Source organism: Enterococcus sp. AZ095a (assembly GCF_050546735.1).
In the GTDB taxonomy this organism is placed as follows: domain Bacteria; phylum Bacillota; class Bacilli; order Lactobacillales; family Enterococcaceae; genus Enterococcus_D; species Enterococcus_D entomosocium.
In genome coordinates this window covers 1-115,343 of sequence record NZ_CP172953.1, presented here as the reverse complement: position 1 = coordinate 115,343, position 115,343 = coordinate 1, and the positions used below count along the sequence as shown (strand labels likewise).

Here is a 115,343-nt window from a genome sequence, read left to right as displayed (position 1 = left end):
TTTCGTCCCCAGTTATAAAAAGCAAACGATCGATATAAAGCGTTTTACAAGCATATCTATGCCTTTTGATCAAAATCAGTTTTTTGATAAAAAAACAAGCATTATTCGAAAAATTGATTAAAATATTTTCATTTGTGCCTGATGACATGACAAACCCTGAGAAGCGCTTCACGAAAAAAAACGGTACCATCTATAAATATTCACAAAAATTGCAAGCTGTACCATTTCAACAATTTGACGAAACTTGTCAAAAAAAGAACAAAAAAAGGAGAAACAGAAAATTTATTTTAGTTATTTTTTGGATTATTTTTTTTTGCTATTAAGAATGATTTTAATTCACCGATAAAATAAATGAGGGTTTAAAACCTGGAAATAGAATTTAGGAGGACGCAACAAATGGATTTTTTCTTGCTGATCGGTATTATTTTAGGATTGATATCTGTGGTGGTTGGGATGATTGTAAAAGGTGCCAATGTGGCCGTTTTGATCAATCCGGCAGCCGCGATTATCATTTTCGTCGGTGTGATCGCAGCCGTTATCAATTCATTTCCCAGCAGTGATATCAAAAAAATCCCGAAGATCTTCGGCGTTCTGCTGAAAAATAAAGAATACGACTTAAAAACAACCATCAATACCATCGTTGAATTAGCTAACCAAGCTCGGCGCGATGGCCTACTATCTCTTGAAGGTGCTATCCAAAACTTAGAAGATCCTTTTTTAAAAAAGGGCTTGGAAATGGTGGTGGATGGCATCGCTGCCGAACAGATCCAAGAAATCATGGAAAATGAGATCTATGGGATCGAAGAACGGCATCGCATCGGCTCGGCTATTTTTAAAACCGCCGGCACGAGTTCCCCGACCTTAGGGGTGTTAGGAGCCGTGATCGGGCTGATAGGGGCGCTAGGCAATTTAGAGGATGTAGAAGCACTGGGTCATATGATCTCGGCGGCTTTTGTGGCGACCCTTTATGGTATTTTCTTCGGTTATGTGCTGTTCATTCCTTTTAGCTCACGATTAACTTTGAAATCGGAGCAAGAAGTCCAAATGATGTCGATCATCGTTGAAGGGGTCTTAGCGATCCAAGCCGGACAATCGCCGAAAAGTATTGAGAAAAAATTATACAGCTTGATCGATCCGAAAAAACGGCAAGAACAATTATAAAGGGTGAAGCGACATGAAGCGAAAAAAGAAACATGAAGAACATGTAGACGAAGCGTGGCTTTTGCCTTACTCGGATATGTTGACCTTGCTGCTGGCCTTATTCATCGTCATGTTTGCCATGGCGAAAGTCGATGATGAGAAGTTTCAAGAAATCCGAAGCGAATTCGGCACCATCCTTTCCAGCCACCACAGCAACGCCTCCGTCATCGGGTCAGTGATCGATATGGGCGAGACCACGCCGCGAAAAAAAGCCGCCACTTCTGCCGAAGCACAAGCGCAAGAAGCAGCGGTCCGGACCCAACTGGAAAATCAGCAGCTAGAAAAAATCAGCGACCAGCTGTCACAAGAACTCGCCGCTTCTGGCTTAAAAGACCAGACAGAAGTCCGCTTGGAATCCGATGGCTTGCATATCACGCTAGCCAGCAGCATCTTGTTTGCCTCTGGTAGCGCCGAGATCACGGACACCACTCGTCAGTCACTGGATCTACTATCGGACTCACTGAAAAAACTAAAAGCCAACAAAATCGTGATCGCCGGGCATACCGATAACGTACCGGAAAAAGGCAATGGCCGCTACCAATCTAACTGGGATCTTAGTTCCGCTCGTGCGATTACCGTTATGGAATACTTCATCAGCAAAGGCGCCGTTTTAGAAAAAAATGCTGCCATCCAAGCCTTTGCCGATACCGAACCGAAAGCCGATAACAACACCCCACAAGGCCGCTCGGAAAACCGCCGCGTGGAGATGATCATCCAGCGGACCGAAACGACACAATAGCCCGTAATAAGGTTTTATAAATATCATTATGAAAAGCCAAGATGAGCAACATTCGTCTTGGCTTTTTTGTAGTCTCCTCCTCAACAAACAAAAATCACTCATCAGCCATTCTTGCGAATAGCTGATGAGTGATTTTTTTGCTTGATTTATTTCTCCACTTCAAAACGATTGGTCAATCGCTTCAACTCTTCTGCAATGTCTCTGAGGTCTGCCACATGGTTGGTAAATTCATCCATGGTTGCCAAGACTTCTTCTGCATTTGCGGAAACTTCTTGTGTGCCAGCGGCATTTTCTTCCGTTGATGCGGAAATGTTTTCTAAGTTTTCCAGTACACTGTTTTGAATATTTTCGATACGGGCACTGGCTGCTTCAATATGATGGATGCCTTCGATCATATAGCTACTGCGTTGGAAAACTTCTTTTGAAGATGAGATCGCTTCTTTGATCAAGTTGGTTTGGCGAACGCCGCCTTTGACAGACGCTGACGTTTGTTTGACCATTTGACTAGACTGCTCACGAATTTCTTCAATGATCGCTTCGATCTCTTTGGTAGAAGCTTTGCTTTGTTCCGCCAATTTACGGATCTCAGCAGCCACGACGGCAAAGCCTTTGCCAGACTCGCCAGCACTTGCGGCTTCGATTGATGCATTCAAGGCTAGCAAGTTGGTTTGGTAAGAAATATCGTTGATGACCCCGATGATCGAGTTGATGTTTTGGATACTATCATTCATTCCCGTCATATTCGACATCAAGCGCTCCATCTGTGCCAACTCTTGTCGCCAACTGTCATCGACTTGATCCATGATCGTTAAGTTTTCTTGATTGATCTTCGTAGATTCTTGCGACTTGCTGCTCATGCCGCCAACATTTTCTCGTAATTCTTTCACGACTTGCGACAGATTTTGCATTTGTGACACGCTGTATTCTGTTTCTTGGGCTTGAGCACCGGTCACTTCAGCTATCCCCGTAATGGTTTGAGAGACTTCTTCTGTCGCAATATTGGTTTGTTTTGACAATTCTAATAAAGAATCCGACATTCCTGCGACACTGTTGCTTTCTTTTTGTACTTTTTGGATCAATGCACCCGTGCCTTCGATCATCACATTGTAATTGTCCGCCATTTGCTGGATCTCGTTGCCTGCTTTGTCTGGATATACAACTCGGCGTGCCAGTTGATCCCATGTCCATTTTTCGCCTTTGGCTCGTTTGGTTTTGCTCATCTTCTCTAGTTTGCCTTCACCGACTTTTCTAAAGTAGCGATTGAAGCAATCGATGATCGCTGCGACTACTTTGATCGCGGCATACGAAACCAGTCCTACAAAGAGCAGCATCAAGATCGTAACGATAATCGTGGTGCGGACTAACGCCCCTAACTCTTTGTCTAGATCACTAGCTTTGACTTCGGAGTACGCCCAAACATTGGAATCAGCAGACTTGTCATACAACACATCATTGACTTTATTCGAGTCGCCTAAGCCAACCATGCCTGTCGGATCTTTGGCGTCTTTGATTTTTTGGAACACTTCTTCTTCTTTGATATTCTTACCGATTTGCTTGGTATTTTTTGAGGTCACGATGACCCCAGATTCTGAAACTAAGGTGACATTCCCAGTCCGCCCTACGGTAAAGGAAGACAAGATGTTTTGAATGCTTTCATAGGAAACATCGACGCTTAAAACCCCCACTTGATTATGGGAATTTTTGACCCGGATCGAAGCCGACGTCACAAATTGATTCGACACCGTATCTAAATAAGGTGCTGTCCAATACACTTCTCCTTCGGCTTTCACGGCCCCTTTGTACCACGGCCGAATTGTAGGCTTGTAATCATCCGGTAAGGGATTGAAGGTCACATACTCATCATCTTCTGTCCCAAAAGTTACTGCTAAGAAGCTGTTGCTCCCAGCAATCGCTAAAGAAAGATCTGAACGGATACGTCCCATGCTGAATTCTGTTTTCATCGCTGGCAGTTCAGCCATTGATTTCAATTTGCTTTCCGTCGATCGGCGCAAACTCTTTTCTTCCGCCAAGATCAAATTGACGGCACTTTCTTTGTTCAAATCATTTCGTTCAATCAATAAGTTCTTGGTGGTTAAATAGGAACTTGTCAGCATGACAATGATCGGGATCCCCGCAACCAGCATCAAGGTGATCATCACATAAATTCCTATCGTCTTTTTTCTTTTTTTCACAACTGTGCCACTCCTTCATTTCCAATTTCACACGATCCACTGAAGACTCGTCCGTAGACGACCCTTAGTAAGGATAATCGGTCATTTCTTTGAATATTTAAGAGGATTCATTGTCAGAAACGGCTGCAAGCGCATTTTCTTTTTTGCTAAGGCTTACAGTTGCTGTTGTAACGAATAGAAAAGCTCCTCAGTCATCAAGGAGCGTTGCGACTGCATAAAAATAGCCAGTACGGAAGTTTCCGCACTGGCTGTAGGGTCCCTTTAATAGGACCGCTTCTATTGCCTATAATTCTTTGATGACGGCTTTTTCTTCCGCCGTCAAAGCGAAATCAAAGAGCGCTAAATTTTCGGCTTGATGTTTTTCTGAATGGGATTTCGGAATCACGATCACCCCACGCTCGATTTGGTAACGCAAGACCACTTGGCTCCAGGTTTTTTGATGCGCTTCCCCGATTTGGGTCAAGGTTTCCCGTGCCGCTTCCGAAATCCGGGAAAGCGGACCCCAGGCTTCTGGAACTACCTGATTGTCTAAGGAATACGAGATGATCGCATCATTCCACTTGCCTGGATGCGATTCGATCTGATTGACCGCTGGTTTGATCCGACTGTTTGCCAATAAATAGCTGAGTTCTTCTTCTTGGAAATTGGACACCCCGATCGCTTTTAAGACTCCTTTATCGACATAAGCCTCAAGAACCGCCCAGACAGCGGCGATCTCTGCCAAGTTGTCCCACGGATGATGGATCAAATAAAGATCGATCGATTCCGTCTGCAAGTCTGCTAAACTCGCTTCGACAGACGCTTTCACGGCAGCTGCATCTTGCGTATGCTCTGGTTTGCCAGGAATCTTAGAAGTCAGGAAAAATTCGCTGCGGTCAATCCCGCTTTCCTTGATGGCTTTGCCAACCACGGCTTCGTTGCGGTAAGAAATCGCCGTATCAAAATGCCGATACCCAAGCTTGATGGCAGTCAATAGCTCTGTCGTATCATCATTGATCGCACCTTGGTATTCTCGGTTTTCTTTCCCAAATGTATTCGTCCCGCTGCCGATCACTGGAATCTGAATGCCGGTATTCAATTCAATCGTTTCCATGCTGCTTCCCCCTTTGTGTTGTTTCTAGTCTATCAAAAAAGCAGGAGTAAGGGGAAGAAAAACTCTTATTGCCGCTAAAAAACGGGGAAAAGCACAAAACGCATGTTCAAGCAGCCCCTCCTCCGTTATACTGAGGGTAAGATACGAAACACCCAAATAAGGAGGGTTACTTTTGAAAAAAACACTGTTTTTTCTTTGTGGATCACTGACATTCGGTTTAGGTACTTTAGGAATATTTTTGCCTTTCTTACCTACAACCGTCTTTTACTTGCTGACGGCTTATTTCTGGCTGCGGAGTTCCGATACCTATTATCAACGCTTGGTTCAATCAGAGAATTATCAAAAATACATTGAAAAACCACTCGTACAAAAACAGCTGAGCACCAAGGCAATGGTTCGGATGTTTGCCATGATGCTGGTAGTCTTTGCAATTCCTGCACTGCTGATCCCCAATCTGCTGGTACGTTTCGTCCTCGCTGCCATCTACCTCGCCCATGTCATTGGGATCACTTGGTATTTAAAAGGACGCAAACCTGCGATCCAAAAAACGGATCAGCCCCTGTAAGGACAAAATTGTACGTACACACCGTAATCCACCAAGCAAGTGAACCTTGCTAGTGGACTGCGGTGTATTTTTTTCTCCTATTTTAGCGGGTGCTCACTGACGCCTCTTCGATAATGGGGGCTGATTGGGCGATCGCTAACCAAGCAGCAGGGATCCGGTATGGGGAACAAGAAACATAGTCGATGCCGATCTCTCGCAAAAACGCAATAGAATAGGGATCGCTGCCGACTTCGCCACAAACACCGATCGAGTGCTCTGGCTGACGATCTCTTACGCCGGCGATCGCTTGACGCATCAACGCGCCAACACCTACCTGATCTAAGTGCTGGTAAGGATCTTCTTGTAAGATCCCCGACTGCAAATAGGCTTGAATAAAGCTGCCGGCATCATCCCGCGAAAAGCCAAAGGTCATTTGGGTCAAGTCATTGGTACCAAAACTAAAGAACGCCGCCTCTTCAGCACACTCCCCAGCAATCAAGCACGCTCTAGGCGTCTCGATCATCATCCCGATCTCGATGTGCAACGGTTGCTGAAGGGTTGCTTCTGCTTGAGCGATCACCTGTGTCAACGTCTCTTTCAACACCTGCAGCTCTGCTGGCAAACTGATCAGGGGCAATAAGATCGCCGCCTCTACCTCGACTCCTTGCTGCCGCAATTCCACAGCCGCTTCACAAATCGCCGCTGTTTGCATTTCATAAATTTCTGGATAGCTGAGTCCTAAACGGCTGCCGCGATGCCCCATCATAGGATTGACCTCTTGCAGTTCGTCAATTCGCCGCTCGATCACTGCCAATGATTTTTTACTGCGGCGGGCCATCTCAAGGCGTTCATGCTCATGGGGCAAGAATTCATGGAGTGGTGGATCTAATAAACGAATCGTGCATTTTTTTCCTTGCGCGGCCTGCAGCATTTCTTGGAAATCGGCTTTTTGATAAGCCTTGATCTCAGCCAAAGCCGCCAATCGTTCCGCCTTCGTTTCTGCCAAGATGACTTCCCGCATTTTCCACAAACGCGCTTCCCCAAAAAACATATGCTCCGTCCGTGCTAAGCCGATGCCCGCTGCACCAAAGGCCAGCGCAGCCTCAATGTCATTTTTCGTTTCCGCATTTGCGTAAACCTTTAGATCTGCCTGGGCTTGTGCCCACGTCAAAAGCTGATCCAGCAAAACCCGCTCCTGTACACTGGTCATAGGCAGCTGCCCTTGATACAGTTTGCCACTGCTGCCGTCTACGGAAAGTACGTCACCTTCTTCAATCAGCAGCTCGCCGCAGCGGGCCTGTTTCAAAAATGCATCGACGCTTAGTGCCTCGCACCCTACCACACAGCAGACCCCCAGACCACGGGCGACCACCGCCGCATGAGAAGTCATCCCCCCACGAGCGGTAATGATCGCTTCACTCACCACCATGCCTTCAATATCTTCAGGTGAGGTTTCCTGCCGCAGCAGCAGGACTTTTTCTCCTGTGCGGCTGGCTTTTTCCGCCGCCTCTGCAGTGAAATAGACATGTCCTGAAGCTGCCCCTGGACTAGCCGGCAAGCCCTGCGCAAAAGCTTCGGCTTGTTGCAAGGCTTCGGGGGCAAATAACGGGTGCAACAATTGATCGATCATTTCTGGTGTGATTCGGTCTAAGGCTTGCCTGATGGTGATCCGACCTTCTGCGACCATATCCGTTGCAATTTGCGCTGCCGCAGCGGCGGTTCGTTTGCCGTTTCTTGTTTGCAAGACAAACAACTGGCCGTCATCGATGGTAAATTCAATGTCTTGCATGTCTTGATAGTGATCCTCCAAACCCTCAGCCAGTTGCTTTAGTTCCTGATAAATCACAGGATGTTGTTGCGCCAACGCTTGGATCGGTTGTGGTGTACGAATGCCAGCAACCACATCTTCCCCTTGAGCACACACTAGAAATTCGCCGAAAAGTCCCGGTTCCCCGGTTGCTGGATTGCGGGTGAAGGCGACACCCGTCCCACTATTTATCCCGCTGTTGCCAAAAACCATTTCTTGAATCGTTACGGCAGTCCCTAGATCGTCAGGGATCCGATGGAGGGAACGGTAGGTCTTAGCCCGTGGGTTGTTCCATGAGCGAAAAACTGCCGTGATGGCTGCCAATAATTGCTGAAACGGGTCTTGGGGAAACGCTTCTTGGGTATGTTCCATATAAATACTTTGAAACACGCGGCAGATCATTTGCCAGTCATTGCCGGTCATCATTTGGTCTGACACATAATTCTGCCGTTTCTTATAATCTGTCAAATAGGCTTCAAAGTGTTCTTTTGCTACACCTTTCACCACATCCCCATACATCTGGATCAAACGGCGGTAACAATCATAAGCAAAGACGGGGTCCCCCGTCTGCTGAGCCAACCCTTGGACGGTTTCATCATTCAACCCAAGGTTTAAGATCGTATCCATCATCCCTGGCATGGAAAACTTGGCACCACTGCGGACAGAAACCAATAACGGCGACTGCAGTCCGCCAAATGTTTTGTTCCTGCGGACTGCCAATTCTTCGATGGCAGCTTTGACTTGCTTGATGATCGCCTCAGGAAGAACCTGTTCTTCTAAATAGGTCAGGCAAATGGTGGCCGGGACGATAAATCCCTGAGGAACAGGCAAACCCAAATTGGTCATCTCCGCAAGATTTGCCCCTTTCCCGCCTAATAATGCTTTTTGCTCTTTCGTGCCTTCTGAAAACCATACGACTGCTTTTTCCATCATGTTCCTCCTTTTAAATGTTATATACTATTTCGATTAATTAGCAGTATATAGTATGACACATTTAATCGTCAAGCCAAAAAAAGAAAACTTTTAAGGGATTTATCCTTTTTAAAAGAGAAGGATTGCCTTTTCATTCGGAAAATCATATAATCAATAGCATAGCACATAAAAGAAAGAAGGTGACACATTGGAATTAAGCCAAAGACAAATGAAAATCATTGAGATCGTCAAAGAGCATCAGCCGATCAGTGGGGAGACCATTGCGAAGCAGTTGGGTTTGAGCCGCGCAACCTTGCGGAATGACTTATCGATTTTGACCATGACCGGTTTATTAGACGCCCGACCGAAAGTCGGCTATTTCTATACAGGACAAACCGTTGAGCCTTTGCTTTTCGAAAAACTCTACCATACCAAAGTTGCAGAAGTCATGATCCCACCGTTGCTGATCTCACAAACGGTCTCCGTTTATGAAGCAGTCACGACTTTGTTTATGTACGATGTCGGTTCCCTCTATGTCAAAAATGACCAAGACGAACTGATTGGGGTACTCTCCCGCAAAGATCTGCTGCGCTTTGCGATCAGCAATGCCGCACCGGAAAAAACACCCGTAGCGATGATCATGACTCGCATGCCAAACATCGTGACCATCACACCGGAAGAAACGATCTTGACGGCTGGTACGTTGTTAGGACGACATGAAGTCGATACCTTGCCAGTGGTCGATCCACAGGAACCAAAAAAAGTCATCGGCAAAATCACGAAGACGCGGCTGATGAATTACTTTATTCAAGCAGGCAATGACAGCGACAACACACACTTTTAGGGGGAAAAAACAATGAAGAACGTTCGAATATATTTGATTTCAGATTCCGTAGGCGAAACGGCACAAAAGCTGATCGCCGCCGTTTCCGCGCAGTTTCCCACGATCGACCTTTCAGATATCCAGCTCTTTCCCTTTACTAATGATGAAGAGAGCTTAGGCGAGATCCTCAAAGATGCCTTGCTAGACAAATCGATCGTCGTTACCACCTTAGTCAATAAAGAATTAGTCGCTTTTGTTGATGCCTTTGCCAAACGGACTGGCTTGCAGCATGTCGACTTTATGTCGCCCTTGACCACGATGCTGGAAAAAACATTCGGTGTAGAAGCCGTCCAAGAGCCTGGTGCCTTGCATCGCTTGAACCAAGCATATTTCAGCCGGGTGGCCGCGATGGAATTTGCGGTGAAATACGACGACGGCAAAGACCCACGGGGATTTCTCGATGCTGACTTTGTCCTATTAGGGGTTTCGCGAACCTCAAAGACCCCATTGAGCCTATACATGGCAAATCGCGGCTACAAAGTGGCGAATCTGCCTTTGATTCCTGAAGTCGCTTTGCCAGCCGAAGTGCACCAAGTAGACCCACGGAAAATGGTCGGTTTGACTACGAATCCAGAATCCCTTACGGAAATCCGGCGGTCCCGGATGCATTCATTGGGCTTGAAAGAAGAAACCCATTACACCAATTGTGAACGAATCGAAGCAGAATTAGCCTACGCGAATGAATGGTTCAAAAAGCTGAACATTCCGGTGATCGATGTCAGCAAACGCTCCATTGAAGAAAGCGCGATGCTGATTGAAGAACAAGCCAAAGAACAGGCCCATGTTCAATAAAGACACCTTGGCAAACCTGACCGAGATCATCAACTTGGAAGCCATCCAGCAGCTGCCGAAAGCTACCGAGCATTTTGTCAGCGATCTGCATGGCGAATACGATGCCTTTGACCATATTTTGCGGAATGGTTCTGGCAGTATTCGAGAAAAAGTCGAGACTTTGTTTACCGGTGTCTTGACGAAAGAAGAACAGACCGAACTCTGTTTTGTCATTTATTATCCAGAGGAGCTATTACAAGAACAGGCCTGGACCCCTGCCGATTGGCGCTTGAAGATGGCACAGCTAGTGAAAGTTGCCCGCTTTACTTCCAGTAAATACACACGCTCCAAGGTACGCAAAGCATTGCCGACTTCTTTTGCTTACATCTTAGAAGAACTGTTGTACCAATATGATGCCGACTTCAATAAAGAAGCTTACTATCAGGCGATTTTTGATAAGATCATTGAATTAGAGGCAGCCCCGCTTTTTTGCCAAGAACTGGCGTACTTGATTCAGCGTTTCGTAGTGGACCATCTCCATGTCTTAGGCGATATCTATGATCGAGGACCGGCGCCAGACAAAATCGTCGATCGCTTGATGGCTTTGCCTTCACTGGATATTCAGCTAGGCAACCATGATATCTTGTGGATCGGTAGCTTTTGCGGCTCGCTGCCCTGTTTGGCCAATACGATCCGCATCGCTGCTCGCTACGGCAATTTGGCATTATTACAAGATGGTTATGGGATCGATCTATCAAAAGCACTGGCTTTTAGCCAAAAATATTACACAGAAAATGCCGGCTTTTATCCGCAAAAAACAGTGGACCCTTTATCAAGCCAGCAAAAAAAAGCCGCCATGCTTTTGCAGCAGGCATTTGCCATCATCCAATTCAAAGTCGAAGCAGCCGTGATCCAGCGGCGACCGGCATTTGCGATGGCAGAGCGCTGCTTATTGCATCGCTTGTCTCAAGATCGACAACAAATCCAGCTAGACCAGACCTATCCTTTGATCAACGGCTGTTTTCAACTAGTAGATCCCGATGATCCTTACCGTTTGACAGCCGAAGAACATGAAGTATTGCAAGATTTGCTGAGCCAATTTCAACGCTCGCCCCGCTTAGCTGCGCATATGCGCTTTTTGGTCGAGCATGGTACATTGTACCAGCGCTTCAACGACAACCTACTGTATCACGGCTGCCTGCCTTGTCGGGAAAACGGCGATTTCCTGGCCTTTACTTTCCAGCAGCAGCCCTTGGCAGGCAAAGCGTTGATGGACTTTTTTCAGCAATGTTTGCAGGAAAGTTTTGCCCAACCAGAAAACCAAACAGACCTTGCCACCGATATGATCTGGTATCTTTGGTGTGGCGAAGGCTCTTCCCTCTTCGGCAAAAAAGCCATGAAAACCTTTGAGCGCTACTTTATAGCAGATCGCAACACTCATAAGGAACAAAAAAATGCCTATTATTCTTTAAGGGAAAACGAAGACTTCTGCTGCCGTGTCCTAGCTGCCTTCGGTCTGCCGCCGACAGGCCACATCATCAATGGCCACACCCCTGTCAAAGTGCGTAAAGGCGAGACGCCCATCAAGGCAAATGGTCGTTTATTGGTAATTGATGGCGGACTTTCCCGCTCCTACCAATCCGTCACAGGCATTGCTGGTTACACGCTGTTGTCAAATTCCTTCGGCATGACCTTAGCAGCCCATCAACCCTTTACAGATCGCCAGCAAGCCATCCAGCAGCGACGTGACATCGTCACTCAGAAAAAAATCGTCGTGCGGCAAACGGAAAGAACAACGGTAGGGCAAACAGATATCGGCAAGCGGCTGCAGCAAGAAAGCCGAGTGCTTTTTGAAGAATTAAAAAATCATCCGATTGGTTGACGAGTCATTCGTCAACCAATCGGATGATTTTTTTTACAGTCCTTTGGAACTATGAAAGGCTTTGAGTTTTTCCAACGCCTGCAGCACAATGATCAAGACCAAGATCGCTAAGGCTAAAAAGAGCGTTTCTAACCCTTTTCCCTGCGCTAAAAGCAACTCCCTTAAAATCGCTGTGATACTGATCAAAATCAAGTAGCGCACCGGAATATGGTGACCTTCTTTTACGTAACGCAATAACATCAAAATAATTTCCAGTAAAATAAACAATGTTGCGATCTCTTCGATCAATAAAGAAAGATCGCTAACTTCATGCAGTGGGATCACATGGACAACGATTTTATAGATCGCTTCCGCCATCACCACCAAAACCAACAGAACCAACAGTCCTAACATAATATCAACCACAACACTAATCAATTTTTCGAAGTGCTTAAAATACTTTCCCATAACACCCCTCCTCGCACTTATTATAGCGAAACTACTCAGAATCACTTTATGATATGCTTGCAAGTGCAGCTTTTTTTATGGAGGCAGTGAATAAAAACGTAAGACAGCTCTTTTCTGTTCCAGCAATCCTCCAAAAAACCTTCCTCTTTGCTACTTTTTGAAGTCTCAGAGTGAGGAATCGCGCATCCTTCGTACACTTGGTGTGTTCGTGGCTCTGACCATAAGCAAATAAAAAAGCTAGGCTCAAGGCCTAGCTGAAATGGTCCCTTTAGATGAGATTGATTTTTACAGTCAGGCTCAGTGAGCCCCTTCGACTGTTAGATCAACATTTTCACTCGTATCTTCCGCAGCTTCGTCGTCGCTATTGGAGGTTTCTGAAGACGGCTCAGTCGTTTCACTGCTGGAGCTGCTTGTTGTAGTACTGGTCGAACTCGTACTGGAAGAGCTTGAAGAACTGCTGCTAGCGCTACTGCTAGAAGTATCGCTGGTGGTGGTTGATCCGCCACTCGGCGCGGTACTCGAACTGCTTTCGCTACTTGCAGAAGTGCTGACGCTAGGCTCTGTCTCTGCTTCACTTACGGAAACAGACGTGCCTTCATTTGTCGACGCTTCGATCGAGCGACTAGTCGTTGAAGGCGATGTGTAAGAACTAACACTGGCTTCATAAAAAATCTGACTGGAATCAGAGGTTTCTTCGATACTGCTGCTTGCTGTCTGGTAAGGTGGCTCGGAGGAACTACTGGAAGAATCTCGTACAAAGGGCGCGGCAACAAAGGCATTGGCATCTTGATTGATCGCCACACTCAAAAAAACCGCAACAAAACAACTGACTAATGCCGACTGCATATTGAACTTGAATTTCATCGCACTCCCCATCCTTTCCCAAAAATATGGTTGGACCTTCCGTCAATGATCTATCTCATTCTTATATTATACAAAAAAAAGCAATCGTCAACAAATTAAGTTTTATTTTCAAAGATGACAAAGACATGAATGCCCGTTGCGCAACAAAAAAAGCCCGAGGGCGACGGTCGATCACCTGCGGGCCCATCCCTTCACTAAGGGTTGGCAGGTGCGACGGATGCTCGTTCCTCTGGCTTTAATGGTTCCTTTACTTAAGAAATTCTTTTACTTATAAGTTTCGCAGATGATTCGGGTCATGGATCGGTGCTTCAATATCGCTGTCTCCCATGCGGGGCGTTGGATGGACGGACTCATCTGGCATTGCTGTTTCACCTGGTAACGGTTGATCGATGATTGGCCCAGTATCTGCATCACGATCGGTTATTTTGTCCATCGGCTGATAATCGTAGACACCGACAACGAGTTTGTCTCGTTCAAGGTCATCACGATAACCATATAACGGATCATGCTCATCATGCCTATGATCGGAATCGCCGAAAGAAAAAGCATCTTTGATTTTTTCCCAAAGCGAACGATCTTCATCCTCACTAGCTGCCTGCTCCACTTCCACATCGTCGATGGATTCTAACCCAAATTGATCGATGACTGTTTGATTCGCAAACAGCACGATATCCTCTTTGCCATAGCCTTCGTTTGTCAATTGCTCAATAACCGGTAATACTTCTGTTCGAGTGTCGTAACTGCCAATAATCGTTAGGTTTCTGTTGTGCATGTGAAATCCTCCTTATTTTGTGTACGCTTCGATCGTTCTGGTTCTGAAGCAATTCCTTTAAAACTAGCAATTTCTATTGCTTCTTTCATTCTAACGCAGGGTTCTATGATTGACCAAATAGTTTGATTGCGCTTACGGAAAACAAGCGGTTTCTTGAAAAAAAAACTAGCTGCTCCGGAAGAAGCGGATCCATCATAAAAAAACCGCGTGAGCCAATGGCTTGCACGCGGTTTTTTTGCTTGTTACTTGGAAACGATCAGTTTTTGACCGACAAAGATCGTATAGCTGCTGTTGATGTTGTTCCATGATGCGAGTTGGCTGATGCTGGTGTTATATTTTTGTGCCAGTGACCATAAGCTGTCCCCTGATTTCACCGTGTGCGTCTTCGTTGAACTGCTGCTGGTATTCGTATTAGAAGACCCACTGCTAGCAGACGTCAAGTAGGCACCACTGACCCAGCCTTTGCCAGAAACATAATACCATTTGTTCGTGCCATTGACGGTCGTCCCGGTTTTTGTTGCGGTAACCGTGACGGTTGCTCCTTTACTTAAAGAACCAGTAATACTACTGCTAGTAGAAGCATCGGAACGAACATTTAAAATCTCGGTGGTTTTCATTTGCTGATTTGTGGTTATTGAACCGTTATTATTGGAAGAGCTGCTGGTTGTTGTCAAGTAGGCACCACTGACCCAACCTTTGCCAGAAACGTAGTACCACGTTTTATTGCCTTCCACTGAAGTGCCGTTCTTTTTCGCTGTCACGGTAACGGTCACCCCTTGACCAAGCGTTGTCACGACACGGCTGCTGGTAGAAGCATCGGAGCGGACATTCAATGCGGCCGTCGTTTTCATTTGTTGATTGATACTTGAACCATTGTCTTCTTTTTCCGCTTCAGAAGCATTATTGTTGGTCACTTCAGTAAGGTAGGCACCGCTGACCCAACCTTTGCCAGAGACATAATACCAATTTTTGTTGCCATTGACTGATGTGCCGGTTTTCATGGAAGTGGCAGTAAAGGTCGTACCTTTGCTAAGTGACCCTACCACTGATCCGCTAGTGGACGCGCTAGAACGAATATTCATCGCTTCTGTCGTCTTCATTTGCTTGTTGATCGTCGTACCGGAATTGCCATTGTCAGAACCGGTGTTGCCTGATCCGCTATTGTTGTTTGAAGAGTCGGTCGAAACCTTCGTCAAATACGCGCCGCTGACCCAACCTTTGCCAGAAATCTTATACCACGTGGTGTTGCCATTGACGCTGGTGCCGGTTTTGGTCGCCGTTGCCGTAAACGTCGTATTAGCTGCTAACGAACCAGTAATAGAGGCACTGGTGGAAGCATCGGAACGAATATTCATAGATGACGTGGTTTTCATCTGCTGATTGATCGCTGTTTCATCACTGACGATCGTTTCATTGCTATTGCCGCCACCTGTGTTTGAGCTGCCGGTATCATATTGCGTTAAATTATACGTACTGATCAAATTGTTTAATTTGCTGGCATAAGAAGTATCGGTTGCATACCGCCCTTGTAGCCAAGCGGTCGCTTGTGTGTAAGAGGTCGTATTGCTTTTCCATGCACCGCTGTAATAGTAGTTGCCGCTAGAAAAACTCGTGTTGCGCAACACATATGCATTGTCTTCAAAAGACTCTTTTAATGATGGGTATTTCCGAAACTTAGCGCTGATCAAATAATAATTGCCGGAACCATCATCTTCATACGTATCCATCGTCACGTATTGGCCGTTGTAGCTGCCTTTGATCCCAAACATATTGTTGGCCGTGGTCGTCAAAGTCGAGGCGCCCCAACCAGATTCCAAAATCGCTTGTGCCATCATAACAGAGGCATACAGATCGTTTGCTGCCGCCACTTCCGTTGCATAGCCGCAAATCTGACTGATAAAGGCAGCCGGATCGATCGTTGCCCGTGAAAATAATGCCCGACTAGTCAAATCAGAAAGGACTGATGGTACTTCATCTGCTTCTAAGACTTCATCACTAGCGACTGTTGTGCGTTCTGTCGTCGCTGTTTCTGATCCCTCAGTAACTGCTTCAGCTCCTGACTCCTCCGTTATTTCCGAAGTTTCTTCGGTCACAACAGGTGCTGTCGTCGATTCTGTCGTTTCCTCAACCGGCGTGCTGTCGGTTTCTGGTGTAGTGTTTGTTGTTTGTTCAACGACCTTAAGGTCATTGCTGGTTTCTGTCGTTGCCGTTTCAGCCGCATGCCCTAAGGTCGGGATAAACGTTGATCCCGCTACTAAAGTAGTAGCCATCGTAATACTTTTTTGGGTATATTGCGTGCGCTTCAAGCGCTTTTCTAAGCGGCGTCGTTCTTTACGAATTGTCATTTAATCCCTCCGTCGTATTAGCCTTTTTTTATTGTAACACGATTTATTAAAAAATGGGGGGTTAAGATGAAAAAACAGTGAAATCAACGAGATAAATTCTTGCTATGAAACAGTTTTCTCTTTTGCTTCATCAGCCAATACTCTGTTCTAAAAAAAGAAAAAAGAGTTGTTTTAGCACCAAAAAAGCAGCCTTTATCAAAAAGACTACTTTTGGTGAATTGTTATTTAATAACAGGTGCGGGCTTTTTGGCTTTTTTTAGCATCGCATAGCCTATGTTGAGAACAAGCCCAAAAACGGCCAAGAAAATTGCCGTATAGAAGGCTTTTGTATAATCTCCTTGGTTACTTTCTGCGATTGCTGCTGCAACTCTGGGGCCAAAGAATGCCGCCGTAGAATAACCAATAAAGACGATTCCATAGTTGACCCCTTGATTGATCGGTCCGTAATTTTCCATAACGATCGATGGGAATACCCCCATCACGCCCCCGAAGCACAGTCCTAAACCGATGATCCCGACAGTGAAGATCACAGTTGTTTGACCAAGCGTCAATAAGAATAAGGACAATGCCACCACGCCATAGATGATCATCAACGTATTCGTCCGACCAATTTTATCAGAAACGGTGCCCCAAAGGACACGACCAAAACAGTTGCTCAATGAGTACAAGCTGACATAAAAGGCAGCGGCCGCTGCCGTCAAACCAAACATACTTTGCCCGATCACTGAGGCGTTGGAAGCAATCATCAAACCTGAGAAAGCCCCTACCCCTAACATAACGATAATCAAGTAAAAAGTTGGTGTCTTCAGCATGTCCAACCAATTTAGATTGATTTGAGGACCATTTTTTCCTTGATCCGCTGGTTGCCAACCTGCTGGACGGTAATTTTCTGGTGCTTTACGAATAAATAGACTAGCCACCAAGACGATCACGATATAGGCAATTCCTAAAATCCGAAACGCCGCTAAGACATCTTGTGATTCGATCAAACGATTCGCAATCGGTGCGGCAATAATCGCTGCCCCACCCATACCTGCTGTAATCAAGCCCGAAGCCAGTCCCCGTTTATCCGGGAATAACCGAATCGTATTGCTTAAACAAGCTGAATAGGCAAAGCCTTGCCCTAAACCAGCAAAGACTCCATAAGTCAGGTACAGCATAGCGGGTGAGTTGACCAAACCTGTCAGGAAGAAACCCGCTCCGAACAACACGCCTCCACCAGCGATGACCCATCTAGCGGCTCCTCGGTCTGTCAGCAAACCACCCAAAATCATGGTAATCGGGCCAACTGCGGCATTGATGGTAAAGGCTAGCATGATCTCTTCCATGGACCAACCTTTTAATTGACTAAGAGGTCCTGCAAAGACACTAAAGGCATATACAGCGCCCGTACACAGCAACACTGCGGTCGAAGCGATCAGAATCAGCCAGCGATTGATTTTTGTTTCCATTTTTTCTCTCCTTTGTTTTAAGCATGTTACTTTATTCACATGTTTTTTCAAAAGCTAGCGCGCGTGACGAGTCACAACGCGCAAGGCTTTTTATTCGAGATGTTCTGCGACTGCTGTCTTTCCAGCAATCCGGCCAAAAGTAAAGATGTCTGTCAACGAATTGCCGCCTAAGCGATTGCCGGCATGGATCCCCCCAGCAACTTCTCCTGCTGCATATAGTCCTTCAATGATTTGATCTTCCTTCGTCAACACATGGGTTTGCGGATCGATCTTCAATCCTCCCATCGTGTGGTGAACCGCTGGTTTTCTTGGTGTGGCATAGAAAGGCGCTTTTTCCACTTTCAAGTCGAAAACATCTTTGCCAAACTCTGGGTCTTTCCCAGCATCCACATAGCTGTTGTATTTCGCAACGGTCGCCTCTAAGACGGCTGGATCAACATTGATCTGCTCTGCCAGGCCAGCCAAGGTCTCACTGCGGAACAGCGTACCAGCAGCTACTTGCTTATCGATTTTTTCTTGGCTCGTGTTATAAGCGGTTTTCTTGATCTCTTCATCCGCGATCAAATAGAACAATCCGCCATTATCGATCGCCGCTTGGGTCAATACATCGCGGCTTTCGTACTCATTGACAAAGCGCTCCCCCTTTTGATTGACCATCACAAAGTTAGCTGGCGGCACTTGCAGCCCACTGAATAAAGCCCCTGTGTTCGGATCAGATACGGGCATCATTTGTGAAAAGCCCATGCCAACAAGGTCCGCGCCAGCACTTTCCCCTAGTTTGATCCCGTCACCAGTGATCGCTGGTGAATTTGACGTTTTGATATCGTCTTCGATCTCTGTCCAATAGGTATTGTATTGTTTCAACATTTTGGTGTTCGCTCCGAACCCGCCGGAAGCCAAAATCACTGCTTTGGCATGGATTGTGATTTTTTGACCGTTACGGCCTTCCCCGATGATTCCAGTAACCTTACCATCTTCGATCAATAATTCTTTGACAGGCGTATCGGTTAAGATCGTTCCGCCATGTTCTTTCACGAATTGATGCAAAGCCGATACAAAGGCATACCCTTCGTTTTTGACTGGTTTATGCCCACGGCGCCATTTCGCTCCTACTGGCATATCGACATTGTTCATATCAAATTCTACGCCGATTTCTTCTAACCATTTCACTGAGGCCAATGCTTGATCCGTCAAGATTTTCACTAGCTCGTACTTCCCATAGATCGGTTGCCCATTCAAATCTTTGCGTTTTCCGCCTAGATAAGTTTGGATTCGATGCCACAAAGCAGAATCAAACAAGTATTCTTTTTCTGGCGTCGTTTCTGAAAGATACGCAGTGATTTGTGCCTTCAAAGCTTTGAAGTCTGGCAAGTATTCTGCATCGATGTCTTGTTCATCGATCGTCAGAACTTCTTCTAAAGCACTGCGTTCGCCAGGCAATGCGGAGAAGCCGTTTTGCCATTTTGGATCCGCAGCATTCATCGGTCCGCCAGTACGTACGGTATTGCCGCCGATCGCTGGGAATTTTTCTACTAAGATCACGTCTTTATTGGCTTGCAGCACACTGGCAGCTGCACTCAGACCTGCGCCGCCGCCACCTACGACAACGACATCGGTAGTATACGTTTCATCTTCTGTTTGTAAAGCACTGGCGGCTTTTGGACGTTTGCGCAAGACATCTGGGTTCGCACCAGCCATTTTCACGGCTTTCGCTACCCCATCGACGACACCGTTACTAGTAACCGAAGCACCAGAGATCGCATCGACATTTAAGGTTTGCCCTTCAATGATCTCTTGAGGGATCCGTACGAAAACGACATCAGCGATCCCTTCTGATTCACCAGACGTATCGATATCGATGGCTTCGATCCGTTCTTTGCTTAATTTGACGACCATTGGTAGATCCCCGTTATGTCCTGGTGCTGTGACGGTGTATTCACCAGGCTCATAAACGACTTCTTCTGGTACGTTCAACAAATTAGCGACTTCCGTAAACCGAACGAACTTGCGGAAACAGCTTTCCAAAAAGTCGATCGTTCGTTGATCTTTTAAATTGCCTTGTTCATCAAAGGCTTGATGCGCACGCCCCAGCAAGAACTCATTTCCTGGCATGACTGTCGCATTGACACCTGGAGCGTCAAGGATTTGGCGCAAATGAAGCTGTGCTCGGGAGGAGCCTTGCACATCGTAGGATGCGCCGACGATCATCACTGGTTTGCCATCAAAGGGATGGAGATTGAAGGAGAGCCATTCCAAGACGCTTTTCAATGCGGAAGGAATCGAATGGTTATGCTCTGGTGTTGCGATAATCACTCCATCGGCTGCTAAAATCTTGCTATTTAACCGTTGGATCACTTCGCTATTGGTTTGATCTTGTGTTTCATTGAACATTGGAACATCCTTGATTTCCAGCAGTTCAATTTCTGCTAGGGCAGCAAATTCTCGCTGCATAAACGCTACTAATTGGCGATTGGTCGATTTTTTGGCGTTCGTTCCGATTAGGCCGACAAATTTCATGACTAGTTCCTCTCTTTCTTATGCTTGTTCCCACGAAAATTTCTTTGCTCGTTCTTTAGCCGTTGAATATTCACTGACCAGACGGTTCGTGATTTCGACGAACAAGACAAATTCATTGAAACAGTCTTCTAGTTCGGCAACTTTTTCGTTATCGATCAAGTTTCCTTGTTCATCGAAGGCTTGCATGGAATGCCCTAACAAAAATTCCGCACTCGGCATGATTCGGGCTTTTACTTCAGGCGCATCTAAGATCTGACGCAAGTGGGCTTGGGCTCTCGATGAACCTAATGCACCAAGAGAAGCACCCGTGATCATCACTGGTTTATCGATCAAAGGCCGCGTCGTATAAGAAAGCCATTCGATCATGCTTTTTAACACCGCTGGGATCGAGTGGTCGTATTCTGGTGTACTGATGATTACCCCATCTGCTGCTTCGATCTTCTCTGACAAGGCTTGGACTGCCGCTGGTGCCGTCCGATCTTCTGGTTCATTAAATGCCGGCAGATCACTGATTTCGCAAAGTTCGATCTCCGCTTGGTCACTAAAATGGCTTTGAATAAATTGCAGTAAGCGACGGTTGGTCGAACGCGTCGAGTTGGTTCCTACGATTCCAATCAATTTCATTATCATCTCTCCTAATTGTGAATAATTTAACATTTAACAAAAAATAAAAAGTTTTTGACCATTGGCTTTGATTTCTTTTTTCAATCGTTTCTCAAGTTGTTTTTTACGACCTATTGAGATGAAAGGCTTCTTCCTAAACAAAAAAATCTTCCCCAAGTACCCATTAAGTGTACGGCTGAATTCTTTATTTGTGAAATATTTATTTAATTATCCATCGATAACAAATTTGTTATAATGAGAAAAATGACTAGGAGGACAACGCGATGGCACTTAAAGATTCCCATCTGATGCTGCAATACCTCGATACCTTGTTAAAGCATAGCAACTACACCAAAGCCGCCAAAGATCTCTACATTTCACAGCCTTACTTGACGCAAACCGTGAAACGAGCCGAGCAAGAGCTAGGGACCCCCATCATCAATCGGCAGCCGGGACATTTTCAACTGACGGAAGCTGGTAAAATCTATTATCAATATCTAGAAACCTTGGAAACAGAATCTGCCAAATTGAAAAGTCGGCTGTCTTGGTATACCGCGACCGAGAAGCGTTCTCGTTCTTTGCGCTTAGGCATCTTGCCAAGCCTTGGTTCTTACCTGCTGCCGCTCTTTTTGCCTGCGTATTATGAACACTATCCCAACGTGCACTTTTTCTTGCGGGAAGACCTGCCGAAGCACAATGAAAAACGCCTGCTGAATGGGCAGCTGGACTTTTTTATCGGACAAAATCCTGAGACGATCGCACCGAATCTAACGGTCCACAGTACCAATCAAGAACGGTATCTAGCGATCATTCCGCCTTGTTCTTCCCTGTATCAACCAGAGAAGCGGTATTTAGCGCCTGATTCATTGGCCGTCAAAGACTTGCTGCAAAGTCCATTGATTTTGACCGCCAGCGGCTCGGCGATTCGGCGCCAAATCGATCAATTGCTGCAAAAATACAAAGTAGAGGCGACGGTTCTCATAGAAAGCAGCAATATTTATACAGCAGCGGCATTGGCAGAAAACAACCTTGGGATTGCGATCGTACCAGAAAGCGTGCTACAAGCAGCGACCGCGACCCCTTTTAATCTTTATCCAATGCCAGAGGAACTCTTGTCCCTCACCTATTTTATTGCCCACCAAGCCGAACGGGCATTGTCAAACAGCGAAGCCGCCTTGATCGAGGCCTTTTTGCACCACGTCTAGCTTTCCTTTTTTACAAAAAAAACAAGCAGCGATCACCTATATTCCTAGGTGATCGCTGCTTGCTTTCATTCTGCTGTTGGCGTTTCGATCAAACGTGCTAATTCTTGCGGATAGATCAATTCACCTTGTTTGGTAATGACTAATCCAGTGATCCCTTCTAACGGCGCCAGCTCCTGCAAGATGGCTTGTGGCTCTTTGCCGAATAAGCGGGTCGTCCAAATCTCTCCATCAACCGATTTGTCGGATAGAATCGTGACACTGGCAATGGCTGACTCTAACGGATAGCCCGTTTCTCGATCAAAGATATGATGATAGGTCTTGCCCGCTACCTGATAGGTTCGTTCATAGATCCCTGATGTAACGACTGACTGATTGTGTACCTTCAACGCGGCGACAAAATTCCCTCTTGGCAAGAAAGGATTTTGGATCCCTATCCGCCAATAGCCATCAGCATGGCTCGGGGCATCGCCGTAAGTCACCACATTGCCCCCAAGATCGATCAAAGCGGCTGTGACACCGACCTGCTTGAAATACGCCATCAACAAATCAGCAAAATACCCTTTCGCAACGGCCCCTAGATCAAGCTTCATGCCGGCAGCTAACCCAACGGTCTGCAGCGTTTCATCCAAAACGATCTTGGCGGGATCAGTCTTTGGCAGCAGTTCAGCGATTTTCTCAGGCGTTGGTAGATGGGCATCTTGAAACCCGATTCGCCATTCCTGCACTAAAGGACCGATGGCAATATTTAAGTAGCTATCTTTTGGCAAGCTATGGGTTTTCCCTAGTGCGATCAATTCAACCAATTCCGGTGTGGCGGCGATCGCTCCTTGTCCTGCCTGCTGATTGATCTGCATCAACTCCGACGTAGGGTCATTGGCACTAAAACGCTGTTCAAAGGCCACGGCTCTTTTCGCTGCTTCCTCTAAGATCACTTCTGGGGTTTCATGCTGCACCCAAATCGTGATCACCGTTCCCATTCCCTGTAACACTCGTTGACCTTCTGCCATTGTCCTTGCTCCTTTGTCCTCTTCTTTTGGCTATCATAGCAGTTTCTGGGAGAAAAAAGTAGTCTGCGGGATGCCGCCACTGCTTTTTTTGAAAAAAAACTGCGAGGTCACCCTCGCAGTCTGCTGTCTCTATTGCTCAATGATAAAAGTCGAAGCGGCCTTTCGCCAATACTTCTTTGACCCCACCGGTTTGGTACAAGGAACGGTCCATAATGGCTTTTTTCACCACGGAAGCGGGATAGCCTTTGATGCCCATTTTCCCTACTAAGCCAAAGGCATGGGTATTGCCGATAGACGCCACTGAACCTAATGATTCAAAGTGGAAATCTGTTGGTTTTTCCCCGTTCATTTGACGTAAGATATTTTTACCCGCATGCTGCCCCATCTTCAAAGCGATTTGAGCCGTTGTTGGATACGGGCGATTGGTCGCTGGGTCCATGACTGCTGAAACATCACCGACAACATAGACGTTACTATGATCAGGGTCTGTTAGGTCTTGATTGACCATCACGCGACCCCGACGAGCAGAAAAGTCTGATTCAGCCATCACATGGCTGCCGCTGACGCCTGTGGTCCAAACGATGGTTTTGGCTGATAATTCAGCTGTTGCTCCTGTATCGGCATCATCTTGATAGACAACGACACCCGGTTTGATTGATTTGATGGGTTTACCAGTCAGGAAGTTCACGCCCCATTTAACGAGATTTTTGATCCCATAATCCGATAGTTTTTCATCAAACATCGGTAATAAACGAGTCACTGCTTCGACACAATACAGTTTGATGTCTTCTGGCTTGACGCCTGCTGCTTTCGCAAAGGTTTTACGGTTTTCCACCAATGAACCTAGCAATTCGATTCCGGTAAAACCAGCACCGCAGACAACGATTTTTAGGTAGTCAGGATTTTGTGTTTCTTTGTATGCCTTCATTTGTTTCAACAAATGATGATAGATGTTTTCTGCGGAGTCGACATCCACCATTTCCAACGCATGCTCCTCGACACCAGGGATCCCAAATGATTCTGATTCAAAGCCTAACGCCACGATCAAATAATCATACGTGCACGTGGATTGATCTTTAAAAACGATCACTTGCTGGTTACGATCGATCGACGCAACTTCCTTTTGAACAAAGCTCGTCTTTTGGGGACGAACGACATCATTGATGGGATAGCAAATGCGGTCTCTTGGTTGCGTACCAGCCGCAACTTCATGAAGATCGGTTGCCTCATAATGATAATCGTTTTTGTCGATCAATGTGATGTGAAACGCTTCTTTTGCTCCTTGCAGTACGTGCAATGCTCGCAATCCAGCATACCCTGCTCCTAAAATGACAACTTCCTTCATGTTTCCTTACTTCCTTTCTTTGCTGTAAAAATTATAAAATCAAACCAATCGCAAAACTCAGCACTTGTACGCATGCTCCGACCGCAAGGATCCGAACGGCACAAATGAAGGTCTCTCTTTTGATTTGTTTTTGCATAAATCGTTTTGTCTGTTGCCAGACAAAGGGCGCCGCGAAAAAGGTCAGAACCAGTGACCAAGGCGCAATGTTGAGGGCAACTGAGGCAATGATCGCAACAAACGCCAAGACGTTCATCGCGATAAATAATTTCAACGCACGGGCTTTACCAAGGTAATGCACCAGCGTATAGCGCTCATTTTTTTCATCCTCTTCCAGATCACAAATGTTGTTTGCCAGCATCAAGTTGGCGATCCATAATGTGTTGGGCAATGAGATCAAGAAAATACTGCCAATCGTGGCAATGTTCCATTCAAAGGTTTGATAGGCATTGAGATAGACACAGATCAATGAGATCATAAAGCCCATCGTAAAGCCGGAAAAGAACTCGCCTAAAGGCAAACTAGAAAGCGGCCGTGGACCAGAGGAATAAAAGATCCCGACTAGGTAACAATACAGCCCCATCCAAAAGAGCGGCCAGCCAACCACCATTGCCAAGGCGATCCCCATGGCGGCGGAAAGGATGATCATGGAGACCATCAACCAAAAAACCAATTTGACAGACAACTGCTCCCGACCAATAATATTGGTTTTTTCTTTGTAATCATGCCCTTCTGTGGCATGATGGTAATCGTTGTAGTTATCTAAAATATCCACCGCCATATTGAAAATCAGCATGGCAATGAAATACAATAAGACATAGCCAAGATGAATCGTTTGATAATTGTACCAGCTGTAGCAGACACCAATAAAAAATGGCAAAATACTGGCGGTTTTTGCTTTAAATTCGACAAGTTCTAAAAATACAGGTAGCGTCACAACTCCACCTCCTTTAGTGAGTGCATTAAACTAGTCAATCACGCCCCTTTACGCTAGAATAAGGGCTGAATGACTGTTAGAAAGGGTTATACTATGTTTGACTTTTGGATCGATTATCCGACGATCGAACAACGATTGAAAACCGTATGTTCCATCATTGAAGAACACGTTACTGTTCGTAACAAAGAGATACAAGATGTTTTGATCGACTTTACTTATTCAGGTGGAAAAATGCTGCGGCCAGCGCTCTTTTTTTTGTTTGCTGACTTAGGCGATCCCCATTATAAAAAAACCGACCAATTAACAAAAATTGCTGCTTCTCTAGAAATTTTACACATGGCCACTTTGATCCATGACGACATTATTGACGATTCGCCGCTGCGCCGCAGTCAAGTCACTGTTCAAGCCAAATATGGCAAGGATATCGCGGTCTACACGGGTGATCTTCTGTTCACCCAATTTTTTGAGCTTTTGATCGAAAGTATGAATGGCTCCCCGTTTTTAAAAACCAACGCACAAGCCATGAAACGACTCCTTTTAGGTGAGCTTGATCAAATGCACACTCGCTACAACATCCATGAATCGATTGACGACTATCTGCAAAGCATCAACGGCAAAACCGCTGAACTGTTTTGGCTCGCTTGTCTCGAAGGCGCTCATTTTGGCGGCCTCGACACAGAAAACCAAGAACGAGCTGGTGAGATCGGGCGCAACATCGGGATCGCCTTTCAAGTATTCGACGATATTCTCGACTACACCTCTGATAGCGGCACCTTGAAAAAACCGATTCTAGAAGATTTGGCGCAAGGGGTCTATACCTTACCACTGCTATTTGCCAAAGAACAGGCACCTGCAGCATTCGCTCCTTATTTGAACAAAAAAGCAGCACTCTCCTTGGCAGAAGCCCAAGAAGTTGCGGATCTTGTCGTACGTTACGGTGGTGTCGAAAAAGCGCGCGCTTTCGCGGTCACCTACACGCAAAAAGCCTTAGACGACATCGATCTACTGCCCGAAGCACCTAGCAAAGCCAAAATTCGTTCATTAACTGAACTGCTCTTGCAGCGCAATTACTGAGCCATACAGCAATGAGAAGAAAAGCGTCCATCACTGATTGATGGACGCTCTTTTTTATCGTCGTCCTTGGTCAATGGCCAATAAGTGTTGAAAATGTTTGTTTTCTGATGCCAATTCGGCAGGTGTTCCGCTCATGGTCAACTGTCCATCTTCAATAAAGAGCACACGGTCCATCATCGAAATTCCTTGCAAGTGGTGGGTGATCCAAATGATCGTTTTGTTCTCCAGCACTTTGAAAAAGGTTTCGAGCACGCCTTGTTCCGTGATTGGGTCTAAGCCGACGGTTGGCTCATCCAATAAGATGATCGGGGTGTCTTTTAGCAAGATCCGCGCCAATGCCAAACGATGCCGTTCCCCGCCGGAAAAACGCAAGCCGGCTTCATCCACCATCGTCGCCAAGCCATTAGGCAAAGCTGCCACCATTTCTTTCAACCCGACTTGCTCCAGTACGCGCCAAACTTCTTCTTCCGAAGCCGACTCATTGCCTAGCCGAATATTATTCAAGACGGTCGTATGGAAAAGATAGGGACTTTGATTGATGACACCGATCAAGTCACTGATCGACTCACTCAATGCCGTCACTGGCACGTCATTTAAGGTGATCGACCCTTGTGTCGGTTGCAGATCGCCTCGCAACAAGGAGGCAAAGGTACTTTTCCCAGAACCGCTACGGCCAAGGATCGCTAGTTTTTGATGCGCAGGAATCGTTAGATCCAGCCCATGAAGCACTTCTTTGCCTTCAGGATACTGAAAATGCAAGTCCTTGACTGTGATCGACACGAGGCCCGTCACTTCAGGTACTGACGGTTGCTCCATGGAGACTTGGCGATTTTCTTCTGGCAATGCATTGAAGCGATCGATGGAGTCTTTGTAGCGATTGGTTTCTTGAGCAGCTGACGGTAATGGCGCAAATGCATCAACTAAAGGAAAGACACACAGGACAAAGGCAGCGATCCAGTTGGCTGCTCCTCCGTGGTTACCTGGAAAGCGAATGCTGGTCCAAAGCAGCAATGCGACAGCAATCACCCCAAAGATGCTTTGTAAAAGAAAATCACGCCGGCGATCAAAGGACAGCATCTGTTCATCCACCGCCCGCAACTGCGTTTCCAGTTCCTTATGGGCAGCCACGTACTCGCTCCCTCTTTGAGAGAAGACCCAATCAGAAACCCCTAATACATTATCCGTCAGTGTCGTATACAAGTTGTTTTTCATGTGTTTTTGCTTTTCTTGTCGCGCGCCGTTGATGATCACCGACCAAAGAGGCAAGACAAAGACGATGATCCCTAATAGCAGCAGCATGACCAAAGCAAACCACCAAGAAAAATAGCCGAGTCCAATGATCAAGAACGCATACAAGATCCAAGCGATCACAGTAGGAAAGATCGTCCGCAAATACAGGTTTTGAATATGGTTGATATCTTCTGCCAATAAGCCCAAGATATCCCCTGTGCGATGCGCTTGCTTAAAGAAGATCGCATCTTTTTCTACTACGTTGTACAGTTTCAATCGTAAATTAGAAGTCATGCGCAAGACCCAGCTATGACTGGTCAACCGTTCCAAATAGCGAAAAACTGGACGGCCGATCCCAAACGCTCGGGTCAGTACGATGGGGATGTAAACCAATAGAATGTTTTCTGGGATCGATGCCGAGCGGCTAATCAGGTACCCAGAATTAAACATCAGTGCCCCACCACAGAAAAAGGTCAAGAAGCCTAGGAATAAGGCCAGCGCCAAAACGTTTTTGTATTTTGACAAGAAAGGCTTGACCCACGTATCAGTTTTCAATGAGCGCAATAAGCCGATTTTATTCAAGCTGTTCCCTCCTCATTCCATTGACTAGTTCTGTAAAAGCACCTTGCTTTTGCTGCAGTTGTGCCAAGGTTCCTTGTTCCACGATTCTTCCTTGATCCATCACGATGATTTCATCCATTTCTTCCATCCAGTGCAAGCGATGGGTTGCAAAAAAGACTAACCGGTTTTCCATCAGCGGCAGCATCCGTTCCTTTAAGGCCACTTCGGTTTCAATATCCAAATGAGCCGTTGGTTCATCAAACAAAAGAATCTTTCGTTGCTGGTCTAAAAAGGCACGGGCTAACGCGATCCGTTGGGCTTGTCCACCACTTAGATGCCGTTCCCCTTCTCCTAACATCGTGTCCAACCCTTGCGGCAGCTCCGCTAAAAGCTCAGTCAAGCCTGCCACTTCAATGGCTTTCAGTACGGCTTCTTTGGTAGCTGTCGGCTGATAAAACGCGACATTTTCCTGCAAGGTCAACCGATAGATATAAGGATTTTGCGGAATATAAATCAGCTGTTCTTGCCAGCTTGCTTGGCGAAAGGCCGTGGTTTTGGCCCCTCCGAGAGTAATCTCGCCACTGTCTGGCACGAGAAAGCCACTCAAGGTATTGATCAAGGTAGACTTGCCAGAACCGCTCAGACCGATGATCCCGATCTTTTTGAAGCCAGTCACGTTCAAATTGATATCCGTCAAAGCCGCTTTTTCCTCGTAGGAAAATGTCAGCTGATCGATCGTTAACTGGGCGTCTTCCTGCCAACGAGGCACCGTTACTGCCGGTACTTGGGCTTCGGGCTGATGCAAGATCTCCGTCACCGCAGTCATCGCATTTTTCCCGTCTAAGGTTGCATGGTAATCACTGGAAAAGTCGCGGATCGGCAAGAAGTATTCTGGTGCTAAAATCAAGATGGTTAACGCTGGAAACAACAAGATCCCTTCATTGATCAGCCGCAAGCCTAGCAAGACTGCCACGACGGCAATCGATAAGGTCGTGAAAAAGTCTAAGGCGAAGGTCGATAAAATACCGACTTTTAATGAAGCCATCGTCGCTTTCCGAAACCGTTCGCTGGAAGCAAAGATACTTTTGCCATATTTTTTACTGACCCCAAACAATTTCAGCGTGTCGATCCCACGCAGGGAATCGATAAAATGATTGGACAGTAGTTGAAACGTCCGGTATTGTTTTTCCGCTTTGCTTTGCGCGGCATAGCCCAAGATGATCATAAAAATGATGATCAAGGGGAACACCAACAGCAAGACCAAGCCGGATTCCCAATCCAGATAAAAAACGAGTGCCAAAATGACCCAAGGAATGATCGACATATTCATGATTTTGGCAAGAATCAATTTCAAGTAGTTTTCGACTTGATTGATCCCTTCCAAGACCATCGTTGTTACATTTCCCGTCCCTTGCTGTTGTGCGATCTGAGGACCGACCCGAAACAATTTCTCCAACAATTGATCCCGCAGATCGGCGGCTTGCTGGTAACTGTAATCATCGAGTCTTTTGGAACGGAAATAGATAACGGCTTGTCGGGCGATAAACGAACAAAAGAACAGCAGAATCCAGCCCCACTGTTCCTCTAATGGTCGTCCTTCCCATAAGCCAGTGATGGCACGTGCCAATCCATACGCCTGCCCAATAATGAAGAGCGCCTGCAGGAACGAAAGTCCCGCAAGCAGCCCTAAAAGTTGTTTCATTCCTGGGAGCTTCATGATTTGTTTATCAATCATTTATACCCCTCCAACGCCTCCGTATGACTGATCCGCTTACGGAAGATATAGTAACTCCAAGCCGTATAGGCCAAGACGAAAGGCAAGATCGTCAGTGAAAGATAACTCATGATCTTCAATGTGTAGCGGCTTGAAGACGCATCAGCGATCAACAGGTCATAGCTTGAATCGATCGAACTGATCAAGACTCTTGGGAATAACCCTGTGAAGATCAATGCCACCAAAGCGATCAACGTCAAGCCGCTCGCAATGAAAGCCATCATTTCTTTGCCTTTAAAGACGCCGATATTTGCAATCAGTGTCAGTACAACGATCACAAGCAACAAACCAAGCGTTGTCGCAAAATGATTCTCAAAGAAATCCGTTTGGAAGTAAAGCATCACAGCAAAGACGATTAAGCCTGCATATAGGATGCCATAAAAAATACTTGCATAGTTGCGTGCCCGTGCCCGAATCGGACCTTCCGTTTTCAAAGCGATATAGTTTAATCCGTGCAAGTAGCACAACAAGGTCAACGCGATCCCGCCAACGATTGAAAATGGATTGACGTAATCCGTAAAGGTTGCCGTCATGTTGCCATCTTCCCCCAAAGGCATTCCTTGGATCATGCTGACAAACATCAGACCGAAGAAAAATGGCACGATCGTACTGCCGATCGTCAACGTCCAATTCCAAATATTTTTGTGTTCTTTCGGGAAGTTCGCTCGAAACTCAAAGGAAACACCACGAATGATCAACCCGACTAAGATCAATAACAAAATCAAATAAAACCCGCTGAACAAAGAAGCATACCAGTATGGAAACGAGGCGAACATCGCTCCGCCGGCGGTCAATAGCCACACTTCATTGCCATCCCAGACAGGCCCGATCGTTTTGACGATCTGGTCTTTTTCCTCTTCATTGTGGGCCAATGTCTGCACGGACATCCCCACACCAAAGTCAAACCCTTCTAAGAAGAAAAATCCGGAAAATAAAAGCCCAATCAACGTGAACCATAGTAATTGCAGACCGGTCATCCTTCAAACGCCTCCTTATCAAATGGGTCTTCGTACCCATCTTGGTTGTCTCCTTGGCTGATTTCACCAAAGGCTTCTTTTTCAGGTCCATGATCCATTTCCCGTTTCACAAGATAGACCATCGTTCCGCCTAAGCCAGAGAACAAGAGGAAGTAAACGATGTTTGAAATCAAGAGTGAGGTCACGGAAACGTTTGGTGACACACTATCTTCGATCGTAAACAAGCCGTAAACCGTCCATGGGTAACGTCCTAACTCCGTGATCAACCAACCAGCTGTATTGGCAATAAATGGGGTGAACAAAGTGATTGCCACTACCCAAAGTAACCAGCGTTTTTCAAAGAGCCACGGTTTCTTCTTACGCGTAAAATACAACCCCAGACCAGAAACCAACAGCATCAAGGCACCAAAACCAGCCATGATTCGGAAGCTCCAAAAGAGTGTATTGACCGGCGGGTAGTAATTGCGGTCGCCGTAGGTTTCAATCAATTGCTGATTGACCGTATCCATCCCATCGATTGAGCCGAAGGGTTCATTGAAGGCTAAGATACTCAACATATATGGAATCGAAATACCGAAGACTTGGTGATGTTCCGCTTCATTCGCCCAAGCAACGACAGTCCAAGCCGCAGGACTCCCGGTATCTTCATAAGTTCCTTCCATTGCGGCAAATTTCATTGGTTGTTCTTCAACCAAGTATTTCATTTGTTCATCCCCGGCTAGCAAGACGGTGAATGAACCGAACAATGCCACCGCAAAACCGATCCGCATTGATTTTTTGAAGAAATCGCGGTCAATGTCTTTGTCTTTCTTCAATAGACGAAAGGCTGATAAACCAGCAACAATGATTCCGCCCATCGTGATGGCTGCGGTGATCACGTGTAAAAACTCATACCACACTTGTGGATTTGCCAATAAAGCACCGAAGTCAGTCATTTCTGCCCGGCCATTGTTCAAGGTATACCCCACTGGATGCTGCATAAAACTATTGGCAGCTAAGATCCAAAACGCCGATAGCATCGAACCAAGCGTCACCAACCAGAAAAAGGTGGCGTGCAGCTTCGGACTGACCCGATCCCATGTAAAGATCCACAGTCCTAAGAACGTCGATTCTAAGAAGAACGCCAACAAAGCCTCCAAAGCCAAGGGCGCACCAAAAATATCCCCGACAAAACGAGAATAGTCTGACCAGTTCATCCCAAATTGAAATTCTTGAATGATCCCTGTCACGACCCCGACAGCAAAACTTAATAGAAAAATATTTCCCCAAAACTTCGTCATCCGGCGATATTTTTCATCTTTTTTGATCACATAAAGTGTCTCCATAATTGCAACGACGACACCAGTTCCGATCGAAAACGGTACAAAGAAAAAGTGAAAAATCGTCGTCATCGCAAACTGGATTCGCGCTAGTGTCACAATATCCATCCTACATCCTCCTATTTCATAAAAAAGTGCATTAAAATAATTCTAAAGAAAGAAAAATTCCAACTTCGAATATACTCCTCTAATCAGTAAAAAAGAAGCAAATTGCTTGCATTTACTGATTTTTAATCACTTCCTCTCCGATTCTTAAACATAAGGCGCTTTCATCAGCGGAATATAGCTTTTTAGGGCTCTTCCCACCCGTAACGAGTTCCCTCAGAAAGCAAAGGATCACTCAATAAAATTCCCGGGAAATCCTCCTTTAAAACAAACGTGCTTAATGATTGATACATGGAAAACGTGGTCTTCATCCCTAATCTTTCCAATTGATCTAACGTTTGTTGCATTAAGTCCGCCGCTTTTGGCTTGTTTTGTTTTAATAGACATGTCCAGCCTTCAAAAAACGGCATAAAGATCGCTTGCTCAATGTGTTCTTTTTCATAAACATGATCTCGCCATAAATGAAAGGTCTTTTCCGCATAATCCACCTCATCAAAAACAGCAAAGACGGAAAACACCGTCTCAAACGTGTTGTATAGAATATCTTTGTTGCCGGGGATTTTTGCAAAGCGCTGACTCTTTTTGATGGCGATCGTCAAACAGCGCCAAAGCAAAGCTGGCTCCATCGAAACTGCTACGCGGGCAAATAGCCGCAGCTCATAAACACCCCATGTATCGGTATTCAGCAAGTAATGTTTCGCAGAGTCCAAACAATAATTGTGTTTCGGGTACGCCTCCTGGATGGGCACCCCTTTAAAAAGCTCCTCTTTCATCAAGTAGTCAAAACGGATCAGTTGTAAGAAGTGGTCCAGCTCCAAGGAGTAATGTCGTTGAAAGTAGGCGGTCAGCTTTTGATATTTCTTTTTTAGTTTAGGTACTTCATCAATAGATTCGATCCCCATCGAACGGACATAGTCGACCATTAGCTTTTGAGCCTCCGAATGATGCTCCCCCGTATGCAGCAGTTGAAATTCGGCAAAACTCACTTCTAGTTTATCTAGCAAACGATGAAATCGTTCGCAGGAAATCGTCGTTTTGCCATTTTCAAATTGCGATAACAAAGACATCGACAATTGTTCGTCCACTAATTCCTTCAATAGTAAGCCTTTGCTTTTGCGAAGCTCTTTCACTGTCGCACCATAATTGTTCATTTTTTCACCTTCTTTTTCAATATATTGAAATAAGCAGTTGCTTTTCCCGAAGAGCCTTTATAGTTGAATTATCTTATAGAAACGAGGGAAAAGCTATGGATACCCATGTAAAAAAGAAAATGCTTCACGTGAAACATTTACAAAAAAGTTTCAAAGACAAAACCGTTTTGAAAGAGGTCACTTTTGACGTCACTCCTGGCGAAGTATTTGTCTTACTAGGATCAAACGGCGCTGGAAAAACCACTTTAGTCAAAATTTTGTCCACTATCCTGCCTTTTGATCAAGGAACCGCGCTGATCGCCGGGATCGACTTGACTAAAGATCCAGCAGCGATTCGCGAAAAAATCAGTCTGACGGGGCAATTTTCCGCCGTCGATCAAGAACTAACCGGACGAGAAAACTTGCTGATGATTGCTGCCTTGCGCCATGTCAAAAACAAACAGTTGATCGTCCAACAGTTGTTAGAGCGTTTTGATTTGGTGGATGCCAGCAACAGACTCGTCAAAAATTATTCTGGTGGCATGCGACGGCGCTTAGACATCGCCATGAGTTTTATCGGCGAACCTGACCTGCTCTTTTTAGATGAACCGACGACCGGGTTAGACCCGCAAAACCGCTTAGCCACATGGCACATGATCAAAGAAATCGCCGCTCAAGGACGAACGATTTTCCTGACGACCCAATACCTAGAAGAAGCTGAATTTTTAGCAGACCAAGTCGCCATTTTGCATGAAGGGAAAATCATCTTGCAAGGAACACCAACAGAAGTCAAAGCACTGCACCCTTCGCAAACGATGGAAATCAGCGTATTGACAAAAGAACACTTGCAAACCGTGCGTCAGCATCTGTCTGATTTTCCGCTGCAAGTCAATGAGTCCAGTCTCTCTCTGGCATTTCCCGTCAGTCAAGACTTCCAGCATTCCTTCACGCTGTTGCAGGAACTCAATCAACTACCGATCACCATCACCAGTTTTAATCAAAAGAATGCTTCTTTAGAGGATATTTTTCTAACACTTGTCCAAGGAGGAAACCAATGAAAGCAATTATAGAAACCAACACCTTATTCAAGCGCAATCTCTTGCTATCGATTCGCAGTATGGAGACTCTGCTAAGTGGAATTTTGACCCCAGCGATTTTAATGATCCTCTTCGTCTATGTTTTTGGTGGAGCTATGAACGTCGGCGATACTTCTTATGTCGATTTTGTCGTTCCCGGTGTCCTCGTCCAATGTATCGCCCAAAGTGCTTCCTCCGTTGGGGTAACGGTGACGGAAGATTTGAAATCCGGCATGGTGGAACGGCTGATGACCTTGAATATTTCTAACTCAGCCTTTTTAAACGGCCATGTCTTCGCCGAGACCCTTCGGAGCTTGATCAGTACCTTGGTCGTATTGATCGTTGCCATGGTCATCGGTTTTCGCCCTCAAGCCACAGTTGCTGGCTGGGGGCTCGCCTTCCTATTGATCTTTTGCTTCACCTTCGCTTTTACTTGGGTCTCAGTTCTGGTTGGTCTCATCGCCAAAAGCCCCGAGACAGCTACCTTGTTTACTGTCTTGATCACCCTGTTGCCCTACTTAAGCTCTGGTTTCGTCCCTACGGAAACCATGCCGCTCCCGTTAGCCATTTTTGCTGAATACCAACCAATGTCGCCGATCATCCATTCTTTGCGAGGGCTTTTGTTAAACTTGAAAGATACCACCTTGATCAGTGCCTTTAGCTGGTGCGGCGGTATCGTAGTCGTGAGCTGGTTCTTGGCACGAATGCTTTATCAGAAACGGATACGCTAATGACGCCGGCTACCTTTTCTGACTCTCTTATAAAAAAAGCGGCAACGATCAAGCTTCTGCTTCGTCGTTGCCGCTTTTTTTTTTAATCGAGGACTTCTCCGTTAGAAGCCGTCACTTTCTTATACCAGTCAAAGCTGGCTTTTTTGTACCGTTTTCCTGAACCATTGCCCCAATCATCTAGATCCACGTAAATGAACCCATACCGCTTGCTCATTTCTGATGAGGAGCAGCTAACAAGATCGATCGGTCCCCAAGGATAGTAGCCGATCAGTTCTACGCCATCATAGATTGCTTCTTTCATTTGTTCAATGTGCTGTTTCAGAAAATCAATGCGATACGTATCATCGATCGTTCCTTCTTCATTCAATGTCTCATAAAAACCCATACCATTTTCTGTGATCATGATCGGCAATTGGTACCGATCATAATACTCATTCAAAGCAATCCGTAACCCAATTGGATCAATCGCCCAGCCCCAGTCATTGGCTTCTAAATAAGGGTTAGGCGAAGCTGCGTCTTCTTTCCCGTAGTTTTCACTATGAATGATTCGCGTGTAGTAATAGGAGAAAGAAACAAAATCGACCGTATGCTTGAAGTCCGCTTCATCGTTTTCCCCAAATTGAATCTCGATGCCGTTTTCTTCAAAAAAGCGATAGGCATAATTCGGATAAGTTCCCCGCGCAAGTACATCTGAATAATAATATTCCATTTGATTATTTTTGAGAGCACTCAGAACATCCAACGGTTTACAAGTAGCTGGATAAACATTGCCATAATAAGACATCATACCAATTTGAAAAGAAGGATCAATTTCTTTCCCTACTTTGATCGCTCTCGCACATGCTACCAATTCATTGTGAACCCCTTGGTACTTAGCTTGCTTCAGATTGTCGACTCGGTCAGCGGGAATACCAAGGTGGTTAAATGATTCATGGGTAATTAAGTTCATTTGATTGACTAAGATCCAATATTTGACTTTTCCTTGGTATCGTTTGAATACGACTTGCGCAAAATGAACAAAGAAATCAATCAGTTTACGATTTGACCAGCCATCATAAGCCATCGCTAAATGGATCGGCATTTCATAATGAGACAAGGTGATCAAGGGTTCCATACCGTTTTCAAGGATACAATCGATCAATTCGTCATAAAAGCGCAACCCTTCTTCGTTGGGCGTTTGTTCGTCTCCCTTTGGAAAAATTCTCGCCCAGCTAATAGATGTTCGAAACGAATTCATGCCTGTTTCTGCCAAGAGTGCCAGATCCTCACGAAATGTATGGTAAAAATCGATCCCATCCCGTTTGGGGTAACGCCCTTCTTGATCATTTAAAGCAAATTCAACGTCTGCCGTCGTTATTTCTTTGTTGCTTTTCTTTTTTATATCGATATCATTACGAAAGCGATTGATGTCTGCCACGCTCCAGCCTTTTCCCCCTTCAAGATAGGCCCCTTCTAATTGATTTGCGGCAACTGCACCTCCCCAATAAAAATCGGCAGGAAATTGATTCTTATTTTTCTTCATGTCATTGCTCCTCTTCTCAAAATTTGATTGCTCATCTCATAGACTTATGCTTCGGTTTGACCTTCTTCAAGCACTAATTTGCGCTCGTAGGCCTTGAAGAAAGGATAATAAATACCCAAATAAATCAAGAAATTCACCACTACTAAGACAGCACCGCGAATGCTGGCTGTTGCGATCACTGCTGAAAAAATACTCGGAACCGTCCACACAGCCGCTAATGGATACGCCATTCCGGGAACAAGATTGGACACAAACGCGAAATAAGTCACGAAAGTGGTCACGATTGGTGCCACGACAAAGGGAATCGCCAGTGCTGGATTCAAAACGATCGGCAACCCAAACAACAGTGGCTCATTGATGTTGAAGACCCCAGGAATAAAGCTGAGACGACCAAGTTGTTTTAAAAATTTTGATTTGGAGAAACACATCATTGCGCAAAGTGCTAAGGTTCCTCCGCCACCGCCGATCCATAAGAAAGTAAAGATAAACGGCTGTACCCCCAGATTAGGAATCGCTTGTCCGGCTTGTGCTGCTGCCATATTTGCTTCAGAATTGACTAGCCAGATCGGCAACATCACCGTCGCTAATATTTGCGGATGAATCCCGAATAGCCACATGATACAAGTCAATCCTACATAGACCAAGGGTGCTGCTAACGAGTTGGAAGAAACACTTAATAAGGGTGTGATCAAACTTGCAATCAGGGCATTGATGTCAAAGCCGATCAAGTGAACAATGATCCAAACGATCGTCATTGAAAAAAACACGGGAATAATCACTTCAAAACTGCTGCTGACATTCGTAGGGACTTGCTCTGGCAGTTTAAACCCGATATTGTATTTTTTACAAAGGCGCATGCACTCGACTGCTAATATAGCGGTCAAAATACTGGCGAACATGCCTTCTCCTCCAAGATATTGCGTAGAGATAAACGTTCCTTCATCTAAAGAAGTGAAGGTCAATGTAGTAAAAAAGGTAAAAATTGCAGAAACGCCCCCTGCCAAACTATCCAGTTGGTAGCTTTGCGCTAATCGTGCGCCGATGCCAAAAGCTGCATAGATCGAAAGCAGTCCCATACTCATATTGAAGGGAATGATCAGTTTTGCCACTAAGTCGGGATGATTGCCCATAAACGATACATAGGATTGAGGCCATGGAATGTACGGTATCAATAAAAAGATCGATCCGATCACTGTGATTGGAATCGTTGCGATCAATCCATCGCGAACAGCACTCAAGTGACGTTGATTAGAAAGTTTCATCATTGGCGGCATCACTTTGGTTTCAATAAATTGCATTAATTTATCCATCAGTAAATCCTCCTAAATTTTTTAAGATATATCTTAACTTGAATATAAGCGCTTTCTCATAAGGAAACAATAAAAGCTATTTTCCAAAAATGGAAAATAGCTTTTTACGTTTACTCTTTTCTCATATTCATAATCATAAAAATCATCCATAGATGAAGCACTTTTTGCGAGTAATAATTCGATGACATCAATGGAACGACCTCTTTAAACAAGACACGCTCTTCAAAGAGATTACTTTGAGCGGCTTGCTCGCTGAACGTCAATAAAACTTTCTGACAGGCCGTTTTTTCAAGCAAATAGGCCTTTTTATCGATCCAGCTGCCGGTTAGATTGATCACAAAACAAATATCTGTTTCCCGCAATACTTGATCAATCAGCTGATCTTCCGCATTACGGTTTACTTCAAAAACGATATAGCCCATTTGACTAAGCAGTTCCCGCAGGAGATTAACAACCGAAAAAGAATAGCTGTTACCCAAAATCGCCACTCGTTTTTTTCGTTTCATTTCTTCTGCGATCCGTGTGCATTGGTGTTGATCAAATTGGTCAAAAATCTGTTTTTGGACCATGTACTCTCGGGCTAAAAATTGGTCAACCATTTCAGATACTTTACTCTTTGTATCGAGATTCGCTAGCATCCCTTCAAACATCGTATTTGCTAAATGGTATTCTTGTTCAAAATAAATCGTGAGGTCATTACGCATTTCTTTAAAACTAGCATAACCAAGTTTCTTACAAAATTTAGTGATACTGGCAGGGGTCGTCTGTGCAGCATAGGCGATTTCTTCAATATAGATCGCAGGAAATTCATCGATTCGCTCAATTAAAAGTTTTGTTATCAAAAAATTCAAATCGTATTTTTTGCATTTAAATAGATGTTCATTTAAACGAATGTATACTTGACTTGTCGTTTTCATAGCGACCACCTCACTTGCTTATTTACGCTGCCGGTTTCTTCTATCTTAGCATAGGCATCCATTTCTTAGAACCTTTCACTTATTGTACTTTTTAATAGAAATCAAAAAAAGAGTCCGCCTACGCGCAACTCTTCGATTCGGGTCCCCAGTTATTTCATTAACTGCTTTAACTGTTCATAAAAATTCTCATGGGTGCCACATAACAAGACTGGAATCACTTGGTCATCGATCACATCATAAGCAATACGACAGGTTGTCCCTGCATACTTAAAACCCTTCGACCAGATTCCAGCTAAATCGCCAGTTTTTTTGATCGCCGCTATACGGTTCGACAGCTATTTCATCATAAATGACATGAAGAAACTTTTGTTTCAGCGGTTTCTCCTTCAACTTTTTTAAATAATTCACTACTTGTCTAGATGGAATCACCTCATAAGCCAATTTCAGTTGCCAACTCCTCTTTGGTCATTGCTTTCCCGTCGGTAGCAGTATCCTTTGCAATTGTCTTAAATGAAGAAATCATCTTACTCTTACGCGCTTTAAATTCGGATAAAATATCTTCGTGTTCGTATCCCTCATTAATAATATCAGTCAAGATATCTTCACTGAAATCATCGAATGGTTTTACCGGTTCAATAAATTCATACAAGATTCCATTTTCTACTAGCTTTGCTTCTACTTCCACACCATTGGGAATACCAAAGTCTTTGGGCACCGTCAACATAATGGAATTCCCTTGTTTTCTTGTTTTCGTAATCATCGTTGCACTCCTCTCTCTGTTTTTGTAATTACTCTGTAAGAACATTATATCGTAATCGAATGTAATGACAAGTAATGCCGAAAGCTGAGTGTCAAATTGAGAAAATAAACCGCCTGCTACTTTACCTTATTTATTACTATCGATGCAGCAGGTGATACGGCTCATTAAACCAAAGAGCCCAATCTCCTTTTCCAGCGAAATATTGGCAAAAATACAGTATACTGGAGTTGAATGAATAAAAAGGCAGGGATACCCATGGATCTTAAAAACCGTCTGATCGCATTCGCTCAGACCTTCAATGATGTTCAGATCGACCATCCATTTGCAAAGTTTCCCGAGTACCAAGTCTTGCGGCACCGTAAAAGCGGCAAATGGTTTGGCTTGCTGATGACTGTAGAAAAGCAGAAATTAGGCCTGGAAGGAACGGGAATGATCGAGATTTTAGATGTCAAAGCAGCGCCCGAAATGGTTTCGATCATCAATCAAAGTCACGGCTATTTACCCGCTTATCACATGAATAAAAACCATTGGCTCACCGCATTACTAGATGGCTCTGTATCAGAAAAACAACTCCAATCTTTGTTACGAGACAGCTATGAACATACCCGTTAAACCCAAATATCACAAAAAACCGATCAACGATGCGCCAGTATAGGAGCACCGTTGATCGGTTTTCTTTTATAACGGATCCTGCGTCATCCGTGAGTCTAACGAAACACTTAGGCCAACTCTTCTCCGTTTGTTGCAATAACTTGTTTGTACCAATCGAAGGATTTTTTCTTGGAACGATCCATCGTGCCGTTGCCTTCGTCATCAAAGTCAACATAGATAAAGCCATAGCGTTTGCTCATTTCGCCTGTTGAAGCACTGACAAGGTCGATACAGCCCCATGGCGTGTAGCCGATCAAGTCTACGCCATCAGCAATCGCTTCCCCCATTGCTTCAATGTGGCGGCGCAAGTAATCGATACGATAGTCATCTTCGATCTTACCTTCTTCGTTAAAGGTATCAATGGCTCCTAAGCCGTTTTCCACGATAAACAACGGTTTTTGATAACGATCATACAATTCATTCAACGCGATGCGCAGCCCTTCTGGGTCGATTTGCCAGCCCCATTCACTTGCTTCTAAGAATGGATTGCGGACGCCGCCTAACAAGTTTCCTTGCACTTCATCGGCTTCTTCTGTGGTGATATCCACGGCAGAAGACATGTAGTAGCTGAAGCCAACATAGTCAACAGTATGTTCAGCAATCAAGGCTAAGTCTTCTTCGGTAATCTCAAGATCCTCTTTATTGACGCCGTGTTCTTTGTACAAACGATCCGTAAAGGATGGGTATTTTCCACGTACCTGCACGTCGGCACAGTAGTAGTTGAAGGCTTGATTATGGATCATCGTCGCCACTTGGTTGACTGGGTTCGCATCAATGCTGTAAGTCGTTGCATAAATGATCATACAACCGATCTGTAACTCTGGGTTTAATTCATGGCCGATTTTGACTGCTTTACTGCTGGCAACAAATTGGTTGTGCCACGCTTGGATCACGTTTGTAAAGTCGCTGGCACCCGTGCTGTTGACCATTCCTTGACTCAATGCAGAGAAATGGAAAGCAGAGTTGATCTCATTGAAGGTCATCCAGTATTTGACTTTGCTGTGGAACCGTTCCAAGACGACTTTTGCAAAACGCTCATAGAAATCGATCAATGCTCGATTTTTCCAGCCACCGTATTCTTTGGCTAAATGCAAAGGCATTTCATAGTGGGAGATCGTAACCACTGGCTCGATCCCGTATTTCAAACATTCATCGATCAGCGCATCGTAAAATGCTAGCCCAGCTTCGTTTGGTGTCGTTTCATCGCCTTTTGGAAAGATACGTGTCCAAGCGATAGAAAAACGATAGCTCTTGAAGCCCATCTCTGCAAACAACGCAATGTCTTCTTTGAAACGGTCATAATGGTCGATCCCGCGATGATTTGGATAAGTGTATTTGTCCTCATCGATCGTCCAATCAAACGTATCACTACCTAAAATCGCTAAACGCTGTTTGCCGCCAGGCATTGCATCCGCCACTGACAATCCTTTGCCATCGCGATCGAACGCCCCTTCTAATTGATTCGCTGCGGTCGCGCCGCCCCATAAGAAATTTTCTGGAAATTTTGCCATTTGCTCGTTCTCCTTTTGTTTTCTTTTGATAAACCTACCTAGCTGGTTACTGAAAAATCTCCGATAAAAAACAAAAAACCTAAATAAGAGCCGCTGCTAAAACGAGAATAGCGCTTTCTTATTTAGGTCTTGCCTGATCGAGTCAGTAACAATCCACGTGGGTTTTCTTTCTTTAACTATAGCACTAACTCATTGGCTTGTCATCATAAAATCGGTTTCTTTTAAACCGTTTCCCCCGTTGCATCGATACTTTCAGTTTGTGGGTGACCCTCCGCTTGCGCTGCTTCTGCTTCCGTTTTTAATTTTCCTTTATCTAATATTTTGACAAAAGGAATGTACAGCAAGCAGCCTGCCAAAACGCAAACGACTTGTAGAACTGCGACCTGCCAGCCTCCAGCTAGAAACCCATTTAGAAAAATCGGTGTGCCAAAGGGAACTTGTACGCCACTAAGTCGTGGAACGATCCCACTCCAGATCGCTAGGTACGCCACAAGCACTTGAACCAATGGTGTTAATATGAACGGAATCGCCATGATTGGATTCAAAATCAGCGGTAAGCCAAAAATCACCGGCTCATTAATGGTGAACAATCCAGGAACGGCACTTAGGTTAGCGACTGTCCGTGATTGTTTTGATTTCGCCAACAGCAAAATAACGATAATCAATGACAATGTTCCCCCAGCCCCACCAATACCAGCAAACAAATCATAAAACGACTTGCTCAAAATATTTGGCAGCTCGGAACGAGCAACACCGCTAGCTAAAGCATCCATATTTTCTACATCCATTGGTAAGTACAAAGCGGTGACAAAGCTACCCACCACCAACGAACCATGGATACCGAAGAACCATAGCACCATTTGGATCAGTACAATAAATAACAACGAACCGACACTAGAAGACAAGCTTTGCAGCGGCATTGCCAAGATTTGATAGATGAAATCTGAGAATGAGCCATAAGAAGTAAAACTGAATGCCCAGCTAATGACGATCGCGGTAAACCCAGAAATAATTGCTGGAATCAAACCGGCGAAGGTATCCGTCACAAATTGCGGCACGCCTGCTGGCATTTTGATGGCGATATTTTTTTCTAAAATAAAGCAGTACAAACGAGCAAAAACTAAGCCGCAGATCATAGCGGTAAACAAGCCTTGAGCGCCGAGTTTGCTCATGTCGAGGGTCGTTGTTTCCTCCAAGGTGACCATTGGCGTCATCATCAAAAAGGCAAACAACGAAACGATGCCGGCAGGGACTGCCGACTGCTTAAATTCTGTCGCTAAACGGTGACCGACAAGAAAGGAAGCGTACACTGAGATAACCCCAACGGTCATACTGTAACCGACGGAAAAATAACCGCCAATATTGATCGAGTTGATAAAATCTGTCCACCCTTGAATCGGCAAAACTGCTAACAACAAGGCGATCGAGCCAATAATGTTGATCGGCAGCGTCGCCATCAACCCGTTTGAAATTGCCTTTAAATACCGATTGTTGGAGATTTTATCTGCAAATACTAATACCTTATCCATATATTTATCCATTTTCTTTTCACTCCTTTATTTGGATGACGAACAATACATCTTCGTGACAATTGTGGGGATGGAAAACAGTGATACCATCAGTAACTGTCAGTTTTGGTTTCAAGAAACGATTGGTGTTCAAATCGATCAATGTGACGGTCGCTGTAGAAAGATCTCCTTGCAGGCGAACTGTTGTATTGCTTGGCAAGTAAAGCAAGGCATCCTTCCTTCCTGCGATAGCTGCCATACGAATCTGTTCATCTGCATCGATCAAGCGCTCTTGGCAAGGCACAAGCTCCTGAATATTTAATAATTCAAATAATTGCTTGATAAAGCCATAATCATCTGCCCCAGGAAAAGACAAAGCTTCTGGCCAAATCATCGGACGATCAAACGCTTCCCCGATTTCTTCCGCAAAGGTTGCCGTCGGGGTTTGCCAACTCCAGATGCCGTGGGCACCGTACGTGATCCCAGCCGAGCCGCCGGCTAACAATGATTGCCATGCTGCTTTGCGGACATCTTTTTGACCAAATCGACCGTATACGTGACGGGCATAGCCCATTTGTTCATAGCAAGGTTCTGAGTTGATGATCGGCAGTTGCGGTTCTCGTTGATAAAAACGCTCTGCCAAATAATAAGGCATATTCAAAAAGGCGCTGTTATGACCTGATTGGTATAAAAATAAGTCCAAATGTTCGACGATAGGTTCAGGGATTTCTTCAAAACGTCCCTTGATATGAATCGTTTTCAAGGTATTGGGCGAATGCTTTTCAAAGAAAACAAAGGCTTCTAGATACGTATCGATGGTTGGCTGTGTTGGGAAGTCCGTATCGCCACCAATAAAGTAGATCGGATGGAAGGCATCAAACGTCTTAATCACTTTTTGATAGTAGGCCTGGCGGCAATCCTCCGGCAACACGTTGCGTTCTTTGTCCAACTGGCTAGCCCAAGTGCCAGCGACATAGTTTGACCACAAGACAACCAATGCTAAAGTAAAGCCTTTCTCATCGGCAATTTTACAAAGACGCTGAGCCCGTTCGAAATAGGCATCCTCCCAAACCGTAAAATCAAAGACACCCGCATCAAGGGGAAACGGCAAGCAGTCAAATTGACCACGGCTGCGATCCCATTGCGGTAACACATTGATTTGAAGGGTGTTGAATCCCTGCTCTTTGCGTTTGTCTAAGTAGGTGATCCAGTCATTTTCTTGAATACTAGTAAAAGCACTCCAGCAAGTATCGGCTAAATAAAAGAAATGCTGTCCGTCTCGCAATAAGGTGCGTTTGTTTTGGTTTACGGTGATTTTCACGGTGGAGCTCTCCTTTCATCGGCACAAGTTGTGCACTGGCGGTTATTAATCAATATAACTACTGAGCCAGCCTTCGCACAGCTCAAACCATTTGGCGACATGGGCATTGAGGTGACTTGACTTGCGTGCCGTTGTTCGATCCGCTAATGCCAGTCCGTGTTCGCCTTTTTCAAAAATATGCAGTTCGAATGGAATTTCTGCTTCTCTTAATTTGACCGCCAACTTCAACGAGTGCGCCACATCGACTAAGACGTCTTCCGTCGTATGCCAGAGAAACATCGGAGGTGTCCACTGATCGACATGATGCAAAATGTTCATGGATTGAATGGCTTCTTCCGTCGGTTGTTTACTCCCAAAAAAGCGCTCGTTGGCAGTTAAAGGTGTTTCGATTAAACGAGCGGCAAAGCCTAGCTCATCGATTGGGACAGCATGCTCTTGATAAACCAATGGGTAGCCAGCGATCGCCAAATTCACTTTCAGTAAGTCACTGCTGACGCCCAACACTTCTGCCAGCTCAGCATCGTGCCAGCGCGTCGCTAACTGTAATGCTAGATGTCCGCCTGCTGAAAAACCGCAAACGATGATTTGATCCTCATCCACCAACCATTCGTGAGCATGCTCACGAATGATTTTGACGGTTTGGGCGGCTTCCATCAAGGCATTGTGGGGAACGTTTTTCACCTGATCACCGGTGGTGTACCATAAAACAACGCTATTTAGCCCGATACTATTGAATTTCAAGGCAATGACTTCCGCCTCTCGATCACTGGTAAAGGCGTAGCCGCCGCCTGGACAGACGATCACTAGCGGTCGTTTCTTGCCGACATTGTACTCTTTGGATTGGTGCAATAAATAGGTATCCACGTAAGCCGTTTGATTCAGTTGAATTCGTTGAATCTCCATATAGTTCCTCCTTTATCCTTCACTAAAAGCAGCTGACTTCTCAATGAACCGTTTCCATTTTTCATATTTCAAACGGATCACGGCCTGTTCGGCTTGCGGAACGATCGTGGTTTGCTGAATAGCTGGTTCATTCATGGTTGGTTTGGCAACAAGCATTGTGCCGATGGCTGAAAATTCTTCGACTTCGCTGACGATGACGGGTTTATTGATCAAAGTCGCCAATAAGCTCATCAAGGCGCGGTTTTTCGAAACACCGCCATCGATCATTACCTGATTGATCAGTCGTTCAGCGACTTCTTCCATCACATCGATCACTGCTTTGATTTGAAAAATGATGCTTTCTAAAACGGCTTTCAACAGCTCATGAGTCGTCGTTGTGCGTTTCATGCCGACAAAGCTGGCAGTCATCGTATTATCCCAAAAAGGGGCACCCATTCCTTGCAATGCTGGGATAAAATAGATGTCTTCTTGACTGTCACTGGTCAGCACTTCTTGACAGATCTCAGCTACATCTGGCAGCGGAGCCACTTGCTCACTGAACCAGTTGATGGCGTCACCACAGGAACGGATGATGCCTTCTAGCGCAAACGCTGTTTCCTGGCTAGTTTGCCAGCCGACCGTCGTCAAAATGCGGCGATCCCGCAACGTCTGCTCCTGCTGCACTTGCATCATGATCGAACAACCGGTGCCCATCGTGATTTTTACATCCCCAAGGCTTTGACAACCTTCACCGAATAATGCCGCTTGTGAATCGGCTAAGATCCCTTTGATAGGGATTCCGTGATAGCTACCGAAAACCGTATCAGCAGGTTTGATCGCTGGCAAGTCTGCTAAATGGATGCCAAAAAGTTTGACGAGTTCTGCATCCCAACGGCCCTCTTCAATATTGTAAAACAATGTTCGGCAAGCGTTGCTGGCTTCTGTCGCAAATACTGTCCCTTGCGTTAAATTCCACAACAGCCAGCTATCCATCGTACCGATCGCCAATTCGCCAGTCCCCGACTTTTCTTTGATGGCCGATAATTCTTGGGCCAACCATTTCACTTTGGTGCCGGAAAAATACGGATCTAAGCGCAAACCGGTCTTTTGATTGATCGTCTTTTCCCAGCCTTGTGCCGTCAATTCTTCACAAATCGTAGCGCTGCGGTTGCATTGCCACACGATCGCATTGTACAGGGGATTGCCGGTCAATCGATCCCAAGCAACGATCGTTTCTCGCTGATTGGTCAAGGACAAGGAAACGATTTGATCTGCAGTGATCGCTTGTTCTTGAAACACTTGTGCCAGCAATTCTTGGACATTTTGCCAAATCTCGAGGGGATCATGTTCGACCCACCCGACTTTTGGATAAATTTGGCGATGTTTTTTATCGTAACGTTGCAGGATTTTCCCTTCTTGAAACAGTAAGAGCTTGGTACCGGATGTACTCTGATCTAAAACAAGCTGATAGGTCTTGTCCATCTTAAGCTCCTAGAAACGCAACCGCTGTTTTCGCTATGGAAGCACCGTCTAATCCATAATGGGCAAACAGTTCTGACGAAGAACCAGTAATCAAGGCTTCATCCGGAAAAGCAATGATTTTTTGTCGAATGTCCGTTTCTTCTGCCAGCGTTTCCGCCACGGCAGCTCCTAAGCCGTTGTATCGGCTGTGTTCTTCCACAGTGATCACGGTGCCTGTTTCTTTCGCCACTCGTTTGACCGTTTCTGAATCAAAGGGCTTCAAGGAATGAACATTTAAAACGGTAGCAGTGATACCTTGTTTTTCCAATAGCTCAGCAGCATCCAACGCTTGGCGCACGGTTTCGCCAGTGGCGAGCAATGCGACATCTTGGCCGCTTCTCAGCTCAATGGCTTTGCCGATCTCAAAAGGATAATCTGCAGAATCATAACAATCTTCAACAGGATTGCGACCGAGACGGATATAGGCCGGTTCATTTGATGCCGCTAAGGCTTTAAACATTTGGATCGTTTCAAAGCGATCTGCTGGCAACAGCACTTGCAAATTAGGGATCGCTCGTGCCACTGCGATGTCTTGCAAGGAATGATGACTCATGCCTAATGCCCCATAGCTGACACCGCCGCTGATGCCTACGAGTTTGACATTTTTATTCGAATACGCGACATCGACTTTGATCTGCTCGATACTGCGCATGCTGAGAAAACAAGCAGGGGATGCAACGAAAGGGCGTTTGCCCATATGGGCTAAGCCGGCCGCAATACTGACGATGTTTTGCTCTGCGATCCCTACTTCCACCAATTGTGTCGGTAATTCCTTGGCAAAAGGTGCTAACGAAGCGGAACCACGAGAATCACTGGTCAACACCGTGATAGCAGGATTCTTTTTTCCTTCTTCAATCAATACGTCGCACATCGCTTGGCGATTGGCAATATTATTTTTTCCCATGAGTCAAAACCTCCATTTGCTGATCAAGTTCGGCAATAGCTTGTGCAAGCTCTTCTGCCGTTGGCACTTTATGATGCCATTGCGCTTGATTTTCGGCTGCAGAATAGCCTTTGCCTTTGATGGTTTTAGCAATGATCAGCTTCGGTTGATTGGGCTGATGCGGTTTTTCTAATGCAGCCACCAAGGCAGCCATATCATTGCCATCAACGATATGCACATCCCAACCAAAGGCACGCCATTTTTCATCTAGCGGCTCCACTGCCATCACATCTTCCGAGGCTCCAGTGATCTGCAAGCCGTTGCGATCAATGATGGCGGTCAAATTGTCCAGCTGGTAGTTGGCAGCCGCCATGGCTCCTTCCCATACCGAGCCTTCTGCTAATTCGCCATCTCCCAACAACGTATAGGTTTGATACGTGCGGTGATCCAGTTTGCCTGCCAAGGCGATCCCTACTGCGACGGGTAAGCCGTGACCTAGCGAACCAGTATTCATCTCAACCCCAGCTACTTTATTGTTTGGATGACCGATCAGTCGTGAACCAAATTGCGAAAAGGTGGCTAATTCTTCTTTCGGCAAAAAACCTTTGTCCGCTAAAACGGCCCATAGTACTTCTGCAGCATGTCCTTTACTTTGGATATACTGGTCACGATCTTGCTTTTGGGGATCTTTCGCATCCACATTCATTATCTGATAATACAGGGCCACTAAAATATCGGTACAAGAAAGATCCGAACCAGTATGACCCGTTTTTGCTTGATAGATCAGCTCTAACACGGATTTTCGAATCGTTAAAGCCTTCATTTCCAGCTCGTTTATTTCCATGATTGATCCCCTCTCAAGTATGCTTTGACGTCTTCTTCGATCGGATCATAAAAATCTGGCTGCACGCCGATATATTTGCACGCTTCGTACAAGATCGGCACCACATTTTTTCTGACCGCCGCAACATGATGAATATAAGGGCCCTCAACGAGTTTGAATTCCAAGCGATTCAAATTCGCAAATTCTAGATAGAGATAGGTCCCTTGATTGTATGGTCCATCGATCCCTCTGCCGGTGCCCATCAGCAACGAATACTCGCCGTTGTCTCCATCAAAGCGACACAACGTATACTCGTCTTTGATTGCCCGAAAAGCGACTGATCCCGGATAGTCAAAAACAAAATGCCGTTGCGGCAAAATGGGTTTGGTCTCCGCGGTGGAATAAGCAAAAACCCCTAAGTGCTGCAGCAATTCGCCATTCTCGTTTTCTGGATGGCGGCAGTTGACATCCGCAAAGATTGCACGGTGTTCCCCCAACGAAGCGGCTTCGACCAACAGTTCCGAGATCGCCCCATGAACATCCGTCTCACAGACAAAAGGCAGACCTTCTTCTTGTAAAAGCGACAGGGAGGCATACGGTAAAATACCGATTTCGTCTTGTAAAGCCGTCCAACACTGGATGACCCCTGCATTGCAGCCGTAGCTTTCACATAAGTTTTGCAAGGCCACTTTAAGGGCTGCCACCATCTCCAAATCTTTCGCCGAAATTTGGACTTCCGTATTGGTTTCGAAATAATCAATGACTGCTTGCAATTTATCTGGCTGCTGTTCTTTGACTTTCTTGATTTCTTGCACCACTTCTTGGATCGGTACTGGTGATAGCGAGATATTGAAACGCTCCAATAGTTCGCCTTCGTTGCAGATCACGGTCCAAAAATCAAAGGGGCGTGGGCCAACTTGCAAGATTCGTGTTTGTTTGAAGGTCTTGACGACATTGCAGACTTTGATAAAGTCTTGCAAGCCGCGGGCAAATTCCGGTGAATCAATATCAGAATTTTTGACATAGGTGAAAGGTACCTTGAAACGGCGCAAGACTTTACCGATAGCGAAAAGACCGCATTGCGTATCCCGCAAACGTGAACCGTCGGCGGCTGGTGTCTCGTCTTTGGGTCCCCATAATAAGACGGGAACATCTAGTTTTTTGGCTAGACGAGCACAGGCATATTCCGTACCAAAGTTTTCATTGGCTAGAAAAAGACCGTCGATTTTTGCTGCTTTGAATTTTTCGGCGATTTTTTCAACCCCTTCATCATCGTATAGCAAGCCGTCTTCGTTGATATCTAAAATATCTACATAATCAATGGCCAGTTCGTCCATTTTTTGTCGTGTCAGATTGGCGTACTCAACGGCTGCTTCTGCACTAAATAAATTTCTTCTAGTCGGGGCGAACCCGATTGTTACTTTATCCATAAAACCACCCTTTGCGTTTTAGTATATTTAGCTAAATTTTTATTTCTTCGGCGACTCGTGCTACATTTCTGCTCAGAAATTCCTCATCCGTCAGTAAAACGATTTTTTTATCAGGAAAGGCTGCTGCGACTTTCGCTTGATTGAAGCGGGTTTGAGGAGCTAAAATCAAAAAATCATAGTCATTTCCCACCATAAATATTTCTGAAAAAGGCGCGGAATTCACTTGGTAATGCTGATCATCCGCTAGTTGTTCTTTGAGCGCTTTGACGAGCAGTGCGCTGGAGAGCCCAGTTGCACAAAAGAGACCGATCTGTGTCATCTATTCACTTCCTCAAAATGTAATCCCTTACTTTTTACACCTTAAATATAGCATAAGCTAAATATTTTGCAATAGTTTTAGATAAATATTTTTGTTTAATAACTAAAAAAAGACAAAACGCTTGCTAAACGTTTTGTCCTGCTTCTTATTTTTTCTTATTTGATGCTTTCGCGTTCGACGATCGTCGTGGCGACCAGCATTTTCAGATGGTTTTCATCTTCACTGGTGATTTTCTCGATCAAGCGTCGCACAGCTTGGCGACCAAGGTACACTTTATCTACTTTGACGGTGGTCAGCGGTGGGTTGCAAAATTCCGCCAAAGGAATATCATCGAACCCAACGATGGCCAACGGATAATCGGGGAACACTTCGCGAATGGCTTTCATTGCACCGATGGCGATATTGTCATTGACCGCAAAAAAGGCGCTTGGTAACGGCCGCTGATCGGCACGCAAGGATTCCAAATAGACCTTCATGTCTTGATATGAGCCCTCCAAGGTGGGTTCTACTAAGGCTTCCGTCTCTTCATAATGGATCAGATCATGCTCTTGGATCGCTTGAATAAACCCTTGCTTGCGTTCACGGAAATTGTTGATTTGAAAGGTTGAGTTAATGATGCCAATGTCTCGGTGGCCTTTTTCGATCATCTTTTCAACGATCTCATAGGCGCTGTCACGATTATTGATGGCGACAAAATCAAAGTCCTGCGAATTAAAAATCGTATCTAAAATCACTAAGGGTACTTCCAAATGACGGAAGACTGCTAAATCTTGTTTTTCCAATTCCGTTCCTAACAATAGCAAACCATCTACTAATTCTGGGCGGATCTTTTCGATCGGGTCTTCCTCTGGCGCCAATGTGATATGGGAAATGACCAATTCATAGCCTAACGCGCTGCATTCCATTTCGATCCCCCGGATCAATTCAGAAAAGAAAGGCGTATCCCCTACGACATTTCCTTGTTTGTTCATTACAACAAATTTGATCTTTTGGCTTTCCGTTTTTTTAATTTCTCGCTGATCAAAATACCCCATCTCACGAGCGATTTTCAAGATCGCTTGCCGTTTTTGTTCACTGATCCCCTTACGATTGTTGATTGCATTAGAGACAGTTCCGCTGGAAACGCCAGCTTTTCGGGCAATATCAGAGATCACAACTTTCATTTGCTCACCGCTTTCTGCTTCTCATTCTGTTAAAAGTATAGCAAAAGAATTGTTTTTTTACTACCAAAAAAGCTAAAACAAACTAAAATTTTTAGTTTGTTTTAGCTTCTACTTTGATTAGTTACTTTGTTCCGCCAAAATGCAGAAGGACAAGGGGTCGATGGTTATTCTTGGCGCTGCTACGCCGCGAGAAGTGAGCCCAGCTCCTTTGGGGTCAGCAATGATGTGCCAAGAAGCATTTTCTGTTGCCGTCGGTAAGTCAAAGGACCAGCTTTCTTCCGTGCTATTGAGTATAACGAATAAAGAACGCCATGGATGCTGTTTGTCACGATTGGGTACTTGATACGCCAAGCGATTTTCATTCTTTGTCTCATAAAAGACCATGCTTTCAGCCGTTTGGGTCGTGGCATCTCTCAATGGTGCATAGGACTGCCGCAATGCCCACAAGCCCCGATACAGCTCGCGCAACTCTTTGAAGGTTTTGGCACGTGACCAATCCAGCTGATTGACTGCCAGTGGCGAACGGAAGGAATTTTCATCGCCTTCTTTGGTACGGCCAAATTCTTCCCCAGCTTGAGTCAGCACTGCTCCTTGGCTAGTAAACAAAATGGCTGCTGCTAGTTTATTGCGGGCTAAAAGCTCAGGATCAAACTCATAATTTCTTTCCTTCACTGAAGCCTGCATGGTTGCCACCAGCTTGTCCCATAAGGTCAAATTATCATGGACTGAAGCATAGGCGATCACTTGGCGGGGCGATTTTGCCCAGCGCTCGGCGCCTTCTTGTGCGGCAACTTTCGTATTTCCTTGAATCGCCGTTGCCAAATTTGCTGCATAAAAGGTTTGCTTGACTTGCGGTTGACCATTCATTCCTTGAATAAACGCGCCGTCTGTTTCTTCAAAGACATCGCCTTTGATACTGTCTCTTAAATCATTGCTAAAAACCGCAACGCCTTCTGACAGTGCCCAAACATTACTTTTATTTGCTGGGATATTCGGCTGAATAATTTGATTGCTGCCGGCATCCCATGGCTCGCCGTATAAAATCACATGGCTGAAGCCGGCATCATCTAGGCGTTGACGCAATTGGTTCATGGTTTCCACATCGATCAAGCCCATCAAATCAAAACGAAAGCCGTCGATTTTGTATTCTTGCGCCCAATATAAAACTGAATCAATGATAAATTTACGCATCATTTTCCGTTCAGAAGCCACTTCATTGCCGCAAGCAGAACCGTCCGCAAAATTCCCTGCATCATCTTGACGGTAGTAATAATCAGGCACCGTCAAATTAAACCATGATTCTTCCGTGATCGCAGTGTGATTAAAGACCACATCCATCACAACGCCGATGGCTTCTTCGTGCAGCGATTGGATCATTTGCTTGCATTCACGAATCCGCGCCTTGGGATCACTAGGATCAGAAGCGTATCGTCCTTCAGGTACATTGTAATTTTTCGGATCATAGCCCCAGTTGTAGGCAGACGAAGTTTCATCATTGTCAAAATCGAAGATCGGCAGCAGATGAACATAATTGATCCCCAGCTCTTTTAAATAGGCCATGCCAGTTGGTTGACTTTCATCTCCCACCAGATGGGTCTTTTTTTCAGTGAAGGCTAAATATTTTCCGCGATTTTCTGGTGAAATACCGCTGTTTTCGGCACCACTGAAATCTTCGACATGTAATTCCCAAATATAGGCATCTGTGATCGACTGCTGACCGACGCCGTGACTTTCCTGCCAACCTTCAGGATCTGTTTCCTTTAAATCAATGATCGCACCGCGGTTTCCGTTGATCCCTACTGCCTTGGCATAAAGATCCATCGCTTCTATTTTCTGCCCATCTCGTTGAAACTCAAAGGTATAAAACAGCTCCTTGACGTTTTCTTCCGTCGTGACTTGCCAACAGTTGTCTTCTTGAACCATCGGCAGCGTCAGCAGACGATCGTCAGTCCCAGCAACACCGCTTTGATAAAGCAATACTGAAACGGCCTCTGCCTCTGGTGACCAGCATTTGAACGTGGTTTGCTGTCCTTGAAAAGTCACACCAAGATCATTCCCGTGATACGTATGTTCTTCTAAAAAACCGATCCTGCGATCGATCGCAATCTTTTTTTCTCCATACTGCGTGTTTTGTCCCATCAAAATTCCTCCATTCAACGTTTCTAACTATAAAAGCCAGTTACTTTTCTGCTATTTCTACCTTCTCATATTTCTTGAAAATTGCCAACAATAACTGACAGCGTGCATACAAAAAACAGCTAAGACCAAAAAAGCAGGCAATGTACATGCTGAAAACCAGCGCATAGGGTGAAAGAAGCATGATGACAATAGGGGCTGCAGTCAGAAGATGAAGACTAAGTATTTTAAAAGGGTGCTTTGCGGCGACTTTTATGCTGTTCAAAAGGATCGTTTTGATTCCGCTATCGTAACGTGCGAGTAAGAAAAACGAAACTTGGAAAAATTGAAGCCACATGAACGTACAAATTACTAAGCCTACGGTAAAAAGATCAGGCGTCCCTTTTAGTTGGAAATAATACAACCAATCAGCAGTCAAAAGCCACAAAGAAAAAAGTAGACTGAGCCAGATAAGAGTGCTCTTTCGAAAGCTTTGGCAAAAGACCGACCAAAACTGCTGAACAACAGCCGGTGCTTTTCCTTCTATCAGATCAGTCGCCACTTTAGAACCCGCAGTAATGGCTGCACCGATCGTGAAGAGCGGCAAACTAAAAAACAAGAGTAGTACATTTAATAGGAGCAACTGGCTGAATTTCCAAGCGATTCGTGCGAAGAAGTTTTCTGAATGAAAAAAGTGTATCATGTGGGTTTACTCCTTTACTGATCCGACAACGATTCCTTGAACGAAATATTTTTGTAGAAGCGGATAAATAATCAATAACGGCACCACTGCCACCACGATCTTCGCTGCATTCAAGTTTCGATCAGAGACCGCTAGTAGACTTTGTAGCTGCTCGGAAGTCAAATTCCCGGCTTGTTGCATTGTTTCAGCAATGTTGACTGATAGTGTTTGGATATAGGTCATTAAAGGATAGTTTTCAGTCTTGGTCATATAGATCAGTCCACTGAAAAAATCATTCCAACTACCGACAATACTGAATAGAGAAACGGTTGCCAAACACGGCAAAGACATTGGAATATAGATTCGTCCCAAAATCTGCAGTGGGTTGGCCCCATCGATCCGAGCAGATTCTTCCAATGATTTGGGAATTCCCCGAAAGAAATTCATCACCAAGATCACACTGCCGATAGGGACTGCACTAGGTAAAATCAGGGACCAAATCGTATTCAATAATCCTAGATTGCGAACGACCAAATACGTTGGGATCATGCCGCCACTGAAGAGCATAGCGAAAACCATCACACTCATGAATAATTTTCTCGTTCGAAATACTTTTTTTGATTTAGATAGCGGATAAGCCATCGTTACGATCATCACCAAATTCAGCAATAAAGAGATCACCACACGAATGACTGAAATACCAAAAGAACGCCAAAACTGCTGATCGCTCATGATGCGCTCATAAGCCGCTAAGGTCAGATCTACTGGCCATAGCCCCACAGCATTTGCCGCGACGGCACTGCTGCTGCTTAAAGAAAGTGCCACGACATTCAACATCGGTACTAAACAAGAAAGAGCCAAAACAATGACGATCAAATAAATTACTGCATGCCGTATACTAAATTTTTCTTTCATCTCTTTTTTCCTTTCCTTAAAACATCACTCTGTCAGTCTTCTTCTCCGCAATTTTGTTGGAAGACCAAATCAAGAATAGACCGATCACCGATTTGACCAGACCAACGGCGGTTCCTAAGCTATAGTCTCTACCGATCAGACCGATTCGGTAGACATAGGTATCGATAATATCGCCGCTTTGATACACAACCGGAGAATACAGGTTATAAATTTGGTCGAAGCCGGCATTCAAGATATTAGGCAGCGACAAAATCGTCATCAGCAAAATAAAAGGCATCATCCCCGGCAGGGTTACGTGCCAGACTTTTTTTGACCAAGAAGCACCATCCATCGTTGCTGCTTCATATAATCCCGGATCAATCGAGGTAATGGCAGCAAGGTACACGATTGAACTGTAACCAAAACTTTTCCAAACATCGGTCCCGATCAGCAAACGAGGAAACAGCTGATTACTACCCAAAAAGTTTAATGGTTCTACACCAAAGTTTTGTAAAATCTGATTCACCGTTCCATCAAGACTGAATAAATTGACCACTACTGAAGCCAATATGACCCATGAAAGAAAATGGGGCAAATATACGATGGTCTGAATGGAGCGTTTCATCCACTTTACACGTACTTCATTTAATAGAATCGCAAAAAGAATCGGTACGATCGTATTAAAGACAATTTTCCAGAAAGCGATGAAAATCGTATTTTTAGTTACTAAGAAAATATCCGGTAAACTGAACAAATAGCGAAAGTGCTCGAATCCCACAAATTCAGAACCAAATACACCTTTCGCTGGCACATAATCTTGAAATGCCATCAACAACCCAAACATAGGACCATAAGAAAAAATCAAAATAAAAATTATGCCTGGTAAAATCATCCCTAGAAAGAAAAGCTGATCTCGAGAAAACCACTTTTTCTTTTCTTTTTTGCTTTCTTTTTCAACAGAAAGTTCCATTTACTTACTCCTCCATAAATTTTTTGCCTCACCAGCCGCTTGATGAAAAAATTCGAACAAAGAAAAGGCACCTGCAGTCGGTTTTCCTGCATACAACCTTGCTTTTCTTTGTTCGAAAGACGAGTGTCAGAACCGCTGGAGTGGCCGCTTAATTATCTGCTCGCTGATCTACTACTTCTTGCATTTCTTCAAGTATGGCTGTCCCACCTTGGCTATTCCAGGTTTCAACATAGTTGTCGAAGTTTTCCAGGGGTTCTTCTCCAGTGATAAACTTAATGAAGGTCTCTTCCTCCAGTTTCCCTACTTGTGCGCCGTTTCGTTCATTGGCTTTGATCGAATCAAAACGCGGTGGTTTCACTTCATTCAAGCGTCCTTGCTCTCTGATACCGCCCATCACATTATTGACGGCTAAATAGCGGGAGGCATAGCGGGTCCAGTCCACCGGATCAGTTTCTTCAGGGCTATCCAGATATTGCTTGATTTTTTCGGCGTTTTCTTTGATGAAGAAGTTGGAGATATCCTCGATAGATGTTTCGCCAACCGCCGCCTTGGAAGCTTCTACTGCATCATCAATCTCACTATAGGCTTTTAAGAAAACAACATTCCATGGACGAACCGTCCCATCGACATCCACTTTCGCATAGTCATAAATTTCCGGAAACTCGGCTTCAATATCTTCCGAGTTGACAACTTCACCATAAATCAGATTGATCATCTCCATGATTTTTTCCGGCTCAGAAAAACCTTTGCGCACCACGATGTATTGCCCAGTGCCGCGGTTAGCCACGGCATTGACCCCTCCATCGCCGTTAGCATTTTCAAGGGCATAAGGAACAAATTCAGCATTTGGATCATTTTGTTTGGCTTGTACTAAGCCCCAGTCAGGCATGTGCCAAGGACCAAAAGCGATGCCCGTTTCTCCATTAACCATCATGGCATGGATATCGTCATACGTGCGGGTACCAAATTGCGGATCCATGAACCCTTCATCTTGCCAGTCCTTCAGTAGCGTTAGTGCTTCTTTCATTTCTGGCGTATTGGATCCATAAAACATCTGCCCATTCTCATCTTGGAGATACGATTTTGGGTAGGCTCCAAACGCATTCATGATGGCTGTTCCGGTATATGCCGTGCCGCCATGATTTGGCGAAGACAACCAGAAGGCCAATGGCAAACCAACTGCTTTTCCGGTATTGGCTAAATCATTTTCTTGAAAAGCAATCGCTGTTTCCTTCAACTCATCCAATGTAATTGAGCGATTGCCATCTTTATCCAGTTCAATACCTAGCTCATCTAGCCAGTCCTGGCGCAACCAGACAAGATTGGGCCCGAAGTCATCGCTAGTAGATGGGATCGCCATCAAACGATCATCAAACGTGGCTGCTTCTAACTGAATCCCATCAAACGAATCATAGATGTCTTTTAGAAAATCGTCGGCATGCTCCTCAAATACTTCGGTCAAGTCTTCCACTAAATCATTGTTAACTAATTCTTCCAATTCATCTCTTGATCCGACGATCATCGTATCCGGTAGTTCCCCTGAAGCGATCGCTAGCGATACTTGACGATCATAGTCTTCCCCATGGGCTTCAAAGGCACTCTCCAGCTCGATGCCCAAGCGTTCTTGAATCAATCGAGTATATGCGTTATTGCTGTAAGAATCCCCCTCAGGCAGTTTCGAGTTCGGTGCGGTCTGGCGTCCGATCGTAATCACGGTATCCCCATTTTCATTGGTCTTTGCTTCTTCTGAACTGCATCCTGTCATAATAAGTGCTGAAGCAACTGCTGTTAACATTGCTGTCCCCCGCCTAAATTTCATTGTTTTCCTCCTCAAACTTTTTTGATATCCTTATTATACGCAATCGCTTCCACAGAAAATATAGCACTTTTTTCAGATTCATAGCACGATTTCCAGAAAAATAAAACGTTTACAAATTCGCTCTGTTGCTTTTTTTGTTTATCGCTTACTATAGAAAGAAGAAGCGACTGCGTAATTTTCTCTATACGAAAGGACGGCGAAAACCATGTACCGACTGCTGCTTGCTGATGACAGCTACGATCAAAGAGAAGTGATCAAATACTTCTTGAGTCAGCATGAAAAAGAATGGCTGATCGAAGAAGCCAAAAATGGCCGCGAAGCCTGGCAACTTTTTCAGGAACAGCCCTTTGACTTGATAATTACCGACGTAAAGATGCCCTTTATGGATGGACATGCCCTCGTAGCGAGAATCAAAGAAGCAGTTCCTGAAATTCCTGTGATGTTTATCAGCGGCTTTGAAGATTTTCATTATGTAAAAAAAGCCATACAGTTAAAAGCGGTTGACTACCTCTTAAAACCAATCGACCCTGATGATTTTTATGAACAAATAAATAAAATCATTCTTTTTATTGATCAACAAAAGCAGCGCGCTTACACAAAAACAATCGCACAAACCCATTACTTGAAAGAGATTTTGAGTAAACTTTTTTATGGCTATCCTTGGCATTCACTGCCGAAGGAAGAGCAATCGATTGCACAAGATTTTTTTAAGACTCATCCCTCTTTTTTTCTCGTTACTTGGCCGCTGGATTCTTGGAATGCGCCGGATTTTGTCCCTTCGCTATCTGCTGCATTTCCTGAAATGTTCAGTTTGTTTTTAGCTCCAGCACAACTGCTCTTTTTTAACGAACCTTTGCCAAAAAGGGAAATCGAAGAGCGAAAAAACAACTTAACTACCTATTTTTCCGAACAGTTTCAGCAAAAAATAACACTTTTTGACAGCGGACCAGTTCCCCACCATTCAGGGGTGTATGGCACCTATCATGACTTACTGAGAACCAGTCAGCGGTCTTTTTATCAGCAAAACAAAGGGAAAATCTGCCAGTTGCTTCCGGGAGATCACTACATCGTCAAGAAAGCGCTTTTTGAAAAAACCGTTTCGTATGTGAATCAATACGAAAGTAAAAAAGCCCACGCGCTTGTGAAAACAGTTTTCGACTGCTTTGAAACAAATGGACGTGAGGAACCAACCAATGCCAAGTTTTATTTTGCGACCTTTTATCAAACAATCATCGATCAGTGCACGATCACTTTTGATGCGGAGTGTGGCGCTAATCAGATTGGAAAAATACTGGAAGCGCCAAGTCTGCAACTAATTGCGGATATTTTTGATGCCCTCTTCCATTATATCCATGATGCATTGCTTCAAATCAACGGGAGCCAGTCAAATGACTATGTGCGCCAAGTAAAATCCTATATATTCGCTCATTTTCACCAAGAGTTGAGCTTGGAGCGGTTAGCAAAGGAAGTCAATATCAATCCTAACTACCTAAGCGAATTATTCAGTACTTCTGAAGGCATGGGTATCACCAAATACATCAAGTCTTACCGTATCAAACAGGCTCAGAAGCGTTTAAAGAACTCGAACTGCAGCATTCGAACTATCTCCAAACAAGTTGGCTTTAATCATTATTCCTATTTTTGCAAAACGTTCCGAGAAATTGTCGGAATGACGCCGGATGCGTATAGAAAGAGAGGTCCCTTTTGTTAAGAAAAGTCCACGATTGTGTTAAAAATTTTCGTTTTCAAAAAAAGATCGCCCTTATTTCAATTCTTTCAAGCATTGTTCCTCTGATCGTTTTGACCTTTGTCGGGGTATCTATCATCCGAGCCTTTATCCAACAGCAGGAAAAAAGTGCTTACTCCGATAATCTCAAAAGTATCAGCTATCAGTTAGAAAGCAAGATCCACACCTATCGGGACAGCCTGCTCTTTTTAGCCAACAATACCGCCTTGACGCAAGAGCTTTCTAGTCAACGCTTCTCAAACTTTGATCAATACAATCTCTTTCAAAATACGATCGTGCCTTTGTTTCACAGTGTTCGTTTTCCGCAAGCAGATATTAAAGGCATCACGCTATACACCACGATCGATCTTTATGATCATGGGCAATACGTCAAAAAAATCACGGCTGATACAGCACTGCCTTTTCTCAAAGAGAAACCTTCGACCGAGATTCGAACGTATTTTGACAAAGAACGGGAGGAACTTTCTTTTTATACCAACCTTTTTTTAAAAGGCCATACCGCAGATTCCTTAAACTACATCGTTTTAACCATCGATCGAGCAGCATTGTTCACGAATCTTGATGCAGTCACTGAGGAGCCTTATGATTTGACGATTCAGTCAGAGACCGGGCAGACGCTTTACCGCATTGATTATTTGACGAAGCAGCAACGTACTCAAAAACAGTGGCTGGTTGGAAACGCAGTTATTGAAGAGGCACCTGTACTGCTGGATAATCATTGGCAAATCGTTTTTGTTAAAACCGCACAGTCATTTTTCAGCAGTTTACTGTATCTAGTTGGTGCGGCACTTATTATCTTTGGTTTTGTATTAATGATATTGGTTTTATCCAGCTGGTGGTTGGCTAAAACCGTGGTACAGCCGATCAACTCTTTGACCCAGCAAATGGCCTCTTTATCAATGGATCAATTCAAAATCCAGCACACATATTCTTCAAAAGATGAAGTCGGGCAGTTATACACCAATTTTCAAAAAATGCTAGATAAAATCGCTGAGCTGATCAATGAAGTATATGAAGCCGAATTGAAACAAAAAGAATACGAATTGCGGGCTCTGCAAGCCCAGATCAATCCGCATTTCTTTTATAATTCCTTAGCACTGATCAGCAATACTGCCACACTAAACGGCAATCACGAGATCCGTGAGATGGCTCAGCTGCTGTCTCGATTCTACCGTCTCAGCCTAAACCAAGGATCCAACCGGCTATCCGTCAGCAAAGAACTCGATCTGACGATCACCTATGCTAAAATTCAGCAAAAAATGCATCACCATTCCTTTGATTTAGTCCTCGAAATTGACTCAAATATCGGTGAATATCCGATGATCCATCTGCTCTTGCAACCGTTTGTCGAGAATGCCGTCTTTCATGGGCTTGATCATATTGAAGATGACCGCAGAGGGGTATTGACGATCCGCTGCCTCAAAGAAGGACAATGGCTACGGTTTGAGATTCAAGACAATGGTCCCGGGATTGATCCTGAACAGCTAAAACAACTGGAGGAACCTTCTGATCAACATTATGGTATCAACAATGTACGCCAACGGCTAGCATTGTACTATGGCACGCAAGCTTCCTTATCGATTCAATCAGTAAAAGGTGAAAACACCACAATTGTTCTACTCATACCGCAAGACTTACCTCCTCAAAAAAACCGTCAGTGAAGAATGTTTAATCACTAACGGTTTTTTGGTGTCAAAATATTCAGATATTTATTTTAATGCTTGATTTCAAGTACCTATTCCTCTACAGCAAACGTACCGACCTCTAATAATCCTTGCCGACCCTGGTCTCGCGTCACGCCTTTTGCTTTCTTTAACATTCGTTCCCAATACTCCATGGTATCTTTTATAAAATCCTTGTTGCCGTCAGTACACCCTTCACGAATAAACAGCAATACCAACCCACTAAAAAAAATCAAGGCTTCTTCATGGTATTTCCTCAGATCGTTTTCTTGCTCACATTGAAAAACAGTTGATTCAGCGATTGCTTCTTGAAAATATGCAAAAGAACACTCTTTTATGTAGGGACCACAACCAATATCATTTAAAAATAATGCAAAAAAGAGGGCTCGATTGCGACTGGCGAACACGTAATAGTCATGCCAAAAACAGTATAGAGGATCCAGTGTCATCACCGTCTCTTTTTTTGCTTCATGAATGTCATGGAAGACATCATCGACCATTGCCTGTTTATAATTTTGCATGTTTGAAAAATTCAAATAGATTGGTTGGGTCGATGTTCGTGCATATTTAGCAATGTCGCGGACAGTGATTGGCCGATAAAGATATTCCACCAGATATTTTTTTAAACAGTTGATCAAATATTTTTTCGTAATCGTTGCTTTTCTCATAATACCCCTTCCTTTCTTGAGGCGATCAGCTCTCGCTAACGCTCCTCTACTCTCACTTGCTTTCTTCCAGTGAAACACCACCAACACCCAATTTTCTTACTGAAAGTAATCTGCATACTTCTACTTTAACAAAAAAGAGAACGTTAACATATACTTTCTGCCGAATTTCTTAATTTTGTTTTATATTTTTGACCATTTTTCTGAAAAACTTCCCTGTTTTCCACGGCTAAGTCTTAAGACTGATTTTTTTGATACTACTTGTGAAATGATACTATGTAATGTATAGTATGGATATGAACAGGAGGAGAGCCTTTGGATGCCCAATTAAAAAAAGGATTATTGGAAATTTGTGTTTTAGCCTATTTGCAGCACGGGGACTCTTATGGCTATGAATTAGTCAAAAATATTTCTCCTTTACTACCAATCTCAGAATCCACCCTCTACCCTATCTTGAAGCGCTTAGAAGTCAGCCGAGCGGTTGAGACTTACAACAAGAGTCATCAAGGACGGACCCGAAAATATTACCGCTTGACCAAACTTGGCAAACAGCGGATCGACGATTTTTTAACCAACGACTGGCCCCAATTGACATTGATCCAGCGATTTATTAAAGGAGGAACACTAGATGAACAGAGTTGATTTTATCAAGGCATTGGCTGCAGAATTATCTGAAAAAGTCAGACCTAGCGAGATTCATCAGCTGATCAACTATTATGACGAGATGATCGAAGATTTGATGGAAGAAGGATACACTGAAGAAGAAGCCGTGGCACGCCTTGGCTCCCCAAAAGAACTGATCCAAACAGTCACAGAAACAGAAGAGGTCGTGGTAGAGATTCCCCGCCGCTTTCATCCCTTTTTGCTCTTGATCTTAGTGCTAGGCTTTCCATTGTGGGGTAGCTTATTGTTAAGTGCCGCTTTGCTGATCCTAAGCTTTTTAATAATCATCTGGTGTGTGCCTTTCACCACTGGCATGATTGGTGTCACTACGTTTATCGGTGGGATTGCTAGCGTTGTCTTAAGTCCAATGCTGATGGCGGATGGTTTCTATCTCTTTTTAAGTCAGTTAGGCGTGGGGATTTTCTTATTTGGTTTAGGGCTTCTTTGTCTGATCGCCACTTATAGTATGAGCCGACCTTTTTCACGTCTTACCCACTCCCTTGTCGTTTGGCCAAAATCATTTGTTCAAAACTATCGAAAGAAGGCAGTCCTATGATCAAAATCAATAAGCGCTTTTTCGTTTTTCTCAGTCTGTTGTTTATTATTCTCGGACTGGTCATCACCTTTATCGGTTTTTCAATGTCAGGGTACTCACCTGATGCCTACCATATTGAGCATCGTCGTTGGTATCAACTGATTGGTTTCTACACAGACTAATCGGCAAAAACAATTATAAGTTGTTTTTTTCGTCAGAAAAACTAGCAATTTGCATTAATTTCATGTATTGATGAAAAAATTGAGCTTTCCTTTTTAGCCTCACCATATTACTATATAGGTACATCCTGTATCCTATTTCATAGGGTAACCAGAAAAACCCATACCATCCTATGGGTTTTTTTGTTGTTTATAAAAGCAAAAAAACGTGCCGCAAGTCCAGTTATCGCCAAGCCAGCTATTTTTAGCTAACCTTGGTAGAGCCTGTCTGCAGTACGTTTTTTCTACTGATCGATTATTCCCCTAGTACTGGCTGTTCTTGCACAGTGCCAATAGGAAACAAGGCGCGAAACACCCGGCGAACGATTGGGCCTGCAATGAACAATTGCAACGGCAATGCGACAATCACATTTTTCCCAATGTTGCTTAGCCAATTGACGAACACCGAGTGATCAGGGTTTGGGTGCATCAACGCACCAAAGAGTGACATACAGATCACCATGCCGGCGATCATCAATGAAGAAATCAAACCGATTTTTTTCCAAGTAGCTGATTGATGGTCCAAAAATCGAAACGCCAAACCTTTTGCTGGACCCGAAACAATGAACCAATCCAAAATAAAGGCGACACAAAGGGCTAATGGCAATTCATTCCACGCCAATTGGAATGCCAATGCCGAAACACCGACTTGAAACATGAGGTTATAAACACTCATAAAATACACCATGAAAATACACATAAGTGTCGTATAGATCAAACTTTCTTTTTTATTGATGGGCATGTAACAACTTCCTTTCTCTTTTTCGTACTCGACTATTCTAGCAGAAGAAAATTTTTCGTGTAAGTAAAAGTTTGAAAACTTTCAAAAAAGTTTTTTGCTATTTTTTTATCCACTTCTCTTGACACTTTCTTATGAAGTCAGTAGAATAGCGATAGATTAAATCGTACAGATAACAAGCGGGTTCGCTTGTCGAGAGAGAGGCGGTTTCTATGAGAATAGAAACGGTCTCTTTTTTTGCGAATTTTTAGAGGTGAGAATATGGAAAACAACAAAAAACTCGTGGGGGCGATCCTCGCAACCGGATTGATGTCATTTGCAGGCGTGCTGATTGAAACAGCCATGAATGTAACGTTTCCGACATTGATCGATCAATTTACGCTTTCAACATCCGATGTCCAATGGGTGACGACCATCTACTTACTGGTCATCTCGATCATTGTCCCAATATCGACCTACCTTTTGAAACGCTTCTCATTGAGAACCTTGTTTCTAGCTGCCAACGCCTTCTTCCTTGTTGGCTTGGTGATCGACTTTTTATCGCCGACGTTTGCCATTTTGCTGATTGGCCGCTTTTTCCAAGGTGCCAGCACAGGGATCGCACTGCCTTTGATGTTCCACATCATTTTGACTTACTCCCCCTTTGAAAAGCGGGGAGCGGCGATCGGCTTAGGGAATTTGACCACTTCCATCGCTCCAGCGATCGGACCGACATATGGAGGATTATTGACCGCCCATTGGTCTTGGAATGCGATCTTTCTTTTCTTGATCCCAGTCTTACTGATCTCCCTAGTACTCGGTCTTTACTCGATCCCTAAGACGGCTGGGGCAAAAGACACTTCCCTGGATTTACTGAGTGTATTAGGAATCGTCTTGATGTTCAGCGGCTTCTTATTGTTCTTGAATCAAGTAGGCACCTTAGCGAGTCTACTGCCGCTGCTTTTCGGTTTCATTGGTGCTGGCTTGTTTTATCAACGTTCAAAAGGTCCAAACCCTTTGATTCGTTTGGCTGTTTTGAAAAACCGCAGTTTCAGTTTGTTTCTTTTCGGCTTTCTCGTTTGTCAGTTCCTTTTACTGGGCATTTCCTTTGTCTTGCCGAACTTTGTCCAACTCGTCTTGGGAAAAGATGCCTTTACTGCAGGATTAGTTATGCTTCCTGGGGCGGCCATCGGGGCGGTCCTTGCGCCGATCTCTGGTCGGTTGCTGGATAAAGTTGGACCGAAAAAACCGATCCTGTCTGGTTTGACTTTGATTGCCATTGGTTGGCTTGCCTTAGCCCTTGTTTTGCGTTCGCCTTTCATTTGGAGCCTAGTTGCCGGACATGTCTTTTACATGATCGGGATCGGCTTAGCCTACAGCAATATGATGACCACCGGCTTAAACAAGCTGACTCCTGCGTTGTACGCGGACGGTAATGCGATCTTTAATACGCTGCAGCAATTTTCTGGTGCAGTGGCGACGGCTGTGGTGGCGACCATTATCAATTTGGCACAAAATGCGACGACCGATTACACCCAAGGGACGGTCATCGGCTCTCAAATCGCCTTATTCTTTTTGTGGGCCCTGGTCTTACTGACTTTCCTATTAACGATCAACTACTTCCGCAAAAACACCGACAAAAAAGCTGTCAGCTAACTGCGGCTTTACCAATTGAAAAACAACGAAAAAAAGCCGCCCTCCCTTGAGGACGGCCCATAAAAAAATCCGCTTCCGATTCCCCTTCTTAGTCAAAGGGCGCTCTCGGAAACGGATTATTTTTTTAGTTTAATTCAGCTGAACCAACCGCTGTTTTGGCTGTCACTGTGCCTGTAGTCGTCAATGAAAGCTGACGCACTTTTTCGGCATTCGTGATGACCGTCAAAACATCTGTCTGTTTGCCAGCTGCGATAACGGCATCTAGATCCATCACTGCAAGCTTCGTTTCTGGTGTGACCGTATCACCTTCAGAAACAAGAACCTCAAATGGCGCACCTTTTAGTTCTACAGTATCCAAGCCCATGTGGACGAGAACTTCCGCGCCACCAGGCGTTAAAATCCCGATTGCATGTTTCGTTTCAAAAATGCTAGAGATCGTACCTGCAACAGGAGCATAAATCGTTCCGTTCGTTGGCTGAACAGCAAAGCCGTCACCCATCATTTTTTGAGAAAAGACAGGGTCAGAAACTTCAGTGATGGCAACCACTTTCCCATCAGCTGGGGCATAAAGGGTTTCTTCTGAAACTTGTGTTGCTTCTGGGGCTGCAGTTGTCGGTGCAGCAGTCGTTGGTGCAACAGCCGCTGCTGCAGCTGTATCAACAGCCAATTGCGGTTCTAATTTATTTAAGAAGGTAACTTTTCTAAAGACGATAGTGCAAACAAAAGTGATCGCAATCGTCACCGCCATTGAGATGAAGACCATTGGATAGTTTTCAATTTTAAATGATAAGAAGCCGGGCAGTCCCCCTACACCAATACCTAATGCACGGGTATTCGTTGCAGTGATCAGCATTCCACCGAAGGCAGAACCTACCATTGCTGCGACAAATGGGTAAACATATTTCAAATTGATCCCGAACATCGCTGGTTCAGTAACCCCCATGTAAGCAGAAATCGTTGCTGGAACAGAGACTTGTTCTTCTTTTTTATTGCCACGGTGAAGGAACCAAATCGCCAATACTGCCGTACCTTGCGCAATATTTGACAGCATGATCATTGGCCAAAGGTTTGTTGTCCCAAAATCCGCTACTAATTGAGAGTCGATCGCTAGCGTTGTATGATGCAATCCGGTAATAACCAAAGGCGCATACAAGCCACCGAAAATGAAACCAAATAACCAGTTTAATGGTGAGGTCAAGCCAGCATTTACGACCCAAGAAATGCCTGATCCGATTTGCCAACCGATTGGACCTAATACCATGTGAGCTGCTAAAATAGTTGGCAGCAATGAGAACAATGGAACGAAGATCATTGAAACCGCTTCTGGAATCCATTTCCGGAAGAATCTTTCAAGATAAACCAATAAGAAACCTGCCAGCATTGCTGGGATCACTTGTGCTTGATACCCAATTTTATCAATAGTGAAGAACCCGAAGTCCCACGTATAATTTTGAGCAATTTCTGCAGCAGAAGTTGAACTTACTGAATAAGCATTTAATAATTGCGGTGAAACCAATGTAATCCCTAAAACAATCCCTAATATTTGCGTGGTTCCCATCTTACGTGTAATACTCCAGGTAATCCCTACTGGTAGAAAGTGAAAGATCGCTTCACAGGGCAGCCATAAAAAGCCGTTGACACCGTTCCAAAAAGTAGAAGCTTGCGTAATGGTTTGTCCACCTAGAGCTTCTAACGGTACACCTTCTAAGAAATTTCTCAGCCCTAGCATCAAACCACCGACAATAATCGCTGGTAATAACGGGGTAAAGATCTCAGCTAACGTAGCAATCGCTCGTTGCACGATATTTTGATTGTTTTTTGCAATCGCTTTGCTTTGTTCTTTAGAAACACCTTCTATTCCTGATACATCGGTAAAATCATTGTAAAACGTTGAGACATCATTGCCGATAATGACTTGGAATTGTCCCGCATTCGTAAACATCCCTTTGACACTTGGAATTTCTTCAATTTCCTTTTCGTTTGCTTTTGTCTGATCGTTCAAAACAAAACGCATCCGTGTCGCGCAATGTGTTACTGCGGCGATATTTTCTTTGCCGCCAACATATTCCAGCAGCTTCTCAGCATCATCACGATACTTTCCCATAATTAATAAACCCCTTTCATATCCACTTGTATATATATGTTTTAATTACGCACTAATCATAACTTGATAGTTTTGATATTGCAAGCGTTTCAAACCAATTTTTTCCACTTTTTCTACAAACAATACAAGTGAATAGAAAAGGTACCGTATTAAAACCTTAATAAATAAACGTTTTTTAAAATATTTGATTAATATAAAATAATATTGCCAATGACTTTATTTACTGTTTATTTAACAAAAAAGAATAAAAAAACAGGTGAGATAAATTGAAATAGCTTACAAATTACGTTATAATCATCTTGCATGTATAGACAAGTTTAAAGGAGGACAACTATTGTGAATACGATTATATTGTCTAAGGAAGAATGGCTGTTAACGGATCAAACCGGTACGACCTATCCGTTTTCTGGGACAGACAGTGAACGAGTTGCTGCACTGACCGCGCAGCTGCAGAAAATGGAAGGTGGCGGGATCGTCTCTGAATCTCTGGTGTTTACGAATGAAGAAGGGACTTTTTCACTGGACCAATGGTTGACAGAAAAATTGAATCGTCCCTTTGTTTGCACCACGAAAGAACAGTATGAAGAAAAAAGTGCTGAAATTCCTTGGAACCTCGAATACTATGGCTACACCCCTGGTAAAGATGAATACTCGGTGGAGTCACTTTTAACCGTCGGCAACGGCTATCTAGGGCTGCGAGGCACGACGCCTGAGATGACCATTTGTGAAGCGAACTATCCAGGGCTGTATTTAGCAAGTCTTTACAATACGGTGGAATCTGATGTTTCTGGTCATACCATCAGCAATGAAGACTTCGTCAATGCACCGAATCTGCAAAAAATGTACGTGAAGATCGATGATGAAGTGATCGACATTGCCAACAATCAGCTTCTTTCCTTTAAACGGACATTAGATCTGAAGACCGGCTTGTTCCAATCAGTGGCAGAAATTGAAACAAAAAAACAAAAGCGTCTGCGAATCGAAACGAAGAAAATCGCCAATATGCAAGACGTTCACCAATATAGCTTGGTCTATCAGTTTACCCCACTGAACTTTTCCGGTCCCGTTACCTTCGTCAGTGAAGCCGACGGATCGGTTTATAACTATAACGTCGCTCGTTACCGTAGCTTAACCAACCAGCATTTGACCGTGAAAGAGACAGCAGCTGAACAAAACAAAGCGCATTTAGTGGTCACCACTCACCAATCACAGATTACCGTTGTCCAATCCTCTGAACTGTTTTCACAGGACCTGCCATTGGCTGAGCTGCAAGCTGAAACAAACGACCAGCTCGTCCGTCAGCAAGTAGCCCTTGAGGTGACGGAGGGACAAACTTATCGGGTCGAAAAATCAGTCACTGCTACCGCTTATCGGCAAGAGGATCCGCAACCGGCATTTACGTTTTCTTCCTTAGCATTACCTGATTTTGCGACGATGTATACCGCCTCAAAACAAGCCTGGGCTGAATTATGGGCGAAAGCGGCCATCGAAGTCACTGGTGACTTGATGTCGCAAAAAATGCTGAATCTGCATACGTATCATCTGCTGGTCTCCGCAGCACCGAATGCTTATCAGGAGTCCTTAGATGCCAGTATCACTGCCCGTGGCCTACATGGTGAAGCCTATCGCGGTCATATTTTCTGGGATGAACTGTTTATCTTACCCTTTTACATTCTACATTTTCCTGACACCGCCAAAGAAATTTTGCTGTATCGCTACCGCCGCTTAGCTGCTGCCAAAAAAGACGCCCAAAAAGCCGGTTACCAAGGCGCCATGTTCCCATGGCAATCAGGCTTGGATGGCAGTGAGCAATCCCAAGAACTGCATTTGAATCCTATCAGCGGCGAATGGAAAGAAGACCACAGTCGCTTGCAGCGCCACGTCTCCTTAGCGATCGCTTATAACATTTGGCAATATTGGCACAACACACAAGACCGTCCCTTTATGGAACAATATGGATTAGAATTGATGTTAGAAGTCGCCCATTTCTGGCAAAGTGCTGCCACCTGGGATGATACTGCTCAACGTTACTTTATCGATAAAGTCATGGGACCAGATGAATTTCATGAAAGCTACCCAAATAGTGAACAAGGCGGCTTGAAAAACAACGCCTATACCAATATGATGGTAGTATGGTTGTTTGAAGAGATCGAGAACCTCCAACAACAACTATCAGCAGAGAGCTTCCAAGCAGTATTGGAGAAAACGGCTTTAACCCCAGCGGATATTGCTGCTATGGCAGATATTCGTACCAAATTAGGCTTAGAGATCGATCACGAAGGCATCATCGCACAGTTTGAAGGGTACTTCCAGTTGGAAGATCTGGATTGGGCCCATTATAAAGAGAAATATGGCAACATTTATCGGATGGATCGCATCCTAAACGCTGAAGGCAAGAGTGCTGACAGCTACAAAGTCGCGAAACAAGCCGATAGTTTGATGATTTTCTATAATTTCTCAAAAGAGCAAGTCAATCAAATTTTGGCGGATCTTTCTTACCAACTGCCAACAGACTATATTGAAAAAAATCTCCATTATTATTTGGCTCGCACCTCCCACGGCTCGACTTTGTCGCGGATCGTTCACGCTCAGTTAGCGGCAATGGTGGATGATCAGGAATTGGCTTGGTCGTTATACCAAGAAGCCCTCTCTTCTGATTATCGTGATATCCAAGGCGGGACCACGGCAGAAGGCATTCACGCCGGTGTCATGGCCGCTACGTTGTTTATTCCGTTAACCACTTTTGCTGGGATTGATATTCGAGAAGAGCAACTGCAGATCACACCAAACTTGCCAAAAGCTTGGGACAGCTTAGCCTTTCAGCTAGAAGTTCGCGGCACCCGCTTTGCATTGAATGTTACACATGAAACATTGACGATCACCGCTGATCAGCCAGTCACGATCTTAGTGAATGGGCAGCAAGTTTCTCTAGAAGCAAAGAAAGAAGCAACGATTACTTACTAAAAGGAGTGTTACACATGAAAAAAGGATTTGTTTTTGATTTAGACGGCGTTATCACGGATACAGCTAAATACCACTACATCGCATGGAAAGAATTAGCTGCGGAGATTGGGATCGAGATCGATTTGAAATTCAATGAGCAGTTAAAAGGCATTAGCCGCATGGATTCTTTAGAGCGAATCTTAACACTAGGCAACAAAAATGATGCCTACACAGAAGTCGAAAAAGAAGCCTTAGCGACAAAGAAAAATACCCACTATGTACAATTATTACAAAGCTTGACTCCTGATGATCTATTGCCGGGGGTAAAGACGTTCCTTGATGAAGCCAAAGCAAAAAATATTCCTTGTGCCATCGCTTCGGCATCCAAGAATGCGCCGTTTATTTTGGACAAACTAGGTGTCATGCAAGACTTTGATACGATCGTTGACCCAGCAACCTTGAAAAAAGGCAAACCAGATCCAGAAATCTTTATCCAAGCAGCGCTAGCACTAGGCATTGAACCGGCAGAAGCAGTTGGGTTTGAAGATGCTCAAGCAGGGATCGACGGCATCAAAGCTGCTGGTATGTACGCGGTAGGCGTTTATTCAGGAGAAGAACTACACGGTGCAGATGTGATCGTTGAAAAATTGACGGATCTAAACATTGACGAACTTTTGGCGAAATAGTCGATTGCATTTCCAAATTGGCCTCGCTATAATAGCCAAAGAGGGGGCAATCCGATGAACAAGTTCAAAGAGATATTTTTAGATTTAGAACAAAAAATTCTAGCAAACGAATACCCTCCGCATTCTTTGCTGCCTAGCGAAAACCAATTGATCAAAACTTATGGTGTCTCCCGCGAGACTGTCCGTAAGGCATTGAATTTATTGCGGGATGCTGGTTATATCCAAAAGAAACAAGGGAAAGGTTCGATCGTTTTAGACTTGAATCGCTTTGATTTCCCGATTTCTGGCTTGACGAGTTTTCGTGAGCTGCAAGATACCCAACGCATTCCTAGTGAAACAAAGGTTGTCGAGATCCGTAAGATCGCCGTTTCGCCAAAGCTGCACGAGACCACTGGTTGGCCTGTCGCTTCTGAGGCATGGAAACTGATCCGTCAGCGGAGAATCGATGGAGAAGTGGTGATTTTGGATAAAGATTACCTTGATGCTTCTATCATCGAAGAGTTGCCAGAAAACCGAGCGAAAGTATCGATTTTTGATTACTTTGAAAATGATCTTGGCCTTGAGATCGCTTATGCACAAAAAGAAATCACTGTTGACCCCGTCAACAAAGAATTGCGGGATCTAATGGATCTGCGTCCTGAAGATCAGCATGTCGTTACGGTTCGCAGCCTCGTGTATCTAGAAGACACGCGCTGTTTTGAATACACCGAATCGATCCACCGACTGGATAAATTCCGCTTTGTGGACTTTGCCCGTCGACGCAAGATTTGATGGACGTATAGACGTGAAAAAGACAAAACAGACCTAGACTTCACCGAGAAGTCTGGGTCTGTTTTATCTTTCAATCCCCCCCTCTCGAGATGATGCTGGATCGATCCTTCCTCTTTTCGCCTCTGTCGCTAACGATTCATCCTTTTGCTTTCCCGGCGTTTGGCTGCCGACGAACAAAAAAGGCTCAATCATTTATGGGACTGATGAAAAGCACAGTTGATTTTGAACAACTCAGTCGTCCTTATTAACAGTCAGCCACACAAAAAAAGCAGTACCCTCTGAGAGGATACTGCTTTTGCTTGCTATTTGGCGTAATCCGTTGCGCGGGTCTCGCGAATAACGGTTACTTTGATATGACCTGGGTAATCCAAATCGTCTTCGATCTTCTTGCGGATGTCGCGAACCAATCGTACAGCATCCAAATCAGAAATCTCTTCTGGTTTGACCATTACACGGACTTCACGTCCGGCTTGGACGGCAAAACTGGAATCGACACCTTTGAAGCCGTTGGCGATATTTTCTAGGTTTTGCAAGCGGCGAATATAATTTTCCAATGATTCGCTGCGGGCACCTGGACGGGCTGCTGACAAGGCATCTGCGGCTGCAACTAAAACAGAGATAACCGATGTTGCTTCAACATCTCCATGGTGAGAAGCGATCGCATTGATCACCACACCATTTTCTTTGTATTTGGCAGCTAACTCAGCCCCGATCTCAACGTGAGAGCCTTCGATTTCATGGTCAAGGGCTTTCCCAATATCATGCAAGAGTCCGGCACGTTTGGCTAACTGGATATCTTCACCTAATTCTGCGGCAAGAACACCGGTTAGTTTTGCGACTTCGATCGAGTGGTTCAAGACGTTTTGTCCGTAGCTGGTACGGAAACGCAAACGACCTAAAATCTTGATCAAGTCTGGATGAAGGGTGTGAGCACCGACTTCAAAGGCTGCTTGTTCCCCATATTCACGAATATGCTCATCCATTTCTTTCCGAGATTTTTCGACCATTTCTTCAATTCGAGCTGGATGGATCCGGCCGTCTTGAATCAGTTTTTCAAGGGTCATACGAGCAATTTCACGGCGAATCGGATCAAATCCTGATAAGACGACTGCTTCTGGCGTGTCATCGATGATCAAATCGATCCCTGTCAATGTTTCAAGGGTCCGAATGTTCCGACCTTCTCTTCCGATGATTCGACCTTTCATCTCATCATTTGGTAATGATACGACCGATACCGTGGTTTCAGACACTTGGTCTGCGGCACAACGTTGGATTGCTAGGGACAAGAGATTTTTTGCTTTTCGATCTGCTTCTTCCTTCGCACGCTGTTCAGATTCTTTGACCATGATCGTTAATTCATGGTTCAATTCCTCTTCCGTTGATTTCATGATCAACTCTTTTGCTTCATCTCTAGACAGCGCGGCGATGCGCTCTAATTCTTTCTGTTGTCCATCGATTAAGTTTTCTACTTCTTTTTCTCGCTCGTCAATTAATTGTTGTTTCTCACTAAGTCTGCCTTCTTTATCTTCAAGTGAGCGTTCTCGTTTTTCCAAAGAATCGTCCTTACGATCAAGTACTTGTTCTCTTTGGAGTAAACGATTTTCTTGTGATTTTAAATCAAGTTTGCTTTCTTTCAACTCACTTTCAATCTCTGACCGATACTTCTGATTTTCTTCCTTAGCTTCTAACAATGCTTCTTTTTTAAGAGTTTCTGCTTCTTTCTTAGCGCTTTCGATAATTCCAGCTGCAGAATTTTGGGCGCCGTTGATTTCTTTCTCATGACGAGATTTCGTCACATAAACTCCTAATCCAAGACCGACAATTAAACCGATGATAGCGAGGAGAATGTAAAGTAGTTCCAATGAATCCACCTCCATACTATCTTTTTAAATATTTTGTAATTTTGATTAACAAAGGATAACAAAATTATCAATTCGCTACTTCTTATGTGGAAATCCACATACGTTTATTCTAATGTTTGAACACAAGAGTGTCAACTTTAAATAATAAAGTAAACTTTCGCAACCCTTCCTTTTTACGGATGTTTTTTCAACAATAGATGAATCTAGCAAAAAGCCACAAAAAAGCCAAACAACCTCGTTGTTTGGCTTTTCAAGACTTATTCGTCTAATAGTAATTCTTCTTGCGCTTCCTCGAGGGTTACGGTCTCTCCTGTTCCAATCCCGTAAGCATCGCGGACGCGAGCAGAAACTTCTAGCATCATTTCTTGGTGTTCACGCATATAGTTTTTGGCGTTTTCACGACCTTGACCGATGCGATCCCCTTTATAGGCATACCACGCACCGCTTTTATCAACGATGTCTTGTTCCACGGCCATATCCAATAATTCACCTTCTTGTGAAATACCTAGACCATACATCATGTCGACTTCCGCTACTTTAAATGGTGGCGCTACTTTGTTTTTGACTACTTTGATCTTCGTGCGGTTCCCGATGATATCTGTACCGGATTTCAATTGCTCAGCACGACGTACTTCCAAACGGATGGTTGAATAGAATTTCAACGCACGTCCACCAGGTGTCGTTTCTGGATTCCCAAACATGATCCCAACTTTTTCGCGAATTTGGTTGATAAAGATCGCGATCGTTTTCGTTTTGTTGATGGAACCAGAAAGTTTCCGTAATGCTTGTGACATCAAACGAGCTTGCAAACCAACGTGGGTATCACCCATTTCACCATCGATCTCCGCTCGTGGGACTAAAGCTGCTACCGAGTCAATAACTACGATATCAACCGCACCACTTGAAACTAAGGCGTCAGCGATCTCTAATCCTTGTTCCCCTGTATCTGGTTGTGATAACAAAAGATCATCGATATTTACGCCTAATTTTTGCGCATACTGAGGATCTAACGCATGTTCGGCATCGATAAATGCTGCTGTTCCGCCATTTTTTTGGACTTCCGCAATGGCATGTAAAGCAACTGTCGTTTTACCAGAACTTTCTGGGCCGTAAACTTCTACGATCCGTCCTCGTGGGTAACCACCTACACCTAATGCAACATCCAAGGCCAATGAACCACTTGGGATCGTTGAAATTTGTTGATCAACTTTTTCGCCAAGCTTCATGATGGCACCTTTACCATAGTTCTTTTCAATCTTCTTTAGTGCAGCATCTAAGGCTGCTTTACGATCATCTGCCAAACGGATAATCCTCCTTATATTCATCACTTTCGTGTGTCGTTCATAAGATAATAATAGTCCTTCTGAAGGGAAATTGCAAGAAAAAACGAACAAACATTCGCATTAATTTAATAATTCCTTACGTATTTGATTTAAGCCTGCCATGACAGCACTATGCCGAATATAGGAGCGGTCGCGGTTGAAGTGATACAGCTGGCTTGAGACGCCTTTGTCAGAAGCTAAGGCGATCCAAACAGTGCCTTTGGGCTGACCTTCTAGTTCGTCTGGACCAGCAACACCGGTGAAGGCCACCGCATAATCGGTCTCTGCTTGTTTGCGGGCATAGACGGCCATTGCTTCCGCACACTCCTGACTAACAGTCCCATAGCTTTCTAAAAGCGCTGAATCGATGCCTAAGAGCTTGCTTTTTGTTCCAGCAGAATATGTCACGAACCCACCGGGAAACACCTCAGAGACGCCAGGAATCCCTCCTAAGGTCGCTTGAAACAAACCAGCGGTCAAACTTTCCGCTGCGGTGACGGTTTTCTTTTTCTCGATTAGTAGATCGACGACTGTTTCTGCCAGCGAATTTTGTTCCCCATATCCATAGAAATACGCACCGACCCGTGCTTGGACGGTTTCTTCTAATGCATCCAATTGTTTGATTCCTTGCGCCTCATCTGCGGTTTTGACCGTCAGACGCAATGTGACCTCATTGGGTTTGGCATAAGGGGCGATGGTGGGATTGACTTGGTTCTCGATCAAATCGGCCAATTCTGTGACCAACGCCGATTCCCCGATCCCGTAATAGCGCAAAACGCGAGAAAGCAAGACTTCTTCTTGGGGAAACTGCTCTAACAGAAGTGGTTTTGCGTGGGTAAGAAACATCGCCTGCAGTTCACTTGGCGGTCCTGGCAGCAGCAAATAACTGGTAGCGGCTGTCTGATAAAAAATCCCGATCGCTAGTCCATTGGGATTTGGCAAAGACACACCGTCTTTGAAGACTAAGGTCTGCCGCAAATTGTTTTCCGTCATCCTCCGTTGACTGTTTTCAAAGAAGGCTTTCAATTGGTGATAACCTGGTTCATCTCGCACTAATTCCTGTCCCACATGGCGCGCAGTGACTTGTTTCGTCAAGTCATCGTCGGTGGGCCCTAAGCCGCCGCACAGCACGATCAAGTCGCTGCGTTTGTCGGCGATCGTCAGCAATTCTTCTAAGCGATTGGGGTTGTCCCCGACAACACTATGATAAAAAACATCGATCCCAAGACTTGCCAGTTCTTCTGACAAGAAGGTCGCGTTCGTATTCACCACCTGTCCTAAAAGTAATTCGGTCCCGACTGCAATAATTTCTGCTTTCATTCGTTTACTCCTTCATTTATCAGATACGTAAAAGTCTTTCATATTGACAAAAAAAGTCCAGAAAACTTCTGAACTTTCGTGACTTGTATCCTTGTTTTTATCGCTTCTTTATCTAGATCTAGAAATTTTACATAGAATCTTTAAAAACATTCGTATTTTTTATGAAATAATCGACCCCGGAATAGATCGTGAAGATCAAACATAGATACAACATGATTTGATCGACAGGTAAACCGATCATTGAAAAGGGAATGTTGTTCAAGAACAAGAAAATGATCGCAACCATTTGTGTCGCGGTTTTGATTTTCCCTGGCCACGCAGCAGCCATGACTTCCCCGCTTTGTTCCACTAACAACAAGCGTAACCCTGTCACTGCCAACTCGCGGCAAACGATGATCGAAACTACCCAGCCTGGGGCTTTGTCTAATTCAACCAGCATGATAAAAGCCGTCATGACGAGCATTTTATCTGCTAACGGGTCAGCAAACTTCCCGAAGTTGGTAACAAGGCCTCTGGAACGAGCGATCTTGCCATCTAGCCAGTCTGTAATGCTGGCTGCCGCAAAAAGGATCGCTGCAATAAGGTGCGTGTTTTCTAATTGTGTCGTACCAACGGTCAGCGTACCAAGATCGATTGGCAAAACCAAGACCAAAATAAAGATGGGGATCATAATGATCCGTAATACAGTTAATTGATTGGGTAAATTCACGAAATAGACTCCTCTCTGCCGACTATTGTACGAAATAACGGCAAATCATGCCACTACTTCTGCTTTTCAATGGTCGGATGCAACAGATAACTTTTTAGCTAATGATACCTCAATAAGGCGCATTTGTCAGATTTATGCCGCATCGTCTTGGTATTCAATCACGAGGCGGACTGTCTTTTGTAACAATTCAAATTGCGGGTCAGAAAAGTCCACTTCCTGACCATTGGCAGTGATGGAGATATTTTGGCTTGCGCCCAGGGTCAAGGTCGCATTCGTGGCGCCTTCTGGCAGCGTCATCGATTGCGTTTCCCCCGCTTGTAGAGTGTATTGGTACACATAAGCGTTGTCAACTTGTACACCGACCCAACAAGAAGCATCTAGCCCAGTAAATGCCAATTCAATAGGGTTTTCCGCATCTTTCATCGTGATCGTGATCGAGGATTGCGTGGAATCGCTAGCCGTCATCGTCATTTTCGCTTCGCTGGATTCCGTCGTACTTGATGACTCCGTCGCTTCACTCGAAGTACTGGTTTCTTCCGTACTTGTCGTGGTGGAAGCTGTAGACGCCGAATTTTCTACCACGAGAGAAGAACTCCCTTGGATCATCGGTGTTGTATTACGGTCTTGCCAAGCCATGTAGCCCACGATACTCACGATCGTAATGGCAACCAGACCTAATAAAATCATCGGCAAATAGCGGACGACAAATGAGCCGCTTTTTTCTTCTACGTGCTGTGCTTTTCGTGAGCCGCTGACGGTTTCAGGCTGCGGTCTTTTGGGTAAGGGGGCGTCTAACGTATCTTTGCCATCAAAAACGGCCACCAATTTGTCGCCGTCTTCTCCAACCGCTGCTGCATATTGGCGAATAAACGCGCGGACATAAAAAGTGCCTGGCAATTGATCAAAACGCTCCGCTTCAATTGCTTCTAAATAGCGTTTTTGGATCTTTGTCATTTGTTGTAATTCAATCAATGAAATGTTTTTATCTAAACGGGCTTGCCGTAATTTTGCTCCAATCGTTGTTTCGTTGGCCACTCGATCATCTACTCCAGTCTTTTATTCATCTTTAAAAAAAGCCCTAAAATCGCTTCGCTGCTTGTCGTAAGGTCAGCAAAGCTGCTCTATCATTTTAAAACAGGGGTTCCCTGTATCAGTCAATAAAAAAAACTCCGTCACGCCGATTTCCATCTGGGCGCGCCGTCTACTAAATATAACATTTTTTCCGTGATTTTTTGCAAAAAAACAAAAAAAGATTTTGCTTCAATAATTAAAGAATACCATAAAAGAAAAAGTCTGAGGATAGCCTAACCACAACTCGCAAACAAATTTTAATACTTTTCGCCAAATTGGCATCAAAATGCAAGAAAAAACCACCCTTTGACGCAAAAAGAAAACACTGAATGATCTAGGAGGTGGGCAGCCCTTGAGCTGTTGGGCCTTCCTCCTTGAATCATTCAGTGTCGCTTAAATGACAGCTGTTTGACAAAACCAGCCTTCGCTTAGACTTTTTCCGTTGGATACATGTAAAAACGGCTAAACGCTTTAGGATCGATAAAGGAACGAGCCGCTTGCTGAACATCTTCCAAAGTGATCGATTGGATCACCTCCGGTAGATCAAAGAGCGTCGTTTCACCGAATAAGCTTTGGGTAAACTGGTTTGCAATAAACTCCAATGAGTTCAGTGATTGGAAATATTTCCCTAGCATTTTCTTCTTCAATAACGTCAAGTTTTCTTCATTAATCTCTGGGTCGTGCTGGAAATTCATTAAGATCGCTTCGATCTCTGCCAACATTTCTTTTGGCTCTTCAGAATCCCCCGAGAAATCGGCAAAGTAAAAGCCGCGATCCAAGTTCACTTCAAATCCAAACGTGTCATCGATGATGCCTTGATCATACAGACGCAAATAATTGGCGGAAGTATTGCCTAAAACCAATTGGCAGAAAAGGTTCAACGCATTTTTGAAGCGTAAGAGCTCTCTTCCTGATTCCGGCAGTTTGTTCAAGTCCCCTTTGATCCCTAACACGCCTTTAGCACGTGTCACTGGCATGGTAAGGCTTGATTCTGCTTGAATATCGGCAAAGGTTTCTTCAGGAAACTGGCGAATGATCGCTTGCGTTTCTGGAAAGGTCTTGGCCGCTTGATTGGTCCGAATCCACGCCATCGTTTCTTCCGGATCGATGTTGCCTACCACAAAAAGTGTCATGTTGCTTGGGTGATAGAAGGTATTGTAGCAAAGATACAAGTCTTCTGCGGTGATCTGCGCAATGCTTTCCACCGTACCAGCGATATCGATATGCAGGGGGTGCTTCGGATACAAATTTTTGATGATGCCGAAAAACTGCTGCCAGTTCGGATCGTCATCATACATTTGGATTTCTTGGCCAATGATCCCTTTTTCTTTTTCGACGGTTTCTTCTGTGAAATACGGGGCTTGAACGAAATCGATCAACGTTTCAAGGTTCAGCTTGATTTGATCGGTTGCCGAAAAAAGATAGCTGGTTTTCGTGAAACTGGTAAAGGCATTGGCAGAAGCCCCCTGCTGACCAAAGGTTTGAAAGACATCGCCGTCTTCTTTTTCAAACAGTTTGTGCTCTAGAAAATGGGCAATGCCATCTGGAACTTGATGCAATGCTTCGGGTGAAAACCCGAAATGATTGTCGACAGAGCCATAGTTCGTACTGAAAAGTCCGTAAGTTTTATGGAAATCGGCTTTTGGCAGCAAATAAACTTTCAAGCCGTTTGGCAATACTTCTTCATAAAGGGTCTCATTGATTTGCTGATAGACTTTTTTATTCATGGGTCGTCTCCTTATCCAGGAAGAATACAGCTTGCAAGGACACGTTTTTGGCCAATGCTTGGACATCTGCTACGGTCACTTGAGCCAATTTCTGCATAAATTCATCTTCCGTCATTTTCGTATTCGGTACCCACTGATTCAGATAGGCTGTTTCGATCAGTGCTTGTGGGTTATCCAACGAAAGCAAGTACTGGTTTTTCAACATCGCTTTTGTTTGTGCCAGTTCTTCCGCTGTGACTTCGCCACGCTGCAAGCTTTGCAGCTGTTGTTCGATCAATTTGAAGACCTTGTCGCGGTTTTTGCCGTCGATTCCTGTTTGGACCGACAAGTACCCGCGAAACGTATCGATACTGCTGGAAGCATAATAAGCCAAACTTTCTTTCTCTCGGACATTCATAAACAGTTTTGAATGAGGGAATCCGCCAAACAACCCGTTGAAGACCATAAAGGCGATCCGCTCGGCTTGGTCATAATACACGCCAGTATGATAGCCTAAGTTCAATTTGGCTTGAATGATTGGTTCCCGCAAGATTTTCTCGCGAATGATATTTTCCGCCGCTTGCTGATAAAAGACCGGTATTGCTTGGTCTGGCCGATCGGTAAAGGCCATGTTCTGGAAAATCTCCGCGACTTCTGCTTCAACCACATCGCCGATCACAAAAAGATCGATTTGGTCATTGTCCATCATTGAGCGATAGGTTTGGTAAAGCTCTTTTGCGGTCACAGCTTCTAAGTCTTGGGGACGGCCAAAGCTCGGATACTTCTGATTCTGATCGTTTTCGAAATACAACTCTTGCAGCCCTAAAGAAGCCAATGCTTGCTTATCTTCTGCCACACTGTTCATATAGGCGATCAAGTTGTGCTTTTCGATGGTAAAGTTCTTTTCCTCAAATTGCTCCTCGTGGGCATTCGGATGGAACAAAACTTCTGCTAAAAAAGCGGCTGCTTGCGGCAAGACTGCTTCATCTGACACATACTTCCCGTTGACAAAGGACATCGCTGCATTGATTTGATGCAGATTGCCCCGTTTGTTGACATTCATTCCGAAGCTGGCACCGTAAAGCTCCGCCAGTTGACTGCTAAATGCGGTCTGCGTCGGATAAGCCAAACTAGTCGTTTCTAATAAACTAGTCAATAAAGTCCGTTTGGCGGTCATTTCGGCCTGCAATGGTGCAGTGAACCGAACGAAAAAACGGATCGTTTTATACTTTTTGGTCGGCAGCACCGTTAACCGAACACCTTTTTTTAATTCAATAGACATGTGACACCCCTTCTAGAAGCAAAATTATCTCTTCAATTATAGCATAGCTGACAAACTTTCTCCTTGGCTCATTGATCAAACCTGCTGCAGCGAGCGTTTTTTTTTATAAATCTTGCATTTTTCGCTATACTGTCAGTAAGATTTAGAAGGGAGGATACAGGATGATTAAAGAATTTAAAGAATTTATTTTACGAGGAAACGTCATTGACTTGGCGATCGGGGTCGTAATCGGGAGTGCCTTCACCGCAATCGTCACTAGTTTAGTTGAAGGATTGCTGACACCATTGGTTTCATGGATCTTATCACTCTTCGGTAACGCCGATGCCTTTTCTGGCTTGGTCTTTGAACCCGCCAAAAATGTAGTCTTTGATTTTGGCCGCGTCATCACTGCCATTATTACGTTCTTGATTACCGCATTTGTCTTGTTCTTGATTGTCAAAGCAGTGAACAAATTACGCAATCTTAAACAACAACCTGAGGAAGACGAAGTACCAGAAATCACTGCAGAGGATTATTTAGAAGAGATTCGTGATCTTTTAAAAGCGCAAACGCCTACTGCCAACACCGTTGATCCACGTCCAACATCATTGGACGATACGATCAGATAAGAAACCGGCTCTTTGTCATTAAGGACAAAAGAAGCAATTCGGATTCATCCGATCCATCAATCATAGCACTAAAAGAAGCAAGCACGGCGAACCTCTCTAGAGAGTCGCTGTGCTTGCTTCTTTTTTCATCCCGACATGCAGGATCCCGTCTTCATAAAAAGGCGGTGTAATGGTTTTAAAGCCATACTGGCCGTAGAATTTTTCTAAGTGGGCTTGTGCTTCGATCTCAATAGGCAAAGCCGGATAACACTGCTCAATGCGATGCAAAACTTCTTTGATCAGACGATGGCCTTCTTTTTGCCCCCGGTATGTCGGTGCCACAATGATCCGACCAAAATGCACCGTTTGTTCCTGCTGGAAAATACGGGCATACGAAACGACCTGCCCGTCCTCATCAAGGGCCCATAAATGTTTGGCCTGTGCATCGATCGCATCGATCTCCTGATACGCACACGCTTGTTCCACCACAAAAACTGCTGTGCGCAAACGGGCAAGTTGATAAAACTCCACCCCAGTCATTTCCCCTAAATCTTTTAGAAAAAACGCCATCCCATCACTCCTTATCTTGTTGAACCAAAAAAGAGTCAACAAAGTGTCAACTCTTCTTGTTTCAAACAGCTTCCGATAAAAATTCAATCTCAACAGTTCTGGTTAAAATATCTGAATAACTATAAGAAACCCGCTCGAATGAATTCTCGTTTGGATCCAAATCTACAACAAAAACTGAAGGATAAGTTTCTGTCAAAACGCCGCGACGTTCAGTTTGACGCTTACGTCCAGTCTGAGCAACTAGCATAATCTCACTACCGATACGGCCTTCTAAATCTTTCTTGATTGTAGCTAAAGTTGTTGGCATCGCATTCACCTCGAGCATCATTATACCACGAAATGCAGAAAATTTCAAGTTTACCATAAAATAATTCTACTTTCAATAAGATTTTTGTTAAACGTCTTTGATAAGCGCTATCAATTTTGTCCTACCGCGACTGAAAGCGCTTTTTATTTTTTCGTAAGACAGCTTTTCTTGAGCCGCAATCTGATCAAGTTCTAATCCTTTTAAATAATTCATTATAACCATTCTTTCTAAAGACGATAAACTTTTCGGATACTCTACCAACGATTCATTAACAAACAAATAGGTCTCTGCAGTTTCCGCACAGCGATTATGATCGGTCAAAAACCGATTGCCTTCCTGTGAAAGCTTTTCTTCCAGCGAGCAGGCATCGACTTGGGCTTTGCGTTTTTGGGCATGCTGCGCCCGCAACAAGCTGCAGATACGGTTTTCAAAGGATCGCTTAAACAAGATACCCAGCGTCGTTCCTTTGTCCTGATCGTAAGTCTTTAGACACTTATTAAAAACGATCCGGCCTTCTTGCAGCCAATCATCTAAGTCATAATCCCGCAGATAATATTTTTTATGCAAAATCTCAACGATCGGTCGATATTTTCTGAACAACTCTTCAAATCTATCAGAAGGGTGTGATACTTGTCCTTCTTCCCTGCGCATCGATATCACTCCTTTTGTTTTTGCTTCATTTGCTACAAAAGGAGCGTATCATAAATGGCTGGGACATCTTCTAATTTACCAGACCAACTTTGTCCCTAACTAAGGTCGCGCAATTTCTTTTCAAGTTCAGCTAATTGTTCCGGTGACCAAGGGGAATTGCGCCGGAAATTTTCAAACCGCAAATCGGTTTGATGCTCGTGGATGTCTTTTTCCGTTTTTTCCACGCTTTTGTACAATTCCCGTGCCGAAGTTCGTAAGGCACCTTGAGAGAAGATCACCCACTGTTCGGCTAAATCGCTGGTAGCGACGGTGACTTGCGTCAATCGATTGTTTAACTCACCAGCGATTCGTTCAATGTAGCTGTCGGCGGTCTCTCCTTCTTCGGTAAAAATAACTTCCAGCTGATATTTGGTGTAACTTTGTGTCACACCAGGCACCAGTTGGGCATCAAAAACAACGATGATTCTCAAGCCTTCATATTTTGCATAATTCGATAGCCGGTTCAGCAAAGCTTCTCTCGCATCTTCTAAACGGTCCTGATTTTTCAAAAGAACCATCTCCGGCCAAGCGCCAATCATATTGTAGCCATCCACGATCAGCAAAGGGGTTTTCATTGGGATGCCCCATTTCGGCTAGTAAAGGCCTGATACATCAACAAGCCTGCCGCCACACTGGCGTTCAAGCTCTGCACGTGCCCGGTCATTGGGATCGTCAGCATTTGATCCACTTCTTTTTTCAAACCTTCCCCCATGCCGCGACCTTCGTTACCGATGATCAAACCGACCGCCCCTTGGGCATTCCATGTACGGTAATCACTGCCGCTCATATCAGTACCGAAGATCCAAAAACCAGCTTTTTTCAGCTGCTGGACTGCTTGGGTCAAGTTGGTCACTCGAGCCACAGGGATATGTTCCACTGCGCCGGTCGATGTTTTCACCACGATCGGCGTGATCCCCACCGCACGGTGTTTCGGAATGATGATCCCGTCTACGCCGCTGGCATCAGCGGTTCGCATGATGGAGCCGAAATTATGGGGATCTTCTAGATTATCTAAAATCAGATACAGCGGCTGTTCTTTCGTTTGGGCCAACAATTCATCCAAGGTCAAATACTGGTAAGGGGTGATCGCCAAGATCATGCCTTGATGGACCCCTTGGTCACTCATCGTATCCAGCTTTTGTTTTGGCACCCATTTGACAGGAACTGCCTGTTCCCGTGCCATTTCTTTCAGACGATCGATCTTTTCTCCCCTTGCCTCTTCAGAAAGAAACAGCTTGTTGCCTCGCCCTTCTTTCAAGGCTTCAGCAACCGCATGATAGCCAAAGACAAAATTATCTTCGATGGCTTCTCCCTCGGCTTCTTTGCGGCGATCCGGTCTATTTTCTTTTCTAGCTTCTGATTGGCCAGCTGTTTTTTTATTTGGACGCTTTCTTTGCGGTTTTTCTCGCATCTTCTTCTCCTACTTTCTTTATACACCAGTCTACCAGCTCGTCTAAGCGTTCTTTTTGCTGCGTGAGGTGCAAATACCCGATCAGCGATTCAAAGCCAGTAGCGATGCGATACGTCGTGACATCGGCATTTTTGGCACCCGTATGACTTTTACTATTACGGCCGCGGCGATAAAAATCATGTTCTTCTTCGGTCAAGATCTCTTCATCCAACATCTTTTGGATCAACGCTGCTTGGGCCTTGGCAGATACATAGTGGGTCGCCATATGGTGCAGTTGGTTTGGTCGGGTTTGGCCTTGGGCGACTAAATAATCGCGAATATAGACTTCATAGACCGCATCCCCCACATAGGCCAATGCCAAACCATTCAATTGTTTATAATCTCTCATATTTCTCGTCTCCATCGGGTTCCTTGCGGGGTATCTTCTAAGATGATCCCTTGTTCTTTCAACTCATCACGGATTTGGTCGCTGCGGGCAAAATCTTTGGCTTTGCGGGCGGCGATTCGTTCATTGATCAGCTGTTCGATTTCTTCATCTAGCAATTCTTCTGATACAAAATAAATCCCGAAAATCGTCAGCCATTCGCTGAACTTGGCTAATCCAGCGGTTAATAAAGCCAAGTCTGTTTCTGGGTCTTCGCTAGCTAAGTTCAGCCACTTCGCCAATTCATAGACCACTGTGATCCCATTAGCCGCGTTGAAATCATCGTCCATTTCTTTGATGAAACGTTCTTCAAATTCTTCCAGAACCGGTGCATTGACTTCCTCATCGCTGGCTTGATAGTGACTGCTATTCAAGCGGAATTTGGCATTTTCATAGGTCGTACGCAATTTTTGCAGATTGGTTTGTGCTTCATGCAAGGTAGTCTCGCTGTATTTGATTGGTCGGCGGTACTGAGTCGTTGCCAAAAAGAAACGCAGCACCTGTGGATCAACTTTTTTGACCATCTCATGCACCGTGACGAAGTTGCCCAGCGACTTACTCATTTTTTCTTCGTCTTCACCGATCGTCACATAGCCATTATGCATCCAATAGTTGGCAAAGGTCTTGCCGGTTTTTGCCTCGCTTTGGGCGATCTCATTTTCATGATGAGGGAAGGTCAAGTCTTGTCCGCCTCCATGAATATCGATGGTCTCGCCTAGGTGTTTGGTCGCCATCACCGAGCATTCGATATGCCAGCCGGGACGGCCGGCTCCCCAAGGAGATTCCCAAGCGATCTCATCGCCTTTTGCCGCTTTCCACAAAGCAAAATCCAACGGATCTTCCTTGATTTTTTGTTCTTCACCGGTTCGCTGGCTTGCGCCGACTTCCAGCTCGTCGATGGATTGGTCGCTTAATTGCCCATAGTGAGCAAATTTACGGGTACGGTAATAAACATCGCCATTGACTGGATAGGCATAGCCTTTTTCTACAAGAGCAGCAATAAAGGCAATGATGTCTTCAATATGATCCATCACACGAGGATTCATCGTAGCAGGTTTGACATTCAGCGCTGCAGTATCTTCATTGAAGGCGTTGATAAAACGCTCTGCCACTTCTGGGGCCGTCGTACCTAATTCTTTTGCTGCACGAATGATTTTATCATCGACATCGGTAAAATTCATCAAATAGTCCACTGTATAGCCGCGGTATTCGAAATAACGACGTACGGTATCAAATGAAACAGTACTGCGGCCATTCCCGATATGGATATAGTTATAGACGGTGGGTCCGCAAACATACATTTTTACTTTCTTTTCTTCCAATGGCTGAAACACTTCTTTTTCTCGTGTCAGCGTATTATAGATTTTAATCATCGTGGGTAACCTTCTTTCCTTTGATTCGAACGATCTTTGCCGGGATGCCGACAGCAGTTGCTTCTGCGGGGATATCCTTCAAAACCACTGCATTGGCGCCGATCTTTGCACGCTCACCGATCGTGACAGGACCTAAGATCTGCGCATGGGCTGAGAGAAACGCACCGGTTTTAACCGTGGGATGACGCTTGCCCCGCTCTTTGCCGGTTCCCCCCAGGGTGACTCCGTGAAACAAGACGACATCATCTTCAATGATCGCCGTTTCCCCAATCACGACCCCCATCCCATGATCGATAAAGACCCCTTGACCGATCTGGGCACCAGGATGAATCTCGATCCCGGTCAAGAAACGCCAAAACTGGGCCGTCAGTTTTGCCAAAAAATACCAGCGATGCTGAAACAAAAAGTGCGCCCAACGATGCCAAAATAAGGCATGGAATCCCGGATACGTGATGATGATCTCCAACGTTGATCGCACCGACGGATCGTGTTTTTTTGTTGCCGCAATTGCTTTTTTGAACCAAGTCATCTTCTCACCTGCTTTATCCAAACTTCTTGATACGAAAAAAGCGTCTTTCAAATAAGTTTCCTTATTCAAAAGACGCTTTTTTGCGTGGTCCCACTTTTGTTCGCAGTTCGGCACTGCCTTCAAGCGGGTAACGTCCGCTGCTTCGTCTTTGACTTGCGCCAAAGCCACTCCTAGGTGCATTTCCTAGCCTTTTTTGACCACTCTCACCTTCCGTGGCCTCTCTGAAAAAAATCGGCTAGTACTTCGTCTATTCGCTGTGTTTATAACACGTTATTCAAATGATCAAGGGCTTTTTCTTTCCCTAATAATTCAACGGTATCCGGTAGTTCTGGTCCATGGGTTTGGCCTGAGACTGCCACTCGGATCGGCATGAATAAATTCTTGCCTTTGATGCCTGTTTCTTTTTGGATCTCCTTGATAGCTGCTTTGACTGCTGCAGCTTCAACAACTGGCATCGCCAGCAATTTTTCTTTAAAGGCTGTTAAAACCGTCGGTACGGTTTCCCCTGCCAAGACTTCTTTGGCTGCATCATCTAATTCAGGGTATTCTTCGAAGAACAATTCCGAAAGATCGACGATTTGAGCCGCAAAACTCATTTGTGGTTGATACAAGGAAACGATTTTTTTCAACCAAGCAGCTTTTTCTTCGGTCAATGTTTCTTCGATGCGGCCAGCTTTTACCAAGTAAGGAACGCACATTGCCGTCAATTCATCCAAATCCATTTGTTTCATGTATTGGTTATTGACCCATTCCAATTTCTTGGCATCGAAGGCAGCTGGTGATTTGCTCAACCGTTCAGGATCAAAGATTTTGATCAATTCTTCTTGAGAGAAAATTTCTTCCTCCCCAACTGGTGACCAGCCTAAAAGTGCAATAAAGTTGAACATAGCATCTGGCAAATAACCCAATTCACGGTATTGCTCGATGAATTGCAGAATCGATTCGTCCCGTTTGCTTAATTTTTTCCCAGTTTCGCTATTGATGATCAACGTCATATGCCCGAATTCCGGTGCTTGCCAGCCAAATGCTTCATAGATCATCAACTGTTTTGGTGTGTTGGCGATGTGGTCATCTCCACGCAACACATGGGTGATTTTCATATGATGGTCATCCACTGCTACTGCAAAGTTGTAGGTCGGCATGCCATCACGTTTTTGGATGACAAAATCGCCACCGACATTATCTGATTCAAAAACGATCTCGCCTTTGACCATGTCATGGAATTTGTATTCAGTATTGCGAGAGACACGGAAACGAATCACTGGTTTCAAGCCTTGTGCTTCTTTTTCGGCTTGCTCTTCCGGTGTTAAGTTGGCACATTTCCCTGCATAATGAGGCATTTCGCCACGCGTTCTTTGGCCTTCGCGTTCGGCTTCCAACTCTTCTTCCGTACAATAACACTTATACGCACGATTGCTTGCGAGCAATTGATCGATCAGTGGTTGGTAGATATCGCCGCGTTCTGATTGACGATACGGCCCATATTCCCCTGGATTTTCAGGTGATTCGTCCCAATCCATCCCTAACCATTGCAAGTTTTCAAGCTGGCTTTTTTCACCATCTTCAATGTTTCTTTTTTGATCGGTGTCTTCGATTCGGATAATAAATTCACCGTCATTGTGACGAGCAAACAAATAATTGAATAAAGCCGTCCGAGCATTCCCGATGTGTAAATGTCCTGTTGGACTTGGCGCGTAACGTACACGTACTTTTGTCATTGTTTTCCTCTTCCTTCATCTGATTTCCAAGCCAGCCAAGCTGCTTGGGGCTTATTGTTCAGTTTAGTGGGAAAGACCCGCGTAAAAAACAGAACCCTCAAGTTGAATTGTACAATCAATAACCCAATTAGTAAAGGCAGCTGGCATATTTTACGCCAGCTGCCGAGGATTATTTCTCTGATTTTGATCCTTCTTTGTTGTCGATACCGCGACCAGAATGGGCTGGTTTGGCAAAAATCATCCGCCCAGCTGCCGTTTGCAAGGCGCTGGTGACGATCACTTCGATGTGTTCGTTCATGTAATGCTGGCCATCTTCCACCACGACCATCGTCCCGTCATCTAGATAAGCGACCCCTTGCTGCCGCTCCGTGCCAGCTTTCACTACTAAGACGTGCATGCTTTCTCCTGGAATCACCACTGGTTTGACCGCATTGGCCAACGCATTGATATTCAAGACCGGCACATTTTGAAATTCAGAAACTTTGTTTAAATTGTAGTCATTAGTCACAACGACACCATCCAGCAATTTCGCTAACTTGATCAGCTTGCTGTCGACTTCGGAAATGTCTTCAAAATCGCCTTCGTACATCTCAACTGCGATGCCTTCTTCTTTTTGCAAAGCATTCAAAATATCCAAGCCGCGACGGCCCCGGACCCGTTTCAAACTATCGCCAGAATCTGCGATGTATTGCAATTCATACAAAACGAAATTCGGGATCAGCAGGACGCCTTCCAAAAAGCCGGTTTTGGCAATATCATAGATCCGGCCATCAATGATCACGCTGGTATCCAAAATTTTGTATTTGTGGAAATGGTCCGCAATTTTTCTTTCTAGCATCTGCTGTTCATCTTGCTCTTGAGGCTCTGCCTTTTTGTTTTTCGGGGCAAAGACTTTTTTCCATTCATCGATCCGTGTCGTCCCGATCTGAAAACCGAGATACCCTAACAGGACCATCACTAAAATTGGGGCGATCCCGTTGATAAAAGGAATATCCCAATTGTAAAAAGGAATCGACACGATCACACCAATCATCAGACCGATGATCGAACCAATTGCGCCAAACAAGAGATAGGTTAAGCTCAATTCACTTAGTTTTTCTTCAATTTTGCGAATACCGGCTGCAATATATTTCGCTAATAGTAAAGATAATAAAAAGAAAATAAGGGCTCCAAGCAAACTATTAGTGATGTTATTATTCAGCCATTCATTTTGGGTTTGCCCAATGGCTTGCCATGCGATGGGCATCAGTGAGATCCCTAGACTTGCTCCGGCAAGTACCATTAGTGCGGTAATGACTCGTTTCTGCATACATGTTCCTCCATACTCCAGTAGGTTTCTTTTGTTCAAAAATCCGTGCTGCCAAACTGACTCCTTCCACCAGTCAGCGGCTGTCGGTTGGTTCAATGAATGAACCAGCAGCGTCAGGGCAAGAGGAAGGGAGATTGCCCCTTGCTCTTGCAGTGACTCCACTTTAACGGAAGACTTTCCGTAAGGTTTCGGCTAAGGTAGACACGCCTTCGACTTCGATGCCTTTTGGCGGCTGCCAACCAGTCAGATTGTTTTTAGGCAAATAAACTTTTGTAAAGCCCAGTTTCTGCACCTCTTTGACCCGTTGTTCGATCGCATTGACTCGGCGAATCTCACCCGTCAAGCCAATTTCACCGATAAAACACTCCGTCGGGCTGGTGCCTTTTTCTTTATAGCTGGAGGCGATACTAACAGCGATCGCTAGATCGATCGCGGGTTCATTTAATTTGACCCCGCCGGCTGCTTTTAAGTAGGCATCTTGATTTTGCAGCAGCAAACCTGCCCGTTTTTCTAAAACCGCCATGATCAGCGAGACCCGGTTGAAGTCTAGCCCCGTCGTCGTGCGTTTGGCATTGCCGAACATCGTTGGCGTGACCAGTGCTTGGATCTCCACCAAGATTGGCCGACTGCCTTCCATTGCCACTACGATCGCCGATCCAGTTGCGCCTTCTAAGCGTTCTTCCAAAAAGACTTGTGACGGATTGGCGACTTCTTTCAACCCGCCTTCTTCCATTTCAAAAATCCCGATCTCATTGGTGGACCCAAAGCGGTTTTTGACGGCCCGCAAAATCCGAAAGCTGTGGTGCTTTTCGCCTTCGAAATACAAGACGGTATCCACCATGTGCTCCAGCATCCGCGGTCCTGCGATCGAGCCTTCCTTCGTCACGTGGCCAACGATAAAGATGGCGATGCCATTGGTTTTAGCGATTTTCAGCAATTCTGCGGTCGTTTCTCGCACTTGGCTGACACTGCCTGCCACACTGGTGATATCCGGTTGGGTCATGGTTTGGATCGAATCGATGATCACATAATCTGGGCGGATGTTTTCGATCGCTTTACTGATCTCTGACATGTCCGTTTCCCCATAGAGATAAAATTCCGTGTCGATGGCGCCTAAGCGCTGCGCCCGCATTTTGATCTGCTCGGCACTTTCTTCTCCTGACACATACAAGACCGTTCCGCCGATCGCTGCTAATTGCTGGGAAACTTGCAAGAGCAGCGTCGATTTTCCGATCCCGGGATCCCCACCGATCAAAATTAAGGAACCTGGGACCACGCCGCCGCCTAAGACGCGATTCAACTCAGCGAGTTTCGTTTGGACCCGCGGTTCTTTTTTCGGTACGACATCGGCAATTTTCGTCGGCTGCATCTTTTGCCCCGTCAATGTCGTACGTACACGACGATCAGCGGTTTCTTGGATCACTTCTTCTACCATTGAATTCCAGCTGCCGCAATTGGGGCATTTTCCTAAATATTTAGGGGAACTATACCCGCAATTTTGACAGACAAATTGACTTTTTGCTTTTTTTGCCATTGATCTCCTCCACTACTTCTATCAAACAGACCCCCAGGCAGGATTTACCGATTCGAGGAGCCAAAGCCGCCGGTTCGGCTGGCAGTGGTTGTATCTTGATCAGCTTTTAAGAACGGCAAGAAAATTCCTTGGCCGATCCGCTCGCCTTTTTTAATGACGACATCTGTGGGGCCGAAATTAGTAAACTGGAACATAATATGCCCTTCATTATCTGGATTGTCATAGTAATCGCTGTCGATGACGCCGACACCATTCGTCAAGACTAAGAAACGTTTCAAAGGATTGCTGGAACGATTTGTCAGCTGCAAATACTCGTCTTCCCCCATATAGGCTTTGATCCCAGTGGGAATCAAGGTTGGCTTCAACTGTTTTGCGGTCTCTTTCGCAAAAAGCGCTTTGACCCCATCGATCACGCCCGCTTTCCAAATGCTTGGCACCACGATTTCTTCCGCGGCTTCAAAGTCATAACCAGCCGCATGATGGGTGGCACGTTGAGGCAAGGTGATGCTTTTTTCTTTATATGATGTAATAATTTTAAATCCTCGTAATTTCATGGGTTCCTCCAATAATAAAACATATAGCTATTTTAGCATAGGAAGAACTATTTTCTTCATGGAAAACACAATTATCGAAAAGTCTTTACAATTTCTTCGTTTAAAATAGCTCAAAAAGAAAAAAGAGCATGACGAAACGCCCGTTTGCGAGTACAATAGAAAAAATATCAAAAAATAGGCGGTGGCATATGCGCGCAGATCTTTCAAACAAAAACCGAATCGTTGTAAAAATCGGCACCAGCTCGTTGATTTATCCCAATGGTGCCATCAATCTAGCTGGCATCGATGAATTAGCCTTTGTCTTAGCAGCTTTGCAAAACCAAGGCAAAGAAATCATCTTAGTTTCTTCTGGGGCGATCGGTGTTGGCATGAACAAGTTAAATTTGAAAGAACGACCCGTGGAGATCCCACAGCAGCAAGCCGTGGCAGCCGTTGGCCAATCGGAACTGATGACGATCTACAACCAGCGTTTTCAAAGCTATAGCCAGCAGACTGCACAAATCCTGCTGACCAGAGACATCATCGAATTTCCCCAAAGCCGTCAAAACGTTAGCAACACCTTAGAGCAACTACTTACGATGGGGATCATCCCGATCATTAATGAAAACGACACGGTGGCAGTAGATGAATTGGACCATCTCACCAAATTTGGCGACAATGACCAGTTGTCAGCGATCGTCGCTCAGTTGACGAAAGCCGAGCTTTTGATCATGCTTTCTGATATCGATGGCTTTTATTCCGCCAATCCGCTGAATGATCCTGATGCCGTTTTGTATTCCGAGATCAATGAAATCACCCCGGAACTTTTAGAACAAGCTACGGGAAAAGGCAGTCCTTATGGAACCGGCGGTATGACCAGTAAACTAAAAGCCGCCCAACGCATCTTAGACTTGAACAGTCACATGCTGCTCGCTAACGGCAAGCAGCCGAAAATTATTTTTGACTTGCTCGCAGGGGAACCTGTCGGCACCCACTTTTATCAACGAACGGAGGATGAGCAATGAGCAACTTGCAAACGATCGGTCAACAAGCTCAAGCAAGCGCCCAGACATTAAGCTTACTGAGTGCCAGTGAAAAAAATCACCTACTGGCAGCGATGGCCGATGCTTTAGAAAAAGCTACTGAGACGATTTTAGCTGCTAATCAACAAGACCTAGCTGCCGCAAAAGCCAAAGGAAACAGCCAAACGATGCTGGATCGACTGTTGCTGTCAGAACAACGGATCACAGAGATGGCTAACGGCATCCGAGAAGTCGCCCAATTGCCCGATCCAATCGGTGCCGTGGATAAAATGTGGCGCAATGCTGACGATCTTTTGATTGGTCAACAGCGGGTGCCCTTAGGGGTCATCGGCATCATCTACGAAGCTCGTCCTAATGTCACCACTGACGCCGCTAGTCTGTGTTTCAAATCAGGAAATGCCGTGATTTTGCGTGGTGGAAAAGAAGCCTTCCACTCCAATCAAGTCCTCGTGACTATTTTACAAGAAGCATTAACTGCCAATGGACACTCCCCCCATGCGATCCAGTTTATCGAAGACACGAGCCACGAAACAGCGGCTGAACTGATGCGTCTGACGGATTACTTGGATGTTTTGATCCCCCGTGGGGGCGCCGGCTTGATTCGTCGTGTCAAAGAGACCGCCACGGTGCCAGTGATCGAAACCGGCACCGGCAACAATCATATCTACATCGACCAAGCAGCCCAGCTGCCGATGGCACTGGCGATCGTCACGAATGCAAAGACTCAACGCCCTTCTGTCTGCAATGCCATCGAAACGATCCTCGTCCATGAAGCAGTGGCAGCGGAGTTTTTGCCTATGGTAGAAAAGCAGTTTGCCGATCAAGTCGAATTGCGAGGGGATCAAAAAGCATTGGCGTTTTTGAACAATGCACAGCTTGCCACTGAAGAGGACTGGGCAACCGAGTTTTTAGACTATATCTTAGCGATCAAAGTGGTGGCTTCGCTAGAAGAAGCCATTGCTCACATCAATCGCTACAATACGAAGCACTCCGAAGCGATCATCACCGATGATTATTTCGCTTCCCAACGCTTCTTGAAAGAAGTTGATGCGGCGGCGGTTTACGTCAATGCCTCGACCCGTTTCACCGATGGCTTTATGTTTGGCTTTGGTGCCGAGATCGGCATCTCGACGCAAAAACTCCATGCCCGTGGGCCAATGGGGTTAGAAGCACTGACTTCTACCAAATACATTATTTATGGCGAAGGCCAGATCCGTAAGTAACGATATGAAAAAACAGCCACTTGCTGTCATGACTTCCAATAGTTAGACTAAAAAGCTAACTTTAAAAGGTCGGTACATGCGCAAGCGGCTTTTTTTCGTCCTCTTATGCTTGTGCAGCCCGCAGAACGAAGGAAAGCGGGTCGATGCCAAACAATTCTGTCAGCACCCGATTGGTTGTGGCAAAAACGTCTGCTTCACAACTCTTTTTCGGACAAGCAATCGTCTGTCCTTTGCTGGAAAACGTATCCTGGCGGCTGCCTTCTACGAAAATCACTTCTTGTGTTCCCTTGCGATAGATCAGCCCTTCGTCTTCTTCCAATAATAAGCGAGTTTGCCACTGATTGATTTGGGCGATGGGCATCACCAAGGAAGCAACATCCAAGTTTTCTAACGAAAAACAACGACCATCTGGCAGCTGCAGCATGAAGGTATTGAGTTCATAAGGCAAACAGGCATTGCACCCTCCTTCTGTGATGACTTGGCTCGTGAGGATTTCTACGTTCATTCGTTTCGTCTCCTTTCATGAATGCTTCATGTTTAGTTTATCACAAAACCTATGGCCCACGGCGGAGCAATTATTCCGCCTTAAGTTGGATGTGTTTCTTCTTCCTTCTTGCTATGCTAAGGATAAGAAAAAAAGTCTAGGAGGAGTCGCTATGAATACAGAAAGTTTATTAGGAAGAATCGTTACTGTCGTGGCAGTTTTAATCGCAGCATCTCTTGTTTTATCTGTCGTATTAGGCATTGTTGGTGGGTTGATCGGATTGATCTTCCGTTTCGGGATTCCTTTACTGCTGGCCGTTTTGATCGTTCGCTGGTTAACCTCGATTCGCCAAAAACCAAGAAAATATTATCGTTAATTGCAGGAAAACCAAAACCACCTGACTTTCCAACAGTCAGGTGGTTTTTTCTATCCATCAGCCTAATGCGACATCTAAAACCATCATTAAGATAAAGCCTAACATGACGCCAAAAACCGCAAAATGGCGGCGACTCGTCAAGGTTTGCTGCGCTTCTGGAATCAATTCTTCCACCACCACATAAATCATAGCACCCGCTGCAAAAGCCAACGCATACGGCAAGACAGCGGACATACTCGTTACCAACAAAGCCCCGATCACACCCGCGATCGGTTCAACGATCCCAGATGCTTGCCCATACATAAAGGCTTTGGTTCGGCTTAACCCTTCTTGGCGCAAGGGGATCGAAACGGCTGCGCCTTCTGGAAAATTCTGGATCCCGATCCCGATCGCTACCGAAAGCGCCGCTAAGATCGCTGCTCGCGGATCATCGGCACTAGCCGCCGCCCCAAACGCTACCCCTACCGCCAAGCCTTCTGGGATATTATGTAGTGTGATGGAAAAAACCAGCAAGATCGTTCGCTTCAAATGACTAGGCAATCCTTCTGTTTCATGATTCGGACCAAAATGCATATGTGGGAGTGTCTTATCTGCTGCATAAAGAAACAAACCGCCCAAACCAAACCCGATACTGACCACCAGCCACGGAATGTCGCCATTTTCTTCGGCTCGTGCGATCGCAGGATCTAATAACGACCAGAAACTAGCGGCGATCATCACGCCAGAGGCAAACCCCAGCATTGTATTCAGGACATTTTTATTGATTTCTTTGAAGAAAAAGACTAGCGCTGCCCCAAGCGCCGTCATACCATACGTAAAGATCGTCCCCGCCAGCGCTTGCTGCCATGGCGACAATCCAACCAACCAATCCACCATTCGTCTGCTCCTTTGTCTGACTATTCTACCAATACTCTAGCATAGGAAGCCGTCAGGTTCTACTAGGAAGGCAGCAGCAGCCAAAATTTTTCTTTCACCAGCCCTAAGCCTTTCCCGATGAAATCCTCGGCTTTACTTGAAAGTTTCAACATTCATCGCTATAATGCTAGGAGACTCCATGTCAATTTATATAAAGTGAGGAAAAGAATTGATTACAGTAAGTGATGTAAGTTTGCATTTTTCAGACCGCAAACTGTTTGATGATGTTAATATTAAGTTTACGCCTGGTAATTGTTATGGTTTGATTGGTGCAAATGGTGCTGGTAAATCAACTTTTTTAAAAATTTTATCTGGTGAGATCCAACCTTCGACCGGGAACGTTTCTTTAGGTCCTGATGAACGGATGGCTGTCTTGAAACAGAACCACTATGATTACGAAGAGTTTCCAGTGATCGAAACGGTCATCATGGGCCATAAACGTCTCTACGAAGTGATGAAAGAAAAAGACGCGATCTACATGAAGGAAGACTTTTCTGATGAAGATGGGATTCGTGCCGCCGAACTAGAAGGCGAATTTGCGGAACTTGATGGTTGGGAAGCAGAGCCAGAAGCAGCCGTTCTTTTGCAAGGCCTGAACATTCCCGATGAATTGCATCATGTCTTGATGAAAGATCTAACTGCTGGTCAACGGGTAAAAGTCTTACTCGCACAAGCCCTTTTCGGTAAGCCAGACGTCTTGCTCCTAGATGAGCCTACCAACGGATTGGATATCCAATCTATCAACTGGTTAGAAGAATTTCTAATCAACTTTGACAACACTGTCATCGTTGTTTCCCATGACCGCCACTTCTTAAATAAAGTTTGTACCCATATGGCCGATCTAGACTTCGGCAAAATCAAATTGTTTGTCGGCAACTATGATTTCTGGTTGGAATCAAGCCAATTAGCGGCGAAATTACAATCACAATCAAATGCCAAAAAAGAAGAGCAGATCAAAGAACTGCAAGACTTTATCGCACGCTTTAGTGCCAATGCATCAAAATCCAAACAAGCAACGTCTCGGAAAAAAATGTTGGATAAAATCACCCTTGATGATATTCAACCTTCGTCCCGCCGTTATCCGTTTGTTGGTTTTAAACCAGAACGTGAAATCGGGAATGACTTGCTGCAAGTCGACAATGTCAGTGTGACGATCGACGGCAAAAAGATTTTAGACAATATCTCTTTCACCTTGAATAAAGACGACAAAGTCGCTTTTGTTGCCAATAGCGATATCACCACCACGACGCTATTCAAAGTCATCATGGGGGAAATCACTCCTGATACAGGTAGTGTTCGTTGGGGCGTCACCACGCAGCATGCCTACTTGCCAAAAGATACGACCAGCGAATTCGATACGGATACCCCGATCGTTGATTGGCTGCGTCAATACGCAAGCAAAGAAGAAGACGACAATACCTTCTTGCGCAGCTTCCTAGGTCGCATGTTATTCTCTGGTGATGAAGTATTAAAACCCGTCAACGTTCTTTCCGGGGGCGAAAAAGTTCGCTGTATGTTGTCGAAAATGATGCTTTCAAAAGCCAACGTATTGGTGTTGGATGATCCAACCAATCACTTGGACTTAGAATCGATCACCGCATTAAACGATGGTTTGATGGCCTTCACCGGCTCATTGTTGTTTGCTTCTCATGACCACCAATTTATTCAAACCCTTGCGAACCGTATCATTGCGGTCTCTAGCAAAGGCGTGGTGGATCGTGCCGAAACGACCTACGATGAATTCTTAGAAAACAAAGATGTCCAAAAACGCGTAGCAGAAATGAATCAATAAGCTGCTTCTACAAAAAAGAACGCTCCAGTTGCCTGCCACCAAGGCTGCAACTGGAGCGTTCTTTTTATTTTGTCTAATACTTCGGGCATGTTGGGCAGGTTACGCTTGTTCTAAACGGGCTTTGCCGAATGAAAACAGCGCCAAGCAGCCGTAGCCGGTATGACTGGAGATCGTTGGACCTAATGGATAATGATGAATAATAATGTCAGGAACTTTTTCGGTCAAACGCTTGATGACTTTCTCCGCTGCTTCGGCATCGCCAGCATTGGCAAAATAAACCGTATTGGTTTTTGATTCGTGAAGATTGGCGATGGTTTGATCCACGATTTTTTTGATCGCTTTGTTGCGTCCCCGCACTCGATCAACACTGCGTAATTTTCCCGCGGTATCTACGGTAATGATTGGTTTCACATTCAACAATCCACCGATCGCTGCGGCTGTTTTAGAGATTCTGCCGCCGCGTTCCAATTGTTTTAAATCATCGACGGTGACCCATGAATCTAAACGCAGTTTATTTTCTTCTACCCATTGGCTGACTTCCAGCAACGAACGCCCTTGGGCTTTTTGTTGAGCTGCTTCAGCCACTAAGAAGCCTTCGCCTAAACTAGCAGAGCGCGTATCGATCAAGGTGATCGCGACTTCTTTGTATTCTTCTTTTAGTAAGGCTACGGCTTGGACGGCACTTTGGAATGAGCCGCTCATTCCTGAAGAAAAACCTAAATAAAGGACCGGTATGCCCGCTTCGACATATGGCCGAAAATATTCCATATAACGTCCGACATTGATTTGAGAAGTCGTCGGTTGCGCATGCTCTTTTAGTTTTCCTAAAAACCATTCCGTATCAAATTCTTTGCCCATATCATCGATATATTCTTTGCCATCTAATTCAATCAGCATTGGAATATAGGCGACATCTAGCTCCGCTAATCTTGCTGCTGGTAAATCACAGCAGGAATCTGTCATGATTTGAAACATGGTTTCACCCCTCTCGTTACCCCCTATTATAGCAAAAAAAGAACAAGACAGAAGAAATTCTCATCAAAAGCAGCCAAACTTGTCGTTGACCGCTTCTGACACAGAAGTTCTTTGTCTTGTTCTGATGCTTTCGCGTCAGGTTAAATTTGCGCCCAAACACTTTCTAAGATGTTGGTTTGGCTGCGGTCTGGCCCTACCGAGAAGGTCGAAATGCGGACACCGACCAATTCAGAGATGCGATGCACGTAATTGCGTGCATTTTCTGGCAGATCCGCCAATGTTTTGCAGCCAGTAATGTCTTCAGACCAGCCAGGAAGTTCTTCGTAGACTGGTTTGCAGCGGTTCAACTCTTTCAAGCTTGCTGGATAATGATAGATCAATTCGCCGTCTAGTTCATAAGCGGTACAGATTTTCACGGTTTCTAAACCGCTCAAGACATCGATCGAGTTAAGGGATAGGTTCGTGATCCCTGAGACCCGTTTTGAATGGCGCATCACGACGGTATCAAACCAGCCCACACGACGAGGTCGTCCTGTCGTTGTCCCGTATTCACGACCGATCTTACGAATTTGTTCACCTGTTTCATCAAACAGTTCCGTTGGGAATGGACCATCTCCTACCCGAGAGGTGTAGGCTTTGCAGACACCAACGACTTTGTTGATTTTTGAAGGGCCCACACCACTACCGATGGTGACACCTCCAGCAACGGGGTTGGATGACGTTACGAAAGGATAGGTTCCTTGGTCGATATCCAGCATCACGCCTTGTGCCCCTTCAAATAAAACTCGTTTGCCTTCATCTAAGGCATCGTTAAGGATCACCGAAGTATCCGTCACATATTTTTTGATTTGTTGGCCATATTCGTAATACTCTTCAAAAATATCTTCAAAGGCGATTGGCTCTGCATCAAACATTTTCACGAATTGACGATTTTTTTCTTCTAAGTTGATACGCAGACGTTCTTCAAAAATTTCTTTGTCTAAAAGATCAGCGATCCGAATGCCGACTCTGGCCGCTTTATCCATATAGGCTGGTCCGATCCCTTTGATTGTCGTACCGATCTTGTTGTCACCTTTGGCATCTTCTTGCAGCTGATCCAAATGGATATGGTAAGGTAAAATAACATGTGCACGATCAGAGATCTTCAAGTTTTCTGTTATTATATTGTTTTCTTTCAAGTATGCTAATTCTTTAACTAATGATTTCGGGTTCACAACGACCCCGTTTCCAATGACACTGATTTTATCTGCATAAAAGATCCCTGAAGGAATCAAATGCAGTTTATAGGTCACACCGTCAAATTTAATCGTATGGCCGGCATTGTCTCCACCTTGATAACGTGCAATGACTTCCGCGTTTTCACTCAAAAAGTCCGTAATCTTTCCTTTACCTTCATCGCCCCATTGTGTACCTACTACTACTACAGATGACATATAATGACCTCTTTCTTTAATTAGTGCATTCCTTAAGTATTGTAACAAGATTCGCAAGCTCTTTCAATCTAAAATCGAATAATCGTTTTAAATTCTCATTTTTCAGGGGTAAAAAACGAACTATTTTCTTTGGAATAATTATTTATACACGTAAAAACGAATAAAGTCGGCACATAAAGAAAACCCTACTACCATCAGCGCGATGCAGACGGCAGCAGGAGCCATTGTTTTTCAAATAATTGGTGTCTTACCCGAACTCTTCTCGTGGCGAGACCGAGGAGAATTTATTGTATTCTTTGATGAATAGAAGTTCGACCGTCCCCCGGGCACCACTCCGGTTTTTTTCAATAATGACTTCGATCACATTGTTGTTTTGTTGTTCTTCTGGTTCATCGTCATCGTCGCCTTCACTGCGGTAGTAGTCATCCCGATACAAGAAAGCAACGATATCGGCATCCTGCTCGATCGACCCTGATTCCCGAATATCACTTAAAACAGGACGCTTGTCTTGTCGCTGTTCCACACCCCGAGAAAGCTGAGACAGTGCAATCACCGGCACTTTCAATTCCTTCGCCAGTTTCTTTAATTGGCGAGAGATCTCAGAGACTTCTTGTTGGCGGTTTTCGCGACCCGTTCCTTCAATCAGCTGCAAATAGTCGATCAAAATCAAGCCGAGATTGCCTTTTTCTTGCGCCAGTTTCCGACAACGCGCCCGGATCTCAGAGATCTTGATCCCGGGGGTATCATCGATATAGATATTGGCGTTAGAAAGACTGCCCATGGCAACGATCAAATTCCGCCATTCTTCTTCTGAGAGCTGCCCCGTCCGCAAGTGACTAGCCTCAATCGAGCCTTCCGCACAAAGCATCCGGTTGACCAATGATTCAGCCCCCATTTCCAGACTAAAGATCGCTACGGAACGATCGGTTTTCGTTCCGACATTTTGCGCGATATTCAAGGCAAACGCGGTTTTCCCTACCGCGGGGCGGGCAGCGAGAATAATCAGCTCTTCTTTTTGCAGCCCCGCCGTCATTTTGTCTAAAGCCGCATAACCCGTAGGTAATCCGGTGATTTCTTCATTGTTTTGCGCCAATTGATCGATCGTTTCGATCGTCCGATTCAAGACTTCCGCTATCGATTGGAAGCCATTACTGTTGCGCTTTTCGGATACTTCTAAAATACTTTTTTCTGCTTGATCAATGATCGACTGCACATCTTCATCTTGTTCAAAGCCTTTGGTTACGATACGGCTCGCTGTTTGGATTAGATTGCGCAGCGTGGCTTTGTCGTCAACGATCTTCGCATAATAAGCAATACTTGCTGCTGATGGTGAAGCTTGACTCAATTCAGTCAGATACGTCAGACCGCCAACATCTTCAAGACTGTTGCTTTTTTCAATTTCTGCTTTCAACGTAATCAAGTCGATCGATTCACTACGGTCGTTCAACTGGATCATTGCTTGAAAAATTATTTGATGGCTGCGGCGATAAAAATCTTCTGGGGCGATTACTTCCATTGCATCGATGATCGCATCGGCATCTAAAAAGACTGCCCCTAGGACCGCTTGTTCCGCTTCAATATCTTGTGGGGGAACTTGATTTTGCCAAACTTCATTCATGCCATTCGCTCCTTCGTCCATTCATTCTACAAGATTCCCATCCAAAGTACAAGATTGCTTGGACGTTTGCCGAAAAAAACCCCAACATGTGACTGTTGGGAGTAATGCTTATTCTTGAATGGTATGAACATTGATCGTTGCTGTTACTTGTGGGTGCAATTTTACAGGTACTTGCGTAAACCCTAATGCACGAATCGGCTGATCCAATTCGATTTTGCGTTTGTCGATCTTAATTTTGTATTGCTTGTTCAAGGCATCGGCAATTTGTTTTGATGGGATCGAACCGAACAAGCGGCCATCTTCCCCTGCTTTGGCATTGATCTTCACGACGGTTTCTTCTTTTTCAAGAAGTGCTTTTAGCTCTTTCGCTTCTGCTAAGACTTCCGCATCTTGTTTTTCTTTGGCTTTTTGTTTGCCTTTTAATTCTGCCATGCTTTCATTGTTGGCAGGTTTGGCTAAGTTGTTTTTGATCAGGAAGTTTTGTGCGTAGCCATTAGGGACTTCCTTGATATCGCCTTTTTTGCCTTTGCCTTTGACATCTTGTAAGAAAATAACTTTCATCTTGGTCACTCCTTGTTATTGTTCATTTTTCGTTAATTCCGCTCGCAACTGGTTTTCTACATCGCCAATGCTGCTGTTTTTTATTTGCGTGGCTGCGTTGGTAAAATGTCCGCCGCCGCCTAATGCCTCCATCAAGGTTTGTACATTGACTTTTCCGGTACTTCTAGCACTAATACCGATCAAATCTCCTGGCTGTTTCGTAATGACAAACGCGGCATGGATCCCATTGATCGATAGCAGAGTATCGGCCGCTTTTGCAACGGTGACACTATCGTACACCCGATCTTCATCCGCTGTAGCAATCACGATATCTTCTCGGAAATGCTGGCTGCGAGAAACCAGTTCACTGATCATCAAATAGGAATCTAAATCCGTACTCAACATGTATTGAACCAATGACGTATCTGCGCCTTGATTTTTCAAATAGCCAGCAATATCAAAGGTCCGACCAGTGGTTCGCACCGTGAAGTTCTTCGTATCCACGTAGATTCCCGCTAATAAAGAAGTCGTAATAAATTTAGGGACTTGCGATCTGCGAGAAGCGCGATACTGGATCAATTCTGCTACCAGTTCCGATGCTGAAGACGCGGAAGATTCAATATACGTCAATAATGGCTTATCGGGAAACTCATCCCCGCGACGATGGTGATCGATCACTGCGATTTTGTCAAATTCATCATAGACCGCTTGCGAGATCGACATCGACGGCTTATGGTAATCTACCATCACTAAGACACTTTCTTCATTTGATAAATTGACTGCTTCTTCCCCAGTGATCACAAATCGTTCCAGCTCGGGGTATTTTTTCAATTCTTCCAATGCCCGCTGAATGTCGGCGGTGATCTCTTTCGGATTTAAAATGATGTAGCATTCTTTGTCGCTCATCATCGCCATGTAAGCCACCCCAAAAGCCGAACCTAAAGCATCCATGTCCGGGTAACGATGACCCATGATAAAGATCCGCTGGTTTTCAGCAAAAATCTTTCTCAACGCCGTACTCATGGCACGAGAACGAACACGCGTTCTCTTCGGCGTACCATCCGTATTACCGCCAAAGAATTGCGGTTTTGCTTCTTCTTTGGCTTCTTTTAAAACGACTTGATCGCCGCCACGAACTAACGCAATGTCGAGATTGTTTTGTGCCACTTCACCAATCTCTTCAAAAGACTCTTCCCCATAGGAGATTCCCATACTGATCGTTAATGCCAGATCATTTTTTTCCGCAACTTGCCGTACTCTAGTCAAAAATTGGAATTTTTCTTCCTTCATCCGCTCAATATCTGAATACTTCGCGACGAAAAGAAACCGCTCGGAATTGATTCGTTTGTAAAAAACATGATTCTCACTTGCCCAATCAGAAATCAGTGTCGTGATCAGCGAGTTCAAATAAGAAACTTGTTTGTCGTCTTTTTTCTCAATCAAATCATCGTAATTATCAATTGAAATCAACCCAATTGCTGCCATCTTTTTTACCCCTCAATGTATCATCCCATTTTTTTGAAGCTTTGTTCCTTATTTTACCACAAAACAATCAAATAGGCGATTGATGCAAAAAGTTCCACGTGAAACTTTTTTGGTGAGATAATCATGGGAAAATTTCTGTCACTCGTTATTTTATCTGTATATAAAATAACAAGTATTTCTTCAGTAGATAAAAAAATTGACAAGCTTCAAAAGAAACTTGTCAATGAAAATCATTTGATTTATTCTTCGCCTACGAATGGAAGTAATCCCATAATACGCGCACGTTTGATTGCAATGGTAAGTTTGCGTTGGTTTTTCGCACCAGTACCAGTTACACGACGTGGTAAAATTTTACCGCGTTCTGAAATGAAACGTTTTAGTAATTCAATATCTTTATAATCGATATGTTCAATATGGTTTGCAGCAATGTAGTCTACTTTACGACGTTTGCGTCCGCCTCTTCTTTGTTGTGCCATCCTATTTCCCTCCTATCAATTTCTTAGAATGGTAAATCATCGTCTGAAATGTCGATTGATGAGTTTCCGAATGGATCGGAGTTTTCTCGATCAAAATTAGGCATTCCTGATGGTTGAGAGGATTGAGTTTGATTTGAGTTATTGTTACCAAATCCAGAAGAACTATTTGAGTTATACGTATTGCTGCTGCCAGATCCGCTATCAGTTGTGCGTCTTTGCTCGGAAGCATTTCGCGATTCTAATAATTGGAAGTTGTCAGCAACGACTTCTGTTACATAAACACGTTGGCCTTGTTGGTTGTCGTATGAACGGGTTTGAATACGTCCAGTAACCCCTAATAAAGTTCCTTTGCGTGCATAGTTTGCTAATGTTTCCGCTGGTTTTCTCCAAATAACACAGTTGATGAAATCAGCTTCGCGCTCTCCACTTTGGTTGGTAAAATTGCGATTTACCGCCAAGGTAAAGGTTGCGACACCAGTGCCATTAGAAGTGTAACGTAAATCAGGATCTTTGGTTAGTCTTCCTACTAGTACAACATTATTAATCAAAGTTCATCATCTCCTCATCGCTTTTGTTTCATGTGAAACAATATTATGCTTCTTCTTTGACAATCATGTGACGGATAATGTCATCATTGATTTTCGCAAGACGGTCAAACTCGTTGATTGCACTTGCAGTTGTTGAAGAAGAAACTTTAACGATGTGATAGATACCCTCACGGAATCCATCCATTTCATACGCTAGACGGCGTTTTTGCCAATCTTTTGATTCGATAACTTCAGCGCCGTTATCAGTTAAGATTGAGTCAAAACGAGCGATCAATGCGGCTTTTGCTTCTTCATCAATGTTTGGACGAATGATATATAAGATCTCATATTTCGTGTTTTCCATTGATTTTTCACCTCCCTGTGGACTTTGGCCCCTAGTTTTCTAGGAGCAGAGAGAGTGGTCTAATTAGACTACTCACAAATAATTATTATACACTTTTTTCGTCCCTACTGCAAGCTATTTTTTTGCGTCCCTGCATCTACCCATCACTGCAAACAATCGCTTACACTGATAAATACGTCAGCTGCTGCCGATTTTTTGAAAAAGAGTAAAAAGACAGCAAGCTGCAGGTTCGCAGGTTGCTGTCTTCCTAGAAAATGTATTGCCTATTCTTGTGTATCCGTGGTGTCTTCCGTTGTTTCTTCCACAACTGGCACGTCTTGTCCCGCTGTTTCTTCGGCAGTCGTTAGTTCTTCTTCGACTTCCGGTTCAACCGTTGCCATCGTCACTACTTTGGCATTGTTTTCCATCTTCATCAAACGAACCCCTAAGGTTGCCCGACCAGTTTGGGAAACAGTCGCTACATTGAAACGAATCAAGACGCCTTTATTGGTGATCACCATGATGTCTTCCTCACCGCTGACCGTCGTCAAGCCGGCTAATGGACCGTTTTTCGCCGTAATGTTGGCTGTTTTGATCCCTTTTCCGCCACGACCTTTGATTGGGTATTCAGAGCCTTTGGTGCGTTTGCCATAGCCGTTCTCAGTGATGACCAAGACTTCACTGTCTTCTGTGATCACAGCGGCACCTACGACGTAGTCTCCATCTCTTAGACGAATGCCTCGCACACCAGCAGCTGTTCGGCCCATATCCCGAACAAGGGCTTCTTTGAAAGTCACAGAGTAGCCATCGTGGGTGCCGATGATCACGACATCTTCGCCATGGGTTTCGATCACGTTAACCAACTCATCATTTTCCCGAAGACCGATCGCAATCAGACCATTGGCACGGATATTTGAAAAGGCGGTCACTGAGGTCCGTTTGACCACACCTAGACGCGTCGTGAAGAACAAGTAGCGTCCTTCTTGAGGCCCACCAGAAGCCGAAATGATCGCTTCGATCCGTTCGCTAGAATCGATCCCTAGCAGATTGATCACAGGGATACCTTTGGCTGCCCGACCATACTCAGGAATTTCATAGCCTTTGGCTTTGTAAACTTTCCCTTTATTGGTGAAGAACAGTAATGTGTCGTGAGTCGAACAAGAAATCAACGTCTTCACGAAGTCTTCATCGTGGATCCCCATTCCTTGAACACCACGTCCGCCGCGACGTTGTGCACGGAATTCAGACTTAGCTACTCGTTTGATGTATCCATTGTTCGTCAAAGTAATGACGATTTCTTCTTCTTCGATCAAGTCTTCATCTTCAAGACTTAAGACTTCCCCAACCAATAATTCAGTCCGGCGATCATCGCCAAAGCGTTGGCCTAATTCTTGCAACTCCGTTTGGATGATCTCTAGGACTCGTTGTGGATTTGCTAAAATGTCTGTCAAATCAGCGATAAATTCTAACAAACCTTGGTACTCGTTTTCGATCTTGTCGCGTTCCAAACCGGTCAAGCGACGCAAACGCATATCTAAAATTGCTTGCGCTTGGCGATCGGACAATTTGAAGCGCTCCATCATGCTATTTTTTGCTTCATCATCAGAATTTGATGCCCGGATCAAAGCAATGATCTCATCGATATGATCCAATGCGATCCGTAACCCTTCTAAGATGTGGGCACGGGCTTCTGCTTTGTTTTTATCAAACTGTGTCCGACGAGTTACCACTTCTTGTTGATGCTCGATGTAATTTTCTAAAATTCGTTTCAAACTCAAAATCTTCGGCACGCCTTTTTCAATGGCTAACATATTAAAGCCAAAAGAAGATTGCAGTGCAGTCATTTTGTAGAGATTGTTTAAGATCACCGACGCACTGACGTCGCGACGAACGTCGATAACGATCCGCATGCCTTCACGAGACGATTCATCCCGCAGATCGGTGATTCCTTCGATCCGTTTGTCACGGTGCAGCTCAGAGATCCGCTCGATCAACTTCGCTTTATTGACCATATACGGCAATTCAGTCACTAAGATCCGTTCTTTACCGTTGGGCATTTCAGTCACTTCGACTTTTCCGCGAACAGTGATCGAACCTTTCCCTGTTTCATAGGCACGGCGAATACCGGATTTTCCCATGACGATCCCGCCGGTTGGGAAATCTGGTCCCGGCAGGACTTCCATCAATTCACTTGTCGTGACTTCTGGATTTTCCATCAATAGATCGATGGCTGCAATAACTTCATTCAAGTTATGAGGCGGGATATTGGTCGCCATCCCAACAGCGATCCCCGTCGTCCCGTTGACCAAAAGGTTCGGGAAGCGTGCTGGTAATACCGCTGGTTCTCGTTCTGTATCATCATAATTGCTTTGGAAATCAACAGTATCTTTGTTGATGTCCCGCAGCATCTCCATCGCCAGTTTGCTCATGCGGGCTTCGGTATACCGCATCGCAGCGGCACCGTCACCATCGACTGAGCCAAAGTTTCCGTGGCCATCGACTAACATGTAGCGATAGCTGAAGGGCTGTGCCATCCGCACCATTGATTCATAGATCGCACTGTCACCATGGGGATGGTATTTCCCCATGACATCGCCGACGATCCGGGCTGATTTTTTATGGGGCTTGTCTGGTGTGACCCCTAATTCATTCATTCCATATAAAATTCGGCGGTGAACCGGCTTTAAGCCATCCCGCACATCTGGTAAAGCCCTAGCAACAATTACACTCATTGCATAATCGATAAAGGACTCGCGCATTTCACTGGTCAGATTGACGTCATGAATATTTTGTTTTGCTTCTTCACTCAAGCTGTTTCCTCCTCTACGATTGGCTAGATGTCAAGATTTTTCACGTAGTGCGCGTTTTCTTCGATAAAGGCCCGTCTTGGTTCGACGCGATCCCCCATCAGCATTTCAAAAATTTGATCGGCTTCAATGGCATCATCTACGCTGACCCGCAGCATCATCCGATTGTCAGGATCCATCGTGGTTTCCCATAACTGGTGGTCATCCATTTCCCCTAGACCTTTGTATCGTTGAACTGTTGGTTTTGGTGTCGCAGGTAGTGATTCAATCGTATTTTTCAAATCTTGTTCGGCATTCTTGCCGGGTTGGATATAATGGATATTTTTCCCTTGTTTGACACCGTACAATGGCGGTTGTGCGATATAGACATAACCGGCTTCAACGATGGGACGCATATAACGATAGAACAGCGTCAAGAGTAGGGTCCGGATATGGGCACCATCGACATCGGCATCGGTCATGATGACTAGCTTGTGGTAACGGGCTTTTGCTACATCAAAATCAGCACCAAACCCGGTACCCATTGCCGTAAACAATGAACGGATCTCTTCGTTTGCTAAGATTTTGTCCATGCTGGCTTTTTCGACATTTAAAATCTTCCCACGGATCGGTAAGATCGCTTGGAATTCCCGACTGCGGCCTTGTTTTGCTGAACCGCCGGCAGAATCTCCTTCGACGATAAACAATTCGCATTTTTCTGGATCATTACTGGAACAGTCGGCTAATTTCCCAGGTAAGTTACTGATTTCTAACGCACCTTTTCGGCGAGTCATTTCCCGGGCACGTTTGGCTGCTTGACGGGCTTTTGATGCCAAAAGTCCTTTTTCCACGACTTGACGACCCACATTCGGGTTTTCCATCAAGAATTTCGTGAAATGTTCGGAAAAGAGACGATCGGTGACTGTCCGCACTTCGGAATTTCCTAATTTGGTTTTCGTTTGTCCCTCAAACTGAGGATCTGGATGCTTGATGGAGATAACCGCCGTCAAGCCTTCCCGAACATCTTCTCCGGTCAGGTTTTCGTCGTTTTCTTTCATCAATTTTGACTTGCGGGCGTAATCATTGATCACCCGGGTCAAGGCAGTCTTAAACCCGAATTCATGGGTTCCGCCTTCATAGGTATGGATGTTGTTGGCAAAACTTAGCAGGTTGCTATGGTAGCTATCGGTATATTGCATGGAGACTTCAACCGTGATTCCTTGTTGTTCTCCTTCTAAATAGATCGGATCTGGGAAAATCACTGTTTTACTCGCATTCAAATGCTCCACATAGCTCTTGATCCCGCCGTCGTAATGATATTCTTTCAAAACGGGTTTTTCTTCCCGTTTGTCTTCAATCGAGATTTTTAAACCACGGTTCAAGAAGGCTAATTCCCGAACCCGCGTCGCTAATTTATCAAAATTGAATTCCGTTGTTTCCGTAAAGATCTCTGGATCTGGAACAAAGTGGACGGTCGTTCCGTGGCGGTCGGTTTCATCGATCACTTTTAAGTCATCAACGACTGCTCCACGATGGTATTCTTGATAATACACTTTGCCTTCTTTATAGACTTTTACGTCTAAAGTCGTGGACAACGCATTAACGACGGAGGAACCTACCCCGTGTAGTCCACCAGATACTTTGTAGCCGCCGCCGCCAAATTTCCCGCCGGCATGCAGGATCGTAAAGACGGTTTCTACCGCTGGACGGCCTGTCTTGGCTTGGATATCAACGGGGATCCCCCGACCGTCATCGACGACCGTTATACTATTATCTGGTTCAATGATCACTTGAATACTTGAGGCAAAGCCTGCTAGTGCTTCGTCGATCGAGTTATCGACGATTTCCCATACTAAGTGGTGCAAACCTTCTGAACTGGTAGAACCAATGTACATCCCAGGTCGTTTGCGGACGGCTTCTAGTCCTTCCAACACTTGGATCTGACTGGCATCATAGGCTTTCGCACGTTCAACTAAGCTTTTTTCTTCTTCTGTCATTCAGTCTATTCTCCTTTAATATGTCCTTGCTCTACATAAAAAATCTCTGCTTCCACAGACATTTTGTCTTTTACATGTTCTAATGTCGTTGTTGTCAGAAAGGTCTGAACTTTTCCTTCAATGGTTTCCAATAAATGCAGTTGTCGGGAATCATCCAGCTCACTCATGACATCATCTAATAAAAGGACGGGATATTCCCCTGTTTCTTCTTTCATCAAATCGATTTCTGCCAATTTGACACTTAGGGCCGTTGTTCGCTGCTGTCCTTGCGAACCAAAGGTCTGAACATTTTTCTCATTGATCAAAAAATCCAGATCGTCTCGATGGGGGCCTGCCAACGTGACTTGCCGAAATCGTTCACGGTCTTTGACTTGTGCCAAGGCTTTGACAAATTGCTGTTGGATCTCCTCCAGCGAGGTCGCCTCACCGGGCACATTTGATAAATAGTCGATCTGCAAGGTTTCTTTTCCTTGGCTGATCTTTTGGTGCAGCTGATTTGCCCAATACGCCAAGCGCTGAACAAACCGTTGTCTGGCTAAAATGATTTTACTGCCGAAAGCCACCAGCTGTTCCGTCAAAACATCTAAATAGATCTCATCGGTCTGTTTTTTTTCATTCAGCTGTTTTAAGTATTGATTGCGCTGTTTCAAAACGGATTGGTATTGAACGAGATCATAGAGATAAATTGGATCGATCTGCCCAATTTCCATATCGAGAAATTTGCGGCGGACTTGGGGACTTCCTTTTACAAGGGAGAGGTCTTCTGGAGCAAATAAAATGACATTCAGCTGCCCTATGTAACTACTGAGCTTTTTTTGCTCAATGTGGTTTACTTTCGTTTTTCGTCCTTTTTTTGACAAAAACAGTTCTAACGGGATCGTTGAGCGTCCCCGACTGACACTGCCAGAGATCCGCGCACCTTCCGTGTCCCAACGGATAAGTTCTTGCTCGCTGGAGGTGCGGTGGCTTTTGGTCATCGCCAATACATAGATACTTTCTAAAATATTGGTTTTTCCTTGCGCATTTTCGCCTAAAAAAATGACCAGACCTTTCTCAAAAGTCAGTGTCAGCGAATCATAGTTCCGATAATTGCTTAAATGCAACTCATTCAGCCGCATCTGCGTCTTCCTTCTTCACCATAAAAAAAGTACCTTCATCAGGTAGCTCAACACGCATTCCCGCATACAATTTGCGCCCTCGTCGATTTTCCGGCTCGCCGTCGACAAAAACGGTGTGCTCTGCAAGGTACCATTTCGCTTGGCCGCCGCTGCTGATCACACTGACTTCTTTGAGCATTTGTCCAAGTGTCATATATTCCGTTTCTAACGGTATTTGCATTTTCATAATTCCCCTCAATTCTATCAAAGAGCGTTTAGCTATATTATACTCTTTTTTTGCCAAGAAAACAAATTCATCGGCATATTTTTCATTCTCAGAAGACTTACTGCTTTTAGACAAAAAAGAAGCCAAAATAGAAAAAAGGGCTTAAAAACGATTTTAAGCCCTTTTAACTCATTTATTCATTTTCAGATGATTGTTTCAACTTTTTTCAAAAGACATGAAAAACTAGTTGGTGCGCACCGGTGTAATCAGCTGGATAAAGCTGCCTTTGCTCTCTGTTGGCTCCAACGTAAAGGGACGGATCGCTGAGATAAAGCGGATCACGATGCTGGTGTCACCAAATGCTCGTAGTGCAGCTTTCATATAATCAGGATTGAAAGAGATCTCTAATGGGTCGCCGGTCACTTTTTCAAAAGAAAGGTCTTCTTCCACTTTCCCGATTTCTGGTGAGTTTCCATATAAGACAACAGCTTCCTCGGAGATCGCCAAACGAACGATGTTGTTTCGGCCTTCATGGGAAAGCAATGACGCCCGTTCGATAGCCTGTAACAATTCTGGCACAGAAAATTCAATTTCAGTATTGAAGCTTGAAGGGATCAGACGGTTGGTATCTGGGTAAGTTCCTTCCAATAAACGAGAATAGAATTTCATAGTTTTCGTTTGGAACAACACTTGGTTATCCATAATGCTGATTTGGATCGCTTCTTCTTCATCCGTTAAGGAACGAGAAAGTTCCGTTAGGCTTTTGCCGGGAATCACGATATTGAAGGCTGTTTCCCCGCTTTCCAAGGGAATCACCCGTTGACTCAAACGGTGTGAGTCCGTCGCAACAGCTAATAATTTTTGATTTTCTAAGACAAAGTGGACCCCAGTTAAGATTGGACGGCTTTCGTGTTGCGAAACCGCAAAGACCGTTTCACTAACGACCTTATTTAATACATGCGCTGGAATCTCGATCGAATCTTGACTTTCGACAACTGGTAAATGTGGATAACTATCGGCATCCAAGCCGTTGACGGTAAAGTTAGCTTTTCCAGAAGTGATCGCTACTTGATTATTGTCTAAAACTTCTAACGTTAAGGTACTTTCAGGCAAACGACGAACGATTTCGCTGAAGAAACGTGCTTGTAAAACGATTGCTCCTGTTTTTTCGATTTGCATTTGCGCTTTTTCGTTTTCCACACTTAAAAAAGTTTCAATGGAAATATCGGCGTTGCTCCCAGTCATGGTTAATCCTTTTTCTGAAAGGGACAATTTTACTCCGGTTAAGATCGGGATGGTGGTTTTGGTTGAAATCGCCCGTTGGACAGTTTGTAATTCTTGCATGAACTCTGTTCGGTTTAAAGTTAGCTTCATAGCGATACTCCTTTAATTTATAGTTATTAAATAAAAGTAATAGTAGTAATAGGCTTGTTAGTAATGTGGATAACTCGAGAAAAGAGTGATTAGACTAACGAAAATGCCTGTGAATAACTTGTGGACAACTTTTTTGGTTCTTCTTTTCTTATCCACAGATCAGCTGAAGAGAATTTGTTTGATTTCAGCGATCTCATTTTTGATCGTGGGATCTGTTTCGACTAAATGCTGAATTTTTTCATGGGCATGAATGACCGTGGTATGGTCTTTGCCACCAAATTCGCCACCGATTTTTGGTAAAGAACTATCGGTCAATTCTCGAGAGAGATACATCGCGATCTGCCGTGGGACAACGATGCCTTTGACCCGTTTTTTCCCTTTTAGATCATTGACATGAATGTGATAGTATTTTGCGACTTCTTCTTGGATCTGCAAAATCGAAACTTGGGTCGAGCCATGGCTTGATTTCAAGGCTTTGATGGCTTCAGCTGCCAAGCTCGTTGTAATGTCTGAGTTTTGCATCGTAGCAAAAGCTTGCACCCGCACGAGTGCTCCTTCAAGTTCCCGGATATTTGAATCGATCTGTCCAGCGATATAACTTAGCGTATCGTCGGGGATCTCCAAGCGTTCGGCTTCGGCTTTTTTCCGCAAAATCGCAGTCCGCGTCTCTAGATCCGGCGGGGTGATATCAACGGACAAGCCCCAAGCAAAACGGGAAACCAAACGTTCTGGTAAAGTCGGGATCTCATTTGGCAAACGATCACTTGTGAGGACGATCTGTTTATTATTGCGATACAGTTCTTCGAAGGTATTAAAGAATTCTTCTTGGGTTCCTTCTTTATTGACTAAGAATTGAATATCATCCACTAGCAAAAGATCAACATTGCGGTATTCGTTTCGAAAATCTTCCATTTTGTTCTTTTGAATAGAAGTAATGAAATCATTGGTGAAATTTTCACTACTAACATACTTGATTTTGGCATTGGGACGTTTCAGCAACATTTGATGACCGATCGCATGCATCAAGTGGGTTTTCCCTAAACCAACGCCACCATAGAAGAACAGCGGATTATAAATAGACCCAGGATCTTCTGCAACAACTAAAGCAGCAGCGTGGGCCATCTGATTGCCTTTCCCGATGACAAAGGTATCAAATGTGTATTTTTCATTTAAGATCGATTTCGGCGGCCGCTCGTTTTCTTTTGCAGCTGTTTGAATAGTAGAAGGGGCTGTTTTTAAAGCTTCTGCTTCTTCGACAGTCACAAAACTAGGAATCAATTCTTCACCAGTTTTCATAAATCCCATTTCAACAATTTTGGCAGCTAGATTTTTTTCCCAATAAGATTTATGAAGATCGCTGGGTACTTCGATCAGCAGCTGATTTTTTTCAAACGACAAGACATTGGCAGTCTCGATCCAAGCACTATAACTGGCCGGATTCAGCTCTTCTTTAAAGGAACGTTGAAGATCTTGCCAAATAGAATCAGCAGATGGCAT

General features: G+C 44.6%; 100 protein-coding genes, 1 pseudogene and 1 other annotated feature. Of the genes and pseudogenes, 25 read left to right on the top strand and 76 right to left on the bottom strand.

All coding sequences use genetic code 11. The features are described 5' to 3' along the window. The first annotated feature begins 396 nt into the window (after positions 1 to 396). Positions 397 to 1,161 carry a flagellar motor stator protein MotA gene (gene motA, locus IGJ26_RS00505; protein WP_005232810.1) on the top strand — a complete coding sequence of 255 codons (765 nt, stop codon included), beginning with the start codon at positions 397 to 399 and terminating at the stop codon, positions 1,159 to 1,161. Positions 1,162 to 1,174: 13 nt separating this feature from the next. Beyond that, positions 1,175 to 1,939, top strand: a complete 765-nt coding sequence (locus IGJ26_RS00500) for an OmpA/MotB family protein (RefSeq protein ID WP_008376629.1) — start codon at positions 1,175 to 1,177, stop codon at positions 1,937 to 1,939. A 146-nt stretch (positions 1,940 to 2,085) separates the two neighbouring features. Here the strand turns inward: IGJ26_RS00500 and IGJ26_RS00495 are convergent, their stop codons facing one another. Continuing rightward, positions 2,086 to 4,131 (bottom strand): methyl-accepting chemotaxis protein, encoded by a 2,046-nt coding sequence (locus IGJ26_RS00495; protein WP_016611618.1) that lies wholly within the window; start codon positions 4,129 to 4,131, stop codon positions 2,086 to 2,088. Positions 4,132 to 4,414: 283 nt separating this feature from the next. Then, positions 4,415 to 5,224: an aldo/keto reductase family protein gene (locus tag IGJ26_RS00490; protein WP_016611619.1), complete on the bottom strand. Its 810-nt coding sequence runs from the start codon at positions 5,222 to 5,224 to the stop codon at positions 4,415 to 4,417. A gap of 172 nt (positions 5,225 to 5,396) precedes the next feature. Here IGJ26_RS00490 and IGJ26_RS00485 point away from each other — a divergent pair, with 172 nt between their 5' ends. Then, complete coding sequence (locus tag IGJ26_RS00485; RefSeq protein ID WP_005232815.1) at positions 5,397 to 5,789, top strand: YbaN family protein; 393 nt, start codon at positions 5,397 to 5,399, stop codon at positions 5,787 to 5,789. A gap of 82 nt (positions 5,790 to 5,871) precedes the next feature. On the opposite strand, the gene ppdK is transcribed toward IGJ26_RS00485, so the two are convergent. Continuing rightward, the gene (ppdK, locus tag IGJ26_RS00480; RefSeq protein WP_275626449.1) at positions 5,872 to 8,505 is read right to left on the bottom strand and encodes a pyruvate, phosphate dikinase; all 2,634 of its coding nucleotides are present in this window, start codon (positions 8,503 to 8,505) and stop codon (positions 5,872 to 5,874) included. A gap of 190 nt (positions 8,506 to 8,695) precedes the next feature. On the opposite strand from ppdK, the gene IGJ26_RS00475 reads away from it, so the two are divergent. Genes IGJ26_RS00475 through IGJ26_RS00465 form a run of 3 tightly spaced genes read left to right on the top strand, consistent with a single transcriptional unit; the run spans position 8,696 to position 12,023 of the window. Beyond that, positions 8,696 to 9,331: a helix-turn-helix transcriptional regulator gene (locus tag IGJ26_RS00475; RefSeq protein ID WP_005232817.1), complete on the top strand. Its 636-nt coding sequence runs from the start codon at positions 8,696 to 8,698 to the stop codon at positions 9,329 to 9,331. Between the two features lie 12 nt (positions 9,332 to 9,343). Further along, positions 9,344 to 10,162, top strand: coding sequence for a pyruvate, water dikinase regulatory protein (locus IGJ26_RS00470; RefSeq protein WP_005232818.1), 819 nt, complete (start codon positions 9,344 to 9,346; stop codon positions 10,160 to 10,162). Further along, the gene (locus IGJ26_RS00465; protein ID WP_430599784.1) at positions 10,152 to 12,023 is read left to right on the top strand and encodes a fructose-1,6-bisphosphatase; all 1,872 of its coding nucleotides are present in this window, start codon (positions 10,152 to 10,154) and stop codon (positions 12,021 to 12,023) included. The genes IGJ26_RS00470 and IGJ26_RS00465 overlap by 11 nt, the downstream gene beginning before the upstream one ends. A gap of 33 nt (positions 12,024 to 12,056) precedes the next feature. Here the strand turns inward: IGJ26_RS00465 and IGJ26_RS00460 are convergent, their stop codons facing one another. From IGJ26_RS00460 to IGJ26_RS00430, 7 genes are all read right to left on the bottom strand, one after another. Continuing rightward, positions 12,057 to 12,470 (bottom strand): phosphate-starvation-inducible PsiE family protein, encoded by a 414-nt coding sequence (locus IGJ26_RS00460; protein WP_005232820.1) that lies wholly within the window; start codon positions 12,468 to 12,470, stop codon positions 12,057 to 12,059. Positions 12,471 to 12,767: 297 nt separating this feature from the next. Then, complete coding sequence (locus tag IGJ26_RS00455) at positions 12,768 to 13,334, bottom strand: hypothetical protein (protein ID WP_005232821.1); 567 nt, start codon at positions 13,332 to 13,334, stop codon at positions 12,768 to 12,770. Between the two features lie 268 nt (positions 13,335 to 13,602). Beyond that, on the bottom strand, positions 13,603 to 14,106 hold the full coding sequence (locus tag IGJ26_RS00450; protein ID WP_008376644.1) for a general stress protein: 504 nt from the start codon (positions 14,104 to 14,106) through the stop codon (positions 13,603 to 13,605). Positions 14,107 to 14,348: 242 nt separating this feature from the next. Then, positions 14,349 to 16,451: an SH3 domain-containing protein gene (locus tag IGJ26_RS00445; RefSeq protein WP_430599783.1), complete on the bottom strand. Its 2,103-nt coding sequence runs from the start codon at positions 16,449 to 16,451 to the stop codon at positions 14,349 to 14,351. 221 nt (positions 16,452 to 16,672) lie between these two features. After that, complete coding sequence (locus IGJ26_RS00440; RefSeq protein WP_061053544.1) at positions 16,673 to 17,902, bottom strand: L-lactate MFS transporter; 1,230 nt, start codon at positions 17,900 to 17,902, stop codon at positions 16,673 to 16,675. 90 nt (positions 17,903 to 17,992) lie between these two features. Continuing rightward, positions 17,993 to 20,419, bottom strand: coding sequence for a flavocytochrome c (locus tag IGJ26_RS00435; RefSeq protein ID WP_430599782.1), 2,427 nt, complete (start codon positions 20,417 to 20,419; stop codon positions 17,993 to 17,995). An 18-nt stretch (positions 20,420 to 20,437) separates the two neighbouring features. Further along, positions 20,438 to 21,043 (bottom strand): NADPH-dependent FMN reductase, encoded by a 606-nt coding sequence (locus IGJ26_RS00430; protein WP_008376652.1) that lies wholly within the window; start codon positions 21,041 to 21,043, stop codon positions 20,438 to 20,440. A 263-nt stretch (positions 21,044 to 21,306) separates the two neighbouring features. Between IGJ26_RS00430 and IGJ26_RS00425 the strand changes: the two genes are divergently transcribed. Then, positions 21,307 to 22,227: a LysR family transcriptional regulator gene (locus tag IGJ26_RS00425; RefSeq protein WP_430599781.1), complete on the top strand. Its 921-nt coding sequence runs from the start codon at positions 21,307 to 21,309 to the stop codon at positions 22,225 to 22,227. Between the two features lie 65 nt (positions 22,228 to 22,292). On the opposite strand, the gene IGJ26_RS00420 is transcribed toward IGJ26_RS00425, so the two are convergent. The 3 genes from IGJ26_RS00420 to IGJ26_RS00410 all read right to left on the bottom strand — a co-directional run bounded on the left by IGJ26_RS00420 (position 22,293) and on the right by IGJ26_RS00410 (position 25,513). Further along, positions 22,293 to 23,234: an FAD:protein FMN transferase gene (locus IGJ26_RS00420; protein WP_086294334.1), complete on the bottom strand. Its 942-nt coding sequence runs from the start codon at positions 23,232 to 23,234 to the stop codon at positions 22,293 to 22,295. A 136-nt stretch (positions 23,235 to 23,370) separates the two neighbouring features. After that, a complete protein-coding gene (locus IGJ26_RS00415) occupies positions 23,371 to 24,579 on the bottom strand; it encodes an NAD(P)/FAD-dependent oxidoreductase (protein WP_005232831.1) in 1,209 nt (402 codons plus the stop codon). Between the two features lie 31 nt (positions 24,580 to 24,610). Continuing rightward, positions 24,611 to 25,513, bottom strand: coding sequence for a prenyltransferase (locus IGJ26_RS00410; RefSeq protein WP_008376658.1), 903 nt, complete (start codon positions 25,511 to 25,513; stop codon positions 24,611 to 24,613). 93 nt (positions 25,514 to 25,606) lie between these two features. Between IGJ26_RS00410 and IGJ26_RS00405 the strand changes: the two genes are divergently transcribed. Continuing rightward, positions 25,607 to 26,587, top strand: a complete 981-nt coding sequence (locus IGJ26_RS00405) for a polyprenyl synthetase family protein (protein ID WP_005226544.1) — start codon at positions 25,607 to 25,609, stop codon at positions 26,585 to 26,587. A 54-nt stretch (positions 26,588 to 26,641) separates the two neighbouring features. Here IGJ26_RS00405 and cydC read toward each other — a convergent pair whose 3' ends face one another. The 5 genes from cydC to IGJ26_RS00380 all read right to left on the bottom strand — a co-directional run bounded on the left by cydC (position 26,642) and on the right by IGJ26_RS00380 (position 33,704). Continuing rightward, complete coding sequence (cydC, locus tag IGJ26_RS00400) at positions 26,642 to 28,399, bottom strand: thiol reductant ABC exporter subunit CydC (protein WP_430599780.1); 1,758 nt, start codon at positions 28,397 to 28,399, stop codon at positions 26,642 to 26,644. Further along, positions 28,392 to 30,113, bottom strand: coding sequence for a thiol reductant ABC exporter subunit CydD (gene cydD, locus IGJ26_RS00395; protein ID WP_074535585.1), 1,722 nt, complete (start codon positions 30,111 to 30,113; stop codon positions 28,392 to 28,394). Before cydD ends, cydC begins: the two co-directional genes overlap by 8 nt. Then, complete coding sequence (gene cydB / locus IGJ26_RS00390; protein WP_005232836.1) at positions 30,110 to 31,129, bottom strand: cytochrome d ubiquinol oxidase subunit II; 1,020 nt, start codon at positions 31,127 to 31,129, stop codon at positions 30,110 to 30,112. Before cydB ends, cydD begins: the two co-directional genes overlap by 4 nt. Next, positions 31,126 to 32,556, bottom strand: coding sequence for a cytochrome ubiquinol oxidase subunit I (locus tag IGJ26_RS00385; protein WP_005232838.1), 1,431 nt, complete (start codon positions 32,554 to 32,556; stop codon positions 31,126 to 31,128). The genes cydB and IGJ26_RS00385 overlap by 4 nt, the downstream gene beginning before the upstream one ends. Before the next feature lie 182 nt (positions 32,557 to 32,738). Then, positions 32,739 to 33,704, bottom strand: a complete 966-nt coding sequence (locus tag IGJ26_RS00380) for an Rgg/GadR/MutR family transcriptional regulator (RefSeq protein ID WP_061053539.1) — start codon at positions 33,702 to 33,704, stop codon at positions 32,739 to 32,741. A gap of 95 nt (positions 33,705 to 33,799) precedes the next feature. Between IGJ26_RS00380 and IGJ26_RS00375 the strand changes: the two genes are divergently transcribed. Continuing rightward, positions 33,800 to 34,741 (top strand): ABC transporter ATP-binding protein, encoded by a 942-nt coding sequence (locus IGJ26_RS00375; protein ID WP_087664747.1) that lies wholly within the window; start codon positions 33,800 to 33,802, stop codon positions 34,739 to 34,741. Further along, positions 34,738 to 35,490: an ABC transporter permease gene (locus IGJ26_RS00370; protein WP_430599779.1), complete on the top strand. Its 753-nt coding sequence runs from the start codon at positions 34,738 to 34,740 to the stop codon at positions 35,488 to 35,490. Before IGJ26_RS00375 ends, IGJ26_RS00370 begins: the two co-directional genes overlap by 4 nt. A gap of 82 nt (positions 35,491 to 35,572) precedes the next feature. Here the strand turns inward: IGJ26_RS00370 and IGJ26_RS00365 are convergent, their stop codons facing one another. The 5 genes and pseudogenes from IGJ26_RS00365 to IGJ26_RS00345 all read right to left on the bottom strand — a co-directional run bounded on the left by IGJ26_RS00365 (position 35,573) and on the right by IGJ26_RS00345 (position 39,999). Then, positions 35,573 to 37,012, bottom strand: a complete 1,440-nt coding sequence (locus IGJ26_RS00365; protein ID WP_101698730.1) for a glycoside hydrolase family 1 protein — start codon at positions 37,010 to 37,012, stop codon at positions 35,573 to 35,575. Positions 37,013 to 37,056: 44 nt separating this feature from the next. Continuing rightward, entirely contained in the window at positions 37,057 to 38,322 is a 1,266-nt protein-coding gene (locus IGJ26_RS00360) for a PTS sugar transporter subunit IIC (protein WP_008376678.1), read from the bottom strand. A 110-nt stretch (positions 38,323 to 38,432) separates the two neighbouring features. Then, positions 38,433 to 39,239, bottom strand: coding sequence for a MurR/RpiR family transcriptional regulator (locus tag IGJ26_RS00355; RefSeq protein WP_008376679.1), 807 nt, complete (start codon positions 39,237 to 39,239; stop codon positions 38,433 to 38,435). 149 nt (positions 39,240 to 39,388) lie between these two features. Then, positions 39,389 to 39,680, bottom strand: a pseudogene (locus IGJ26_RS00350) (type II toxin-antitoxin system RelE/ParE family toxin). After that, positions 39,670 to 39,999, bottom strand: a complete 330-nt coding sequence (locus IGJ26_RS00345) for an AbrB/MazE/SpoVT family DNA-binding domain-containing protein (RefSeq protein WP_086298932.1) — start codon at positions 39,997 to 39,999, stop codon at positions 39,670 to 39,672. Before IGJ26_RS00345 ends, IGJ26_RS00350 begins: the two are co-directional and overlap by 11 nt. Before the next feature lie 255 nt (positions 40,000 to 40,254). On the opposite strand from IGJ26_RS00345, the gene IGJ26_RS00340 reads away from it, so the two are divergent. Further along, positions 40,255 to 40,611: an MmcQ/YjbR family DNA-binding protein gene (locus IGJ26_RS00340; RefSeq protein ID WP_005232842.1), complete on the top strand. Its 357-nt coding sequence runs from the start codon at positions 40,255 to 40,257 to the stop codon at positions 40,609 to 40,611. Between the two features lie 107 nt (positions 40,612 to 40,718). Here the strand turns inward: IGJ26_RS00340 and IGJ26_RS00335 are convergent, their stop codons facing one another. The 15 genes from IGJ26_RS00335 to IGJ26_RS00265 form a co-directional block, all read right to left on the bottom strand. After that, positions 40,719 to 42,161: a glycoside hydrolase family 1 protein gene (locus IGJ26_RS00335; protein WP_005226517.1), complete on the bottom strand. Its 1,443-nt coding sequence runs from the start codon at positions 42,159 to 42,161 to the stop codon at positions 40,719 to 40,721. Positions 42,162 to 42,382: 221 nt separating this feature from the next. Then, positions 42,383 to 43,702 (bottom strand): PTS sugar transporter subunit IIC, encoded by a 1,320-nt coding sequence (locus IGJ26_RS00330; protein WP_008376690.1) that lies wholly within the window; start codon positions 43,700 to 43,702, stop codon positions 42,383 to 42,385. Between the two features lie 7 nt (positions 43,703 to 43,709). Next, positions 43,710 to 44,990 (bottom strand): DUF4038 domain-containing protein, encoded by a 1,281-nt coding sequence (locus tag IGJ26_RS00325; protein ID WP_086298929.1) that lies wholly within the window; start codon positions 44,988 to 44,990, stop codon positions 43,710 to 43,712. Between the two features lie 45 nt (positions 44,991 to 45,035). Then, positions 45,036 to 45,893, bottom strand: a complete 858-nt coding sequence (locus IGJ26_RS00320) for an alpha/beta hydrolase (protein ID WP_430599777.1) — start codon at positions 45,891 to 45,893, stop codon at positions 45,036 to 45,038. 12 nt (positions 45,894 to 45,905) lie between these two features. Further along, positions 45,906 to 47,354, bottom strand: coding sequence for an FGGY-family carbohydrate kinase (locus IGJ26_RS00315; RefSeq protein ID WP_087664741.1), 1,449 nt, complete (start codon positions 47,352 to 47,354; stop codon positions 45,906 to 45,908). A gap of 1 nt (position 47,355) precedes the next feature. After that, entirely contained in the window at positions 47,356 to 48,297 is a 942-nt protein-coding gene (locus IGJ26_RS00310; protein WP_061053530.1) for a transketolase family protein, read from the bottom strand. Continuing rightward, positions 48,284 to 49,120, bottom strand: a complete 837-nt coding sequence (locus tag IGJ26_RS00305; RefSeq protein WP_008376701.1) for a transketolase — start codon at positions 49,118 to 49,120, stop codon at positions 48,284 to 48,286. The genes IGJ26_RS00310 and IGJ26_RS00305 overlap by 14 nt, the downstream gene beginning before the upstream one ends. Next, positions 49,111 to 50,529 carry an L-fucose/L-arabinose isomerase family protein gene (locus IGJ26_RS00300; protein WP_429968958.1) on the bottom strand — a complete coding sequence of 473 codons (1,419 nt, stop codon included), beginning with the start codon at positions 50,527 to 50,529 and terminating at the stop codon, positions 49,111 to 49,113. Before IGJ26_RS00300 ends, IGJ26_RS00305 begins: the two co-directional genes overlap by 10 nt. Before the next feature lie 31 nt (positions 50,530 to 50,560). Beyond that, on the bottom strand, positions 50,561 to 50,848 hold the full coding sequence (locus IGJ26_RS00295) for a PTS cellbiose transporter subunit IIB (protein WP_430599776.1): 288 nt from the start codon (positions 50,846 to 50,848) through the stop codon (positions 50,561 to 50,563). Positions 50,849 to 51,003: 155 nt separating this feature from the next. Continuing rightward, the gene (locus IGJ26_RS00290) at positions 51,004 to 52,011 is read right to left on the bottom strand and encodes a LacI family DNA-binding transcriptional regulator (RefSeq protein WP_430599775.1); all 1,008 of its coding nucleotides are present in this window, start codon (positions 52,009 to 52,011) and stop codon (positions 51,004 to 51,006) included. Positions 52,012 to 52,128: 117 nt separating this feature from the next. Then, positions 52,129 to 54,150, bottom strand: a complete 2,022-nt coding sequence (gene pulA / locus IGJ26_RS00285) for a type I pullulanase (RefSeq protein WP_005232875.1) — start codon at positions 54,148 to 54,150, stop codon at positions 52,129 to 52,131. Positions 54,151 to 54,190: 40 nt separating this feature from the next. Then, on the bottom strand, positions 54,191 to 54,829 hold the full coding sequence (locus IGJ26_RS00280) for a DUF624 domain-containing protein (RefSeq protein WP_016619506.1): 639 nt from the start codon (positions 54,827 to 54,829) through the stop codon (positions 54,191 to 54,193). Between the two features lie 6 nt (positions 54,830 to 54,835). Beyond that, positions 54,836 to 55,723 carry a carbohydrate ABC transporter permease gene (locus IGJ26_RS00275; RefSeq protein WP_005232877.1) on the bottom strand — a complete coding sequence of 296 codons (888 nt, stop codon included), beginning with the start codon at positions 55,721 to 55,723 and terminating at the stop codon, positions 54,836 to 54,838. 16 nt (positions 55,724 to 55,739) lie between these two features. After that, a complete protein-coding gene (locus IGJ26_RS00270; protein WP_008376715.1) occupies positions 55,740 to 56,672 on the bottom strand; it encodes an ABC transporter permease in 933 nt (310 codons plus the stop codon). A gap of 148 nt (positions 56,673 to 56,820) precedes the next feature. Beyond that, positions 56,821 to 58,491 carry an extracellular solute-binding protein gene (locus IGJ26_RS00265; protein ID WP_086316726.1) on the bottom strand — a complete coding sequence of 557 codons (1,671 nt, stop codon included), beginning with the start codon at positions 58,489 to 58,491 and terminating at the stop codon, positions 56,821 to 56,823. A 205-nt stretch (positions 58,492 to 58,696) separates the two neighbouring features. On the opposite strand from IGJ26_RS00265, the gene IGJ26_RS00260 reads away from it, so the two are divergent. After that, positions 58,697 to 60,202, top strand: a complete 1,506-nt coding sequence (locus tag IGJ26_RS00260; protein ID WP_430599774.1) for a response regulator transcription factor — start codon at positions 58,697 to 58,699, stop codon at positions 60,200 to 60,202. Then, positions 60,196 to 61,899, top strand: coding sequence for a sensor histidine kinase (locus IGJ26_RS00255; RefSeq protein ID WP_139843220.1), 1,704 nt, complete (start codon positions 60,196 to 60,198; stop codon positions 61,897 to 61,899). The genes IGJ26_RS00260 and IGJ26_RS00255 overlap by 7 nt, the downstream gene beginning before the upstream one ends. Before the next feature lie 74 nt (positions 61,900 to 61,973). On the opposite strand, the gene IGJ26_RS00250 is transcribed toward IGJ26_RS00255, so the two are convergent. Then, positions 61,974 to 62,675: a TetR/AcrR family transcriptional regulator gene (locus IGJ26_RS00250; RefSeq protein ID WP_016619502.1), complete on the bottom strand. Its 702-nt coding sequence runs from the start codon at positions 62,673 to 62,675 to the stop codon at positions 61,974 to 61,976. Between the two features lie 225 nt (positions 62,676 to 62,900). Between IGJ26_RS00250 and IGJ26_RS00245 the strand changes: the two genes are divergently transcribed. The 3 genes from IGJ26_RS00245 to IGJ26_RS00235 are packed head-to-tail and all read left to right on the top strand — an operon-like array spanning position 62,901 to position 63,965. Next, positions 62,901 to 63,227 carry a PadR family transcriptional regulator gene (locus tag IGJ26_RS00245; protein WP_430599773.1) on the top strand — a complete coding sequence of 109 codons (327 nt, stop codon included), beginning with the start codon at positions 62,901 to 62,903 and terminating at the stop codon, positions 63,225 to 63,227. After that, entirely contained in the window at positions 63,214 to 63,804 is a 591-nt protein-coding gene (locus IGJ26_RS00240) for a DUF1700 domain-containing protein (RefSeq protein ID WP_005232884.1), read from the top strand. The genes IGJ26_RS00245 and IGJ26_RS00240 overlap by 14 nt, the downstream gene beginning before the upstream one ends. Further along, positions 63,801 to 63,965, top strand: coding sequence for a hypothetical protein (locus IGJ26_RS00235; protein ID WP_005232885.1), 165 nt, complete (start codon positions 63,801 to 63,803; stop codon positions 63,963 to 63,965). Before IGJ26_RS00240 ends, IGJ26_RS00235 begins: the two co-directional genes overlap by 4 nt. Positions 63,966 to 64,257: 292 nt before the next feature. Here IGJ26_RS00235 and IGJ26_RS00230 read toward each other — a convergent pair whose 3' ends face one another. Further along, positions 64,258 to 64,743 (bottom strand): hypothetical protein, encoded by a 486-nt coding sequence (locus tag IGJ26_RS00230; protein ID WP_005226468.1) that lies wholly within the window; start codon positions 64,741 to 64,743, stop codon positions 64,258 to 64,260. Positions 64,744 to 65,001: 258 nt separating this feature from the next. Here IGJ26_RS00230 and IGJ26_RS00225 point away from each other — a divergent pair, with 258 nt between their 5' ends. Then, the gene (locus IGJ26_RS00225) at positions 65,002 to 66,375 is read left to right on the top strand and encodes an MFS transporter (protein WP_016619499.1); all 1,374 of its coding nucleotides are present in this window, start codon (positions 65,002 to 65,004) and stop codon (positions 66,373 to 66,375) included. 124 nt (positions 66,376 to 66,499) lie between these two features. On the opposite strand, the gene treP is transcribed toward IGJ26_RS00225, so the two are convergent. Next, positions 66,500 to 68,479, bottom strand: coding sequence for a PTS system trehalose-specific EIIBC component (gene treP, locus IGJ26_RS00220; RefSeq protein WP_430599772.1), 1,980 nt, complete (start codon positions 68,477 to 68,479; stop codon positions 66,500 to 66,502). 336 nt (positions 68,480 to 68,815) lie between these two features. Here treP and IGJ26_RS00215 point away from each other — a divergent pair, with 336 nt between their 5' ends. Genes IGJ26_RS00215 through treR form a run of 3 tightly spaced genes read left to right on the top strand, consistent with a single transcriptional unit; the run spans position 68,816 to position 72,879 of the window. Next, a complete protein-coding gene (locus IGJ26_RS00215) occupies positions 68,816 to 71,443 on the top strand; it encodes a glycoside hydrolase family 65 protein (protein ID WP_196043911.1) in 2,628 nt (875 codons plus the stop codon). Between the two features lie 14 nt (positions 71,444 to 71,457). After that, positions 71,458 to 72,108 (top strand): beta-phosphoglucomutase, encoded by a 651-nt coding sequence (gene pgmB, locus IGJ26_RS00210; RefSeq protein ID WP_005232889.1) that lies wholly within the window; start codon positions 71,458 to 71,460, stop codon positions 72,106 to 72,108. 54 nt (positions 72,109 to 72,162) lie between these two features. Further along, positions 72,163 to 72,879 (top strand): trehalose operon repressor, encoded by a 717-nt coding sequence (gene treR, locus IGJ26_RS00205; RefSeq protein WP_005226457.1) that lies wholly within the window; start codon positions 72,163 to 72,165, stop codon positions 72,877 to 72,879. Positions 72,880 to 73,181: 302 nt separating this feature from the next. Here treR and rny read toward each other — a convergent pair whose 3' ends face one another. From rny to yfmF, 7 genes are all read right to left on the bottom strand, one after another. Next, on the bottom strand, positions 73,182 to 74,756 hold the full coding sequence (gene rny / locus IGJ26_RS00200) for a ribonuclease Y (protein ID WP_005232891.1): 1,575 nt from the start codon (positions 74,754 to 74,756) through the stop codon (positions 73,182 to 73,184). Positions 74,757 to 74,998: 242 nt separating this feature from the next. Next, positions 74,999 to 76,042 carry a recombinase RecA gene (gene recA, locus IGJ26_RS00195; RefSeq protein ID WP_430599771.1) on the bottom strand — a complete coding sequence of 348 codons (1,044 nt, stop codon included), beginning with the start codon at positions 76,040 to 76,042 and terminating at the stop codon, positions 74,999 to 75,001. Positions 76,043 to 76,144: 102 nt separating this feature from the next. Beyond that, positions 76,145 to 77,383, bottom strand: coding sequence for a competence/damage-inducible protein A (locus tag IGJ26_RS00190; protein WP_430599770.1), 1,239 nt, complete (start codon positions 77,381 to 77,383; stop codon positions 76,145 to 76,147). A gap of 127 nt (positions 77,384 to 77,510) precedes the next feature. Beyond that, positions 77,511 to 78,092, bottom strand: a complete 582-nt coding sequence (gene pgsA / locus IGJ26_RS00185) for a CDP-diacylglycerol--glycerol-3-phosphate 3-phosphatidyltransferase (RefSeq protein WP_008376742.1) — start codon at positions 78,090 to 78,092, stop codon at positions 77,511 to 77,513. Positions 78,093 to 78,224: 132 nt separating this feature from the next. Beyond that, positions 78,225 to 79,127: a helix-turn-helix domain-containing protein gene (locus IGJ26_RS00180; RefSeq protein ID WP_288363040.1), complete on the bottom strand. Its 903-nt coding sequence runs from the start codon at positions 79,125 to 79,127 to the stop codon at positions 78,225 to 78,227. A gap of 464 nt (positions 79,128 to 79,591) precedes the next feature. Beyond that, positions 79,592 to 80,890: an EF-P 5-aminopentanol modification-associated protein YfmH gene (yfmH, locus tag IGJ26_RS00175; protein WP_288363042.1), complete on the bottom strand. Its 1,299-nt coding sequence runs from the start codon at positions 80,888 to 80,890 to the stop codon at positions 79,592 to 79,594. Next, positions 80,883 to 82,151 (bottom strand): EF-P 5-aminopentanol modification-associated protein YfmF, encoded by a 1,269-nt coding sequence (gene yfmF, locus IGJ26_RS00170; protein WP_005232897.1) that lies wholly within the window; start codon positions 82,149 to 82,151, stop codon positions 80,883 to 80,885. Before yfmF ends, yfmH begins: the two co-directional genes overlap by 8 nt. A gap of 161 nt (positions 82,152 to 82,312) precedes the next feature. Here yfmF and mscL point away from each other — a divergent pair, with 161 nt between their 5' ends. Next, a complete protein-coding gene (gene mscL, locus IGJ26_RS00165) occupies positions 82,313 to 82,759 on the top strand; it encodes a large conductance mechanosensitive channel protein MscL (RefSeq protein WP_005232898.1) in 447 nt (148 codons plus the stop codon). A 96-nt stretch (positions 82,760 to 82,855) separates the two neighbouring features. On the opposite strand, the gene IGJ26_RS00160 is transcribed toward mscL, so the two are convergent. The 12 genes from IGJ26_RS00160 to IGJ26_RS00105 form a co-directional block, all read right to left on the bottom strand. Then, positions 82,856 to 83,308 carry a GNAT family N-acetyltransferase gene (locus tag IGJ26_RS00160; RefSeq protein ID WP_430599769.1) on the bottom strand — a complete coding sequence of 151 codons (453 nt, stop codon included), beginning with the start codon at positions 83,306 to 83,308 and terminating at the stop codon, positions 82,856 to 82,858. Between the two features lie 61 nt (positions 83,309 to 83,369). After that, positions 83,370 to 83,615, bottom strand: a complete 246-nt coding sequence (locus IGJ26_RS00155) for a Veg family protein (RefSeq protein ID WP_005226417.1) — start codon at positions 83,613 to 83,615, stop codon at positions 83,370 to 83,372. A gap of 87 nt (positions 83,616 to 83,702) precedes the next feature. Next, on the bottom strand, positions 83,703 to 84,266 hold the full coding sequence (locus IGJ26_RS00150) for a sigma-70 family RNA polymerase sigma factor (protein WP_005232901.1): 564 nt from the start codon (positions 84,264 to 84,266) through the stop codon (positions 83,703 to 83,705). A gap of 95 nt (positions 84,267 to 84,361) precedes the next feature. Next, positions 84,362 to 84,880 (bottom strand): NYN domain-containing protein, encoded by a 519-nt coding sequence (locus IGJ26_RS00145; protein ID WP_430599767.1) that lies wholly within the window; start codon positions 84,878 to 84,880, stop codon positions 84,362 to 84,364. Next, positions 84,877 to 85,716 carry a 23S rRNA (guanosine(2251)-2'-O)-methyltransferase RlmB gene (gene rlmB / locus IGJ26_RS00140; protein WP_005232903.1) on the bottom strand — a complete coding sequence of 280 codons (840 nt, stop codon included), beginning with the start codon at positions 85,714 to 85,716 and terminating at the stop codon, positions 84,877 to 84,879. The genes IGJ26_RS00145 and rlmB overlap by 4 nt, the downstream gene beginning before the upstream one ends. Next, positions 85,682 to 86,104, bottom strand: coding sequence for a Mini-ribonuclease 3 (locus IGJ26_RS00135; RefSeq protein WP_005232904.1), 423 nt, complete (start codon positions 86,102 to 86,104; stop codon positions 85,682 to 85,684). The genes rlmB and IGJ26_RS00135 overlap by 35 nt, the downstream gene beginning before the upstream one ends. Further along, positions 86,101 to 87,513 (bottom strand): cysteine--tRNA ligase, encoded by a 1,413-nt coding sequence (gene cysS, locus IGJ26_RS00130; RefSeq protein WP_016619443.1) that lies wholly within the window; start codon positions 87,511 to 87,513, stop codon positions 86,101 to 86,103. Before cysS ends, IGJ26_RS00135 begins: the two co-directional genes overlap by 4 nt. Continuing rightward, positions 87,506 to 88,042, bottom strand: coding sequence for a serine O-acetyltransferase EpsC (gene epsC, locus IGJ26_RS00125; RefSeq protein ID WP_061054472.1), 537 nt, complete (start codon positions 88,040 to 88,042; stop codon positions 87,506 to 87,508). Before epsC ends, cysS begins: the two co-directional genes overlap by 8 nt. Positions 88,043 to 88,107: 65 nt before the next feature. Beyond that, positions 88,108 to 88,306: a binding site (T-box leader), on the bottom strand. Beyond that, on the bottom strand, positions 88,303 to 89,760 hold the full coding sequence (gene gltX, locus IGJ26_RS00120; RefSeq protein ID WP_087664729.1) for a glutamate--tRNA ligase: 1,458 nt from the start codon (positions 89,758 to 89,760) through the stop codon (positions 88,303 to 88,305). It overlaps the preceding feature by 4 nt. A gap of 169 nt (positions 89,761 to 89,929) precedes the next feature. Continuing rightward, positions 89,930 to 91,069: a PIN/TRAM domain-containing protein gene (locus IGJ26_RS00115; RefSeq protein WP_005232908.1), complete on the bottom strand. Its 1,140-nt coding sequence runs from the start codon at positions 91,067 to 91,069 to the stop codon at positions 89,930 to 89,932. 163 nt (positions 91,070 to 91,232) lie between these two features. Beyond that, positions 91,233 to 92,603, bottom strand: a complete 1,371-nt coding sequence (gene radA, locus IGJ26_RS00110) for a DNA repair protein RadA (RefSeq protein ID WP_005226394.1) — start codon at positions 92,601 to 92,603, stop codon at positions 91,233 to 91,235. A 44-nt stretch (positions 92,604 to 92,647) separates the two neighbouring features. Beyond that, positions 92,648 to 93,157 (bottom strand): dUTP diphosphatase, encoded by a 510-nt coding sequence (locus IGJ26_RS00105; RefSeq protein WP_430599766.1) that lies wholly within the window; start codon positions 93,155 to 93,157, stop codon positions 92,648 to 92,650. 188 nt (positions 93,158 to 93,345) lie between these two features. Here IGJ26_RS00105 and proB point away from each other — a divergent pair, with 188 nt between their 5' ends. Both proB and IGJ26_RS00095 read left to right on the top strand, forming a co-directional pair. Then, positions 93,346 to 94,161 carry a glutamate 5-kinase gene (gene proB, locus IGJ26_RS00100; protein WP_008376761.1) on the top strand — a complete coding sequence of 272 codons (816 nt, stop codon included), beginning with the start codon at positions 93,346 to 93,348 and terminating at the stop codon, positions 94,159 to 94,161. Further along, on the top strand, positions 94,158 to 95,402 hold the full coding sequence (locus IGJ26_RS00095) for a glutamate-5-semialdehyde dehydrogenase (protein ID WP_430599765.1): 1,245 nt from the start codon (positions 94,158 to 94,160) through the stop codon (positions 95,400 to 95,402). The genes proB and IGJ26_RS00095 overlap by 4 nt, the downstream gene beginning before the upstream one ends. A 103-nt stretch (positions 95,403 to 95,505) precedes the next feature. On the opposite strand, the gene IGJ26_RS00090 is transcribed toward IGJ26_RS00095, so the two are convergent. Continuing rightward, complete coding sequence (locus tag IGJ26_RS00090; protein ID WP_016611671.1) at positions 95,506 to 95,907, bottom strand: DUF4809 family protein; 402 nt, start codon at positions 95,905 to 95,907, stop codon at positions 95,506 to 95,508. A gap of 151 nt (positions 95,908 to 96,058) precedes the next feature. Between IGJ26_RS00090 and IGJ26_RS00085 the strand changes: the two genes are divergently transcribed. Next, positions 96,059 to 96,262, top strand: coding sequence for a hypothetical protein (locus IGJ26_RS00085; protein WP_008376766.1), 204 nt, complete (start codon positions 96,059 to 96,061; stop codon positions 96,260 to 96,262). A gap of 57 nt (positions 96,263 to 96,319) precedes the next feature. On the opposite strand, the gene IGJ26_RS00080 is transcribed toward IGJ26_RS00085, so the two are convergent. Beyond that, positions 96,320 to 97,138 carry a ZIP family metal transporter gene (locus IGJ26_RS00080; protein ID WP_005232914.1) on the bottom strand — a complete coding sequence of 273 codons (819 nt, stop codon included), beginning with the start codon at positions 97,136 to 97,138 and terminating at the stop codon, positions 96,320 to 96,322. A gap of 208 nt (positions 97,139 to 97,346) precedes the next feature. On the opposite strand from IGJ26_RS00080, the gene IGJ26_RS00075 reads away from it, so the two are divergent. Then, positions 97,347 to 98,969 carry an ABC-F family ATP-binding cassette domain-containing protein gene (locus IGJ26_RS00075; RefSeq protein WP_005226380.1) on the top strand — a complete coding sequence of 541 codons (1,623 nt, stop codon included), beginning with the start codon at positions 97,347 to 97,349 and terminating at the stop codon, positions 98,967 to 98,969. A 99-nt stretch (positions 98,970 to 99,068) separates the two neighbouring features. Here IGJ26_RS00075 and IGJ26_RS00070 read toward each other — a convergent pair whose 3' ends face one another. From IGJ26_RS00070 to dnaA, 14 genes are all read right to left on the bottom strand, one after another. Continuing rightward, positions 99,069 to 99,944, bottom strand: a complete 876-nt coding sequence (locus IGJ26_RS00070) for a DegV family protein (protein ID WP_430599764.1) — start codon at positions 99,942 to 99,944, stop codon at positions 99,069 to 99,071. Positions 99,945 to 100,084: 140 nt separating this feature from the next. Continuing rightward, positions 100,085 to 101,377, bottom strand: a complete 1,293-nt coding sequence (locus IGJ26_RS00065; RefSeq protein WP_005232916.1) for an adenylosuccinate synthase — start codon at positions 101,375 to 101,377, stop codon at positions 100,085 to 100,087. 247 nt (positions 101,378 to 101,624) lie between these two features. Next, complete coding sequence (gene dnaB / locus IGJ26_RS00060) at positions 101,625 to 102,995, bottom strand: replicative DNA helicase (RefSeq protein ID WP_005226374.1); 1,371 nt, start codon at positions 102,993 to 102,995, stop codon at positions 101,625 to 101,627. 108 nt (positions 102,996 to 103,103) lie between these two features. Continuing rightward, positions 103,104 to 103,556 carry a 50S ribosomal protein L9 gene (rplI, locus tag IGJ26_RS00055; protein ID WP_005226371.1) on the bottom strand — a complete coding sequence of 151 codons (453 nt, stop codon included), beginning with the start codon at positions 103,554 to 103,556 and terminating at the stop codon, positions 103,104 to 103,106. 15 nt (positions 103,557 to 103,571) lie between these two features. After that, positions 103,572 to 105,020 (bottom strand): DHH family phosphoesterase, encoded by a 1,449-nt coding sequence (locus IGJ26_RS00050; RefSeq protein WP_430599763.1) that lies wholly within the window; start codon positions 105,018 to 105,020, stop codon positions 103,572 to 103,574. A 239-nt stretch (positions 105,021 to 105,259) separates the two neighbouring features. After that, entirely contained in the window at positions 105,260 to 105,496 is a 237-nt protein-coding gene (gene rpsR, locus IGJ26_RS00045) for a 30S ribosomal protein S18 (protein ID WP_005226367.1), read from the bottom strand. Positions 105,497 to 105,519: 23 nt separating this feature from the next. After that, on the bottom strand, positions 105,520 to 106,044 hold the full coding sequence (gene ssb / locus IGJ26_RS00040) for a single-stranded DNA-binding protein (RefSeq protein WP_430599762.1): 525 nt from the start codon (positions 106,042 to 106,044) through the stop codon (positions 105,520 to 105,522). Positions 106,045 to 106,087: 43 nt separating this feature from the next. Beyond that, positions 106,088 to 106,387, bottom strand: a complete 300-nt coding sequence (gene rpsF / locus IGJ26_RS00035) for a 30S ribosomal protein S6 (RefSeq protein ID WP_005226363.1) — start codon at positions 106,385 to 106,387, stop codon at positions 106,088 to 106,090. A gap of 263 nt (positions 106,388 to 106,650) precedes the next feature. Continuing rightward, positions 106,651 to 109,176, bottom strand: coding sequence for a DNA gyrase subunit A (gyrA, locus tag IGJ26_RS00030; RefSeq protein ID WP_008376777.1), 2,526 nt, complete (start codon positions 109,174 to 109,176; stop codon positions 106,651 to 106,653). Between the two features lie 23 nt (positions 109,177 to 109,199). Then, positions 109,200 to 111,149 carry a DNA topoisomerase (ATP-hydrolyzing) subunit B gene (gene gyrB, locus IGJ26_RS00025; protein WP_005232922.1) on the bottom strand — a complete coding sequence of 650 codons (1,950 nt, stop codon included), beginning with the start codon at positions 111,147 to 111,149 and terminating at the stop codon, positions 109,200 to 109,202. A 5-nt stretch (positions 111,150 to 111,154) separates the two neighbouring features. After that, on the bottom strand, positions 111,155 to 112,267 hold the full coding sequence (gene recF, locus IGJ26_RS00020) for a DNA replication/repair protein RecF (RefSeq protein ID WP_005232923.1): 1,113 nt from the start codon (positions 112,265 to 112,267) through the stop codon (positions 111,155 to 111,157). Next, a complete protein-coding gene (yaaA, locus tag IGJ26_RS00015) occupies positions 112,254 to 112,493 on the bottom strand; it encodes a S4 domain-containing protein YaaA (protein WP_008376781.1) in 240 nt (79 codons plus the stop codon). The genes recF and yaaA overlap by 14 nt, the downstream gene beginning before the upstream one ends. A 222-nt stretch (positions 112,494 to 112,715) precedes the next feature. Next, a complete protein-coding gene (gene dnaN / locus IGJ26_RS00010) occupies positions 112,716 to 113,846 on the bottom strand; it encodes a DNA polymerase III subunit beta (RefSeq protein WP_005226354.1) in 1,131 nt (376 codons plus the stop codon). A gap of 159 nt (positions 113,847 to 114,005) precedes the next feature. Next, positions 114,006 to 115,343, bottom strand: a complete 1,338-nt coding sequence (gene dnaA / locus IGJ26_RS00005) for a chromosomal replication initiator protein DnaA (protein WP_005232925.1) — start codon at positions 115,341 to 115,343, stop codon at positions 114,006 to 114,008.

Bases quoted from the DNA above. Each gene is read 5' to 3' on its own strand.
- motA (WP_005232810.1), top strand. From the start codon at position 397: ATGGATTTTTTCTTGCTGATCGGTATTATTTTAGGATTGATATCTGTG.
- IGJ26_RS00500 (WP_008376629.1), top strand. From the start codon at position 1,175: ATGAAGCGAAAAAAGAAACATGAAGAACATGTAGACGAAGCGTGGCTT.
- IGJ26_RS00490 (WP_016611619.1), bottom strand. From the start codon at position 5,224: ATGGAAACGATTGAATTGAATACCGGCATTCAGATTCCAGTGATCGGC.
- ppdK (WP_275626449.1), bottom strand. From the start codon at position 8,505: ATGGAAAAAGCAGTCGTATGGTTTTCAGAAGGCACGAAAGAGCAAAAA.
- IGJ26_RS00470 (WP_005232818.1), top strand. From the start codon at position 9,344: ATGAAGAACGTTCGAATATATTTGATTTCAGATTCCGTAGGCGAAACG.
- IGJ26_RS00465 (WP_430599784.1), top strand. From the start codon at position 10,152: ATGTTCAATAAAGACACCTTGGCAAACCTGACCGAGATCATCAACTTG.
- IGJ26_RS00460 (WP_005232820.1), bottom strand. From the start codon at position 12,470: ATGGGAAAGTATTTTAAGCACTTCGAAAAATTGATTAGTGTTGTGGTT.
- IGJ26_RS00455 (WP_005232821.1), bottom strand. From the start codon at position 13,334: ATGAAATTCAAGTTCAATATGCAGTCGGCATTAGTCAGTTGTTTTGTT.
- IGJ26_RS00450 (WP_008376644.1), bottom strand. From the start codon at position 14,106: ATGCACAACAGAAACCTAACGATTATTGGCAGTTACGACACTCGAACA.
- IGJ26_RS00445 (WP_430599783.1), bottom strand. From the start codon at position 16,451: ATGACAATTCGTAAAGAACGACGCCGCTTAGAAAAGCGCTTGAAGCGC.
- IGJ26_RS00440 (WP_061053544.1), bottom strand. From the start codon at position 17,902: ATGGAAACAAAAATCAATCGCTGGCTGATTCTGATCGCTTCGACCGCA.
- IGJ26_RS00435 (WP_430599782.1), bottom strand. From the start codon at position 20,419: ATGAAATTTGTCGGCCTAATCGGAACGAACGCCAAAAAATCGACCAAT.
- IGJ26_RS00430 (WP_008376652.1), bottom strand. From the start codon at position 21,043: ATGAAATTGATTGGAATCGTAGGAACCAACTCGACGCGTTCGACCAAC.
- IGJ26_RS00425 (WP_430599781.1), top strand. From the start codon at position 21,307: ATGGCACTTAAAGATTCCCATCTGATGCTGCAATACCTCGATACCTTG.
- IGJ26_RS00420 (WP_086294334.1), bottom strand. From the start codon at position 23,234: ATGGCAGAAGGTCAACGAGTGTTACAGGGAATGGGAACGGTGATCACG.
- IGJ26_RS00415 (WP_005232831.1), bottom strand. From the start codon at position 24,579: ATGAAGGAAGTTGTCATTTTAGGAGCAGGGTATGCTGGATTGCGAGCA.
- IGJ26_RS00405 (WP_005226544.1), top strand. From the start codon at position 25,607: ATGTTTGACTTTTGGATCGATTATCCGACGATCGAACAACGATTGAAA.
- cydD (WP_074535585.1), bottom strand. From the start codon at position 30,113: ATGATTGATAAACAAATCATGAAGCTCCCAGGAATGAAACAACTTTTA.
- cydB (WP_005232836.1), bottom strand. From the start codon at position 31,129: ATGACCGGTCTGCAATTACTATGGTTCACGTTGATTGGGCTTTTATTT.
- IGJ26_RS00385 (WP_005232838.1), bottom strand. From the start codon at position 32,556: ATGGATATTGTGACACTAGCGCGAATCCAGTTTGCGATGACGACGATT.
- IGJ26_RS00380 (WP_061053539.1), bottom strand. From the start codon at position 33,704: ATGAACAATTATGGTGCGACAGTGAAAGAGCTTCGCAAAAGCAAAGGC.
- IGJ26_RS00375 (WP_087664747.1), top strand. From the start codon at position 33,800: ATGGATACCCATGTAAAAAAGAAAATGCTTCACGTGAAACATTTACAA.
- IGJ26_RS00370 (WP_430599779.1), top strand. From the start codon at position 34,738: ATGAAAGCAATTATAGAAACCAACACCTTATTCAAGCGCAATCTCTTG.
- IGJ26_RS00365 (WP_101698730.1), bottom strand. From the start codon at position 37,012: ATGAAGAAAAATAAGAATCAATTTCCTGCCGATTTTTATTGGGGAGGT.
- IGJ26_RS00360 (WP_008376678.1), bottom strand. From the start codon at position 38,322: ATGGATAAATTAATGCAATTTATTGAAACCAAAGTGATGCCGCCAATG.
- IGJ26_RS00355 (WP_008376679.1), bottom strand. From the start codon at position 39,239: ATGAAAACGACAAGTCAAGTATACATTCGTTTAAATGAACATCTATTT.
- IGJ26_RS00345 (WP_086298932.1), bottom strand. From the start codon at position 39,999: ATGATTACGAAAACAAGAAAACAAGGGAATTCCATTATGTTGACGGTG.
- IGJ26_RS00340 (WP_005232842.1), top strand. From the start codon at position 40,255: ATGGATCTTAAAAACCGTCTGATCGCATTCGCTCAGACCTTCAATGAT.
- IGJ26_RS00335 (WP_005226517.1), bottom strand. From the start codon at position 42,161: ATGGCAAAATTTCCAGAAAATTTCTTATGGGGCGGCGCGACCGCAGCG.
- IGJ26_RS00330 (WP_008376690.1), bottom strand. From the start codon at position 43,702: ATGGATAAATATATGGATAAGGTATTAGTATTTGCAGATAAAATCTCC.
- IGJ26_RS00320 (WP_430599777.1), bottom strand. From the start codon at position 45,893: ATGGAGATTCAACGAATTCAACTGAATCAAACGGCTTACGTGGATACC.
- IGJ26_RS00315 (WP_087664741.1), bottom strand. From the start codon at position 47,354: ATGGACAAGACCTATCAGCTTGTTTTAGATCAGAGTACATCCGGTACC.
- IGJ26_RS00310 (WP_061053530.1), bottom strand. From the start codon at position 48,297: ATGGGAAAAAATAATATTGCCAATCGCCAAGCGATGTGCGACGTATTG.
- IGJ26_RS00305 (WP_008376701.1), bottom strand. From the start codon at position 49,120: ATGGAAATAAACGAGCTGGAAATGAAGGCTTTAACGATTCGAAAATCC.
- IGJ26_RS00300 (WP_429968958.1), bottom strand. From the start codon at position 50,529: ATGGATAAAGTAACAATCGGGTTCGCCCCGACTAGAAGAAATTTATTT.
- IGJ26_RS00295 (WP_430599776.1), bottom strand. From the start codon at position 50,848: ATGACACAGATCGGTCTCTTTTGTGCAACTGGGCTCTCCAGCGCACTG.
- IGJ26_RS00290 (WP_430599775.1), bottom strand. From the start codon at position 52,011: ATGAAAGTTGTGATCTCTGATATTGCCCGAAAAGCTGGCGTTTCCAGC.
- pulA (WP_005232875.1), bottom strand. From the start codon at position 54,150: ATGGGACAAAACACGCAGTATGGAGAAAAAAAGATTGCGATCGATCGC.
- IGJ26_RS00280 (WP_016619506.1), bottom strand. From the start codon at position 54,829: ATGATACACTTTTTTCATTCAGAAAACTTCTTCGCACGAATCGCTTGG.
- IGJ26_RS00275 (WP_005232877.1), bottom strand. From the start codon at position 55,723: ATGAAAGAAAAATTTAGTATACGGCATGCAGTAATTTATTTGATCGTC.
- IGJ26_RS00270 (WP_008376715.1), bottom strand. From the start codon at position 56,672: ATGGAACTTTCTGTTGAAAAAGAAAGCAAAAAAGAAAAGAAAAAGTGG.
- IGJ26_RS00265 (WP_086316726.1), bottom strand. From the start codon at position 58,491: ATGAAATTTAGGCGGGGGACAGCAATGTTAACAGCAGTTGCTTCAGCA.
- IGJ26_RS00260 (WP_430599774.1), top strand. From the start codon at position 58,697: ATGTACCGACTGCTGCTTGCTGATGACAGCTACGATCAAAGAGAAGTG.
- IGJ26_RS00240 (WP_005232884.1), top strand. From the start codon at position 63,214: ATGAACAGAGTTGATTTTATCAAGGCATTGGCTGCAGAATTATCTGAA.
- IGJ26_RS00235 (WP_005232885.1), top strand. From the start codon at position 63,801: ATGATCAAAATCAATAAGCGCTTTTTCGTTTTTCTCAGTCTGTTGTTT.
- IGJ26_RS00230 (WP_005226468.1), bottom strand. From the start codon at position 64,743: ATGCCCATCAATAAAAAAGAAAGTTTGATCTATACGACACTTATGTGT.
- IGJ26_RS00225 (WP_016619499.1), top strand. From the start codon at position 65,002: ATGGAAAACAACAAAAAACTCGTGGGGGCGATCCTCGCAACCGGATTG.
- treP (WP_430599772.1), bottom strand. From the start codon at position 68,479: ATGGGAAAGTATCGTGATGATGCTGAGAAGCTGCTGGAATATGTTGGC.
- pgmB (WP_005232889.1), top strand. From the start codon at position 71,458: ATGAAAAAAGGATTTGTTTTTGATTTAGACGGCGTTATCACGGATACA.
- treR (WP_005226457.1), top strand. From the start codon at position 72,163: ATGAACAAGTTCAAAGAGATATTTTTAGATTTAGAACAAAAAATTCTA.
- rny (WP_005232891.1), bottom strand. From the start codon at position 74,756: ATGGAGGTGGATTCATTGGAACTACTTTACATTCTCCTCGCTATCATC.
- IGJ26_RS00190 (WP_430599770.1), bottom strand. From the start codon at position 77,383: ATGAAAGCAGAAATTATTGCAGTCGGGACCGAATTACTTTTAGGACAG.
- yfmH (WP_288363042.1), bottom strand. From the start codon at position 80,890: ATGAATAAAAAAGTCTATCAGCAAATCAATGAGACCCTTTATGAAGAA.
- yfmF (WP_005232897.1), bottom strand. From the start codon at position 82,151: ATGTCTATTGAATTAAAAAAAGGTGTTCGGTTAACGGTGCTGCCGACC.
- mscL (WP_005232898.1), top strand. From the start codon at position 82,313: ATGATTAAAGAATTTAAAGAATTTATTTTACGAGGAAACGTCATTGAC.
- IGJ26_RS00160 (WP_430599769.1), bottom strand. From the start codon at position 83,308: ATGGCGTTTTTTCTAAAAGATTTAGGGGAAATGACTGGGGTGGAGTTT.
- IGJ26_RS00155 (WP_005226417.1), bottom strand. From the start codon at position 83,615: ATGCCAACAACTTTAGCTACAATCAAGAAAGATTTAGAAGGCCGTATC.
- IGJ26_RS00150 (WP_005232901.1), bottom strand. From the start codon at position 84,266: ATGCGCAGGGAAGAAGGACAAGTATCACACCCTTCTGATAGATTTGAA.
- IGJ26_RS00145 (WP_430599767.1), bottom strand. From the start codon at position 84,880: ATGAAAACCCCTTTGCTGATCGTGGATGGCTACAATATGATTGGCGCT.
- rlmB (WP_005232903.1), bottom strand. From the start codon at position 85,716: ATGCGAGAAAAACCGCAAAGAAAGCGTCCAAATAAAAAAACAGCTGGC.
- IGJ26_RS00135 (WP_005232904.1), bottom strand. From the start codon at position 86,104: ATGAGAGATTATAAACAATTGAATGGTTTGGCATTGGCCTATGTGGGG.
- cysS (WP_016619443.1), bottom strand. From the start codon at position 87,513: ATGATTAAAATCTATAATACGCTGACACGAGAAAAAGAAGTGTTTCAG.
- epsC (WP_061054472.1), bottom strand. From the start codon at position 88,042: ATGACTTGGTTCAAAAAAGCAATTGCGGCAACAAAAAAACACGATCCG.
- gltX (WP_087664729.1), bottom strand. From the start codon at position 89,760: ATGACAAAAGTACGTGTACGTTACGCGCCAAGTCCAACAGGACATTTA.
- IGJ26_RS00115 (WP_005232908.1), bottom strand. From the start codon at position 91,069: ATGCAGAAACGAGTCATTACCGCACTAATGGTACTTGCCGGAGCAAGT.
- radA (WP_005226394.1), bottom strand. From the start codon at position 92,603: ATGGCAAAAAAAGCAAAAAGTCAATTTGTCTGTCAAAATTGCGGGTAT.
- IGJ26_RS00105 (WP_430599766.1), bottom strand. From the start codon at position 93,157: ATGAAATTACGAGGATTTAAAATTATTACATCATATAAAGAAAAAAGC.
- proB (WP_008376761.1), top strand. From the start codon at position 93,346: ATGCGCGCAGATCTTTCAAACAAAAACCGAATCGTTGTAAAAATCGGC.
- IGJ26_RS00095 (WP_430599765.1), top strand. From the start codon at position 94,158: ATGAGCAACTTGCAAACGATCGGTCAACAAGCTCAAGCAAGCGCCCAG.
- IGJ26_RS00090 (WP_016611671.1), bottom strand. From the start codon at position 95,907: ATGAACGTAGAAATCCTCACGAGCCAAGTCATCACAGAAGGAGGGTGC.
- IGJ26_RS00085 (WP_008376766.1), top strand. From the start codon at position 96,059: ATGAATACAGAAAGTTTATTAGGAAGAATCGTTACTGTCGTGGCAGTT.
- IGJ26_RS00080 (WP_005232914.1), bottom strand. From the start codon at position 97,138: ATGGTGGATTGGTTGGTTGGATTGTCGCCATGGCAGCAAGCGCTGGCG.
- IGJ26_RS00070 (WP_430599764.1), bottom strand. From the start codon at position 99,944: ATGTTTCAAATCATGACAGATTCCTGCTGTGATTTACCAGCAGCAAGA.
- IGJ26_RS00065 (WP_005232916.1), bottom strand. From the start codon at position 101,377: ATGTCATCTGTAGTAGTAGTAGGTACACAATGGGGCGATGAAGGTAAA.
- dnaB (WP_005226374.1), bottom strand. From the start codon at position 102,995: ATGAATGAAGTTTGGCAAAATCAAGTTCCCCCACAAGATATTGAAGCG.
- rplI (WP_005226371.1), bottom strand. From the start codon at position 103,556: ATGAAAGTTATTTTCTTACAAGATGTCAAAGGCAAAGGCAAAAAAGGC.
- IGJ26_RS00050 (WP_430599763.1), bottom strand. From the start codon at position 105,020: ATGGCAGCAATTGGGTTGATTTCAATTGATAATTACGATGATTTGATT.
- rpsR (WP_005226367.1), bottom strand. From the start codon at position 105,496: ATGGCACAACAAAGAAGAGGCGGACGCAAACGTCGTAAAGTAGACTAC.
- rpsF (WP_005226363.1), bottom strand. From the start codon at position 106,387: ATGGAAAACACGAAATATGAGATCTTATATATCATTCGTCCAAACATT.
- gyrB (WP_005232922.1), bottom strand. From the start codon at position 111,149: ATGACAGAAGAAGAAAAAAGCTTAGTTGAACGTGCGAAAGCCTATGAT.
- recF (WP_005232923.1), bottom strand. From the start codon at position 112,267: ATGCGGCTGAATGAGTTGCATTTAAGCAATTATCGGAACTATGATTCG.
- yaaA (WP_008376781.1), bottom strand. From the start codon at position 112,493: ATGAAAATGCAAATACCGTTAGAAACGGAATATATGACACTTGGACAA.
- dnaN (WP_005226354.1), bottom strand. From the start codon at position 113,846: ATGAAGCTAACTTTAAACCGAACAGAGTTCATGCAAGAATTACAAACT.
- dnaA (WP_005232925.1), bottom strand. From the start codon at position 115,343: ATGCCATCTGCTGATTCTATTTGGCAAGATCTTCAACGTTCCTTTAAA.